The sequence below is a fragment of the Mesorhizobium sp. CAU 1732 genome (genome assembly GCF_039888675.1).
Taxonomy (GTDB): domain Bacteria; phylum Pseudomonadota; class Alphaproteobacteria; order Rhizobiales; family Rhizobiaceae; genus Aerobium.
In genome coordinates this window covers 335,087-446,107 of the sequence record NZ_JBDQQR010000001.1, presented here as the reverse complement: position 1 = coordinate 446,107, position 111,021 = coordinate 335,087, and the positions used below count along the sequence as shown (strand labels likewise).

Below are 111,021 nucleotides of genomic sequence, written 5' to 3'. Positions count from 1 at the left end.
TTATGGAGCACGCAGGACTGATGTCAATGAATGTCTACTCATTTTATAGACATTAAATTTTCATCGCTGCATTCCCCATCTCCGTACGGTGAACCGCTCAGCCAGCCGGAAAATCACGCCTTCGACGATCAGGCCGATGATGATGACCAGCGCCAGCCCGGCGAAGACCTTGTCGGTGAAGAGCTCGTTGCGATTGCGGAAGATGAACCAGCCAAGCCCGCCGGAGCTCGACGAGACGCCGAAAACCAGTTCGGCCGCGATCAAGGTCCGCCACGCGAATGCCCAGCCGATCTTCAGGCCGTAGAGAATGGACGGCAGAGCCGCAGGAATGAGGATCCTGACCACGTAGGATGGACCCTTGAGGCCGTAGTTGCGGCCGACGAGACGCTGCGTTTCGGGAACGCTGTCGAAGCCGGATAGCGTCGCCAGCGCGAACGGCCAGAGGACGGCATGGACGAGGACGACGAGCAGGCTCGTCTCGCCGAGGCCGAACCACAGCATCGCGAGAGGCAGGAGCGCAATCGCCGGCAGCGGATTAAACATCGCGATCAGCGACTGGAGCGCCTCGCGAATGATCGCGCTGGTGACAGCCAAAGAGACGATGACCAACGCCAGGGCGACCGCGATGGCGTAGCCCTTGATCAGCACCGAGATCGAGCCCCAGGTCGAGAGCAGCAGATTTTCGTAGAGGATCGCGTTCCAAAGCGCCGACATGGTGGCGGTAAAGGTGGGGAACAGGATCGGCTTTGCGCTGATCAGCGCTGCGGCCTGCCAGATCAGGGCAAGGACCACCAGCACAAGCGTCTTGCGCACGAAGCCGGATTTCCACAACGAACCAGCAAAGCGGGCGAAACCGCCGGCCTCGCCTTCGCCCAGAACGACGCTAGACATGGGCGAGCTCCCTTCCGGGCTGTGGCTGGAACAGGAGATCGTGGACCTGCGACGACACGGCCTCGAAACGGCGGTTGCCATATTGCTCCCAGCCGAACTCCCGCGTGTCGAAGGTCGCGACCGTCCGTCCCGGATGCGGGCTCAACAGATGAAGCTTCGTGCCGATCAGGATCGCTTCCTCGATCGAATGGGTGACGAAGAGCAGCGTGAAGCCGATCTCCTCGGCAAGCGCGAGCAGATCCTGCTGCAACTGCTTGCGGGTCAGCGCATCGAGTGCGGCGAACGGCTCGTCCATCAGCAGAACATCGGCATCCGTGACCAGCGCGCGGGCGATCGCCGCACGCTGCTTCATGCCCCCCGACAGCGTGTGCGGATAGGAATCGAGCGCGCGTGCCAGCCCCACCTTGCGCAAGGCGGCCTCGGCCCGATCGCGTATGTCGCTCTTGGCAAGCGTGCTCGACATGCGCAGCGGAAACTCGACGTTCTGACGGACGGTCTTCCACGGCAGAAGCTGGTCAAACTCCTGGAAAACGACGATGCGGTCCGGTCCCGGTCCCTGAACCTTTCGCCCACGCACGTCGATCTCGCCGGATTTCGGCTTGATGAAGCCCGCGACCGCCTTGAGGATCGTCGATTTTCCACACCCCGAGGGTCCGAGGAGGACGAGGCGCTCGCCCTCTGCGACGTCGAACGAGACGTTCTCGACGGCGCGCACCACGCCACGATCGACCTGATAGTCGATCGTGAGGTCGCGCGCCGCGAAGACGGTTTCCCGTGGCGCAGGCGTATCGGTCAATGCGAGCACGGGCTTAGCTGCCGTCTTCGCCATGAAGATCCTCGAACGTATAGTCCTTCCAGCTCTCAGCCTTGGTGCTGATGGCGCCGGTGCGATGGAGGAAGTCCGCGAATTTGAAGGACGCCGACGGCACCAGCGTGAACTTGGATTCCGGCGACTCCAGCAGAGACTGCACGAATTCAGGCTCCAGCCTCGAATTCTCGACCCGGATATACGTTTCCGCGGCTTCCTTCTTGTTCGCCTCGATCCACGCCGACGCTTCCTTGAAGGCTTCGAAGAACGCCTTGTAGGTCAGCGGGTTCTTTTCGCGGAAACCGACGGTGGAATAGACATAGGTCGGCGTGACCGGGCCGCCGAGCACGTCGAAGGAGGAGAAGACCTGGTGGATTTTCTCGTCGCGCAGCGCCTGTTCCTGGAACGGCGTGTTCGACAGGTGGGAGTTCACCTCCGTCGCGCCCGAGAGAAGCGCGTTCGTCGCATCCGGGTGCGGCAGCGTCACCGTGATGTCGTCGAGCTTGTTGTGGTTGCCCACGCCGAATTCCTTCTCGGCCGCGATCTGCAGGATACGCGCCTGAACCGAGACACCGACCGCCGGCAAGGCGATCTTGTCGGAGGTGGTGAAGTCGGCGAGCGTCTTGATGTTCGGATTGCGGGTGATGAGATAGTTCGGCTGGTTGCTCAGGCCGCCGATGATCTTCACATCGCCGCCAGTGCGGTCCCAAAGGGTCAGGAACGGGCCGATGCCGGCGGCACCGACATCGATCGACCCCGACAGGATGGCGTCGTTGACGGCCGCACCGCCGCTGATCTTTGCCCACTCGACCTCGATCGAATCGAGGCCCACGGCCTTGGCGTGTTTTTCGAGGAGGTTCTGGTCGCGGATGACATGCAGCGGCAGATAGATCGTGCCGAATTGCTCCGAGATGCGGATGAGCCCTTCGGCTTTCGCCGATGTTCCCCAGATGCCGGACACCAGGATGGTCGAAGTGACGAGCGCCGCGATTAGTCTTGTCATGACGGATTTCCCTCAGATGATTGATCGATGATCATCAGCCGGCAGCGGCGGCGAGCTTGGAGCCGCCGTAGTTTCCGACCGCGAATTCGTTGGCGACCGCGTCCCGCAAACCGTGACGGCCAGCCGTGATGCCGAGTTCCGGGAACAGGAGTTCAGCCACGCGATAGGCTTCCTCGAGATGCGGGTAACCGGAGCCTATGATCGTATCGATGCCGAGCGCCTGATATTCGCGCAGCCTCTCGGCGACCTGTTTCGGCGTACCAACAAGCGCCGTTCCGACGCCGGTTCGCACCAGCCCGACGCCGGCCCACAAGTTGGGCGCGACGAGAAGCTTGTCGCGGCGTCCACCATGGAGAGCGGCCTGGCGCTTCTGACCGACGGAATCCATCTCCTGCTGGAAGCGCTTGAAGGAGCGCTCGATCTGCTCGTCGGAGATGTTCTCGATCAGCCTGTCGGCCGCGCGCCACGCATCTTCCTCGGTCTCGCGGACGATGAAGTGGATGCGCATGCCGAAACGCAGCTTGCGGCCGAAGCGGGCGGCGCGCGCACGCGCTGCCTCCAGCTTCTCGCGAACCTGTTCCAGCGGCTCGCCCCAAGTCAGGTACATGTCGACCGTCTCGCCCGCGAGATCCTGCCCCGCATCGGACGATCCGCCGAAATAGAGCGGCGGGTTCGGTCCCTGGACGGGTGGGAAATCGACGCGCGCGCCCTTCAGATCGTAGTGCTTGCCCTTGAAGTCGACAGTCTCGCCGGCCAGCAGGCGCTTCCAGATTTCGAGAAATTCGCGCGCCTGCTCATAACGCTCGTCATGGCCGAGGAAGATGCCGTCGCCTGCGAGTTCGGTCGGATTGCCGCCGACGACCACGTTGAGAAGCAGGCGCCCGTCTGACAGCCGGTCGAGCGCGGCGGTCTGGCGCGCGGCAAAGGTCGGCGAGGTGACGCCCGGGCGCAGCGCGACCAGATATTTCAGCCGCTCGGTGACGGTTGCGAGGCCGGTCGCGGTGATCCAGGAATCCTCGCAGCTCTGCCCGGTCGGCAAAAGCACGCCCTCGAAGCCAAGCTGGTCGACAGCGATCGCCACCTGCTTGAAGTAGCGGTATTCGGGCCGCCGCGAGAGGCGATCGGTGCCCAGATAGGTTCCATCGCCGTGCGTTGGTATGAACCAGAAGAAATGCAGTGGGTCGCCTGCCGCAGCCGCTTCCGGATAGTGTTTCTGTTCGCTTGGCATGTCCAATCTCCAGTTGGACACGATAGTAATTTTGTAATCTCCATAGAGAAGGTAGAATTTTCTAATCGAGCGGCGATTTTGAAATGTCTACTTCTCCACCTCGGCGATTTTTGCTGGTTATCCTTGGGGCATCGCACCTACCCCGGCGCAGGTAGCCAAGGGTCTGACCGGAGGCGTGCTGATGGGTTGGGGCGCGACGACTGCGCTCCGCGCACGGTCGGCATGCTCCTGTTGGGCATCCATGCAAGCGCCGTTTCAGGCTGGGTCTTTCTCGTCGCCTGCACCGTCGGCGTCTGGGCCGGCCTCGTCGTTGCGAAGCGGTTTTCATGTCTTACCCACCAACCACGATGATGAATGGAGACAATCATGACTGCGACGCTGATCGTCCCAGGGCTCAACGGTTCAGGCGAAGGGCACTGGCAGGATATCTGGCTGAAGGAACAGCCCGAGACGCATCTCGTGAACCAGCACGATTGGCGACATCCCGACCTTTCGGAGTGGTTGGGCGCGCTCGAACATGAACTTATCGCGCATCCCGGCGCGCTGCTCGTCGCGCACAGCCTGGGTGCGCTGCTTGCCGCTCATCTGGCAGGACGCCCCGCGGCCGATCACGTCGCGGGCGCACTCCTGGTCGCACCGTGCGACCTCGACGCCGTCGAGCGGCTTCATCCCGGCCTCGTTTCCTTCGGCGAATTTCCGACCAAGCCGCTGCCGTTCCCGTCGATCCTCGCCGCCTCGTCCAACGATCCCTATCTGCCTCACGCGCAGGCGCACAGGATGGCGGCCACATGGGGCTCGGGGCTGATCGACATGGGCGATGCCGGCCATATCAACATCGCCAGCGGACACGGCCGCTGGACCGACGGCTATCTGCTGGCCGCCTCGCTCGGCGGCGAACGTCCCCGGATCTGACGGGTGCCGGTGCCGCTTACGTCAAACGAAAGCAGGGGCAGGCCAGAACCCACCCCCGCGCGTCTCATATGTCGTCAGCGATCGCCTACCAGGCGGTGACGACGGAGCCCTTGAACGTCTCCTCGACGAAAGCCTTCACCTCGGGCGTGTGGTAGGCGTTGACCAGTTTCGCTACCCACGGTGCGTCCTTGTCGGCCGTGCGGACGGCGATGAGGTTCACGTAAGGTGCCTTCGCGCCTTCCTTGAGGATAGGATCCTTGTCGGGGTCGAGACCTGCTTCGAGCGCGTAGTTGGTGTTGACCGCCGACGCGTCGGTATCGTCGAGCGAACGCGGCAACTGGGCTGCATCGAGTTCGATGAAGTTGAAGTTCTTCGGGTTCTCGGTCACGTCTGTCGGGCCGACCTTCAGGCCCTTTTCCGCGTCCAGCTTGATGAACCCGCCATCGGCGAGGATCAGGAGCGCGCGGCCGCCATTGGTCGGGTCATTGGGGATGCCGATCGTGGCGCCGTCCGGCAGTTCGTCGATCGACTTCACCTTGTTCGAGTAGATGCCCATCGGGAAATTCACGGTCCAGGCGACGTCGACGATCTCGTATTTGCGGTCGGCGATCTGGTTGTCGAGATAGGGCTTGTGCTGGAACGAGTTAGCGTCGAGTTCGCCGTCGTTCAGCGCCTGGTTCGGCACCACATAGTCGGAGAATTCGAGGATTTCGATATCGAGGCCGTCCGCGGCGGCGACTTCCTTGACCTTCTCGAGGATCTGCGCGTGTGGCCCGGGCGTGACGCCGACCTTGATGGTTTCGGCCGAGGCGACGCCTGACATGAGGGCGAGCGCGAGGCCAGCCACGACGGAAAGTTTCACGAACATCGAATGTCTCCTTTGAGAGTGTTGCGGATCAGAATGAGGTTCAGCGCGGACGGACGCGCTTGTCGAAATGGCGTGCGAGGCGGTCGCCTATGCTCTGCACAGCCTGAACGAGCACGATGAGCACCACGACGACGGCAGCCATCACGTCCGGCATGAAGCGCTGGTAGCCGTAGCGGATGCCGAGATCGCCCAGACCGCCACCTCCCACGGCGCCGACCATCGCCGAATAACCGATGAGGCTGACGATGGTGAGCGTCAGCGCCAGCGTGATGCCGGGCCGCGCCTCGGCGAGCAGCACCTTCCAGACGATCTGGAGCGGCGACGCCCCCATGGCGCGCGCGGTCTCGACCAATCCCGGATCGATCTCGCGGATGGCCGATTCGACCAGCCGGGCGACGAAGGGGATCGTGGCGATCGTCAGTGGAACGATGGCCGCGCTGGTGCCGATGGAGGTGCCCGCGATCAGCCGTGTGAACGGTATGATGGCGACGACGAGGATGATGAATGGTGTCGAGCGCGTCGCGTTGACGATCGCTCCCAGCACCCGGTTCGCGGCAGGTGCCGCGAAGAGTTCGCCCCGACCGCTGGTGGCGAGAAAGACGCCGAGCGGCACGCCGATCAGCGACCCGACCAGGGCTGCGATGGCAACCATGTGAAGCGTCTGGCCGGTCGCCTTGACGATGAGCCACAGAATGTCAGGCGACATGGCCGAGCACCTCACGATTGAAACCGGCAGCCGCGAGGCGGTCCAGCGCCTTGTCGAGCAGCGCCCCCCGGGCGGGTACCGTCACGATGAACGAGCCGAACGGCCGGCCGCCTATCTCCTCGATCGCGCCGGCGAGAACGGCATGGCCCTCGCCTGCCGCTGCGCCCAGCCTCGAAAAAGCCGTCAGCCCAGGGCCCTGGCCTGCGGAGGTGACACGCAGAACCGCACGCGAACCGTCGAATGCGTGTGGCCGCAGCGTCAGCGCCAAGGCCTCCGGCAGGCGATAGCCGGGTAGCCCCGAGAGGAGCGCGCGCGTCGTGTCGTGTTGGGGCGACGTGAAAATATCGTAGGTCGTGCCACGCTCCACGATCGCGCCCCGGTCGATGACCGCGACCTGGTCGGCCACGCGCTTCACGACTTCCATCTCGTGCGTGATGAGCAGGATCGTCAGCCCGAGATCCCGGTTGATGCGCTTCAGCAGATCGAGCACGGCTTGTGTCGTTTCCGGATCGAGCGCGGAGGTCGCCTCGTCGGACAACAGCAGCTTCGGTTCGGTCGCGAGCGCACGCGCAATGCCGACACGCTGTTTCTGGCCACCCGACAGCTCGGATGGATAGCGGTCGCGCTTGTCGGCAAGGCCGACGAGATCGAGCAGCGGCGTAACCTTCGCCTCGATGTCGCGGCGTGCGACGCCGATGATCTCCAGCGGCAGGGCGACATTGTCGAACACCGTGCGCGAGGATAGGAGATTGAAGTGCTGGAAGATCATTCCGATGGAGCGGCGGATGTCGCGCAGCTTCGTTTCATCGAGCGCGGCAACATCCGTCCCGTCGACGAGCACGCGACCCGCGCTCGGCTTTTCCAGGCCGTTGACCAGCCGGATCAGCGTCGATTTTCCCGCGCCGGAGCGACCGATGATCGCGCTGACCGATCCTTTGGGAACCTGAAAGTCGATCGCGTCGAGGGCCGTCACGGAGGCGCTGGTGCGGCCGGCCGGAAACGTCTTGGAGACTGCCTCGAACGAAACGAGCGTCGCGCTCGCTCCGGGGCGAATGGCAGGTGCGGCGGCAGCCGTGGACTGTGGCGCTTGCAACAAGCCGGCGTCGAAAACCGCTGCGCGTGGGGACACCGTCATCGGCGCCTCGGGCTGGTTCTGAAAAGGTCGGTTCGTGTCATGGTCTCGTCTTGATGGTCGAGACGGCGGTCCTCCCAGCCTCCGTCACGTGCTTGTCCAGATGTTCTGCCCGGCGGTCAGGCCGTCGCGCGTGGCAACTCCGGAATTTGGGGAACACTTTCTCAGTATCGGTGATTTCAACAGGCTTGTGGAGTTAGCTATTTCCAATATGTGCCAGTTACGGAGAATTTGAATCCAAGAGACGATCCAGATGGAGGTTCTGGTCGCGGCCGGTGCAGTCCTCCCGCTAAAAATAGGCGCTACTGGGAAATGCGACGCCATTGATGAGATAATTGCCGAGATAGCGCGCCTTGTAGGCCCTCGGATTGTGCGAAATCAGCGTGCGTATGTTCCGCCAGTGCCTGTCGAGGCCGGCTCGGGCGGTCGTCGCAGTCGCGCCGCCCACGTCGAGCAACGCCGAACTCGTCTGCTGCGCGATCAGGTCGATCACGACCTTGGACTGCAACGCCGCCAGCGAGGCGTCCATCGCGACACCGACGTCGATATCCACCCCGCCGCCGGAGTTCCACGCCTTCTCCAGCGCGCGCGCGGCCTCGCGCACCGCGGCCGTCGCGACGAAGGCATTGGCCGCGAGCTCGCCGAAGCTCTGCTGCACGCCGGGATCGTCACGCGGCAGGTCGGCAAGCCCGTGATAATAGTTGCGCTTGCGCTTCGCGACGAAGGCCGCCGTATCGTCCACCGCCGCCTGGAGGATGCCGGCCACGACCGTCGTCAGCCAAAGCTGGTTGAAGGCGCTGCCATAGGGTCGCGTGCGGATCGCCTTGGGATTGGTCGAGATTTCGTGCGGCTGCACGAAGACGTCGACATAGCGCGTCGTGCCCGAGCCGCTCAGGCGCTGCCCGATGCCGTCCCAGTCGTCGAGGTGGCTGATGCCGTCGCGGTCGGACGGGATTATCGCCGTGACGACCCCGCCGTCCGCGTCGGCGGCAGACACGACGAGCCAGTCCACGAACAGGTTTCCGGTGCTGTAGGCCTTGTCGCCATTCAGCACGTAGCCGCCCTCCACGGGCGTCAGGACCGTCGTGAACGATGCTTGGCCGGCCGGCTGATCGCTGTTTTCATGGAACGACCCGCCGAACAGCTTTCCGTCCAGCACAGGCCCGAGCCAGCGCCGGCTGCCGTCGATCAGATCGGGCTTGATCAAGCCTTCCACCCAGCCGAAATGATTCCGAAACGCGTGCGCCACGTTCGGGTCGGCGCGGGCGAGGTCATGGATCAGATCGAAGAGCTGCGTGACGGAAATCCCCGCCCCGCCCTCCTCGCGCGGGATACGCGCCGCGCCGAAACCGAGCGCGCTCAGCGCCTTGAAGAACGGCGCCGGGCTGATCTTTTCGGCATCGCGCTTCGCCGAACTCTCGCGCAGTTGCGACAGGATGTCGGCGAACGCGCGGGACGCCGGATCGAAGACGACGCGGGGAGAGGCGATGTCAGCCTGCGAGAGCACGGTGTTCATGGATGTCTCCGGTTGTGTCCTGCCAGCCCTCAGCCTCGGGCACGCCGAGTGCGATCAGGCCGGCAACGATGGCGCGCGTTTCTGCCGCGCCGAGCGCCAGTCGCGGGCGCCGTGGCTCGCCCGCAGGCAGGCCGAATGCCGAAAGCGCCGCCTTGATTGGAATGACCGTCCCATAGGGGCGCAGCAGGCCCTGCACCGCGACGATCGTGCGATAGTCGTCTTCCACACCCCGCAGATCGCCCTTGCGAAAGCTGGTCAACAACCGCCGGTGGGTGTTGGGCAGGAGGTTCATCAGCGGCCCGAAGCCGCCGCTGACGCCAAGCGCCAGCCCGGACAGGAAATGCCCGGCCGAGGGAACGAGAACCGGACGTGTCCCCGCGATGCCGAGATATGACAGCAGGATCGACGGGTCGGCGGTTCCGAGTTCCAGCGAGACGATGTTTGCGTGATCGCGAAGCAGCGCCTCGACCAGAACGGCAGGCGGGGTCGAGCGGACACTCTCCGATCCGATGGCAAGGGAGACCGGGACCGACAGCGCAGTCAGTTCCCCCAACGCATCGCGCAGGAAGGTTTCCGCCTCGGTCGCCGTCGCGACATGTCCGTGGCCGAGATCCGGCACGGTCAGCCTCACTGCGTCCGGGCGATAGGGACGCACGTCCTCGATCGCGCGAAACAGATCGCCGAGCGTACGCGGCTCGAAAGCCGCATATCGCAGAGGAGCATTGGGGCCGAGCGTGTCGCGGGCGATCTCGAAAATGCGTGTCCGCTCCACCGGAGACAGGCCATTCGCCTCGCCCGAGCCGCTACCCGCCAGATAGGGGACGACGCCCGCCGCCACCAGCCTCGTCAGATGCCGGCGCAGCCCGTCCTCATCGATCTCCCCCCGCTCGTCGAACGGGGTGATCGACACGGCATGGAGGTCGTGGAACGGCACGCTCATAGCGACTGTCCCGTGACGCCCGCCAAGGGACGATTGTCGACCTTCGGCGTGAAGAGCGGCAGGACGTTTTCGCCAAACCAGTAGCTCTCTTCGATCTTCGGGTAGCCGGACAGGATGAAGTGGCTGATGCCGACCGACTGGTACTCGCGAATGCGTTCGGCGATCTGCTGGTGGCTGCCCACCAGTGCGGTGCTTCCGCCGCCGCCGCGCAGCAGGCCGGTTCCCGCCCATATATTGGGGTGAACCTGCAACGAGCGCACGTCGAAACTGCCATTCTCCAGCGCATCGATATCGATGGTGAGGTCCTTCTTCACGTCGATCATGCGCTGCTGGCCGACGGCCTGAGATTTTTCGATCGCGTTCTGCTGCTTGCGCACCAGGCTGAAATCCATGTTGGACAAAAGCCGTTCCGCCTCGCGCCAGGCGGCATCCTCCGTATCGCGCGTCACCACGTGGATGCGGATGCCGAACTCGATCTCGCGACCGGCCAGCCGGGCCCGTTCCCGAAGCGCCGCAATCCGTTCGCCGGCCATGCGGGGCGGCTCTCCGAACATGAGTTGCACATCGACATGGCGCACCGCGACGTCCTGCGCCGCATCGGATGCGCCGCCGAAGAAAATCTTCGGCCTGTGGGCCAGCGGTATCTCATTGCCGCCATTCTCGAATTTGTAGAATTGGCCCTCGTAGGACTGCCCCTTGCCCTCCCAGCACAGTTTCAGGACGTCGAGAAACTCGCTCGTGCGTGCGTAGCGGCTGTCCTTGTCGAGGTAATCGCCATAGCCCCGCTGATCGGCATCGTTGCCGCCCGTGACGATGTTGAGCGCCAGCCGGTTGTTCGAAAGCCTCTGGAAGCTCGCTGCCATCTGCGCGGCCAGTGTGGGCAGGAGATATCCCGGCCGGAACGCGATCAGGAACTTGATACGCTCGGTCAGCGCGGTGAGCGCTGCGGTGACGAGCCACGCGTCCTCGCACTGGATACCCGTTGGCGTCAGCAACGATTCGAAGCCGTTTCGCTCGGCCGCGCGCGCGACGTCCGCCAGATAGCCGATATCCGGCGCGCGATAGTTGGTGCCCGACGGCATGACATCCCGGCTGTCATAGGTCGTGGGCAGGAACCAGTGGAAATGGGGGGCGGTCATGATGTCACCTGTGGGTGCTTGCCAGAAGCGGGTGTGACAGCCGCCCGTCGGACGGGCGGCTGTCGTGCGGCATTACTCCGTCGCGCCAAGCGCCTCGCCGGCCTCGATCGCATCTGCGAAACGGTCGTCGTAGAGCTGCGAGTAATCGACCTCGCGGGCGAGGAACCCGCTGGCGAAAAGTGCATCTTGGAGCTCGGTCTGGATCTTCACGCCCTCGCCGCCTGCGACGAGCGGCACGATGGTCGTTGCCGCACTCGCGGCCGCGCGCGCCGCCTGATCCGGGTTCAACTGCTGCGCCTCGACATAGGTCTGCGCGACGGCTTCGAGGTGGTCGACCCGCCAGTTGGAGTAGGCGGTGGCGCGCGTCAGGAAGTCGGCGATCGCGGCGCTCTTCTTGGGATCCTCGATCGACTGCGTGCGCGCGGTGATCGAGGTATAACCCGGGAAGCCGGCTTCATAGCTCGACGCGAGGCGTGTGACCGTGCCGTCGTCCAGCGCCTCCTGGATTTGCGCCCACTGCACTGTCGCGACATCCACCGCGCCCGAGATCACCGACGCCGGAATGGAATCGGCCGGGATGAGCGTGATGTCGACGTCATCGGCCGTGAGTCCGACGGACTTCAGCGCGAGCAGCGCCGCGGCCGCGCTGTTGCCGCCTTCCTGATAGGTGTAGCTGTGGCCGGCGACCTGATCGAGCGCGGTAATGCCGCTTGCCGTGTTGGCGACGATGACGTGGGACGGATAGGCGGCGGCGTCCAGAGGTGCGAGCAGCGCGATGTGCTTCAGCGGCGCGGTGTCGGCGGTCCACGGCGCGACGTCGAGGGCGGACGCATTGGGCACGGCCACGTCGCTCAGACCCCAGCTCAGGTCGATCGCGCCGGCGCCGAGCGCCTGCATGGTTCCGCCCGCGCCGTTCAGGCGGACCCATTCGATCTTGTAGGGCGTATCCTTGAAGTGATCGGTCAGTGCGATCTGGAGGAACTGGACCTCCTGGAAGATGCCGACATTCAGCGTGACGTCCGAAAGGTCCGGTTCTTCGGCCGATGCGGGAGCTGCGGAGAACGAGGCGGCGGCAGCGCCGGCCATCAGGAGCATCGCAACGCGTCGCGACACAAGATGAAGTCGGGAAGTGAAATCAAGGCTCATGGCTTGGTCCTGTCTGGGTTGCTTGGGGAATCGAAGGAGGCGCGGTAGTCGGCCACGCCCAGCTCGGCGAAAAGCCGCTGGCGGATGTCGCCGATCTCAGGGCTGGATGGGTCGGATGCCTGCGGCAGCGTCACATCCACCGACAGCCGCCCCTCGTGGAGGACGAGGATGCGGTCTGCGAGGCGCAACGCCTCCTCGACGTCGTGCGTGACCAGAAGGACGCCCGGCGTGTGCCGTGCGAACAACTCCCGCACGAGGTTCTGCATCTTGAGCCGGGTCAGGGCATCGAGCGCCGCGAACGGCTCGTCTAGAAGGAGAAGACGGGGTGCGCGGATGAGCGAGCGGGCGAGCGCGACACGCTGCGCCTCGCCGCCCGACAGGGTTCCGGGCCAGGCATCGGCATGCGATTCGAGGCCGACCTCGCGAAGGGCGTCGATCGCGCGTTCGCGGGCATCCGACGCCCTCTCGATGCCGAGCAGCACGTTGCGCCAGACGCGCTGCGATGGAACCAGGCGCGGCTCCTGAAACACCACCGACCGGGGCTCCGCGACCCATGCCGCCCCCTCGTCGAACTGATCGAGCCCGAGCAGGATGCGCAGGATGGTCGTCTTGCCCGATCCCGACTTTCCCAGCAGGGCAACGAGTTCGCCCCTCCTGATCTGGAGCGAGATGCCGTCGAGGATGGTCCGGTCGCCGAACGCCTTGCGTCCGTATTCGATGTCGACCGAAAGCTCGTGCGGAGAGGACGCTGCGATATCGCGGTCGAGGGATACCACGTTCATCGGGTCGGCTCCCCGACGATGGTCCTGTGCCAAGGAAGCGCCACGCGCTGGATCGTGCGGATGGTGAAATCCACGAACAGGCCGAGGAAGGCGTAGAGCAGGATGATGGCCAGCACGATGTCGGTGCGAAGTGCCGCGCGCGGGTTCAAGGCGAGATAGCCGATACCGGACCGCGCATTGATCTGTTCGGCCGCCACGAGCGCCAGAAGCGACGTTCCCATCGCCCAGCGAATGCCGATGAGGATGGTGGGCATGGCCAGCGGCAGCACGATCTGAGTGGCGATCTGGAGGCGGGAGAGGCCGAAAACCCGCGCCGCTTCCACCACCTTGGCGTCGACATTCCGGACACCGGCGAATGTGTTCATGTAAACCGGGAACGTGCAGGCGACCGCGATCAGCGTGATCTTCGGCTGCTCACCGACGCCGAACCAGACGATGAAGAGCGGGATCAGCGCAAGGAAGGGCACCATGCGCAGCATCTGCATGAGCGCATCGAGTGCCTTTTCCCCGAGATTGGAGAGGCCGCCGATGAGGCCCAGCGTCAGGCCGGTGGCCCCGCCGATGATGAAGCCCGAGGCGGACCGCTGCGCCGACGCGATGAGGCTTTCGAGCAGGACGCCGGAGCGGGCGAGTTCCCAGAGCGCCATCACGACCGCCACCGGCGTGTCGAGAATGCGCTTGTCGATCAGACCGAGGCCGGCCGTCACCTGCCACACGACCAGAAGAATGGCCGGAGCGAGGAGACGCGCCGCATTGCTGCTGCCGATCGAGACGAGGCGCCCCACCGTGGCCTCGGGCCGGATCGACAGCGGCACCAGAGACCGGCGCGGATTGACGCCGAGCTCGGCCCTGTGGTCGTAGCCCTCCCAGCCGGCGCTCGTACCCGGCTGAACAGATTTTGCGCTTTGCATGCTTCTTCTCTCGTTAAGCGTCTCGGTTCGCCGTGCCGTCAGCGGCGGCGATCGCGACCAAGTCGGGCGCACCGACATGCCTAATGTCTATATATTTGATAGAATTTATAGAAATCTAATACTCTAGTTTCGGCGCAGCGAGGAATAGGCTGCACGATTTCAGGCCTGGGGGAGGAACGATGTCATCCGCCTGCCGCGAGAGCGGCGCGGTGCCGAGTGTGGTCGACCGGGGCGAGCCTTGAAAAGACGCTCGACCGCTGCACGCGGTCCGGCTTCGCCGTCAGATCTTCGATGCCGCCGGGCGCGTCGCCAGCCAGATGACATGACGCGCGCCGCGCCGCGTGGTGCCGGCGCGAACGCCGACCTCCTCGACCTTGAAGCCTGCCTGACGCAGGCGGCGGGTGAACGCCGCGTCGGGACCGGACGACCAGACGGACAGGACGCCACCGGGTGCGAGTGCCGCGAAGGCGGAGTGCAGCCCAGTGGCACTGTAGAGCGCGTCGTTGCCCTGCCGGCTCAACCCTTCCGGGCCATTGTCGACGTCGAGCAGGATCGCGTGCCAGGCGCCGGCTTCGGTCATCGACACGCCGACATCGTCTTCCAGGATCGTCACGCGCGGATCGTCGAGGCTGTCGCCATGCAGCGCGGCCAGCGGCCCCCGCGCCCAGGTCACGACGGCCGGCACCAGTTCCGCAACCGTCACCTGTGCCTTCGGCGGCAGAAGCGGCAGGGCGACCCGGAGCGTGAAGCCCATGCCGAGCCCACCGATGAGGATGCGCGGTGCGGGATGAGAGAGTCGCTCGATGGTGAGACGCGCCAGCGCCTCTTCGGAGCCGCTCAGCCTGCTGTTCATGAGTTCGTTGGTGCCAAGCATGATCGAGAACTCGGTGCCGCGGCGCTTCAGCCGCAGCGTCTCGCGGCCGCCGGGAATGCTTGCGGTGTCGAGCGTTTCCCAGGGAATCATCGTCGTCCTCAATCCGGTTGGGCGGTGTGTGTAGCCGACGCCCGGTGCGTTTCCTACCAGCGTGCCCCAACGGCGTCACCATGCGTGCGCCCTTGACCATTGGCGAGGAGACGTTATCCGAGGGCATCGATCCGACGGGGTCTCGATCGAGGCTTCCGCATACCCATATAGTTTAGACCGTAAACGCAAGGGACCGACCATGACCGCAGCCACCGCCTACACCGACACGCTCCTTCTGATCGACGGGGAGTGGCGTCCCGCCGCCGAGGGCCGCACGATTGATGTCGTCAACCCGGCAACCGATGAAGTCATCGGCACCGTCGCCCACGCGACCAGACCCGATCTCGACGCGGCCCTCGCCGCGGTCGATCGCGGCTTCAAGGTCTGGAGCGCCACGTCGGCTTACGAGCGCTCGAAGATCATGCGTAAGGCGGCCGACCTGCTGCGCGAGCGCGCGGGCAAGATCGCCCAGTTGATGACGCTCGAGCAGGGCAAGCCCGTCGCGGAAGCCAAGGGCGAAGTTCTCGCCGGCGCCGACGTGATCGACTGGTTCGCCGAGGAGGCGCGCCGCACCTACGGGCAGATCATTCCGGCCCGCCTGCCGGGCGTCACCCAGATGGCGATCAAGCTGCCGGTGGGTCCGGTCGCGGCCTTCACGCCGTGGAACTTCCCGATCAACCAGGTGGTGCGCAAATTGTCGGCCGCGATCGCCGCAGGCTGCTCGATCATCGTCAAGGCGCCGGAGGAGACGCCCGCGTCGCCTGCCGAATTGCTGCGCGTTTTCGTTGATGCGGGCATTCCCGCCGGCGTGGTCAACCTCGTCTACGGCGTGCCGGCCGAAATTTCCGAATATCTCATCCCCCATCCGGTGATCCGGAAGATTTCGTTCACCGGCTCCACGCCTGTCGGCAAGCATCTCGCCGCACTTGCCGGACAGCACATGAAGCTCGCCACGATGGAACTCGGCGGCCATGCGCCGGCGATCGTCTTCGGCGACGCCGATATCGACAAGGCGGTGAAGGTGCTCGCGGCTTCGAAATACCGCAATGCCGGCCAGGTCTGCGTGTCGCCGACGCGCTTCCTCGTGCAGGAAAACGTCTATGAGCGCGTCGTCGATGCGTTCACCGTTGCCGCCAAGTCGATCAAGGTGGGCAATGGCTGGGATGACGGGACCCAGATGGGACCACTCGCCAATGAGCGTCGCATTCCCGTCCTTCAGGAGCTGATCGCGGACGCGGTCGAACACGGCGCGCGCCTCACGACGGGCGGTGGCCGGATCGGCAACAAGGGCAACTTCTTCGAGCCGACCGTCCTCGCCGACGTCCCGGTGGAGGCCCGCATCATGAACGAGGAGCCGTTCGGCCCGGTCGCCATATTCCGCTCGTTCGACACGCTCGATGAGGTCATCGAGGAAGCGAACCGCCTGCCCTTCGGTCTCGCGAGCTACGCCTTCACCGGTTCGGCGGACACGGCCAACCAGCTTGGCCTGCGCATCGAGGCGGGCATGACGACGATCAACCACAACGGACTGGCGCTGCCGGAAGTGCCGTTCGGCGGCATCAAGGATTCCGGCCACGGAACCGAAGGCGGCTCGGAAGCCATCAACGCCTACCTGTCGACGAAGTTCGTCACCCAGATGAGCGGCTGATCATTGCTGGCCCGCAGCGTGCGAGCAACGCACGCTGCGGGCCAGCAAATTCACGTCTACGCTTCGGCAAGCTCCAGCATCGCATTGACCGCGTGGCGATAGCCATTCGGGCCGAGCCCCGCGATCACCGCCGTGGCGACCTTCGAGACGAGCGAGTTGTGATAGATCGCCTCGCGCCGATGGATGTTGGAGATGTGCAATTCGATGATCGGCGCGGGAAACATCTTCAGCGCATCGAGAATGGGGATCGACGTGAATGTCAGTCCCGCCGGGTTGATGACGATACCCGCAGCCGGTGTGTCGATCGCCTCGTGGATCCAGTTTACGAGCTCGTATTCGGCGTTCGTCTGACGGAACACGACAGGTCTGTCGCCCGCCGCCTCACGGCACATCGCCTCCACCTCGGCCAGCGTCGTGTGTCCGTAAATCTCCGGCTCGCGTTTGCCGAGCCGGTTGAGATTGGGACCGTTCAGCACGAAAATCGGATTGGTCATTGGTCGCTATCCAGTCTGTCAGAAATTTATCGTATCAGCCGGCATAACCGGCCATGCGCGGCAGCCAGAGCACGATCTCGGGAATGAAGGTTATCAAGCCGAGGCATACCACCATCCAGAACAGGAACGGCAGGCAGTCGCGGATGATGTCCTTGATCGGCGCGCCGGAGATGTTGGTCATGATGAACAACAGCAGCCCGTAAGGCGGCGTCACCAATCCCAGCATGATGTTGACGACGACGACGACGCCGAAATGGACCATGTCGATGCCCAGCCCCTGCGCTGTCGGGATGAACACAGGCACGATGATCAGCAGGATGGCCGTTCCCTCCAGCACGCAGCCCAGCAGAAGCAGGATCACGTTGACGAGTATGAGGAACTGGATCGGCGTTAGTTCCCAGGCCGTCAGGATGACGCGCAGGCTGTTGGGGATGTTCTCGACGGTGACCACGTAGTTGAACACCAGAGATCCGGCGATCAGCATACCGATCGACGCGCTGGTCTTGGTGCTGATGAGAAGCGCGCTGTAGGCCTCCCTGGCCGTCAGGCTGCGGTAGAAGACGACAGAGATGACGAGTGCATAGAAGGCAGCCAGCGCCGCAGCCTCCGTTGGCGTGGTGATGCCCGAATAAATACAGCCAAGCAGGATGACCGGCATCATCAGCGCGGGGAAAGCACGCCACGTGATGCGCGGGATCTCGCGCAGCGGCACGGCCTCCTCGACGGGGAAATTGTTGCGCCGCGCCGTCCACGCGACCTGCCCCATCTGCATAAACGACATCAGCAGGCCGGGAACCACGCCGGCGAGGAAGAGATAGCCGATCGACGCATCGGACACGAGCGCGTAGATGACCAGCGGGATCGAGGGCGGAATGATCGGGCCGACCACGGCCGTGACAGCGGTCAGTGCTGCAGCATAGCTCGGCGTGTAGCGCCCCTCGCGTGTCATCATGTTCTGCATCATGCGGCCGCTGCCGGCAGCATCCGCGATCGCCGATCCGGACATGCCGGCGAAGATGATCGACTGCACGATGTTGACCTGCGCCAACCCGCCGCGAAACCGCCCTACGAGCACGTTGCAGAAGCGCAGCAGGCGCTCGGTCATCGACCCGCTGTTCATGATCTCGGCTGCCAGCACGAAGAGCGGGACCGCGAGGATCACATAGTTGGAATACATGCCGTTCAGGAATTGCTCGGCAACGGTTCCCATGTCGAGACCGGCCAGGAAGAGATAGAGGATCGAGCCGGACAGCATCGCGAGACCGATCGGCAATCCCAGGAATGCGAGAGCCGTGATGACGACGATGGCGATCGAGAAGGGGCTTGTGAGGTTCATACGCCGGAGCTCGCCTTGGTAGGGTCGTAGGCTTCGGGCGCTTGTCCGCGAACCGCCTCCCAGGCGATCCAGATATAGCGGATGATCATCGCGACGGCGAAGACGACATAGATTGAATAGAGATAATCGAAGCGGATCTTGAGATAGGCCGAGCGCTCGACCTTCATGAACATGACGTAGTCGATGACCGCCGGCAGAGACATGCCGAACAGGATGATGAGCGCCGCAGCCGTGATGATCGCCATCACCCGCCTGGGATTGTCGCTGACAGCCCCATAGACGAGATCGAAGCGGATTTCCTCGCGCTCCCGCACCACGAAGGCGCTGCCGAACAGCACGAGCCAGATCCACAGGACGACGCTGATCTCATGCGTCCAGCCGATCGGCAGGTTGAGGAGATAGCGGAACGTGATCTGCAAAATGAAGGCCACGAACATCGCCGCGAGCATCGCGCAGGCGATGTTCTCCGCTCTTTCGCGAAACCATTCCAATGTCTTCGTGGCGGATGAACTGCTCATCATGGGCTCCACTTGCGGCGGGTATCTGGAGGAAAGCGGCTGCCGGCCATGCGATCGGCAGCCGAAGAGACCTCGAAGGATCAGAGCGCGTTGATCTTCTCGATCAGACCGTCCGGCCAGCTCTTGGCCAGCTCGGATTCGAGATACATCTTCTGGGCGTGGGTCCGGAACGCCTCGATGTCGGGTTCGTAGACCTCAAGGCCTCTCTCCTTGAACGAGGCCGCGAGCTCTTCTTCCTGCTTGAGGTGCTGCTCCGTGCTCCAGTCGATCGCCTTGTCGGCCGCTGCCTGAAGCGCCGCCTGCTGCTCGGGCGTCATGTCGTTCCAGACCTTCGACGAGACCGTCAGCAGGTCGAAGCCGATGAGGTGCGAGGTCAGGACGATCTGCGACATGACCTCGTAGAACTTCATGTTCTGAACGTTCGGCAGCGGGTTGTCCTGGCCGTCGATCGCACCCGTCTGGAGGCCGGTATAGACCTCCGCATAGGCCATCGGAGTCGGATTGGCGCCGATGGACTGGCCCAGGAACTGCCAGGCGTCACCGCCCGGCATGCGCAGCTTGATGCCGGCCATATCGGCAGGCGTCTGGATCTTCTTGTCCGTCACGAGGCCGACCTGACGGGTACCGAAGAATGTCGGGCCGAGAACGCGGACACCAAGCTGATCCTCCGCGAGTTTCTTCATTTCCTCACCGAGATCGCTCGCAAAGAACGTCTTCAGGTGTGCGGCGTCACGGAAGAGGTAAGCCGATGTGAGGATCGACCACTCGGGTATCTGGTTGGAGATATCCTGCGGCGCGATGTTGCCCATCTCAAGATTGCCGCGCTGAAGCGCGACGAGCTCGGTGCCCTGCTTGAACAGGGTGCCGCCGTAATAGCCCTCGAAGGTGAAGTCGCTCGCGATGTCCTCGGCGAGCATTTTCATCATGTTCGCGCGAATGTCCTGCTCGGAAAACACAGCCGAGAAGCGCAGCTTCGGCTTGTCCTGGGCATAGGCCGGCAGCATGGCCGCCGAGGCGAGAACGCCTGCCGCAAGCAGCAGCGCGCGGCGTGTCGTCGAAAAAGTCATGATAGTCCTCCCTGTTGAACGTTCACTCGGTGCAGTCTGTTGAAGGGCGCCGGTTTCCTCCCTGCGCCCCCTAGTCGGCGATCAGAGCGCGTTGATCTTCTCGAGCATCCCTTCAGGCCATTCCTTGGAGAGTTCGGAATCGAGGTACTTCTTGTTCGAGAAGGCCCGGAATGCCTCTACGTCCGGCGTGTAGACGTCGAGCCCTTCGCCCTTGAAGTAATCGATGAGTTCGGCCTCTTCCTTGATGTACTCCGCGTTGCTCCATTCAAAGGCTGCGTCGGCAGCTTCCTGCATCGCCTGTTGCTGTTCGGGCGTCAGGCTGTCGAACAGCTTGGCGCTGACGAGCAGAATGCCGAAGCCGACATTGTGACCGGTCAGGACGACCTGATCGGTGACCTCGTGGAACTTCATCAGGCGGTTGTTCGGCAGCGGGTTGTCCTGCGCGTCGATGGCGCCGGTCTGAAGCCCCGTATAGACCTCGGCATAGTCCATCGCGGTCGGATTGGCGCCGATCGACTCGCCGAGGAACTGCCAGGATTCACCGCCCGGCATGCGCAGCTTGATGCCGGCCAGATCCTCCGGCACGTTGATCTTCTTGTCGCCGCGCAGATTGACGTGGCGCGTGCCGTAATAGGCGGGCGCCAGAATGACGACGCCCATGGTATCGCGCGCCATCGCCTTGAATTCGTCGCCAACCTCGCTCTCGAAGATCGCCTTCATATGCGCGGCGTCGCGCACCAGATAGGCGGCCGTCAGAATAGAGAACGCCGGGACCTGCTTGGCAAAATCGGACGGCGGCATGAGCGCCATTTCCAGATTGCCGCGCTGGACGGCGACGATTTCGGTGCCTTGCTTGTAGAGTGTCGAGCCAAAATAGGGCTCGAAGACAAAGCCGTCCCCGAGCTGTTTGGCGAAGATATCGACCAGCGCCTTGGAGCGCGGTGCGTCCGCCGTCGTGGAATCGGCAAATCGGAGCTTTATCGGATCGGCCATCGCGTGGCCGGCTGTCGCGAGCAAACCCGCCGCCAGCATAGCGGCGGTGAAAAGACGTCGCGTCATCGAATAGGTCATCAAAAATCCCCCCTTGTTCAAATGTCTGCAAAGCGGTGTTCGGGCAGGCCCTGTCCTGCACCCTCGATGGCAAAAAGCGCACCCGCCAGCGGTTCCGCCGCGCGCTGTTCGGCGCTGAGGAACTTGGTGGCGCTCGTCACGTAGAGCGTCTTCAAGCCTGCCCCTCCGAAGCACAGGCATGTCGGGTTGGTGACCGGCAGCGCGATGCTGCGATCGATACGCCCGTCCGGCGCATAGCGCACGATACGTCCGCCGGCGAAGAAGGCGGCCCACAGGCATCCGTCGACATCCACGCAGGCGCCGTCGGGGCGATCTCCGGTGGAGGAATAGTCGGCCAGCAGCCGACGCCGCGTCACCACCCCGTCGTCGAGGTCGAGATCGAAGGCAAAGCTCTGGTAGCGGCGCGTGTCGGTGAAATAGAGCGTCTTGCCGTCGGGCGAAAAGGCGATGCCGTTGGCGACGATCACGTCGTCGGCAAAGCGCGTCGCGGTACCATCCGGATCGATGCGATAAAGCCCGCCATTGGGGCGGTGAAGCTGGTTGTCCATCGTGCCGACCCAGAAGCGTCCGCGCGCATCGACGCGTCCGTCGTTGAGACGATTGTCGAAGCCGGGCTCGACGGAGACCAGAGGCGCCTTCGCGCCGCCGGATGTATCAAAGCTGTAGAGTTCGAGATCGCGCGCCAGGAGATGCCTGCCGCTTTCGGTCAGAGCCAGCGTTCCCGCGAACGTCCCATCGAGCGGCTGGGCCGTGTGGCCGCCGGTCGCGGGATCGAACGACTGCAATTTCGGCTGCTCGATGTCGATCCACCACAGGCGCTGCGTGCGGGCGCACCAGAGCGGGGTTTCGCCGAGCTGGTCCCCGCCGCGCACGACAGCCTCGATGCGATGAGCGGCCACGTGCATCGTCATGCCGCCGCCTCGAAATGATTCGCCATGCTCGTCATGTCGGTTGCGCGGCCGGTAAAGAGCTCGAAGGCGCGCACGGCCTGGCCGATCGCCATACCGATGCCCGGCAGGACCTTGCAACCGAGGCCGCGCGCATTGCGCAGAAGCTCGGTCTCAGTCGGGAAATAGATGATCTCCGCGACCCAGTGATCGGGCGTCAGACGTGCACGATCGAACGGCATGCCCGGATATTTCTTCATGCCGACAGGCGTCGTGTTGACGATGCCGGATGCCTGCGAGATGGCGGCGGCGATATCTGCCGTTGCCGTCACATCGGCGCGGCTCACCTTGCGCATGTGCTCGGCCAAAGCAGTCGCGCGCTCTGCGTCGGTATCGACGATCGACAGCGCGCGCACCCCCATCTGCAAAAGCGCGTAGGCGACAGCCGCACCCGCTCCGCCCGCGCCGAATTGGATGACGCGCTCCAGCGAGACACCCTGCATTCCGGTGCGGAACGCTTCCGTAAAGCCCCAGCAATCGGTGTTGTGGCCGACGGCCTTGCCGTCGCCCAGCACGACCGTGTTCACAGCACCGATGGCGGCGGATTCCGTCGACAGACCGTCGAGATATGGAATGATTGCCTGCTTGAAGGGGTGCGTGACGTTGACGCCGGCGAAGCCGCACTCGCGCGCGCCTTGCAGCACTGCGCCAAGCGCGTCGTTATCGAGGCCGAGACGGTCGAAATCGATGAGGACATAGGTACACGCACTGCCCTGACGCGCGGCCTCAAGCTCATGCATGGCCGGCGTGCGGGACGCCTGGATGCCGCGTCCGATCAGCCCGACCAGAGTCGCCTCGCCCACGCGACCCGCCTGTTTCCGGCGATCTTCTATGAGTTCGCGAAGTCCGCCAAGGACCGTCGTTTCGTTCGAATGCACTGCGCCTCCCATGCGCATGCATTGCCTGCATGCGCGGCGGCAACCTCCTGCCGCTTGTCTTCCGCACGTCACCGCCGGTAAATGGCAGTCACGTGCATGGAGCCACTATGTACGAAATAGTTAGTTTGTCAACGCAGCCTCGTGCTGCGGCGAGGATTGAATGGCTTTGGACGATACGGGCGCGAGGAAGAGGCGGACACCGAAGCGGTCGCAGGACCCCGAGGGCACGCGCCGGGACATCCTGGAGACGGCATCCCGCGAGTTCGCGCTGAACGGGCTTTCGGGGGCGCGCATCGACGAGATCGCGGCGCGGACCAAATCGTCGAAGCGAATGATCTATTATTATTTCGGCGACAAGGAGGGGCTCTATCTGCGCGCGCTGGAGAACGCCTACCAGCAGGTGCGCCAGGGCGAGAGCGCGCTCGACACCGAGGGCTTGTCACCGTCCGATGCGCTTCGGCGGCTCGTCGAATTCACCTTCGATCATCATCACGAGCATGAGGAATTCATCCGCATGGTGATGATCGAGAACATCCATCACGGCGAATATATCGACAAATCCGATGTGATCCGCGACCTCAACGTCACCGCGATCGATCACATCGCCGAAATCTACCGGCGCGGCGTCGCGGAGGGCGTGTTCCGCGCGGGCCTCGATCCGGTCGAGCTTCACTGGCAGGTGAGCGCGCTGTGCTTCTTCAACGTCTCGAACAGGGCCACGTTCTCGAAAATCTTCGAACGCGACATCGGTACGCCGGCAATGCTGGAACGGTTGAAGGACAATTCGGTCGAGATGATCCTGAGGTTTGTCGCGGCCGAGTAGACACGGCCGATCAGACGAAATAGAAGCCCACCTTGCCCAGCGGTCCCATCGCGATATCGATGGATGCGGGTCCGCTGACCGGATGGCCGGGCAGGTGCGTTCCGCACAGGACGATCATGCCGGCCTCCAGTGCCCTGCCGTCGCGGTCGAGACGCTCCGACAGCCACCGCAGAACGTCGAGCGGATGCTGCGGGGCGGCGCCGGTGGCCTCCCCCTCCAGCTTGCCGTTGCGATGCAAGGTCGTGATGATGCGCTCGACGTCGAGGTCTCCAATCGCGACTTCCTCCGGGCCAAGTACCGCACCGACATTGTAGACGCCCTGTGCGACGGCCTCGGCGGCACTCGGATCATGCGCGAACGCGCCCCGGACATCCATCAGCTCGATCCCTGCGCGAACCGATGCGACATGACGTGCGAGACCAGCATCGTCGCGCTCTACGTCATGGACCAAATCTTCGGAGAGCGTGATCACCAGTTCCGGCTCGATCACGAAGTCGCGGTAGCGGTTTGCATCGAAGCGTGCGCCGGATCCCACGACCAGATCGGAAAAGACCGGCGCGATGCAGGGCTCCGAGAGGCCGTAATAGGCGAGCGAAGAGCCTTTGTTGAACGCGATCTTGTAGCCTGCGATGCGTCGCCCCGGCACGTCGCCGAGAAGCCGTTCGGTCACCGCGTCCTGAATGTGATAGGCTTCCGCCAAATCCGTTCCGACCTCGTCAGCGTAACGCTGGAACGGCCGGCCGTTGCGGATATCGGAGACGATGCGGTCGGAAACGGCCGTGCTCATGCGCCCGCACCGTTCGTAAGACCCAGATTCGCGCGCAAGGTGCTGCCCTCGTAAGCGGTGCGAAACAGCCCGCGCCGCCGCAGTTCCGGAATGATCAGCGCGTTGAACGCGTCGAGTTCGCCGGGGAAGAAAGCCGGCATGACATTGAAGCCGTCGGCCGCGCCGCCCACGAACCAATGCTCCAGTTCGTCCACGATATCCTGCGCCGTGCCGACCAGACGCCAGTGACCGCGCGCGCCTGCGAAATGCCGCGCGACCTCCCGGATCGAGAGGTTATCACGCCGTGCCTGCTCGACGACCAGCGCCTGCCTGCTCTGCATGCCCTGCGTCGCCGTCAGTTCGGGAAGCGGGCCGTCGAGCGGCAGGCCCTTGAGGGCATCGGTGCTGAGGTAGCTTGCAAGGAGCGCGATGCCGACCTCGTCGGGGATCAGTTCCTGCAATTCGTCGAACTTCGCCTGCGCCTCGGCCCGCGTTTCCGCGACGACCGGCGAAACGCCCGGCATGATCTTCACCGCGTCCGGATGCCGGCCGGCGGCGCTCACCCGCGCTTTCAGGTCGTCGTAGAAGGATTTGGCGCTGTCGAAGGTCTGGGTCGCGACGAAGACGACGTCTGCCGTTCGCGCCGCGAGGTTGCGGCCGACGTCGGACGATCCCGCCTGCACCATGACGGGCGAGCCTTGCGGAGAGGGCTCCAGCCCCAGCCCGGCTTTGACCTCGAAATGCTCGCCCTTGTGGTCGAGTGCTGCGGTACGATTGTTGGGGTTCCACAGCCGTTGGACGACATCGGCGAACTCGGTCGCGCGTTCGTAGCGGTCGACATGCGGACGCAGCCCGCGCGCGCCAAAATTCGCCGCCTCGATCTCGCTTGCCGATGTGACGAGGTTCCAGCCCGCACGGCCGCCGCTCAGGAGATCGATCGTGGCGAAGGTACGCGCCAGGCCGTAGGGCTCGTTGTAGGAGGTCGAGGCTGTCGCGACCAAACCGATCGTGCTCGTCCTGGCCGCGATCGCCGCGAGCAGGCTGAGCGGTTCGAAGCCGATCGACCGCGACGTCTGGCTGGCGATCTCCGCATCGGCCTCGCGCACCCCGGCCGCATCCTCGAGGAACAGCATGTCGAAGCCGGCAGCTTCCGCCGACTGCGCCAGCCGCACGTAGTGGTCGACGTCGATGCCGGCGTCGATGGCCGCTTCGGGATGACGCCAGGCCGCGATGTGGTGCCCGGTCGGCATCAGGAACGCGCCGAGCTTCATCTGCTTTTTCGAGGCGGTCATCGCGCCGCTCCCTTCTGCGCAAGCCCGAGATGGTCGCGAAGCGTTGCGCCCGCATACGTCTCGCGCAGCAGGTTCCGGCCACGAAGATCCGCCGCCAGTTGCCCTGTCGCGAACTCCGCAGCGTCGGGCGACGATGCCACGAACAGGAACCCGTCGAGCCCATCCTCGGTCGCGATCGTCTCGAGACGGTGCGCATCGACGGGAGTGGAAGCCTTGGACAGATCGATCCGGCGCAAGGTCCGAGCGCCATCGGCTGACGGACGTGTTTCCGCATCGACGATGATCACATCCGCTTTGGCGGCAATCGACCCGCCGGCAGTGCCGCTGAAGATCACCGGCGCGCCTTGCGGCGAGCGCGCGACATTCAGCGGGCCGCGCACCGAAAAATGCGGGCCGGCATGATCGAGATGATGCATCTTCGCCGGATCGAAGAAACGGCCGCCCTCGCGGTCGAGGACCAGCGCATCCGCGTCCCACCCGCGCCACAGTGCATGAACGATGGCAATGAACTCGGCGGCACGCTCGTCGAAATCAGCCTCACCCAGGCGCAACGCGCCACTGAAATTCTCGAAATCCGCGCGATCGGCCTCGAGCGGCGCGAGCCAGCCGATCCGGCCATGGCTGATCTGGTCGAGCGACGCGAAGCGGCGGGCCAGATTGTAGGGCTCGTGGCGCACGGTCGAAGCCTGCGAGACGAGCCCGATCCTGTCCGTCGATGCGGCCAGCCAGGCAAGCGTGGTCGTCGCTTCCGGCCAGGAGCCGGCTTGGCCGGCTGCGGCTGTCTCATCCGGCAACACCACGAAATCGAAACCTGCCTTTTCGGCCGCCCGCACGGCACGCTGAATGTCGCCGAGACGCCACGCGCCTTCCGTGACCCGTCCCTCCAGCGAAAGTCCTATATGCATATTGTCCTGCCAATCAGACCGCGAAGATCGCGTCGCGCGTGATGCTGCCGACGACCGCGCCTGTTTCATCCACCACGGCAAGACGGTCGGAATTGGCGGAAATCATCGCCGCCAGCGCGTCACGCAGATCATCCATCGGCTTGACGCTCGCGCCCGCGTTACCCCCTTCGCCCGGCTGCATCGCATCGCTCACTCTGTAGAGGCTGAGCCGCTTCAGTGAACGATCCGCGCCGACGAAATTCTCCACGAACGCGTTGATGGGGCTGGAGAGGATCGCGTCCGGCGTGTCGTATTGCACGATCTTGCCGTCACGCATGATCGCGATGCGATCGCCGAGCCGCACGGCTTCGTCGATGTCGTGCGTCACGAGCACCACCGTCTTGCGGACGCGCTGGAGAATCAGCCGGAACTCGTCCTGGAGCCGCGTGCGCGCGATCGGATCGATGGCGCCGAACGGCTCGTCCATCAACAGCACGGGCGGGTCGGCGGCAAGCGCACGCGCCACGCCGACGCGCTGGCGCTGGCCGCCGGAAAGCTGGCGCGGATAGCGATCGAGCATGGCTGCCGGATCGAGCCCGACCAGATGCATCAGCTCCTCATTGCGCGCGGCGATCTTCTGCGCTGGCCAGCCGAGAAGCTTCGGAACCGATCCGACATTCTGCGCGATCGTCATGTGCGGGAACAGGCCGACCTGCTGGATCACGTAACCGATATGGCGGCGGAAGATCACCGGATCGACCGCGCGCACATCCTCGCCATTGACGACGATCTGGCCTTCGGTCGGCTCGATCAGCCGGTTGATCATGCGCATCGTCGTGGTCTTGCCGCAACCCGATGGCCCGACGAGCGCGACCGTCACGCCTTCGGGAATCTCCATGCTGAGATCGTCCACCGCAGGCGCCGTGCCCTCGCCGTAGCGCTTCGTCACGTTCTTCATGGTGATCATGAGCGGGACCTTTCGGCGAACAGCGCCTTTTCCGTCTGGCCGAGGATGAATTCCGTCAGGAGCGCGAGAAGCGCGATCGGCACCGCGCCCACGAGAAGACGCGACGGGTTCATGCCGGCGATACCGACCGCGATGAAATCGCCGAGGCCGCCGCCGCCGATAAACGGAGCCAGCGTCGCGCCCGCCAGAACCTGCACGGCTGCCGTTCGCACGCCGGCGAACATGGCCGGTGCGGCGAGCGGCACGCGAATCTTCCAGAGAATTTGCGACTGGCTCATGCCCATGCCGGTCGCGGCTTCCACCGAATCCGCATCGACGTCGCGCAGGCCGATATAGGTGTTGATGAGGATCGGCGGCAGAGCCAAGATCGTCAGCGCCACGATCGACGGCCACAGCCCGATGCCGAGGATCGGCATCATGATCGCGAGGATGGCGAGGCTCGGCAGCGTGCGCAGCGCGTTGACGGAATTGACCGCGGCAAAGGCGAGACCGGCACGATTGATGATCACGATGGCCAGCGGAAGCCCGATCATCAGCGCGAACAGCATCGCGTATCCCGACATCACGAGATGCTGGCCGAGGGCGCGATTGAACGGGGCCGGATTCTCCCAGATCCACGTCAGGGCTTCCATCACGACGTTCATGCGCGCCTCCAGCGAAGGAGGCCGCGCTCGACGGCGGTCAGCAGGAAGTCGAAGAAGATCGCCATCAGCGCAGTCAGCACGCCGCCGACGATCACCTTTTCGGGATAGTTCTGGTCGATGCCGGCAAGAATGATGGCGCCCAGCCCGCCCGCATCGATGAACGCCGCGACGGTGGCGATGCCGATCACCGTGACGAGCGCGATGCGGATGCCGGAGACGATCAGCGGAAGTGCCAGCGGCAGCTCAACGCGCACAAGGCGCTGCCATCGGCTGAACCCCATGCCGTCTGCCGCGTCCAGCACCTCGGCCGGCACGTTGCGCAGGCCGGTCACGACGTTTCTGAGGAGGATCAGCAGGCAATAGGACGACAGGCCCGTCAGCGCCGGCTTCATGCCCAGTCCCATGATCGGGATCAGGAACGCGAACAGCGCGAGGCTTGGAATGACGAAGATGATGCCGGTGACGGTCAGCGCGATCGCATAAAGCCGCTGCCTTCGCGCGCAGATGATGCCGAGCACCATGGCGATCGCGCAGCCGATCAGCACGGACGACAGCGAAAGGAAGAGATGCTGCCCGGCCGCCTGGAGGATTTGGTCGATGTTCTTGTGCGCCCAGGTCACGCGTGGCCCAAACCGATACGAGGATGGGCCACGACACCGCACGCGGCGATGTCGTTGCCCGGATTGGAAGTCAGCACCAAGTTAGGGTCAGATACCGTTCTCGGCAAGGAAATCGGCCGCGACTTCGGCAGGTTCCTTGCGGTCACGTTCGACCGCCGCGTTGAGCGCGCGCATGTTCTCGTTGTTGAGCAGCGGGCTCACCTTGTTCAGCACCTCGGCCAATTGCGGATTGGCTTCCAGCGCGTCCTGGCGAACGACGGGGACGAGGTAGTAGGGCGGGAAGAGCGCCTTGTCGTCGTCCAGCACCGTCAACTTGCTGTCCTCTATCTGCCAGTCCGTGGCGAAGCCGAAGGACACGTCGATCTGCTTGCTGGTCAGCGCGCTGTAGCGAATGCCGAGCTTGGCGAACTGGACGAATTCCTTGAACTCGATGCCGTAGACATCCTTCAGGCCCGGCAGGCCATCCTTGCGCTCGCCGAACGTGCCTTCCGCGCCGAAGGTCAAATCCTTCGACTTCGGTCCGAGATCGCTCAACGTCTTGAGGCCGTTTGCCTCCGCTGTTTCCGGCAGCAGGATGATCGCATAGCCGTTGTTGATCTGGGTCGGCTCGAGCAGCGTCAGCTTGAGCTCGTTCTCGTAATAGGTCTTCACGTCCTGGTAGATCTTGTCGGCGTCGCCATCGAGTTCGCCCTTCACGACGGCGGCCAGAGCAGTGCCGGTATATTCCGGATAGAAGTCGATCTCGCCGCTGGTCAGCGCGCTGTGGGCGATCTGGGTCGCGCCGAGATTGAGGCGACGCTGGACCTCGATGCCGGACTTCTCCAGCGCCTGCGCATAAATCTCGGCGACAATGAACTGCTCGGTGAAGTTCTTGCTGCCGATCTTGACCGGCTCGGCAAGGCTCGCGGATGCGAAGGCGACGGACAGAGCGAGGCCCAGGCCGAATGCCTTGAGGGTTGTGGAAGCCATGGTGTTCTCCAAAGGGACGATACGAGGGGTGCGCTGGGAGGAGCGGATGACACTACACTACAGAGACGAGGCGCGGGCAAGCAGGCGAAAATGTTTCGTTTTCCCGGTGTTTTCGGGAACAGATTTGTTATCCTCGGAACTTCGGACCCCATATCATTGTTCCCGCAGCCATTACAGGCGCCTCCCCTCCCACGATCAGAGATCCATGCAAGCCATTCACATCGATTTTCTCAACGCCGTCGATATCGAAAATCTCGCATTGACCGACGCCGAAATCCTCGATGCCGTGGAAAGTGGCCTGATCGCGCAGGGCCGCAAGGAAACCGTGATCGAGCCGCGCGTGCATCTGGAACCGGACCCCGCGTTCCGGGGGCACTTCAACGTCCTGCGCGGCTACGTCGCGCCGCTCGGCTTCGCGGGCGTGAAGATCGTCGGCGACTATGTCGACAATTATCTGCAGGGCCTGCCATCGGAATTCGGCATCCTCAATTTGTTCGACCCGCGCACCGGCATGCCGCGCGCGATCCTCGACGCGACCGCCATCACCGACATGCGCACCGGCGCAGTCACCGCGATCGGCGCGAAGCATCTGGCGCGCAAGGGCTCGAAAGTGCTGGGCCATATCGGCGCGCGCGGCACCGCCTACTGGAATGTGCGGCTGCTCGACCACTTCTTCGACTTTGACGAAATCCGCGTTCATTCGCGCCGGCCCGAGAGCCGCGACGGATTTGCCGAACGGCTGTCCAACGACCTCGGCAAGCCCGTCGTCGCGGTGGACAACTGGCAGGCCTGCGTCGAAGGCGCGGATATCGTGGTCGAGGCATCGCGCCTCGAAAAGCCCACGCCGCTTCTCAAGACGGCGTGGATAAAGCCCGGCGCGCTGGTGGTTCCCTACGGCACGATGAGCGCGGTGGAACTGTCCCTGACGGACATCATGAGCAAGATGGTCGTGGACGATTGGGGCCAGTGCAAGGGCGGCAAGTTCGGTTCGCTGCGCGCCCATGTCGAGAGCGGCAAGCTGAGCGAAGACACGCTGCACGCGGAACTCGGGCAGATCGCCGCTAGCCTCGCACCCGGCCGCGAGACCGACGACGAAACGATCCTGTTCTGGCATCGCGGCCTGTCGCTGAGCGACATCGCGCTCGGCGCCGCCATGCTGGAAAAGGCCAACCGCCAGGGGATCGGCCAGAAGCTGCGCTTCGCGTGAGGCGGCTCACCATATCCACGACCAAGGTCGACGTCGGCGATATTGCGGGCGTTGCCGATGGCACGTCGATCGGAATCGCGCCGGACGTCCGTGAGCGCCTGATCGTCGCGCGAAAAATTATCGACCGCGCTGCGGCGGCAGGCCAGCAGATTTACGGGCTGAACACCGGCCTCGGCGCGAATATCGGCAGCAGCGTCAGTGACGACGCATCCGCGTTCCAACGCACGCTGGTCGAAGGCCGCAGCGCAGGCGTCGGAGACGCGCTGCCGGACCGCGATGTCCGCGCGGTCATCGCTGCCCGGATCGTCATGCTTGCGCAGGGCGGCTCCGGCATCTCCCCCCATGTGCTCGACGCGCTTGTGGCGCTGCTGAACGCGGGCGTGACCCCAATCGTGCCCCGCTTCGGATCGATCGGAGCCGGCGATCTGGTCATGCTCGCCCCGATTGCGGAGGTTCTGATCGGCGGCGGAAGGGCGCGGTTCGATGGCACCGTCATGGACGGGGCGGCGGCACTGGCAGCCGCCGGTCTCGAACCGGTCGCGCTCGCACCCAAGGACGGGCTCTCGCTGATCAATGCATCGAGCATATCGGTGGGGCTTGGCGCGCTCGGTGTCGTCGAGGCGAGCCATCTCCTTGCGCGCCAGACCGAAGCCGCCGCGCTCACCATGGCCGGCATCGGCGCCAACCGGTCGATCCTCGATGCGAGGATCAACCAGGCACGGCCTGCAAGCGGGCAGATCAACGCCGCATCCAGGCTCCGCGACCTCCTCGGGCCTTCTGAGCAAGCCGCCAAGTTGCAGGACCCGCTCAGCATACGCTGCGCACCCTCGATCCTCGGCGCGCTCGATCATGCGATCGCATCCGCGCGCGAAAACATCGAACTGGAGTTGAACAGCGCGGGCGACAACCCGCTCGTGCTGGTGGATGACGGGCTCGTGCTCTCGACCGGCAATTTCCATACGCCCGCGATCGCGATCGCCTTCGAGACGCTCGGCCTCGCGATCGCGCAATGCGCGGCGGCGAGTGCCGCCCGCTTCGTGCAATTGACGGGTTCGGGACGCGGCGGGTTGCCGAAATATTTGTCGCCGGTCGGCGGCGCTTCGGCGGGCTTCGTGCCGTTGCAGAAGACAGTCGCGGCGCTGATGGCAGCGATCCGCCACAAGGCGAACCCGGTGATGCTCGATTTCTTCGCGGTCTCAGAAGGGGTCGAGGATCATGCGCCGCAGACGGCGCTTGCGGTCGAGAAGTGCCGCGAGATGATCGCGCTGTGGCGCCAGATAGTCGCGTTCGAGCTTCTGGCCGCCGCACAGGCGGTCGATCTTCAGGCGAGTTGCATCCTGTTGCCCGAGCTTCGGCGCGTGCACGATGTCGTGCGCAGCGTCTCGGCCACGCTTTCGCAGGACCGTCCGCTCGGCCGCGACGTGCAGGCCCTGTGCGACAGCCTTCGGCGTCCCAGAGATTGATGCCGCCGCCGTTGCGGGCCGGCGTGGCCCCTAGGTGGTCCGCTACCCCGGTTACGCCGACCCGCTCGCGATCCGCGGATCGCATGCGGGACCGTAGTCATGGCCGGTGGAACGGCAACGCCGGCGACAGGTCGGTCCACACAGGCCCGGCACCGGGGTTAACGCTTGGTAAACACGGCGTGAGGCCATGATGCCGGCCAGAGCGCGCTAGCTTCTTCCGCTCATAAGCTTGTCGCCGATCATGCGCGCGATCGGCAGCGCCGAGGTCGCTGCCGGCGATGGCGCGTTGCAGACGTGGAGCATGCGATCGGTCTGCGAAAACATGAAATCGTGAACCAGCGTTCCGTCGCGCAAAACGGCCTGGGCGCGGATGCCAGCCGGCTGGGGACCGAGATCGTCCAGTTGCAGTTCCGGACAGTATCGCCTGCACAAATCGAGATAATGCGCTTTCGACAGCGAGGATCGAAGCTCGCCGAAAGCGGCCTTGCGATGGCGGGCGAGCGTCTTCCAGAATCCGGGAAAGCCCAGCGTCGAGGCAAGGTCGGCGGCATCGATCGAAAAGCGCCCATAGCCTTCGCGCGCCATGCCGAGCACGGCGTTCGGGCCGACCGTCACCCCGCCGTCGATCATGCGCGTGAGATGGACGCCCAGAAAGGGCATCGATGGGTCCGGCACCGGATAGATAAGATGACGGATAAGGGCATTGCGGCTGGCCGGCAGACGGAAATACTCGCCGCGGAACGGCACGATACGATGATCGATAGCGAGCCCCGCCAGACGCGCGACACGGTCGGACTGCAGTCCGGCGCATGCCACAAGCCGATTGGCGCGATATGCGGTGCCGCCCGCAACGCATTCGACGCCGTCGACATCTTCCCTGATCGCGGTCACTTCGCTGCCCGTGACGATCCGCCCGCCCAGCGCCTCCACTTCGGCCCGCATCGCGCGCACCATCCCGACATAGTCGACGATGCCGGTCGACGGGACGAAGAGCGCCTGCAATCCCGTGATGTGCGGCTCTCGCTCGCGCAATTCGCCTTTTGACTGGGGGATGACTTCAATCTCGTTTGCTTGGCACCGATCCGCCAGATCGCCGAGGCGGGACACGTCGGACGGCGTCGTCGCGACGATCAGCTTGCCGCAAATCTCGTAGGGAACGCCATGCTCGTCGCAATAATCCCGCGTCGCGCGCGCGCCCTCGCGGCACAGCGTCGCCTTGAGGCTGCCCGGCGCGTAATAGACGCCCGCGTGGATCACACCGCTGTTGCGGCCGGTCTGATGACGCGCGAGGTCGTCTTCCTTTTCGAGCAGGACGAGGCTTGCGCCGCGATGGCGGTGCAGCAGTTCACGCGCGGTAGCAATGCCGATGATGCCACCGCCGATGACGCAGAATTCGTATCTCAGATCAGGCCTCGTTCGGATGTTCTCTCGACCGATGTGATGCACGCAAACCCGAGACCGGACAAGACCAGGGCGATACGCATATTGGCTGTCCTGGCGAAATCAGGAGGGAGAGGGCAGGAAGCGCATGCCGTCTGGAATGCCGGTTGACGGCGACGGACGAACAGGCCCCATTCTGGATGGTTAACGCAGTATAAAGAGGCCGCCTCAAATTCCGCCCATGTCGATACGACAAGTTAAACCACGTCTCTTTGCCGGTTCTTATTCGGTTGTCCTTATAATTCTTCACATAACAGGGAAGGAATGGGGACAATGAAAACAATCATCTCGACATTTGCAGTATTGACGTTCTTTGGCTCTGTCGCGACCGCTGAGCCTTTCTCATCGCCGGCCTACATCCAGCAGGTCAGCTCCACGGCGGCAACGGTTCGCCTGAGCACGAGCGAGCTGGTGGCGCCGATCATCAGCCTGGCGTCCCAGATGCCGTCGCTTCGTCCCAACGGGCCCGGCAATCTCGGCCTGATCTGGCAGGACGGCATCAACAACAACGCCAACATCGAGCAGACCGGTAGCCGCAATGTCGGCCTGATCCGGCAGATCGGCCTCGACAACGTGGCATCGATCAGCCAGTCCGGCATCGGACATCAGGCGTTGGTGTTCCAGCAAGGCCGCGGCAACGTCGCGATCATCCGCCAGCGCTGAGATCGATACCCATCGAACGAAGAACGGCTCCGACGATCGTCGGAGCCGTTCTTCGTTGGTGTGGACTGGTCTCAGCCGCCCGCAGCAGCCGGTCCGCCCGGCACTTCGGGCAAGGGGGTTGGAGTAGGCGTGGGCTGCGGAATCCCGCCGAAATCAGGGAAATCGATCGTGAACCCCGGCGAGCCGCCGCCCGGCGTCTGTGACGTCGCCTGCGACAGCAGCCAGTTGCCGTTGAGCGGATCGCCGCCGAACGACGGATTGACGGGGCGATAGACGAGCTCAGACGCGCTTGCCGCGCCGATTGAACCGATGACGATCGCAGATGCGAACAGTGTTGAAAGTATCTTCATTTCTCTTCCCCACGCGGACAACTTGCGGCGCAAGATTCCATCAGATCGTTTATCTGTTGACAGGTATCACATACATGCGACCGGGAACAATAACCACTGCGGTGTTTTGCAGACCGCGAAGTCCCGTCGGCATCATATAGTTTCCCGACTGTGGCGTTTGCACCGCAATCACAGTCGAATTCGTCGAACCGCGAACATCGAGAACGCCGGCCAGATTGTCGCCGACCTGGACGAAACCGACATTGTTGTTCTGGCCGGAGACGCCGACCAACTGGAAGTTGTTGTCACCACGACTCGCCTGGAGCACGTTGTTGTTGGTGCCGCCCTGCACGAGCAACAGCGCGGAGTTGTGCCCCTCGATCGCCTGGACCGCACGGTTGCGCGTGCCGCTCTGTTCGATCAGCGACAGGCTGCTCGTGCCCTCCACTGACGACGTCGCGAAGTTGTTCTCGCCGATCTGCGTGATCGAGGTCGTGGTCTGAGCAGCGCCCGTGATGAACGGGTTGATCGGCTGCATGAGAGCACCGATCACGTCCGTCGCTTCCTGTCCGGTATACTCCGACTGATCGATGATCTTGATGCCTTCGGCGTTTGCACCGACCGAACCGATCACCAGTGCGGCGACCGCCCCTGCAAGCTTGGATTTCCAATTGCGCATGTACGTTCCCCGCCTGTTGCTCTCTGCGGCTCGTTCAGAGCCGTATCGAGGGCTCTTCGAGCTCGATTTCCGCATTCACGCGGCAGTAGGTCTTCCCGTCCATCCCGTTCACCTGCATGTCGATCACGACCGTGGACGGCCGATCGACCGCGAGAACCGTCTCGCCGAGCGAGCCGTTGGCGAACCGGTTGGACTGGCTCGTCATGCTTGTTCCCGAACGCGAACGCTTGGTGACGTTGATGCGAAAGGTCCCGGTCAGTGCTTCCGACGTTTCGATGAAGGGCCGCAGCGTCGCGATCTCGGTTCCGTCGATCCGCACGCCGCATTGCGCGAGGCGCTGGTCGAGGATCTCGCCTGTTACGATCCGGTCATTCATCGAAGCTTCGCCTGTCATGCCCGAAAGGAAGAAGATGCCGCCGGCGATCGTCGCTTTTTGAAACATCCTCGCCTCCCTTTGCTCAGGAAGATGCAGGGCGCGTGCCACAAGACACGCGCCCTGCAAGGTGTCGCTTAGTTCTGGATGACCGCAGCGACGTTCCCGCGACCCTGCTGGAAGACCAGCGAGTTCTGGCCGGAGTTGCGCTGCGTCACGGTTGCGATGTTGGCATTGCCGCCGAGGCCGTCCTGGATGACCAGCGAGGTGTTGCCGCTGCCGCTCTGGTCGACATAGGCAAAGCTCAGATCGCCCGACTGGAGAATGGTCGAGGAATGCGAGGTGCCGGTCTGGAGAACGCCTGCCCCCGAGTTCGTGGCGTTCTGCACGATGAGCGACGAGCTGCCGGTGCTGGCGATCTGCAGTGTGGACGCAAGGTTGTTGCTTCCGTTCTGGAACGTCAGCGCGGTGTTTCCCGTGCCGTTCTGCTGGACGGTTGATGCACCGTTGTTGCTGCCGATCTGAACGGTGCCGGCTGCCGAGAGCGCAGACGTGTGCTGCAGCACGGAGGCGGTGTTGCCCGTTCCACTCTGAACCGTCGCAGCAGCTACGCCCGCCACGGCTGACTGGGTGGTCGCTGACGTGTTCAGATCACCGATCTGAAGCGTTCCGGAGATCGCGCCGACCGAGGCAAGCTGCAGTGTCGCCGCGACGTTGTCGTTGCCGATCTGAGCTATGCCGGCAGCAACCTGCGAAGAGCCGTTCTGCTGCGTGTTTCCGGCGACGTTGCCGTTGCCGAACTGGGCGTTGGCTGCCGTGGCGTCAGTGGTTTCGAGCTGCAGGTTCGCCGCAATGTTGCCGTCACCCACCTGAACGTTGGCGGCATCCGAGCCAACCGTTGCCGTCTGGACGTTCGACGCACCGCTACCGTCACCGATCTGGATGTTCAGAGCACCGGAGCCCGCAACCCCAACCTGCTCGTTCGTTGCAACGTTGTCGCCGCCGACCTGAATGTTGGCAGCGGCTGCACCGACACCGCCGGTCTGCGTGTTCAGAGCGGCGTTGTTGTTGCCGACCTGAAGGTTCGCAGCCTTGGCATCAACCGCGACCGTCTGCGTGTTGACGGCGGCATTGCCGTCACCGATCTGCACCGAAGCGGCATCCGCCCCCGATGTCGCGATCTGGCTGTTGGTCGCGAAGTTGCCGTCGCCGAACTGGCCGATGATGGCGTTGGACGCGGTTGCTGCAGCCGAATTGCCAACGATCGGTGTGTCGAGAAGCACGACTTCCTGAGTCGGTTGCCCGTTGTTTACCCAGACGCCATTGCCATTCTTCGTCTGCCTCTGAGCGGAGGTCGTATAGCTCGTAGCCGAAAACGCGGCACTGCCGATCTGCGAATTCGACGCGACGTTGTTGTTGCCGATCTGGGCAATCGCCGCCGCAGACCCGACTGCGGCCGCATTTCCATCGACGGTCACGGTCGTTCCGCTATACACCGTGCGCTTGTTGGGGGAGCCATTCGGTCCGCCAGTGCTTCCGGTGATCTCGGTAAACGCATCAAAGCTATGCGAAACTGAAAAGACCTGCCCCTGCGTGTTGCCGGCAATGTTGCCGGTGCCGGCTTGCACGATCGCCGCATCGACGCTGGCGCTGCCAGCGTGCTGCGTGTTGGTCGCAAAATTGCCTGCGCCGAACTGCGCAATGAAGGCAGTGGAGTCGATCACGCCGTTCTGGATATTGAAGGCGAAGTTGGTTGCGCCCCCGTTATTGCCCTGGATGATGATCGCCGAGCTGTCGTTGACATCTGTCTGCGTGTTAGCGCCCACGTTCTGCGCCGAGCCGTCGCCGTACTGGACGATGAGGGCGCTGGAGTCGTTGACGTTTGTCTGCGTGTTGACACCGGTGCTGCCCGAACCGAGCTGGATCACGGTCGCCGAGGTCGGATCGACATTGGTCTGCGTGTTCACGCCGACATTGTTCGAACCGGCCTGCACGATGAGTGCCGTCGCATCCGAGCCACCCGTCTGAGTGTTGAGGCCCGCGTTGGTGTTGCCGGCCTGGATGATGTTCGCAGTGTTTGTATTGCCGCCATCCTGCGCGTTGACCGCCGAGTTCCGTGCGTCGGAAGCGGCGCCGATGCCGACCTGCAGAATGCCGGCCGCGTTGTTTTCGCCGCCGTTCTGGACGTTCAAACCGGAGTTCCAGTCGCCGAACTGGCCGATCGCGGCCGACGTCGTGCGAACCACGGACTGGAGATTGGAGGCAGCGTTGTTCGAACCCACCTGCAGCGTTGCCGCCGTGTTTACGTCGAACGCATCCGAAACGTTGGACTGCGAGTGCAGTTGCGACGTGAAGGACGTGTTGTCCGCGCCGATCTGGAGCGTATCCGATCCGGCGCCCGTGCCCTGCGCCTGAAGCGTCACTGCGGCGTTGCGCGCGCCGAACTGGCCTGTCGTCTGGCGTCCGGTGCTCGTCTCGTACTGATACCCGCTCGCGGTGTTGTCGCGACCGACCTGCACGATGTCGGTGCTGCTGTCGAAGGGGCCGCCCGGATTGGTCAGGCTGCCGGCCAGGTCGACCTGAAGGTTGACCGCCGTGTTGTCGACGCCGACCTGGAGGATCGAGGCTTCGTTCGACTGGCCAAGACGCGGCATCTTGCCGTTCTGCAGGTTGGTTCCGGTGTTGCCGGCGCCGAACTGCGCGATCGTGGCATCGGACCCGTCAGTGCCGTTCTGCGTGTTGTAGCCGGTGTTGGCTGCGCCGACCTGGACTATGCCGGCCGAATTGCCTGCACCGCCATCCTGAAGGTTGCCCGCGATGTTGTAGTCGGTTTCGGTGTTGCCGATACCCACCTGCAGAATGCCGGCCTCGTTGGAAGCACCGCCAAGCTGCGTGTTGCCAGCGCGGTTCAGATCGCCGACCTGGGCAATTCCGGCAACGTTGTTGCTGGATGGACCCTGGTTGCTCTGAAGGTTGGCAGCCTGGTTCTCGTTGCCGAACTGCGCGATGAGCGCGGTCGCACCCGAATTCGGGATCACGAGATTGCTGGACCCGGACTGGGTGTTCGCGGCGATGTTCTCGTTGCCGACCTGCGCGATGCCGGCGACGTCGCCGAAACCGTTGGTCGAGCTGTTCGTGGCAGCGTTCTGGTTGCCGACCTGCAGCGTTGCGGCGGTGCTACCGGTGCCGTCGCGGCTCAGATTGTAGGCGGTGTTGTCGTCGCCGAACTGGCCGATGGCGGCGCTGTGGTCGGTTCCGCCCTGATGCAGGTTGAAGCCGTCATTGTCATCGCCACCCTGGATGATCGTGGCGGAGCCATTCGTGCTCGAATCCTGGCTGTTGATCGCGAGGTTGCCGGAGCCGACCTGAAGCGTGCCGGCCTCGTTGGAATGACCCATGTCGTATTGATCGACTACGGCCTCGCCGAGCGGATCGTAGAAATCGACCGTCTGGCTGTTGAGTGCGACGTTGCTCGTGCCACCCTGTGCGATGGTGGATCTCGAATCGTTCTGGCCCTTCTGCAGAACGGTCGCGGCGTTGCCCGATCCGCCCTGGAGAATGCCCGAGAAAGAATTGTTGGTGGCGTTGTGCGCGCCTGCAACCTGCGTGCTGGACGCGAAGTTGCCGACCGAGGCTGAATCCAGGTTCAACTGGATGATGCCGGTGTCGTTGTTCTCGCCAGTCTGGACGTTCTGAGCAACGTTGGCGTAGCCGCCCTGGAAGACCGCGGCGCGGTTCTCACCGGTCTGCAGGAACTTGTTGACGATGTTGTTCGAGCCGAACTGCGCGATGCCGGCGGTGTTCTTGCCGCTTTGCAGGAACTGGTCGCCGATAAAGTTGGCGGTGCCAAGCTGCATGGTGCCGAGCGTGTTGGTGCCGCGCTGCGCGTCCGAGCCGCCGTCGGGATTGATCGGATTCATGTACGGCAGGAAGAAGTTGCCGGTGCCGTGCTGGTAAACGAACGCGTCGTTCGAACCGACCTGCGACAGATAGGCGAGGTTGCTGTTGTTGAGCTGACCGACATAGGCCGAGTTGCCCTGCGCGTGCGCGGCCCCGGCCAGCGGTATCATGGCGACGCTCGCCATCAGAAGTGTCTTACGTGACATTGAATGTCTCCCTAGCGCTAAACCCGTAGGGCAACATCGGTGCCCCGCCCCACTCCCCGGATGCGCGTGACGAGGAGCGTTAACAGGCGGTTAATTACCAGAGCGCGAGTGATTCACGCAAGTGCAATACGGTGACTAAAAAGTTAAATGGTGAATCTGTTGCTTTGGCACATAGTAGCCATTTGGCGTAATACATAGCTTACGCATCTGCCAAATATGTCTTTTTTCAATACACGGCTTATATGTTTCGTACAAAGAAAAGGCGAACGACCCACTTTGGATCATCCGCCTGAAATGATTATCTCTGTGATTTTTGAAGGCGCCTTAGTGAGGAATTATCCTCTCGCCAAAAGCATTCTCTGCCAGTCTTTCTATGATCCTGCGGGCTTTTTTCCTGCATAATCCTTTGAGAACTGTCGAATGAGCAACTCTTGCTGTGCCGGATCGGCCAGACGCCAGAGGCCGTTCTTGAGGCCGTCGACGATCAGCGAATACACAGCGAGTTCGATACCCTCGCGCACCGCGAGGTGTCCCGGGTCGTTGTAGGAGATGCCGGCCTCGATCTCGAGCAGCTCTTCGGCCACAGCAAACTTATAGGCGCCGCCCCTCATCATATAGGAGTAGATCTGCTTGGACGTGGTCGTCGAGGCGAGCACTTCGCCGTTCTGCACGCTCACCGCGCGCAGCGAAACCGTCACCAGATCCGACCGGTACTGCATGTCGCCGCCGATGCCGAGATAGCGCGCACCCGCGCCGCCGGTGCGCTCGTTCGAGTCATAGCCGACGATGCCGCCTTCGAGGATAAGGCCAGCAAAGCGGACGGGAGGCAGCGCACCGGAACCCGGATTGTATGCGCGCTGCGTGTTCTCGATCAGCGTGCGCTCCTGGACGAGGTTCTTCAGGCCCGAACGCTCGACGACGCGGAACCACTGGCCGCCGCCGGTGGCCTTGAGCACGTCGATCAGGAGGTTCGCGCCGCCCTGCGTCACCGCGCGGCTGTACTCGGCGAAACTGTCGTTCGGCTTTGCCTGGCCGGTCAGGTCGGGAAATTCGTAGACCGCCACATCGACCGGCTGGGACGGAGCCGGGATCTGCTTGATCTTGTGCGTCGTCTTTGTCGCCGCCTCGAGCTTGGCCGGCGGCGTGGGAAGCTGCTGCCCCGTCGCACAGCCCGAAAGCGCCATGCCCGCAGCAACCATCGTGCTCACAATACTTACACGAAGCATAATTCCCCCTAGATCTCCAGCACTCCAACCATGACGTGGATTCCCCACATCGCCAGTTCATCTGGCGTTCGGCCGAAAATGCTGCCTAAACGGCATGGAGATTCTTGAAACACCCTAACCCTAGACTCGCAATATCGACTCTTTCGCCCGGATACAAGCAACTCCTACAAAACAATTTCCAATCAAGATTAATGGAAAAGGAGTGTTGCCAGTCAGCAACGCACCGTCATTTGATATGGAATCCTCTATTCCTGATCGCGAGCATCTTTTTCTTGCTCCATAGCAAATGCGGCCCGATCAGGGGTGCCTAATACCATTTGGTAGGGGACTACGCCCAAAGGCGGATCTGTCCGGCTAATGTCCGCCGACACCACGTCCGATGTTGGGAAACCGCTCGTCAGCGGCAGCCGGCGACAAGGCCAGCGCCACGCCTGCCCCGACGTCGGGCAGTCTCGGCAAATTGCCAGCCGCACGCGCCGAGACGACGGGCGCCGCGGCCGTCTGCGCTGGGCGCTTCCGCGCCGGTGCGGCGGCACGCGGCCGTGGCGCCACGGGACGCGCCGTCTCCGGCACCTGGTTGAGGTAGACGCCACCGCCCCGCGTCGACGGGTCGGCCTGGTTGAGATACACATCGGACATCGACTGAGCCAAAGCAGAAGGCACGATGCTCAAAACACCGACCGTGCAAAAGAGGCGCAGTGACTTCAACGACATCTTGGCCCCATCAGGCGGCTCATCCATTTCGTGCTCATATCAGCGCCTATTCATGACCGCAATAGAACAAATGCCGGATAGTGATTCGCAAACCATTTGCGATCTCCCGACATTGAAGTAAAGTTATCTTGAACCATTTTTTGCGGGAGCGGGAACTGATGAAATCGCTTGATAAAGGCCGGATTTTGACTTTTGCGGCATGGCTGGTCTTTGGAGTTCTACCGGCGAATGCCCAGATAGACCCGAATTCGGGGCCGCTCGTTGCGCCGCTCCAGAGGGAACCGACCATTGGATTGCCTGAGCAGGCGCCGGAGCCGACAGGCGCGCCTGCGGTTCCCGCAGCACCACCGGCGCAGGCAGCGCCGCGACCGGCAGCGGAACAGCCGGCGCAGCGCCCGGCCGCCTCGGCGTCGGCAACGGACTGGCAATCCGAATGCAGTGAAGGCGAGCGCAAGGACATGTGCCAGGCGATCGTTCGCAGCAAGGTGGGGGAGCAGGTGGCGTTGGTCATGGCCGTCGCCCGCCCGTCGGCCGAGACCGGCTCTCGCTTGCAGATCGCTCTGCCGCTCGGCGTGGACGTCGCGCGCGGAGCAACCCTGACGATCGGGGCGTTCAGCCAGACGCTGAAGATCAGCCGGTGCACGGCGCAAGGCTGCATCGTCGAGGACGCCGCCTCCGACGAGCTTCTCGAGGCGATGCGCCAGGGCAGCGCGGGCAAGGTCACCGTCTATTCCGTGGACGACAATGCGATCGACCTGCCGCTGCCGCTGAGCGGTGCCGCCAGGAGCCTTGCGGACGCAAAAGTCTCCGGCTGACCCCTTACATCATCGATACAGCCACGGCCGCGTCGCGCGCGGCCGTCTGCTTTGTGCAAACGCCGCGGCGATTGCTCCGATCCACTGGAATATGCTGCCTCGCACTGGCTAGGCCCCTTCGAAATTGATAGCGAGGGGCATAGTCAACGAGCAGGACGAAGCGATGTTCTCCAACACATTCCCCGACCGCGCGGTCATCGCCGAAACGGTGGCCAGGATGCTCCTGGAGATCGAGGCGGTGCATTTCCGCGCCGACGAGCCATACAAGTTCACCTCCGGCCTCGCGAGCCCGGTCTATATCGACGGACGCAAGCTCATTTCGTACCCGCGCATCCGCTCGGCGATCATGGATTTCGCAGCCTCCGTCATCTACCGGAATGTCGGCTTCGAGCAGTTCGACGTGGTGGCCGGCGGCGAGACGGCCGGCATTCCCTTCGCGGCATGGCTGTCGGACAAGATGGCGCTGCCGATGATCTATGTGCGCAAGAAGCCGAAGGGTTTCGGTCGCGACGCGCAGATCGAGGGGTCCCTGCCCGAGGGGTCCCGCGTCCTGTTGGTCGAGGATTTGACCACGGATGGCGGCAGCAAGGTCAAGTTCGCCGAAGCGCTCAGCACAGCCGGCGCGAACACGACCGACACCTTCGCCGTCTTCTATTACGATATCTTCCCGGATACGCCGCAGCGCCTTCTGGATGCCGGCATGCGGCTCCACTACCTCGCGACGTGGTGGGACGTGCTTGCCGTCTGCAAGGCGGAGAAGCGCTACTCGCCGGAAACACTGGCGGCCGTCGAAAGCTTCCTCAACGAGCCCCTCAAATGGTCGGCCGCCCATGGCGGCATTTCCGAGATCGCGCGGTAAGGCGCATCGCGCAAAAACGGCCGGCCGTCAGCCGGCCGCGACCTGCCTGAACGGCGTGCCGTCGATGGCGGCGGCCATAAGCGCCTGCGTGTAGGGCTCCTGGGGTGCGTCGAAGATCGCTTCGGTCGGCCCCTGCTCCACGATCTTTCCCTGTTTCATGACGATGATGTGGTCCGCCATGGCGCGCACCACGGCAAGGTCGTGGCTGATGAACAGATAGGACAGGTCGTGCGCCTTCTGGAGGTCGCGCAGCAGGTCGACGATCTGCTTCTGCACCGAGCGGTCGAGCGCCGATGTCGGCTCGTCGAGCACGACGACCTTGGGCTTCAGAATTATCGCGCGGGCGATCGCGATGCGCTGGCGCTGTCCGCCCGAGAATTCGTGTGGGTAGCGATTGCGCATGTCGGGGTCGAGACCAACCTCCTTCAGCGCCTCGATGGCGCGCCGGTCGCGCTCGCGCGCCGGGAGTTCCGGTTCGTGCACCTTGAGGCCCTCCGTCACGACCTGGCCGACGGTCATGCGCGGTGACAGCGAGCCGAACGGGTCCTGGAAGACGAGCTGTAGTTGCTTGCGGAGCGGCCGCATGCCGCGCTTGTCGGTTGTGGAGATATCGTGACCGTCGAAGCGCACGACGCCGCTGCTCGGCAAAAGCCGCAGGAGCGCGCGGCCCAATGTCGACTTTCCCGACCCGGACTCGCCGACGATGCCGATCGTCTGGCCCCGGTGCAGCGCGATCGATATGCCGTCCACCGCACGGATTTCCGATGGCGCGGCGGAAAACCAGCCGCCGCCACCGCTGAACACCACCTCGACGTTTCGACCTTCGAGCAGGATCGGCGCGGTGTCCGCCGCCGGCGCCTTGCGGCCCGTCGGCTCGGCCGCGAGCAGCATCCGGGTGTAGGGATGCTTCGGTGCTGCGAAGAGCCCGTCCGTGGTCCCCTGCTCGACGACTTCGCCGGCACGCATGACGTAGACCCGGTCGGCGAAACGCCGGACGATCCCGAGATCGTGCGTGATGAAGACGATGGCCATGCCGAGCTTCTTCTGGAGCTGCGCCAGAAGCGTCAGGATCTGCGCCTGGATCGTCACGTCGAGCGCGGTGGTCGGCTCGTCGGCGATCAGCATGTCGGGGTCGTTTGCGAGCGCCATCGCGATCATCACGCGCTGGCGCTGGCCGCCGGACAGCTCATGCGGATAGGCATCCACGCGCCGCTCCGGGTTCGGGATGCCGACGAGGTCGAGCAGTTCGATGACACGCTTGCGCGCTGCTTTCGCGTTCAGGCCGCGATGGTAGATGATCGGCTCGGCGATCTGGCGCCCGATCTTGTAGAGCGGGTCGAGCGACGTCATCGGCTCCTGGAAGATCATCGTGATCTTCTCGCCGCGCACCGTGTTGAGCTGGCGCTCCGGCAGTCCGATCAGTTCCTTGCCGCGATATTTCGCCGAGCCGCGCGCGCGGCCATTGGAGGCGAGGAGGCCCATCATCGCCATCGTCGTCTGGCTCTTTCCGGATCCCGATTCACCGACGATGGCAACGCTTTCGCCCGGCATGACGTCGAGATCGATCCCCCGCACCGCGCGGACCGTGCCGTCATTCGTCTCGAAGTCCACGTGAAGGCCGCGGACACTCAGGATGGCTTCGTTTTCTTCCATGACACTCATCGCTAGCGGTCCTTCGGATCGAGCGCGTCGCGCAATCCGTCACCGAGGAAATTGAGCGCGAACAGGATCGCCGTCAGCGTCACCGCGGGATAGATCAGCAGCCACGCCGCGCCGCGCATGTTGGATGCGCCTTCCGCGATCAGGAGGCCGAGGCTCGTCAGCGGCTCCTGCACGCCGAGGCCCAGGAATGACAGGAGGCTCTCGAGCAGGATCGCCTTGGGCACCAGGAGCGTCACGAAGACGACGACGGGACCCAGCGCGTTCGGGATGATGTGGCGGCGCACGATGCCCGCATCGCTCACGCCGAGCGCTTCGGCCGCCTGCACATATTCCTGCCGTTTGATCGTCAGCGTCTGGCCGCGCACGATACGCGCCATGTCGAGCCATTCGGTACAGCCGATGGCGATGAAGATGAGCACGAAACTTCGCCCGAAGAACACGACGAGCAGGATGACGAAGAAGATGAAGGGCAGCGAATAGAGGATGTCCACCACCCGCATCATGACGTTATCGACCCGCCCGCCGACATAGCCGGCGATCGCGCCATAGGTCACGCCCAGCATCAGCGCCATCACCGAGGCCAGCACGCCGATGGCCAGCGAGATGCGGATGCCGATCAGGATGCGCGACAGGAGATCGCGGCCATTGGCGTCCGTGCCGAACAGGAAGCGCACGCGCTGGACGTCCGCGGCAAGCACGGCGCTCGTCGCGCCTTCCGCCATGGCATTGCCGTCCTCGTCCTCGAGCCGTGCGTTCGAGAAGAGATCGGATCGCTCGACATAGCGCACGATCCGGGGATCGATAGCCCCTCTGTCGGAGACGGCGACCCTGACCGTGGAGCCGTCCAGTTCGACCTCGCCCGTGTCGACGCGGGCGCGCGACACCGCACTCTCGAAGGCCGGCAGGATCGCGTCTTCCTTCGGATAGGCCTCCAGGCTTGCCGGCGCGCGGACATATTGCGGATAGATCCGGTCATAGGGATGGGCCGTGAGCCACGGCCCCACGATGCCGGCAAGCGCGATCAGGATGAGGACGACGGCGCTCGCCACCGCCGCCTTGTTGCGCCGTAGCCGGATCCAGGCGTCCTGGCCGAGCGAGCGCCCCGCGACGGTCGGTGTCACGGTCGGGACCTGTTCGAGGGTCGGAGTGAGGTTTGTCATGATGCGTCCTCAGTCGTACCGGACGCGCGGATCGAGCCACGCATAGAGGATATCGACGATCAAGTTGAACAGGATCACGAAGCACGCGATGACGACGACGGTTCCCATGACCAGCGTGTAGTCGCGGCCGAGCGCGCCCTGCACGAAATAGCGGCCGATGCCCGGAATGCCGAAGATCGTCTCGACGACGACCGACCCCGTCAGGAGCGCGGCAGCCGTCGGCCCGAGATAGGAAACGACGGGAAGGATCGCCGCGCGCAACGCATGGACGCCGACCACGACACGTTGCGGCAGGCCGTAGGCGCGCGCTGTGCGCACGTGGTTCGAGCGCAGCGCCTCGATGGTCGCGCCGCGCGTCAGGCGCCCGATGATCGCGATCTGCGGCAGTGCCAGCGTGGTTATCGGCAGGATCATGTGCTGCCACGTTCCCCAGCCGCCGGCGGGCAGCCAACCCATCATGACGCCGAAGAACAGGCTGAGCAGCGGCGCGATGACGAAGGTGGGGATGGTGATGCCGAATGTCGCCGTGCCGACGATCAGATAGTCGACCCACGTATTCTGGCGCAAAGCCGCCATCGCGCCCAAGAACACGCCGATGACGAGCGCGATCGACAGCGCGATGCCGCCAAGCTGGATCGACACCGGCAGCCCGGTGCGGAAGAGATCCATCACGGTGAAGTCGCGCCGCGTGAAGCTCGGCCCCAGGTCGCCCTGCGCCAGATTGCCCAGATAGATCAGGTACTGATGCCAGAGCGGCTTGTCGAAATTGTAGGCGCGTTCGAGGTTCGCCATGATCAGCGGATCGAGCGGGCGTTCGAGGTCGAACGGACCGCCCGGCGCCAGCCGGATCATGAAGAAGGCAATCGTGACGATGATGAAGAGCGTCGGCACCGCGCCGGCGAAACGCCTCAGCACATAGGCGAACATGGGGATCTGCTCCGGTCGAGATAGCACCCTGCCGCCTTGGCGCGGCAGGGGCCTGTCCAGTCAAAAGGCAGGCCGCGGGCACCCTCCCTCAACGGCGCCCGCGGGAAAGGCAATGCCTTACTGCTCGATCGACATCCAGCGCGTGCCGTGGACGTTCATGACGTTGTCTTCCCAGCCCTTCAGCTTGGAGGACACGAGCGAACCCGACGAGTAATACATGATCGGGATCGCCGGCACTTCCTTGAGGAAGATTTCCTCGGCCTGACGCAGCACTTCGCCGCGCTCCTTCAGGTCGGCGGTCTCGCCGGCCTTCTTCATCAGCGCGTCGTAATCGGCGTTTTCCCAGCGCGGGTAGTTGAAGCCGAGATTCTGGCTCTCGAACAGGAACAGGAAGTTCTGCGGGTCGGAATAATCGCCGATCCAGCCTGCGCGCGTGATGTCGAAGTCGCCATCCTGCTTCATGTAGTCGAAGTAGCCGGTGCCCTCCATCTCGACGATGGTGGAGTTGACGCCGATGTTCTTCAGCATGTCGCCGATCGCCGTCATCGTGTTCTTGTGGTTCTCCGACGTGTTGTAGCGGAGTTCGACGGTCAGCGAGCCTTCCTCGACGCCTGCCTCTTCGAGCAGCGCCTTGGCCGCATCCTCCCGATCGAGGACATCGGTGTCCTTGTAGTCGAGGAAGACCGGGTTGTCGTAGTTGGCGATGCCGGGCGGCACGATCGAGTAGCCCGGCAGCATCGAGCCGCGCCAGATCTCGTTCGCGAGGAAGTCGCGGTCGATCGCCATCGAGAGCGCCTGACGGACGCGCGGATCGGCGAGCTTTTCCTTCTTCACCTTGACCGGCAGATAGTAGCTGCCGAGATAGGGCGCGACGCGCACCTGGTCGCCCAGATTTGCCTTCATGTAGTCCATCTGCTGATTGTCGAGATCCGAGCAGGACTGGACTTCCGCTGCCTCGAAGCGGCGCAGGCAGGTCGCGCGGTCTTCAAACGGAATGAAGTTGACGACGTCGATCTTGACGTTGTCGGCATCATGGAAATTCGGGTTCTTCCGCATCACGATCTTGTCGTTCGGCGTGAAGCTCTCCAGCATGTAGGCGCCGTTGGTCACCATGTTGCCCGGACGGGTGAAGTCCGTGCCAAACTCCTCGACCGAGGCCTGATGGATCGGATGACCGGTCTGGTGCGTCAAAAGCTCCAGGAAATACGGTGTCGGCTGGTTCAGCTTGATCTCGAGCGTCTGGTCGTCGATCGCCGTCGCGCCAAGCTCGGAAAGCTCCTTCTCGCCCTTGTTGATCGCCTCGGCGTTCTCGATCGGATAGAGCATGTTGGCGTAGGGAGCGGCGGTTTCCGGGTTCTGGATCCGCTGGTAGGCGAAGACGAAATCGCTCGCCTTGACCGGGTCGCCGTTCGACCATTTCGCATCGGCGCGCAGCTTGAAGGTGTAGGTCAGCCCGTCATCGGAGACTTCCCAGCTCTCCGCGACGCCTGGCACGACCTCGGCCTTGTTGTTCTGGACGACGAGACCTTCATAAAGGTCGCGCATGAGGTTGCCCTCGGCGACCGTCGAGGTCTTGTGGTGATCGAGTGTCGTCGGGTCCGTATCGTTGCCGCGATTGTAGACGACTTCGGCAAAGGCCTGCGTGGCCGCCATTCCGCCCGCAAGCGTGAGAGCCGTCGACAGCATTGCCGCGTTCAGGAAAGTTCGTGTCATGTCTTTGTTCTCCTCTTGAGGCTGCCTCCCGCCTCTGGGTGGGGCGATTATGGGCAAGCGGAGGCACAGAGCAAGACGGAATCGTGTTGACGCGGGGTCAGTGCGTTATGCGCGAAATCTTCGGAAACTCCTGCACACCGGCGCGCAAGGAAACCATCGCAATCAATGCAGAACGATGCTGCATGTTGCTTGATCCGACGTCGAATACACGGTTTTTCACAGGTCGATTTAACGGTTCGGTCGCCTTTACCTGCTACGCATGCCTCCAAACCCGCATCCAGACGGGGCGTTAAGGAGGCAGTCATGGCGGACGCAGCATCGCGTGTCGGTTGGGTCGATACGGCCAAGGGTATCTGCATCATCTTCGTGGTGATGATGCATTCGACGCTCGGCGTCGGCATCGCGATGGGCGCGGAAGGCTGGATGCATCACGTCGTCGCCTTCGCCCGCCCCTTCCGCATGCCGGACTTCTTCCTGATCTCGGGCTTGTTCCTCGCCCTCGTGATCGATCGGCCGTGGCTGCGTTATGTCGACCGCAAGGTCGTTCACTTCCTCTATTTCTACATTCTCTGGCTGACGATCCAGTTCGCCTTCAAGGCGCCGGGCATGGCGATGGAAGACGGACTCGCCGCACCCTTCACCGAATATCTGCTCGCTTTCGTGCAGCCCTTCGGTACGCTGTGGTTCGTCTACATCCTGCCGATCTTCTTCGTCTTCACCCGGCTCGTGAAGAACCTGCCCGTCTGGCTGGTTCTCGTCTGGGCGGCGGCGCTCGAAATGCTGCCGATCCACACCGGCTCTGTGCTGTTCGACGAATTCTGCGCCCGATACGTCTATTTCTTCGCTGGCTATGCGCTTGCCACGCACATCTTCAGCCTTGCGGACTGGGTCGAGAAGAACCGCCCGCAGGCGCTGCTCGGCCTCGCAGCATGGGCCATGCTCAACGCATGGTTCGTCTTCACGCCCGCGCCGCTGGCGCTCGAAGCCTTCGCGCAGGGCGACGGCGCGGCGGTTGCTCATCCGAGCCTTGCCGGCCTGCCGATCCTGTCGCTCGCATTGGGAGCCGCAGGTGCCATGGCCATCGTCACGGTCTCGTCGCTGGCCGCGCGCGCGCCATGGAGCCGCTGGCTCACCTGGCTCGGCGCCCACTCGATCGTGATCTACCTGGCGTTCTTCCTGCCCATGGCCATCTCGCGCGCGATCCTGATCAGGACCGGCATCATCACCGATGTCGGCACGATCTCGCTCCTGGTGACGATTGCCGGCGTGGTCGGACCTGTCATCCTCTATGGGCTGGTACAATGGACCGGCTGGGGACGCTTCCTGTTCGAGCGCCCCGACTGGGCCTATATCGACCGCAAGCCTGCAGGGCGCGCGGCTACGATCGCAGCGGAGTAGAGAGCTTCGCGCGGGATTCACCTCCCCCGTCGAGGGAGGGTTATCGCACAGGGGGAATGACAAGCGCTGCGCTGCTTCATACCCCCACCCCTACCCCTCCCCACAAGGGGGAGGGAGACCTCGATGCCTCACGATTTTCGGAAACGTTCGTGCCAAGCATCCGCGTTTCAGAATCCCCCTCCCCCTTGTGGGGAGGGGTGGGGGTAGCGCCCTATCCGCTGCACAACCCCTCACGAATGGGCGAAGATGTCCTCTTCGTCCCAGCCCATCAGGTCCAGCTTCGAACGCGTCGGCAGGAATTTGAAGCAGGCATCCGCCTCCTTCACGCGTCCGTCGCGCTCCAGCCTTCCAGCCAGCTTGTCGCGCAGGGCATGCAGATACAGCACGTCGGAAGCCGCATATTCGAGCTGCTCCGGCGACAGTGTTTCGGCCGCCCAGTCCGATGATTGCTGCTGCTTCGACAGGCTGACGCCCAGAAGCTCGTTGCAGATGTCCTTGAGGCCATGCCGGTCCGTGTAGGTGCGCACGAGACGCGAGGCGATCTTCGTGCAGAACACCGGCTCCGGCATCGCGCCGAACGCTTGGTACAGCACCGCCAGATCGAAGCGCCCGAAATGGAACAGCTTCGTGATCTTGCGGTTCTTCAGGATGCTGACGAGGTTGGGCGCGCGCTTCTGACCCGCCGCGATCTGGATCACGTCGGCGGTGCCGTCGCCCGGCGAAATCTGCACCACGCAGAGCCGGTCGCGATGCGGATTGAGGCCCAACGTCTCCGTATCGATCGCAACGGCATCGACGTCGTAGTTGGACAGGTCGGGCAGGTCGCCCACGTGGAAGCGGATCGTCATCTCGGCACTCATTCCTTTCACGCGGTCAGCGCCGCAAGGATGCGCGCCCAGCTTCTCTGGCCCTTGTGGAAGGACGACAGGTCGTATTTCTCGTTGGGCGAATGGATGCGGTCGTCATCGAGCCCGAAGCCGACCAGCAGGGATTCCATGCCGAGCAGCTTCTGGAAATCGCCGACGATCGGGATCGATCCGCCCATGGCGATGGTCAAAGCCGCCTTGTTCCACTCGTCGGACAGCGCGTTCTTCGCCTTGGTGACGATCGGGGAATCGTAGGAAAGCTGGATCGCCGGCGAACCACCATGCTTGTGGAACGAGGCCGTGCAGTCGGCAGGCAGCCGCTCCTCCACAAAAGCACGAAACGCGGCGCGGATCGCCTCCGGGTCCTGCTTGTGAACGAGGCGGAAGGACACCTTGGCGCTGGCCTTGGCGGCGATGACGGTCTTGAAGCCGTCGCCTTCGTAGCCGCCCGAAATCCCATTGAACTCGGCAGTCGGGCGCGCCCAGATCAGCTCCAGCAGCGAACGTCCCTTTTCGCCTGACGGAATTGAGAGGCCGATCTCGCCGAGGAACTTTTCCGGGGTCTGTCCGAGCGCGTCCCACGATGCCTTGACCTGCGTCGGCGTTTCCTCGACCCCGTCATAGAAGCCGGGGATCGTCACCTTGCCGTTCTCGTCATGAACGTCCGCCAGCACCTTGGCGAGGATACGGATCGGGTTCGCCGCTGCGCCGCCGTAGTGGCCGGAATGGAGGTCGCGATCGGCCGCGTGGATCGTGACTTCCTCGCCGACGAGGCCGCGCAGGCCGACGCTGATGGCGGGCGTATCGCGGTCCCACATGCCGGTGTCGCAGACCATGGCGAAATCCGCCTTCAGTTCCGCCGCATTGGCTTCGAGGAAGGGTTTCAGGGACGGCGAGCCGGATTCTTCCTCGCCTTCGAACAACAACGTGATCTTGCACGGCAGCGAGCCATGGACCTGTTTCCAGGCGCGGCAGGCTTCGACGAAGAGCATGAGCTGCCCCTTGTCGTCCGACGAGCCGCGGCCGGTGATCACCTTGCGGCCGGGTTCCAGTTCCTTGACCTTCGGGTCGAACGGGTCGTCTTCCCACAGCTCCAGCGGATCGACCGGCTGAACGTCATAATGGCCGTAGAATAGGACATGCGGGGAGCCCGCCGGACCGTCGTGATGCGCGACCACCATCGGGTGGCCGGTCGTATCGCGCACGCTGGCCTCGAAGCCGATCGTCTTCAGATCCTCGACGAGCCACTCGGCCGCCCGGCGGCAATCCTTTGCAAAGGCGGGATCGGTCGAGATCGACGGAATGCGAACGAGCGCGAACAGGCGCTCCAGGCTCTGGTCCAGATTTGCGTCGAGCTGATCGAGAACGGGGGCGACTGGTGGCATGGCTGACCTTTCGATTCTTGCGCGGCGACCCTATAGGCGCTGCCCGCCGTCGAAAAGCCCCGGACCTTATGCCAACCGCACAAAAAAGTGCCGCCGTGGCGGAGGGGAACCACGGCGGCCTTTGCTTTAAACGTAGCGGGAGCCCGGAGAGGGGGGTGAGGCTCCCGCAGTGTCCGGTTGAGGCGGGGGACGAGCCTGTATCCGGACTCGGCGATAATTGCCGATACCCAGCATTTGGGTTTCCCAAAGTGGCGATTCAAGGGCATGAACATTACACTTATGTAACATGGACGTGAGCGCGGGATTTGTGTCGTCAAATGGCAGGATCCATGGGGCGACGGGCGCTTCGGGATGGACAGCCGGACTGCCCCACGCTACGCGTTGCAACCATGAAAAAGGGCGATCATCTCTTCCTCGTCGACGGCTCCGGCTACATCTTCCGGGCCTATCACGCACTGCCTCCGCTGACGCGCAAGTCCGACGGCCTTCCCGTCGGCGCGGTGTCCGGTTTCTGCAACATGCTGTGGAAGCTGATGCAGGATGCGCGCAACACCGATGTCGGCGTGACCCCCACCCATTTCGCGGTGATCTTCGACTACTCGTCCAAGACGTTCCGCAACGAGCTTTACCCCGAATACAAGGCCAACCGCTCCGCGCCGCCGGAAGATTTGATCCCGCAATTCGGGCTGATCCGCCATGCCACCAAGGCGTTCGACCTGCCTTGCATCGAGATGGAGGGTTTCGAGGCCGACGACCTGATCGCCACCTATGCGCGGCTTGCCTGCGATGCCGGCGGCGACACGACGATCATCTCGTCGGACAAGGACCTGATGCAGCTCGTCGGGCCGACCGTCTCGATGTACGACCCGATGAAGGACAAGGAGATCAAGGTCCCCGAAGTCATCGAGAAATGGGGCGTGCCGCCGGAGAAGATGATCGACCTCCAGGCGCTGATGGGCGATTCCGTCGACAACATTCCCGGCGTTCCGGGCATCGGGCAGAAGACGGCCGCCCAGCTTCTCGAGGAATTCGGCGACCTGGACACGCTCCTCGCCCGCGCCTCCGAGATCAAGCAGAACAAGCGCCGCGAGACGCTGATCGAGAATGCTGACAAAGCCCGCATGTCGCGCGAACTGGTGCGCCTGAGGAACGACGTGCCGGATGTCGAGCCGCTGGAAAACTTCGTCCTGCAGCCGCCGAACGGGCCGAAGCTCATCTCCTTCCTCAAGACGATGGAATTCACCACGCTGACCCGCCGCGTCGCCGAAGCTTCCGGCGCGGACGCGGCCGAGATCGAGCCGGCGCATGTCGACGTCCTGACAGGCAAGTCCGCGCACGGCCCCGACCTCGAAGCGTCGCCATCGTCCGATCCCGAATCCGCGTCGAGCGGCGACATCGCGCCGTCTCCGGAATCGCGCGAGCCGGGTGATACGCCGGCCTCGCTTGCCGCGTCCCGTGCGTCCGAGGCCCTTTCGGCCAAGATCGACGTTACCGCCTATACCTGCATCCGTGACCTCGCCACGCTGAAGGCGTGGATCGCGGAGGCGCGCGAGGCAGGCGTGGTCGCCTTCGACACCGAGACGACGTCGCTCGATCCCATGCAGGCCGAGCTCTGCGGCTTTTCGATCGCCAGCCGGCCCGGCCGCGCGGCCTATGTGCCGCTGATCCACAAATCGGGCGCCAACGACCTTCTCGGCGGCGGCCCCGTCGAAGGGCAGATTCCGGCGCGCGAGGCGCTGGCCGAATTGAAGACCCTTATGGAGGACCGCTCCGTCCTCAAGATCGCGCAGAACCTCAAATACGATCTGGTGATGATGCATCGCCACGGCATCGACGTCGCGCCCTATGACGACACGATGCTCATCTCCTATGTGCTTGACGCCGGCGTCTTCGGCGGTCACGGCATGGACGCACTGTCGGAGCGCTGGCTCGGCCACACGCCGATCGCGTTCAAGGACGTCTGCGGCTCTGGCAAGACCTTGATCACCTTCGATCTCGTCGATCTCGACAAGGCGACCGCCTATGCCGCCGAAGATGCCGACGTCACGCTGCGGCTCTGGCGCGTCCTGAAACCGCGTCTTGTCGAGAAGGGCCTTGTGTCCGTCTATGAGCGGCTGGAGCGCCCGCTCGTGCCCGTTCTCGCGCGTATGGAAGAGCGCGGCATCTCGGTCGACCGCCAGATCCTGAGCCGGCTTTCCGGCGAACTCGCGCAGCGCGCCGCCGCGTTCGAGGACGAGATTTACCAGCTTGTCGGAGAGCGCTTCACCATCGGCTCGCCCAAGCAGCTCGGCGACATACTGTTCGGCCGGCTGGGCCTGCCCGGCGGCTCGAAGACCAAGACCGGCCAGTGGTCGACCTCGGCGCAGGTGCTTGAGGATCTCGCAGCCGAAGGCCACGAACTGCCGCGCAAGATCGTCGACTGGCGTCAGCTCACCAAGCTGAAATCGACCTATACGGACGCGCTGCCGGGTTACGTTCATCCCGACACCAGGCGCGTCCACACATCCTACGCGCTGGCCGCGACGACCACCGGGCGGCTGTCCTCCTCGGAGCCAAACCTCCAGAACATCCCGATCCGGACGGCGGAAGGCCGCAAGATCAGGACGGCCTTCATCGCGGAACCCGGAAACAAGCTGATCTCGGCCGACTACAGCCAGATCGAGTTGCGCGTGCTGGCCCATGTGGCCGACATCCCACAGCTCACGCAGGCCTTCGCGGACGGCGTGGACATCCACGCGATGACGGCGTCGGAAATGTTCGGCGTGCCTGTCGAGGGCATGCCCGGCGAGGTGCGCCGCCGCGCCAAGGCCATCAATTTCGGCATCATCTACGGCATCTCGGCCTTCGGCCTCGCCAACCAGCTCTCGATCCCGCGCGAGGAAGCCGGCTCTTACATCAAAAAGTATTTCGAGCGCTTCCCCGGCATCCGGGACTACATGGACGCCACCAAGGCGTTCGCGCGCGAAAACGGCTATGTCGAGACGATCTTCGGACGCCGGGCGCACTACCCGGAAATCCGCTCGCCAAATGCGTCTGTCCGTGCCTTCAACGAACGCGCGGCGATCAACGCCCCGATCCAGGGTTCCGCCGCCGACATCATCCGCCGCGCGATGGTGCGCATGGAGCCTGCTCTGGCCGATGCCGGCCTGACGCAGATCCAGATGCTCCTGCAAGTGCACGACGAACTCATCTTCGAGGCGCCGGAGTCGGAAGTCGAGGCCGCGATCCCGGTGATCCGCCAGGTCATGGAACACGCGGCGATGCCGGCACTTTCCATGAAGGTCCCGCTCCACGTCGACGCCCGCGCCGCCCACAACTGGGACGAGGCGCATTGACCACGCCTTGCCGCCCATGATCGAGTTCGTGGCGGGAAATCTGCTGGACGCGGAAGAAGACTACATCGCCCAAGGCGTGGCGGAAGGAAATCAGGAAGGGCTCGGAACCGGCCTTGCCCTCAAGATATCCCGCCGCTGGCCGGACGTGCAAATCGCGTTCAAGAAGCACGCCAGGTCAGGGCGTTTCAACGGCGGAGACATCTGGATTTTGTCGCCGGGCGGTGAACGTCCGGGTTTCGTCTATCTCGCGACACAGCCGGATATGTATCACGCGACGCTTCCCTACCTTCGCCGCGCGCTCAAGAACCTGTCGCGCTGGTCCGCCAAACATGGAATAGGCTCGGTCGCCCTGCCCAAGATCGGTGCGGGCCTCGGCAAACTGTCATGGGATACCGACGTCCGGCCGCTCATGGTCGAACTTCTGACAGGCGGATCGACGCGTTTCGTTGTCTACGAGATTTTTCGCGAAGAATTCGAGCGTTAGCCGGACGAAGCGGCATCGCCTGACACCAAGGGTCGCCCATCTGCCTTTTCGGACCACCCTCGATGCCGATGAACGTACCCACCCCACGTCGTCGTTCTCGGGCACAGACCCGAGAACCATGCCTCGCCGGCCCCGCCGCAGGGAGGTCCAGAAACTCGTGCATTCACGACAAACCGCAGGTGGAATGGATTTCGCATCGCCGAACCCTTTTCCGACGCCCGATCAATCACTTGCGAAAAACATCGCCGCAATTCCGCACATCTTTTTCCTCCCCCTCCCGAGCCGCGCGATATACTGCCACCGCCCTGACCGAATGGGCGCGGAGGACGCGATGGACTGGAATGCCGCGATCGAGACGAACCGTCAGGCGCTGAAGCGCGTGCTGGCGAGCCTTGTGGCACTCGCCGGCATCACCGACGGCGGCGTGGACCGCACCGCCACCCTGCCCCGCCTTCTCCACCGGACCGTGCTCAGGCTGCTCCGCCCGGCCGAGGCGGCAGCGCGGCGGCTGATCATCGTCGCCGCGCGCGACATGGCTCCGCCGCCGGCACGCAAGGCGACGCCGCCAGCGCCTGTCGTGCACCTCAAGCCCGGCACCACCCCAAAAAATCCGGCCAAAACACTGCCCCTGCCGCTGTTCGATCCGCTGCCGCGATGGCGGGAGCACAGGCGGTCGGCGGCATCCGGCGTGCCACGCATCCGCATTCCCGGCTTCAGCGCGCCGTCCATGCTTGTCCTGCGCCGTCCGCCCCGGGCCAACGATCCAGTCGATGCGGCGCGTCTCGCGCTTCGCCTTCAGGCGCTCGGCCGCGCGCTCGACGATCTGCCCGCCCACGCCCGCCGCTTCGCGCGCTGGCGGGCAAACCGCGACGCCGCGGCCACGCAAATGAGAGAACCCGATGCCGCAGGCAAGCGAGACCGGGGACGGCGCGTCGTCATTCGCCGCGTATGGCCCCTGCGCCCCGGCCGACCGCCGGGCTGGCGAAAGCAGCCAAGCCACGAGGTCCACCATGTCCTGACCGCCGTCCACGATCTCGCCTTCTGGGCGATGGAGCGTCCCGACACGTCATGACGGCGCGGGAAGGCAGGACGGCGAACGGATTTCTGAAATGGCCAGACCGGAAACGGGGCGTGGCGTCTATGACGTGCGCGCAGCTTTCAGACCAGACGCCCGACCGCCGCGTCAGCCGCATTCCTGATCGCCGCGATGTTCTTCGCATAGGCGTCCGTCGAGTCGCCCTTGAACACCGCTGAGCCTGCCACCAGCACGTTTGCGCCTGCCTTGGTGACGAGTGGTGCGGTCTCGGGCGTCACGCCGCCGTCGATCTCGATGTCGATCGGCCGGTCGCCGATCAGCGCTTTCACGCGGCAGACCTTCTCGACGACCGCCGGGATGAACGCCTGGCCGCCGAAGCCGGGATTGACGGTCATCAGAAGCACCAGGTCGAGCCGGTCGAGCACGTATTCGATGACGTTTTCGGGCGTCGAGGGATTGAGCGAAACGCCAGCCTTCTTGCCGAGCGCCTTGATCGCCTGCAACGAGCGGTCGAGATGCGGGCCGGCTTCGGCGTGAACCGTGATGATGTCACAACCCGCATCCGCGAAGGCGGCCAGATAGGCATCGGTCGGCGAAATCATCAGATGGCAGTCGAACACCTTGTCCGTCCGGTTGCGGATCGACTTGATGATCTGCGGGCCAAAGGTGATGTTCGGCACGAAATGGCCGTCCATCACGTCGAGATGGATCCAGTCCGCGCCCGCCGCCACGACCGCCTCGACCTCGTCGCCGAGCTTCGAGAAATCCGCCGACAGGACGGACGGTGCGATAATGGTGGGGCTGGCCATGGGTGCTTCCTCTGCGCGATGGCGACCGCGTAGCGCGCAGAGGTCGGCTTGTCGAGAGGCGGAGCGGGCTTGGAGCATCGGACCGAAAAGTGGAATCCGGTTTTCGGGCTATTCCGATGCTCAAACCAAGAGATAGATCGCCACTTGGGCGTCCGTAGGACGCATGGCGATCTAGACGATCCCCATCATCTTGCGCAGCGCCGCGCGGTCGACATCCGACCCCGCGAAATCGTCGAACGCCTTGTCGGTGACACGGATGATGTGATGCTCGATGAAGGGCGCGCCCTCGGCCGCTCCGTCCTCGGAATTTTTCAGCGCGCATTCCCACTCCAGAACGGCCCAGCGGTCGTAGCCATACTGCGCCAGTTTGGAGAAGATGCCGACGAAATCGACCTGCCCGTCGCCCAGCGAGCGGAACCGCCCCGCGCGCTCGACCCAACCCTGATAGCCGGAATAGACGCCCTGACGCCCGCTCGGATTGAACTCGGCATCCTTCACATGGAAGGCGGCGATGCGCTCGTGATAGATATCGATGAAGGCGAGATAATCGAGCTGCTGAAGCAGGAAATGCGACGGATCGTAATTGATCGTGCAGCGCTTGTGATCGCCGACCGCATCCAGCAGCATCTCGAACGTCGCGCCGTCGAAGGCGTCTTCGCCCGGATGCAACTCGAAGGCGAGATCGCAATCGGCATCCTCATAGGCATCCATGATCGGCTTCCAGCGCCGGCCGAGTTCGCCGAACGCCTCTTTGACCAGCCCCGCCGGGCGCTGCGGCCACGGGTAGAGATAAGGAAAGGCGAGCGAGCCGGTGAAGGACACGCAGGCCTTGAGGCCGAGATTCTTCGACGCCTTTGCCGCGAGCTTCATCTGCTCAACAGCCCATTCCTGACGCGCCTTCGGATTGCCATGCACCGCCTTCGGCGCGAAACCGTCGAACTGCGCGTCATAGGCAGGATGAACCGCGACGAGCTGGCCCTGCGTATGGGTCGACAGTTCGGTGATCTCGACGCCGGCCTCGGCGCAAACGCCTTTCAGCTCGTCGCAATAGTCTTTCGAGGACGCGGCCTTTTCGAGGTCCATGAAGCGCGCGTCGCCGGACGGCACCTGAATACCTTTGTAGCCGAGGTCGCCCGCCCATTCGGCAACCGACGCCAGCGAGTTGAATGGCTCTTCGTCGCCGGCGAATTGCGCGAGGAAGATACCCGGTCCCTTCATGGTGGATGGCATGTGTCGTCCTTTCATTTCATCGGGAGGTGCGCGCGTAGCGCACATAGGCGAAAGCGCGCGAATCGGGAGCCCAGCAGGGTACATTGATAGACCCCTGCCCGCCGAACAGCGAGACCACGGTGCGGATGTTCCCGCCCGCGGCATCCATCATGCGCAGCTCGACATCGCGGTCGCGCGGGTGGCCTTCGGTTCCGGGCTCATAGGCCAGATAGAGCACGCTCGCGCCATCGGGCGACGGGTGCGGAAACCAGTTGACGCGATCGTCATCCGTCATCTGCTCGAGAGCGCTGCCGTCTGTGCGAACCCGCCAGAGCTGCATCGATCCGCCACGATCGGAATTGAACCATATCCAGTCGCCGTCGTGCGTGTAGTCGGGACCGTCATGGTGACCCGCGCCGTCGGTCAACCGCATCTCGTCGCCGCCATCGATGCCGATCGTGTAGATGTCGAGGACGCCGCTGCGCGCGGCTGCATATGTCAGCGTCTTGCCGTCCGGCGACCAGCCATGCCACCAGGACGGCACGTTCGGCGTCACGCGGCGCGGCGTGCCGCCTTCGATCGGCAGCGTGTAGATGCAGGACTTGCCGGTCTCGGTCTTGTCGCTGATGACCAGCGTCGAGCCGTCCGGCGAAATGCCGTGGTCGTTGTTGCAGGCGGTGGCGAAGCCGGTGTCGATGCGTCGCGGCGCGGAACGGCCATCGAGATCGAGGCGATGGATCAGGCCATCGCCGTTGAAGACGAGGAACTTTCCGTCAGGCGACCAGTTCGGCGCCTCGATCAGGTCGTCGGTCGCGTGAACGACCGTCTCGGTGCCGGACGCGCACTCGTGGAGGACGATTTCGCTCTTCATGCCAGCGGCCCGCGCTCATACGAGAACCAGTCGAAATCGGCGAGCGCGCCGCTGCCGCTCGTGTCGAAGGCCAGCATGCCGACGAAGGCGCCGGTGAACGAGCCGTGCTCGCCACGCCCGCCCTCGTCGGAGATGACGCTGGCGTCCAGCACCGGGCCGACCTGCACCCATTTGCCATCCACGCGACAGGAGAAGACCAGTTCCGCTCCCCGAACCTCCGCCGCGAGCCCGACCGGACCGCCGCCGGGCAACGGGATCGGCTCGGCAAGCGGGACTATAAGCCGCCCATCCGGCCAGTCGCCGGGGCAACTCATGACCGTCAGCACGCGCCCCAACCGCGCATCATGCGTCACTGCCAGGAAGTGGAACTTGTGGCGGTTGTAGTAATGCGTCAGGCCGGCCGCCTGCTGGAAGGTCGATGGCTGGAAATCGAGCTCGGTCTCGGCACGAAAGTCGATGTCTTCCTGGCGGCGTGCGACAAGCGCCTGCTCGTACCAACTTCCGATGGATTCACGCCCGAACAGCCGCAGGAATCCGGGACGCTCGGACAGGGAAAACAGGCGCTCCCAGTCCGGCGTGCGCAACCACTGGAAATCAAGCGGCAGCTTGTGATCGTCGAAATCGTGACGGACCGTCGTCGGCAGCGGCTCGCGCTCGCCCGCACCCCGCGGTGCCGCCACGTCCACATCCGGAATTTGCCCGCCCTGTTCCAGATAGAGCCAGCCATCCTCTTTCCAGACGCATTTCTGGATCGCGGTCTCGCGACCGAGCGGCGATCGCCTGATGCCCGGCAGCGGACGTGAGCAGAGATGCGTGTGGTAGAACTCGCCCTCCGGCGTCTCGACCAACTGGCCATGCCCCGCGCGCTGCAATTGTGCCTCCGGCGCGTCCTTCGACGTGATCACATGCGTCAGCGGATGCATCTCGTAGGGACCGTCCAGCGCCCGCGACCGCGCCATGGTGACGGCATGACCGTAGCCGGTGCCGCCCTCCGCCGTCGTCAGATAGTACCAGCCGTCGCGCTTGAACACGTGCGGACCTTCGACCAGCCCGTGCGCGCTGCCGTGGAAGATGTTGCGCGCCTCACCAATGAGCGATCTGGTGCGCGGGTCGTATTCCTGCAGCAGGATGCCGGCGAAGGACGGGTGCTTCGGCTGCCCGCCGACGCCGGACGAGATGTGGTTCCAGAGCATGTTCATGAACCATTTGCGGCCGTCGTCGTCGTGGAACAGCGACGGGTCGAAGCCGGACGAATTCACATGCACCGGGTCCGACCATGGACCCTCGATCGCAGGCGCGGTCACGATGTAATTGTGGCTGTCCTTGAACGACCCGTCGAGGCGCTTCACGTCGGTATAGACCAGCCAGAACAGGCCCTCCGCATAAGACAGGCACGGCGCCCAAATGCCGCCGGAATCCGGGTTGCCACGCATGTCGAGCTGGCTCGCCCGGTCGAGCGGCCGCTTCACCAGCCGCCAGTTCACCAGATCGGTGGAATGATGGATCTGGACGCCGGGATACCATTCGAAGGTGGACGTCGCGATGTAGTAGTCTGCGCCCACCCTGCAGATCGACGGATCGGGATTGAAGCCCGGCAGGATGGGATTGCGGATCATGGGTCGCTACTTCCTCACCGGTCCCTTGCGCTCCGCCGATGCGGCCCAGAGATTGATGTCGGCATCCTTCGCATAGGTGTCGATCTCGGCCAGTTCGGCGTCGCTGAAGTTGCGGTTGACGAGCGCGCCGACGCAGTCCTCGACCTGTTCGGGCCGGCTGGCGCCGATCAACGCCGTCGTCACGCGGTCGCCGCGCAGCACCCAGGCCAATGCCATCTGGGCGAGCGTCTGGCCGCGCCGCTCGGCGATATCGTTGAGGGCGCGGATGTTGGCGAGGGTCTTCTCGTTGAGGAATTCAGGCCGCAGCGACTTGCCCTGCGCGGCGCGCGCGTCGTCCGGCACGCCCTTGAGGTACTTCGTCGTCAGCATGCCCTGCGCCAGCGGCGAAAACACGATGGAGCCGACGCCGAGATCATCCAGCGTGTCGAGAAGACCGTCCTCCTCGACCCAGCGGTTGATCATCGAATAGCTGGGCTGATGGATCAGGCACGGCGTGCCGAGCTGTTTCAGGATCGCTACCGCCTCTCGCGTGCGCTTCGAATTGTAGGATGACAGGCCGGCATAGAGTGCCTTGCCTGAGCGCACCGCGTGATCGAGCGCCATCATCGTCTCTTCGAGCGGAGTCTCGGGGTCGAAGCGGTGCGAATAGAAGATATCGACATAGTCGAGCCCCATGCGCTTCAGGCTCTGGTCGAGCGAAGCGAGCACGTATTTGCGGCTGCCCCACTCGCCATAGGGACCGGCCCACATATTGTAGCCGGCCTTGGTCGAGATGATCATCTCGTCGCGATAGCCGGCGAAATCGGTGCGCAGGAGTTCGCCGAATGCGGTCTCGGCCGAACCGGGCGGCGGGCCGTAATTGTTGGCGAGATCGAAATGCGTGATGCCGAGATCAAACGCCTTGCGGCAGATGGCGCGCTTGGTCTCGTGCGGTGTGTCGCCGCCGAAATTGTGCCACAGGCCAAGCGAGATCGCCGGCAGCTTCAGGCCCGAGCGACCGCATCGGTTGTAGGTCATCTCGGCGTAGCGGTTCTCGGCAGGCGTATAGGTCATGCGGCTTCCTTCCATGCGAGGCCGGCGCAGTGGCGCGCCGACCCTTTTCTAACTTATTTCCGCTTCACCAGCATAGTCTTCGCCTGCGCGGGCGACAGCGCCTCGGGGCGTTCGCAGGTCGTCTGCATCGCCACGAACCTGCCCGTCTCGCCGGATTTCAGGATGCCGGTCATCACGTCGATCACATGCAGCGACATGTCGAGCGAGCAGCGGTGCGGGCGATCCTCGATGATGCCGAGCGCCATGTCGGCAAGCCCCGACGCGCGATAATTCGCCATCATGCCCTCGCCGTGCTGCTGGTTCGGAACCGCGAAGGCATGGTCCCATTTCGGCATCTTCTTCTCCGGATCGGCCCTGTTCGTGAACTGGACGTCCCCGCCAAAAAAGTTCGGGTCGGGCACGAAGATCGTTCCCTCCTCGCCATAGAGCTCGATCGGCGCGTGGCCGTGCTTCCAGACATCCCAGCTCGCGTTGAAGGTGATCGCGGCACCGTTCTCGAACTCCATCAGAGCGTGGATCGTCGTCGGCGTCGTGACCGGCACCTTCTGGCCATAGCGTGGCTTCGAGGTGATGGTGCGCTCCTTTGCCGGGATCGAGGCGAGTGCCGCGACGCGTCTGACCGGCCCGATGAGCTGGACGAGGTTCGAGATGTAATACGGCCCGAGATCGAGGATCGGACCGCCTCCGGGCGCGAAGAAGAAGTCCGGGTTCGGGTGCCAGTGCTCCATGCCGTGGCTCATCACGTAGCAGGTGCCGCTGGTGATGCGCCCGACCTTGCCGGTATCGATCAGGCTGCGCACGAGCTGGTGCGCGCCGCCGAGGAAGGTGTCGGGCGCCGAGCCTATCCGAAGGCCCTTCTTTTCCGCGCGCTTCTTCAGGTCGAGCCCTTCCCTGACCGACAGCACGAAGGGTTTTTCCGAATAGACGTGCTTGCCGGCATCGAGGATCGACTTCGACACCGCGTAGTGCGCCGCCGGAATCGTCAGATTGACGACGATGTCGATATCTGTGGCTCCAAGCAGGCCATCGACGGTTTCGGCGCGAACGCCGAACTCCTTCGCGCGCGCCTGCGCCGCCTTCACGTCGATGTCCGCGCAGGCCCGCATCTCGACGCCCTTGAAGAGCGGCGCGAGGTTGAGATAGGCGGCGGAAATGTTGCCGCAGCCGATGATGCCGACGCCGAGTTTCCTGGCCATGTCGCTTGCCCCTAGAAGCCGTTCGCCGCATCGATCGAGCGGCGCGCAAACCGGGCAACGTCGCTCGGATTGTCGTGCTCCATGACGAAGACCTTCGCCGGCGTCTTCTCGCGCAGTGCCGTCATGATCGCGCGCCAGTCCATCGTGCCGTGGCCGACATCTTCCCAGCCGTCCTCGTCCGCCTTCTCGCCGGGTTTGGCGATGTCCTTCACATGGGCCGCGACGATGCGCGAGGCGTAGTCGTCGATCCACGCGAGCGGGTCACCGCCGCCGCGCACGACCCAGGCGACGTCGATCTCCCAGCCGATCTCGGGCGCTGCGTCGAGGATTTCCTTCTGCGGGATCGCACCGTCTTCGGCGGGCACGAACTCGAAATCGTGGTTGTGCCAGGCGAAACGGAGCCCCGCCTTGCGGCAGTTCTCCTGGACCGCCGCGAGACGCCTGCCAAAACCGCGCCAGCCCTCCCTGCCGGACGGGCGCGCTTTGGCATCGATGTGCGGGCAGATCAGCGTTCCGATGCCGAGCGTCTCGGCGATCTTGCGTGCGGTCGCGAAGTCGCCTTCCAGCATGTCGAGCGAGAAATGGCCGGTGGGCATCGAGAGCCCGTTGGCGTCAAGCTGCGCCCGCAGCGCGGCGGGGTCGTCATAGAGCCCGCCGAAACCCTCGACCTGGGTGTAGCCGGCTGTGGATACCATTGTGAGCACGTCTTCCCATGGCTGGAAGTTGCGTGCGGAATAGAGTTGGAATGACCAGTTCATGACCTGTTTCCGTTGCTCGTGAAATTTGGTGTCAGATGCGTTCGCCGCTGGTTGCGTCGAAGAGTGAAGCGCGCATGGGATCGAAGCCGATCGTGACGTCGTCATCCACGTTGGGCGCACGCTCCGAGGCTGCCCGGATGGAAAAATCCCGGCCGGCAAGCTTCGTCCAGACCAGCGTGTCGGAGCCCATCGGCTCCACGACATCGACCTTGACGGTTTCCGCGAAGGGCCAGCCGTCGCCCGAATTCAGGCCGACATGCTCGGGGCGGACGCCCAGCACCACGCGGCCGGACGGCCTCGCCGCGGACTGGAACGGATATGTCCCCAGCGGCACCTCAATGTCTGGCGTCACGAAGACCGGGCCGCCATCGCGCTCCTCGATCGTGCCCTCGATGAAGTTCATGCCGGGCGAGCCGATGAAGCCGGCGACGAAGAGGTTGACCGGACGCGAGTAGATCGCCTGCGGGGTGTCGAGCTGCTGGATGATGCCGCCGCGCATGACCGCGATGCGGTCGGCCAGCGTCATCGCCTCGATCTGGTCGTGCGTGACGTAGATCATCGTGTTCTCGAGCTTCTGGTGCAGGCGTTTGATCTCGACGCGCAATTCGGAGCGCAGCTTGGCGTCGAGGTTCGACAGCGGCTCGTCGAACAGGAACACGTCGACGTCGCGCACCAGAGCGCGGCCGATCGCGACGCGCTGGCGCTGCCCGCCCGACAATGCGGACGGCTTGCGTTTCAGGAGGGGCTCGATCTGGAGGATTTCCGAGGCGCGCTTGATGCGCCGGGCGATCTCGTCCTTCGGCAGGCCTGCATTCTTGAGGCCGAAGGACAGGTTCCCCTCCACCGTCATCTGCGGATAGAGCGCATAGGACTGGAACACCATGCCGATGCCGCGATCCTTGGGCTCGTGCCAGGTGACGTTTTTGCCGCTGATGTGGATCTGCCCGTCGGAGACGTCGAGAAGGCCCGCAATGCAGTTGAGCAGCGTGGATTTCCCACAGCCGGACGGTCCGAGGAGAACGAGAAACTCGCCCTTGTCGACCTCGATGTTCAGCTTCTTGAGGACCTCGACCGATCCGAAATTGAGCGATACGTCGCGAACGATGACACTGGCCATTGCGCTGTCCCTGCCAATCAACCTTTGACCGCGCCCGCGGCGATGCCACGCACGAAGAGTTTGCCGGAGATGAAGTAGATGGTGAGCGGTACGATGCCCGTGAGCAGCGTCGCCGCCATGTTGACGTTGTATTCCTTCACGCCCATCACCGAGTTGACGATGTTGTTGAGCTGGACCGTCATCGGGTAATATTCGGGGCGCGTGTAGACGACGCCGAACAGGAAGTCGTTCCAGATGCCCGTCACCTGGATGATGATGGCGACGACGAAGATCGGCATCGACATGGGCAGCATGATCTTGAAGAAGATGCCCAAGAATCCGGCCCCGTCGACGCGCGCCGCCTTGAACAGCTCTTCGGGCAGCGACGTGAAATAGTTGCGGAAGAGCAGGGTCAGGATCGGCATGCCGAAGATGCAATGCACGATGACCAGCCCGTAGAGCCCGCCATAGAGGCCCATTTCGCGCAGGATGATGACGATCGGATAGAGCATCACCTGATAGGGAATGAACGCGCCGAAGATCAGGATCGTGAAGAATAGATCAGCGCCCTTGAAACGCCAGTTGGCGAGCGCGTAGCCGTTGACGGACGCGATCGCGATCGACAGCACGACAGAAGGGACGGTGATCCGCACCGAGTTCCAGAAACCTCGGCTGAGCCCGTCGCAATTGAGGCCCGTGCACGCCTCGGCCCAAGCCTTCACCCACGGCTCGAACGTGATCTCGACGGGCGGCGAGAAGATATTGCCGAGGCGGATTTCCGGCATGCCTTTCAGCGACGTGACGATCATCACGTAGAGCGGCAGCAGGTAATAGGCCGACACGACGAACAGGGTGCCGTAGAGAAAGATGTTTCGGCGCGACAGGGTCTTGCGCGGACGCGGGCCGCTTGGCTCTGCCGACGAATCGGCGCCCGCCCCGGCCATCGCGATGGTTGCTGCGTCAGCCACGGCGTTTGCCTCCGAATTCGAGATAGGCCCATGGGATGAGGACGATCAGCACCGTCAGAAGCATCATCGTCGAGGCGGCGAAGCCCTGGCCGAGATTCTGCGACAGGAACATCGCGTCGTAGACATATTTGGCGGGCACTTCAGACGAAATGCCCGGCCCGCCGCTGGTCTGAGCGACCACGAGGTCGTAGAGCTTGACGATGCCCGAGGCGATGATGACGAGCGTCGTGATGAAGACGGGGCGCATCATTGGTATGACAATGAACAGATAGGTCTTCCACATCGGGATGCCGTCGACGCGGGCTGCCTTCCAGATGTCCTCGTCGATGCCGCGCAGGCCCGCCAGCATCAGGCACATGACGAGACCCGTGCCTTGCCACAGCCCGGCGATCAGGATGCCGTAGATGACGATCTGGGAATTGTAGAGCGGGTCGAAGGCGAAGCTTTCCCAGCCGAGTGACCGCACCACGCTTTGGACGCCGAAATCCGGGTTGAGAATCCACTGCCAGACCAGCCCCGTCACGATGAAGGACAGCGCGAAGGGGTAGAGGAAGATCGTGCGGAACGTGTCCTCGAACCGGATCTTCTGGTCGAGAAGTGCGGCCAGCAGGAAGCCGATCACCAGCGAGAAGATCAACGAGCAGACGCCGTAGATCATCAGGTTCTCGATGGCGATGTGCCATTTGTTCGACGCCCACAGCCGCTCATATTGCTGCAGGCCGACGAAGTTCTCCCGCGGCAGAAGGCGCGAATTGGTGAACGAGTAGACGATCGTCCAGATCGTTCCTCCCGCAAACACCACGAGAGCCGTGAGGATCATGGGAATCGCGGCGATCTTGGCGCTGAGATTCTTCAGAAGCTGATTGGGCCGTCTTGCATCCTGCATGAGCGTCGGCTCCGTCGAGATGGGCAGTCGGGGCGCGCAGGCCACGTGGTTCCGTCTCCCGCTTCTCAGGAGAAGCGGGAGAGGAGACTGTGACCGATGATCAGTCGGCGCTGGCCACCAGATCGACGAAGCGCGCCTGCGCGTCTTCGGCCGAAAGACTGGTGTTGTTGAAGAACTCGACGAACAGGTCGTTGACCTGCTGAAGCGAGTCCGCCGACATCAACTGGTCCGGCGACTGGATGATGTTGCCGTTGGCAAGGATTTCGAGACCCTTCTTCATGCAGTCGTTCGCGGCCTCGAGATCAACGTCGCCACGCACCGGCAGCGATCCCTTCTTCAGGTTGAAGGCGACCTGCACTTCGGGCGAGAGCATGACCTTCGCGAGCTCGGCCTGCGCCGCGCTCTTTGCCTCGTCCTTGAGAACCGGGAAGTAGAACGCGTCGCCGCCCGTCATGATGACCTCGTTGACGCCAAGGCCCGGCAGGCAGGTGTAATCCTCGCCGGCCACCTGTCCGGCGACCTGGAACTCGCCCTGAGCCCAGTCACCCATGATCTGGCCGCCGGCCTGGCCGGAAATCACCAGATTGGTCGCCTGGTTCCAGTCCTGCACGTTGGACTTGGCGGACATCTTGCGCGCCTCGTCGGCTGCCGCGAAGACCTCGGCGATCTCCGGGCCGGCTGCAAGTTCGGCGTCTTTCTCGCCGAAGATCTTGGTGTAGGCTTCCGGGCCGGCGATTGCGACGAGAATGACCTGGAACGCGGTCGTCGTCTGCCAGGGCTGCTGGCCGATGGCGAGCGGAATCTTGCCTGCCTTTTCGAGCGCCGGAGCCGCCGCGACGAACTCGTCCCAATTGGTCGGGACAGGCACGCCGGCATCCTCGAAGGCCTTGTTGGACAGCCACAGCCACTGCTGCGAGTGGATGTTGACCGGGACGCAGTAGATTTTTCCGTCGAGCGTGCAGCTATCGAGCAGCGACGACGGCTGGATGACCTCGCGCCATTTGCCCTCCTCGGCAATATCGCTGAGGTCGCGCATGAGACCGGCTTCGACGAGTTCCTCCGCCTGACGTCCATGGTTGAACTGGGTGGCGCCCATCGGGTCACCGCCGGTGATGCGGCTGATCATAACGGGGCGGGCGGTTTCGCCCGATCCGGCGATCGCACCGTCGATCCATTTGTTGCCGGTGGCATCGAACGCCTTGGCGAATTCGGCCACTGCCGCCGCCTCGCCGCCGGATGTCCACCAATGCGTGACTTCGAGATCGGTCGCCTGTGCCGGCGACGATATGTGGAATGCAGCCGACGCAGCGAACGCGACGGTCAAGAGCCGATAACGCATCATATTTCCTCCCTGAAACTGTAACGTTACAGTTGAAAGGCTATGGCAATCGCGACCGATGCGCAACGCCTGATGACGTATTTTTTTCGTGACGCGAATTAATGGGCGCAAGCGTTTGCCAGGATGCAGCGCGGCAATCTGATGCTGCAATGCAGCGCTTTTCGCCCGAAATTAGCGGCAACATGCTGATTTCCAGGCATTTTGCAACGCAGCGTTTCAACGCATGGACTGCCCTTCGGACCACCTCCGAAACTCTCCGAGGACAGATCGATGCCTTCCATCTGGTCATTCCTGCATAAAATCTGTAACGTTACAGAATGGCATGTTCCGTGGCTCTGGCGTCGATCTGGCGAATGCGCTAAGTCCCGCCCGGGCTTAAGTCAGGGGTCGAGAATGGACGACAATTGGGACAGGGACGTCACCGGCGCTGCGCAAGCCGAAGCCGTGCGCCCGACGCTCAAGACGATCGCATTCATGACCGGCCTCGGCGTGACCACCGTGTCCCGCGCGCTCAAGGACGCGCCGGACATCGGCGAGGCGACGAAGAAGCGCGTCCAACTGGTGGCCCGGCAAATCGGCTATCGCCCCAACCGCGCCGGTGTGCGGCTGCGCACCGGCAAGACCAATGTCATCTCGCTGATCCTCAACACCGACGAGCAGGTGCTGTCCTTCATTTCGGACATCATCTACGGCGTTTCGGAAGAACTCGCCGGCTCGCCCTATCATCTGATCCTAACGCCCTATTCGAGCCGAAACGATCCCATGGATCCGGTCCGCTACGTGGTCGAGACCCACTCCGCGGACGGCGTGATCATCTCCCAGACCGAGCCCAACGATCCGCGCGTGCGCTACATGATCGAGCACAGATTCCCGTTCGCCACACATGGACGCACGCAGATCAAGCTCGATCATCCCTGGCACGATTTCGACAATGAAGTCTTCGCACGCGAGGCGGTGAAGGCGCTCGCAGCCAGAGGCCGGAGGCGTCTGGCGTTGCTCGCTCCTCCGCCCGGGCTCACCTACCATCAACACACCCGCGACGGCTTCGTCGACGGGCTCGCAGAGACCGGCGCGAGTGAGGTGCCGCTCGGCGACGTCTGGGTCGATCAGCCGGTCGAGATGATCCGCGAGCGCGCGTTCAGGCTGATGAGCGCGAGTCGCCGCCCGGACGGGCTGGTATGCTCGAGCGGCACCGGCGCGTTCGCGCTCGCCGCCGCGATCGAGGATGCGGGACTTGGTCTCGGCACCGACGTCGACATCGTCACGAAGCAATCGAGCAAGCTGGTGCAGATGTTCAGGCGCGAGCTGATGGTCGTGGACGAGGATTTCCGCCTCGCGGGCCGCGAGCTGGCACGCGCGGTCATCGCCTCGATCGGAGGCGCCGACCCGCGCGGGCTCCAGACACTCGCCGTGCCGAACGGCGTGGAAGGGCCGCGCGGCTGACGGTCAGCCCGCCAACCCCGATCCCCATGGCCCGTGATGGGCGCCGTCCTCGTCGATCCGCTCAAAGCCGTGCGCCCCGAAGAAATCGCGCTGCGCCTGGATCAGGTTGGCCGTGCCGCGTGCCTGCCTGAAGCTATCGAAATAGCCGAGGGCCGCGGAAAGAGCCGGCGCGGGCTGGCCCGCCAGTGCGGCATGAGCCACGATGCGGCGAAGAGAAGGCTGCGCCTCCTGCATCTGGCCGACGAAATGGTCGATCAGCAGCAGGTTCTCCGCGTCCGGGTCGGCCTCGAAGGATTGCGCAAGCGTGCTCAGGAATTGCGAGCGGATGATGCAGCCGGCACGCCAGATGCGCGCGATCGTCGCCATCGGCAGGTTCCATTTGAACTCCGACGATGCCTCTTCCATGACCGCGAAACCCTGCGCATAGGCCGCGACCTTGCCCGCGAAGAGCGCCAGTTCGAGATCGTCGATGAACGCGGCGTCGGGCGCCTTGCCGGACGGGGCCACAGCAGGGCCATACGCAGCAGCAGCAGCCTCGCGGATCGTCTTCTCGGCGGACAGGCTGCGCGCGGCGACGGCGGATTCGATCGCGGTCGCGGGCACGCCCATCATCTGCGCTTCGATCGCGGCCCAGCGGCCCGTGCCCTTCTGGCCGGCGCGGTCCAGGATCATGTCGACGATCGGCTTACCCGATTTGGGATCGGCCGCCGCGAGGACCGCGGCCGTGATTTCGACGAGATAGGAATTCAGGCGTCCCTTGTTCCAACCCTCGAAAATCTTGCCAATCTCGGCGGCAGGCATACCGAACCCGTCGCGCAGCACGCCGTAGATCTCGGCGATCATCTGCATGTCGGCATATTCGATGCCGTTGTGGATGGTCTTGACGAAGTGGCCCGCGCCACCCTCGCCCAGCCATGCCGAACACGCCTCGTCTTCGAAGCGCGCCGCGATGGCGGTCAGGATCGGCTCGACGCGGCGGTAGGCGTCTTCCTTGCCGCCGACCATGATGGACGGGCCGTGGCGCGCACCTTCTTCGCCACCCGAAACGCCCATGCCGATAAAGGTCAGGCCGGAGCCTTCCAGCTCCTCGAACCGGCGTATCGTGTCACGGAAATTGGCATTGCCGGCATCGATGATGATGTCGTTTTTCGCCAGAAGGTCGCGAAGACCCTCGATCTGTTCGTCGACCGCCTTTCCGGCCTGCACCATGAGGATGATCGGGCGCGGCGGCTTGATCTGGGCGACCAGTTCCTCGAGCGACGTGCACGGCACGATGTTCTCGCGCAATGCGCCGGCATTCTCGAAGAACGCGCCGGTGCGCGAGGACGTGCGGTTGTAGACGGCGACCGGATAGCCCTTCTCGGCGATATTGAGCGCGAGGTTCGATCCCATGACGCCAAGGCCGATGAGGCCGATTTCCGCTTTGGACATGCAATGATTGCCTTCTTGTGGACCACTCAGCCGACGGATGATGACCACCGCGCACCCCGGCAGTCAACCGGCACGGGAGCATGGCTGCCATGCCCGGAGCACTGCACAATAACGCGTATCTGTAAGTTTCAGCTTACGAAATCAGCGCGGGCGGGCGTGAAGGAATCGACAAGCAGGCCGGACTCCAGCGCGCGCACGCCGTGGATGGCATTGGACGGCACGATGAAGCTCTGGCCCTGCATCAGCGTTTCCATCCGCCCATCGATCGTCACCTCGAAGCTGCCCTTGGCGACGTAGCTCGCCTGGATGTGCGGATGCGAATGAAGCTTGCCCTCCGCGCCTGCCTCGAACGCGAACTCGACCATCATCAACTGGTCGTCATGCGTCAGCACGCGCCGCCGCACGCCGGGATCGGTCGGCACCCACTGGTCATCGGTCGGGCGGACGAAGATTGAGCTTATAGTCATAACAACCATCTCACCGCGCAAGCCATCCACCGTCGACGGGCAGGATGACGCCATGCACATAATTCGCCGCATCGCTCGACAGATAGACGGCGGCGCCGCCCAGATCCTCCGGTTCGCCCCAGCGCGCGGCTGGAATGCGCTTCATGATATCGGCGCTGCGTTCCTCGTCCTTGCGAAGGATCGCCGTGTTGTTGGTGGCGATATAGCCCGGCGCGATCGCGTTGACGTTGATGCCGAGCGGCGCCCATTCGTTCGCCAGAAGGCGGGTTATGCCTGCCAGTCCGCTTTTCGAGGCCGTGTAGGACGCAATGCGGATGCCACCCTGGAAAGACAGCATCGAGGCGATGTTGACGATCTTTGCGGGGCGCTTGGCATCGAGCGCCCTGCGCGCCAGCGCCTGGCACAGCATGAAAGCCGTCTTGAGGTTGACGTCGAGCACGTCGTCCCAATCGTCCTCGCTGAAGTCGATCGCGTCGCCACGCCGGATGATGCCTGCATTATTGATCAGGATGTCGAGGGCCCCAATCTCGTCCCATACACGACCGAGCATGTCGGCAGCCTCGCGCGGCTTGCCGAGATCGGCCATGACCGCGTGCATAGTGCCGCCGACCTCGGTGATCATCGCAGCCGTGTCGTCCATGGACGACCGGCCGACCGCGACGATCTCCGCGCCGGCACGCGCCAGCGACACCGCGATGCCCTGGCCGATGCCCGTGTTGGCGCCTGTGACCATCGCGCGCCGGCCGCTGAGGTCGAAGGGGTTGGCGGTCATCGCAGGTCTCCCATGTCGACGGCATCGACGTCGCGGTAGTCGACATTGTCGCCCGCCATCGCCCAGACGAAGGTGTAGTTCGACGTTCCCGCTCCCGAGTGGATCGACCAGCCCGGCGACAGGATCGCCTGTTCGTTCGCCACCACCATGTGGCGCGTCTCGCTCGGCTCACCCATGAAATGGAAGACGCGCTGCGCCGGGTCGAGATCGAAGTAGAGATAGGCTTCCGAGCGGCGGTCGTGCACGTGGCACGGCATGGTGTTCCAGACGGAGCCCGGCGCCAGAACCGTCATGCCGACGACAAGCTGGCACGACTCCATCACGTCGGGATGGACGAACTGGAAGATCGAGCGCTCGTTCGACGTCACCTGCGCGCCGAGATCGAGGCGCTTGGCATCGGCGATCCTGATCAGGCGCGACGGATAGGTGTGGTGCGCGGGCGCGGAGAGCAGGTAGAATTTCGACGGTTGCCCCGCATCGGCGCTTTCGAAGACGAGCGGCTTTGCGCCGCGTCCCACATAAAGCATGTCGCGATGGCCGAGTTCGAAGCGTTCGCCGCCCGCGGTCACGGCGCCTGCGCCGCCGACATTGACGACCGTCAATTCGCGGCGGTCGAGGAAGGCATCGGTCCCCGTCGCCTTGACCTGGCCAAGCTCGACGGAACCCGCCACCGGCATGACGCCGCCGACGACCAGGCGGTCGAGGTGGGTGTAGGTGAGGTTCACCGCATCGGGCGAAAACAGGGTCTCGATCAGGAAGGCGTCGCGCAGTTGCGCCGTGTCGAACGTTCGCGCCGTACGGGGATCGATTGCCTGTCGAATATCGGTGGTCACTTTGGAAACTCTCCTGTTGTCCGCGTCATTCGTTCGCTGGCTCGCTAGACGGAGCGTGCGAAGATCGTTTGAAGATCGCTGCCACTGCGCAGGAGGCCGTGGTAGCGCCTGCGGCTGGCCGAGAGATGCTTGCGCATCGCATCGCGAGCCGTGTCCGCATCACCGTCCGAGATCGCGCTCATGATGGCCATGTGCTCGGCCTGCAGCTTTTCCTGATACTCCTGCGACTGCAGCAGTTGGGACGAGATGCTTGTGACGAGATCGCGCGGGATCGTACGCCTGCCGAGCACGTCGAGGATTTCGACATAGAAGGGGTTGTTGGTCGATTCGGCGATCGCCCTGTGAAAGGCGAAGTCAGCGGCGCCGGTCGGCTCGCCGTTGCGAAGCAGGGTTTCAAACGCATTGAACGCCTCAAGTATCTGGGCTTCCTGTGAGGCGGATCGGCGTTGGGCGGCGAGGGCGGCGGATTCGATCTCGACGGCCATGCGGACCTCGAGAACGTTCAGCACCACCGACACCTTGTCGCCGATCTCCGCGACCATCGCGCCGACCGAGCCGGCCGCCCGTTCATTGACGAAAATGCCGGCGCCCTGCCGGGGCGTGACGAGCCCGTCGGCGGCCAGACGCGTGATCGCTTCACGCACCACGGTGCGGCTGACGCCATAGGTCTCACAGAGCCGGCTTTCGGTCGGCAGTTGCGCGCCGGGCGCAAGCGCCCCCCTGGCGATCTCGTTGCGAATGGCTTCAACAAGGCGGTCGGCAAGCTTCGGCCGGAGACTGGACGTTCCGGCAGCGGACACCGGTTCAGGGCGGGGTGGCAAAAAGGTACTCATCTGAATTGCGCCGGCAGCCAAAGCGACAGGGCTGGAATGTAGGTGACAAGCAGCAGCACCGTCACACCCGCCCCATAGAAAGGCCAGATCGATCGCATCGCCTGCCACACCGTTATCTTACCCACCGCACATGCCACGAACTGAACGGCTCCCACGGGTGGCGTGTTGAGACCGATGCCCAGATTGAGGATCAGAATCACGCCGAAATGGACCGGGTCGATGCCGTAGTGAATGGCCACCGGCAGGAAGATCGGCGTGGTGATGATGATGGTCGGCCCCATATCCATGAAGGTGCCGAGAAGAAGCAGGATAACGTTGATCAGCAACAGAATGACGATCGGGTTCTGCGAGATGGTTCCCATCCAGTCGATCATCGCAGCCGGTATGCGCAGGAACGCCATCAGCCAGGCGAAGGATGCCGCGGTGCCGATGATGATCAGAACCATCGCGGTCGTACGCACGGCGCCGATCGTGGCGGCCACGAAATTCTGCCAGCCCATCGAGCGATAGACGACCAAAGTCACGAGAAGCGCGTAGAAGACGGCGACGCAGGAGCTTTCCGTGGCGGTGAAGATGCCTGAGCGCACGCCGCCGAAGATGATGGCGATGAGGAGCAGGCCCGGAAGGGAATTGAGGAAGAACCAGCCCACCCGTGCGAAACCGGGAAACGGCTCGGTCGGATAGCCGCGTCGCCACGCCACCAGCCAGGCGGTGATCATCAGCGCGAGCGCGAAGAGCAGGCCCGGAATGATGCCGGCGGTGAACAGGTCGGCGATGGAAATCTTGCCGCCCGCCGAGATCGAATAGATGATCATGTTGTGCGACGGCGGCAGCAGCAGCGCGATCAGCGCGGCCATCGACGTCACGTTCACGGCGTAGTCGGCTCCGTAGCCCCGCGCCTTCATCTGCGGGATCATCAGGCCGCCGACCGCCGCGGCTTCGGCGACGGCCGAGCCGGAAATACCGCCGAACAGCGTCGAGGCGGTGATGTTGACCTGGCCGAGGCCGCCGCGCAGATGCCCCACCAGCGAGCCCGCGAAGGCGACGATGCGCTGCGCGATGCCGCCTCTCACCATCAGGTCGCCGGCATAGATGAAGAAGGGAATGGCCAGCATCGTGAACACGCTCATGCCGGAGTTCATCTGCTGGAAGACCACCATCGGGGGCAGCCCCATATAGAGGACCGTCAGGAAACTCGCTGCACCGAGGCAAAATGCGATCGGCGTGCCGATCAGCATCAGCAGTGTGAAGACACCGAAAAGGATCAGGGCAGCCATCAGATTTCCTTTACGACGAGCGGCGCATCTGCCGGGTCCGCGAGATCGCCCTCGTCATAGGGGTCGCGGTCGATGTCGATGCCGGACCAGCGCAGAAGGATGCGTTCGAGCGAGAACAGGGAGATGAGCACGCCGCCGGCCGTGAGCGGTAAATAACGGAATGCGCCGGAAATGCCGAGCGAGGGCATGACCTCGGCCCATTGCAGCCGCATCAGCACGATGCCGTAATAGATCATGCCGATCGCGAAGGAGAGAACGACGAGGTCGGAAATGGTGCGCAGGATTTTCTTGCTGCCTTTCGGCAGCACGTAGATCAGCACGTCGAAGCCGAGATGGAAGCTCTCCCGGACACCGACCGCTGCGCCCAGGAAGATGAACCATCCCATGATCATGATCGACGAAAGCTCGGTCCATGCCTGGCCCGAGTTGAGCACATAGCGCGTGAAGACCTGCCAGAAGACGATTACCGACATGGCGATCAGGCCGACGCCGGCCAGATAGAGCGCGGCATATGACAGCTTCGAAAGCACGCGCGCGATCGCGGCGAGGGTGGGCCGGCTTTCCAGTTCAGGCGAATTCGTCAGGGCGTGCGCGGACATCGTTTTTCTCCCTATCGCTCAGGGCACGCTAAGGCCGCGGAGGTAAGGCCGCCGGATGGAGTTCCGGCGACCTTCCCCCCAACTCGGGATGCTATTCGACGGCCCGAATACGAGCGACGAAGTCTTCGAGCTCCGGCGTGTTCACATACTTCTCGTAGACCGGCGCCATCGCGTCGATGAAGGGCTGCTTGTCAGGCGTGGAGATGGTCGATCCGGCATCCTCGACAATCTTGCGCGAGGCTTCGACACGGGCGTCCCACAGTTCCCACTGCTTCTCCGCGGATTCGCGCGCCACCTGCTTGAAGATTTCCTTGTCCTCGTCGGTCAGCCGGTCCCAATGGACCTTCGACATGACGAACACCTCGGGCACGATGGTGTGCTCGTCGAGCGAGAAGAACTTGGCGACTTCGAAATGCCGGGCGGATTCGTAGCTCGGGAAGTTGTTCTCCGCACCGTCGATGACGCCCGTCTCGATGCCCGAATAGACTTCGCCATAGGGCATCGGCGTGGCCGTCGCGCCAAGCGCCGCGACCATGTCGACGAACACGTCCGACTGGATGACGCGGTATTTCTGGCCGGCGAGATCGGCCACCGAGTTGACCTCCTTCTTCGAGTTGTAGAAGGAGCGCGCGCCGCCATCGTAATAGGTGAGCACCACGACGCCGTGATCCTCGAAGCCGGCGGCAACCTCGTCACCGATTTCGCTCATCATGACCTTGCGGGCATGGTCGGGCGACGTGAAGAGATAGGGCAGCGAGGGGATCAGCGTCAGCGGTACGAGGCTGTTCCACGGCGCCATCGAGACGCGGTTGAGCTCGATCACGCCCGAGCGCACCTGCTCGATCGTGTCGGCCTCCTGGCCGAGTTGTGCGGAGTGGTAGACCTCGACCGAATAGCGGCCTTCGGTGCGCTCGGCGAGAAGCTCGCCGAAATACTTCACGGCCTCCACCGTGGGATATCCATCTGGATGCGTATCGGACGAGCGCAGAACCGTCTGCGCATTGGCCGCGCCGGCGAAAATCGCCGACGATACAATCAAGGCTGCTGTCAGTTTTGAAATCAGGCGCATGTTTTCCTCCCGTGTTCCTGATCTGGTTTCAAAGTCTGTAGGCTTGTTTGGCGAGGCCGTAGGCCAGAAGCGGCGCGAGTTCGGCCGCCTCCTCCTCACCGAGTTCCCCGCCACGCACGAGTTCGGCAAGGAAAGAGCAATCGATACGCCGGGCCACGTCGTGGCGCGCCGGGATCGACGCGAAGGCGCGGGTGTCGTCGTTGAAGCCGACGGTGTTGTAGAAACCGGCCGTCTCGGTCGCGGCTTGGCGGAAACGGCGCATGCCGGCGGCGCTGTCGAAGAACCACCAGGGCGGCCCGAGCTTCAGGCACGGGTAAGCGCCCGCCAGCGGCGCGAGTTCGCGGCTGTAGGCGGTCTCGTCCAGCGTGAAGAGAATGATCGTCAGGCCTGGTTCGAGGCCGACCACGTCGAGCATCGGCTTGAGTGCGCCGACATAATCGGTCCTGCGCGGGATATCGAAGCCCTTGTCGCGGCCGAAGCGCTGATAGATCGGTGCGGAATGGTTACGCCAGGAGCCCGGATGGATCTGCATCACCATGCCGTCCTCGACGCTCATGCGCGCCATCTCCGTCAGCATCTGCGCGCGGAAGAGGTTGGCGTCGGCGGCCGAGACCGGGCCGGCGGCGACCTTTGCGAAGAGGGCTTCGCACTCCGATTTCGAGAGGTTGGCGGTGTCGGCGGATGGGTGCCCGTGGTCGGTCGCCGTCGCGCCATGATCCCGGAAGACCGCACGCCGCACCCGATGCGCTTCGAGATAGCCGTCCCAGGTCGCGGTGTCGCATCCGGTCAAAGCGCCGAGCGCGACGACGTTGTCACGGAAGCCGTCGAATTCGGGGTCGATCACGGAATCCGGCCGATAGGTGGTGACAACGCGCCCCTTCCAGCCGGACGCGGCGATCTCTCGATGGTGATCGAGCGGGTCGAGTGCGCCCTCGGTCGTGGCGATGACCTCGATGTTGAAGCGCTCATAGAGCGCCCGGGGTCGATAATCATCGTGCTCCAGACGCTCCGCGATGCGGTCGTAATACTGATCCGCCGTGGTCGCCGAGAGTCGCGTCTCCAGGCCAAAAAGCTCCGAGAAGGTATGATCCAGCCAGATACGCGAGGGCGTCCCGCGAAAAAGGTGATAGTTTTCCGCGAACCGATGCCAGATCGCGCGTCCGTCCGCCTCGACCGCGCCACCATCCGCGCGCGGAACGCCGAGGTCCTCGAGCCTGACGCCCTGGCTGAACAGCATGCGAAACACGTAATGGTCCGGAACAACGATCAACTGCGCGGGATCGGGAAAGCGCTCATTGCGCGCATACCAAGCAGGGTCGGTGTGGCCGTGAGGGCTGATGATCGGCAGATCGCGAACCAGACCAAACAGCTCGCGCGCCAGCGTCCGCGTCGCGGGATCGATCGGAAACAGGCGATCTTCATTCAGCAGTGCAGACAAGGCATCCCTCCTCCAAGGTGCTTGCACTTCAACTCGTATGGAACCATACATATGATGTCAATGCCATTATTTTGGGTATTTGTATGATGAATTTAGACGCGGCGTTTCTTGTCGATGATCGCAAGACGATGGCCAAGCGCATCGCAGAGGCCTTGCGCGACGCGATCGTGTGCCTGGACCTGAAGCCGGGCGACACGATTTCGGAGAGCGATATAGCAGCGCGCTTCGGCGTCTCGCGCCAACCGGTCCGCGAGGCTTTTATCCAGCTCTCCGAGGCGGGTTTGGTGCGCGTGCGCCCGCAGCGCCCTACCGAAGTGGTGAAAATCTCGATACGCGACGTGCTCAACGCGCGCTTCGTGCGCGAGGCGCTGGAACTCGCCGTCATGAAGAAGGCGGCGGCGATCGGACCCACATTGCCGCGCGATCATTTCGCGGCGATGATCGACGCGCAGGTCGAGCTATCGCATGGAGAGGATTATCGCGCCTTCCATGCGCTGGACGACGCCTTCCACCGCGAGATCGCGCGCCTCGCGGAGTGCGAATTCGTCTGGAAGCTGATCGACGTGCAGAAGGTCCAGATGGACCGCGTGCGCTTTCTGTCATTGCGCTTCAACCGCGCGACCACGATCGACGAGCACCGCGGTATCGCTGCTGCCATCCTCGCCGGGGACGCGAAGGAGGTCGAAGCGCAGTTGCGGCTTCATCTCGGCAAGATCGATGTCCACATTCGGCAGATTCGTGAGGAGTATCGCGAGTACTTTGCCGGCGGCGAGGATTGAGGCTCGCCTGCTGCGGAAGCGCGACGCAATCCGCGCGGGCCGTTTCCGCGTATGCGGGCCCCTATCGGACCAAGCTACCTCGAAAGACGAAATTGGCGTTTCCTGGTCGCCGGCTAAACTCTCTGATCGCGATTGGGCCGAGAGGGGGCTTTGGAATGAGACCACGGACATTCGCTGCGAAACTCCGGATCCGCAGCGACATCAGCATAGCGGGGGCAGCCGGACGGGGACAGCGATGAAGCTGCCGTCGCCTGGTCGTGCGCTGGCGGGTGTCGTCGGCGTCGCGCTTCTCGCAGAACTCGTGCTGAGACAGTTGGGCATGGCTTCGCCGCCGCTTTATACGGGCGATCCCGCCATCGGCTATCTCATGGCCGCCGAGCAGGATCTGGTGCGCTTCGGCGCACGTGTCCGCATCAACAAATATCATCAGCGCTCCGACGAGCTGGTCGAGCAGCCAGAAAGCGACACAGTTCGCATCCTCTTTCTCGGCGACTCGATCACGTTCGGCATAGCGACTCTCGATCAGAGGCTGACTTATCCCGAAATCGTGCGTTCCTCGCTCCAGAAGATCGGCTGGAACGTCGAGGTCGCCAACGCATCCGCGCCCTCCTGGGGGATCGGCAATCTGCGTGCCTACACGGAAAAGCACGGCATCTTCGGAAGCGCGATCGTCATCGTGCAGATCGGTTCGGCTGACCTGCTTCAGCCAACGAGCACGGATGAGATGGTGGGCAAAAGCCCCGCAATGCCTGACCGGAAGCCGTTGACGGCGACCGGGCAGGTTTTGACACGCTATGTGATGCCCCGCGTGGCATCCACGCTGCGCATGTCGCAGACGACCGAGCCGGAAAGCTCCGTCGGAAGCGATGACATGTTCCAGACGAACATGGAGCATTTCACGGCGCTGATCCGTGACATTCAAGATTCCGGCGCGCAGCCCCTGGTGCTCTATGTTCCCGGCCTCTGGGAGATTGCACCGCCGGACGGCGTGTTTTTCACCGATTACTTCGATCACCGCGATCGCTTCATGGTGATGCTCGGCACGCTTGCCATTCCGGTGATCCGCCTCGACGACGAATGGCGCATGGATCCCTACGTTGGACGCCTTTACTCGGACGGCACCCACTTTCGCGAAGCAGGCAACCACGCGATCAGCGCCGCGATCACAAAGCGACTCGTAGAGATGGCCCCGACGCAGTAACGCGCCAGGCAGCTATCGCTTCCGTCGCTTGCGGCCGTACAGCTCCAGCCGATGATGCACGATGTCATAGCCGAGCGAGCGCGCGATCTCCTGCTGCAACTCCTCGATCTTTTCCGAATGGAACTCGATCACGTCCCCGGTCTCGATGTCGATCAGGTGATCATGGTGATCACCAATGGCCGGTTCGAAACGCGACGGGCCACCTTCGAAGGCATGGCGGTGAATGGCGCCGATCCCTTCCAGCAGCTTCATCGTCCGATAGACGGTCGACAGCGAGATGCTGGAATCGATCGCGACCGCGCGCTTGAATATCTCGAGCGCGTCGGGGTGATCACCCGCATCTGAGAGGATGCCCAGGATGACACGGCGCGGGCGCGTGATGCGTACCCCCGATGTGCGCAGTTCGGCCTCATAGTCGGGCTTCGGAATCACAGTCTCGTTCATCGCCGGACTATGCGTCAGTTGCGAATGCGTTGCAAAGACGGATGCGCCGGTTCCAATGCTCATATGCGCGTCCGACATCCGGCGGCATCGTCAGATAACACTCCAGTTGCAAACGATTTGCAATTGCATTGACGCCAACAAGGAACTCCGCTAGACAATGCATCGTATCTCCAAGATGCCCACCAACCGGAGCCCGCATGATCTTCAAGTCGCTTGCCGTCATCGCTACGCTGTTTCTCGCCACCCTCCCCGCTTCAGCCCAGACCTCCGAAGGCAAGATCAAGGTCGTGACGACGTTCACCGTCATCGCCGACATTGCGCGCAACGTCGCCGGCGAGGCGGCGGACGTGGAATCCATCACGCGGGTCGATGCCGAGATCCACAATTACCAGCCGACGCCGGGCGATATCCTCAAGGCGCAGGACGCAGACCTCATCCTCTGGAACGGGCTTAATCTCGAGCAATGGTTCGAGCGCTTCTTCCGCAACCTGCGCGACGTGCCGAGCGTCGTGGTCAGTGACGGCGTCGAACCGATGGGCATTCGCGAAGGACCCTATTCCGGCAAGCCGAACCCGCATGCATGGATGTCCCCCACCGACGTGCTCGTCTATGTGGAGAACATCCGCGCGGCCCTTGCCGAGGTCGATCCGGCCAACGCGGACATCTACGCTACAAACGCCGCAGCCTATTCCGCGCAGATCGAGGCCGAGATCGCGCCCATTCGCCAGACGTTGGAGAGCATCCCGGAAGAACGCCGCTGGCTCGTCACCAGCGAGGGCGCTTTCAGCTATCTGGCGCGCGATTTCGGCCTGCGTGAACTCTATCTCTGGCCGATCAACGCCGACAGCCAGGGCACTCCGCAGCAGATCCGCAAGGTCATCGACCAGATGCGCGAGCATTCCATCCCGGCAATCTTCAGCGAGAGCACGGTTTCAGCCAATCCCGCCCAGCAGGTCGCACGCGAGACGGGCGCCAAATATGGCGGCGTTCTCTATGTCGACTCGCTCAGCGACGCGGACGGCCCCGTCCCGACCTATCTGGATCTTCTCAAGACGACAGCCCGGACCATCGCAGCGGGGCTCGCCGAATGAACATCGACGCAAAACGTCAGGTCGCATCGGAGGCGGGCGCATCAAGCGCCGGCCTTCATGTCGATCATGTCACGGTCACCTATCGCAATGGCCAGACGGCGCTGACCGATGCGAGCTTTTCGATCCCGCGCGGCACGATCACCGCACTCGTCGGCGTGAACGGCAGCGGCAAGTCCACCTTGTTCAAGGCGATCATGGGGTTCGTGCCGCTGGCGCGCGGCAGCGTTTCGATCATGGGCCAGCCTGCCGGACGCGCGCTCAAGCGCAACGTCGTCGCCTACGTGCCGCAAGCCGAGGAAGTCGACTGGAATTTCCCGATCCTCGTCGAAGACGTGGTGATGATGGGCCGCTACGGCCACATGAACTTCATGCGCATCGCGTCGGCGCACGACCGCGAGCTGGTCGACCAGGCGCTTCAGCGCGTTGGCATGGTCGATTACCGCAAACGCCAGATCGGCGAACTGTCCGGCGGCCAGAAAAAGCGCGTCTTCCTGGCGCGCGCGCTGGCGCAGGAAGGGCAGGTGATCCTGCTCGACGAGCCCTTCACCGGAGTGGACGTCAACACCGAGGAAGCGATCATCGCGCTTTTGGGCACGCTGCGCGACGAAGGCCGCGTCATGCTGGTATCCACCCACAATCTGGGAAGCGTGCCGGAGTTCTGCGACCGCGCGATCCTGCTCGACCTTACCGTTCTGGCGTCGGGGCTGACGCATGAGGTGTTCACACGCGCCAATCTGGAGCGCGCGTTCGGCGGCGTGTTGCGGCATTTCGTTCTCGGGGGTGCCGCCCTTCATGATGACGAGGACGCGCGCGAAGTGACCGTCCTGACCGACGACGAGCGCCCCTTCGTGCTCTATGGCGACCAGGCGCATTCTTCCAGCGGACCGTCGCCGAAGGCCGATGAATGATCGCCACGCTCCTCGAACCCTTCGGTTACGGCTACATGGTCAACGCCATGTGGGTGTCGGCGCTGGTCGGCGCGGTCTGCGCCTTTCTCTCCGCCTATCTGATGCTCAAGGGCTGGTCGCTGATCGGCGACGCGCTCAGCCACGCGATCGTGCCCGGCGTTGCGGGAGCCTACATGCTCGGCCTTCCCTTCGCGCTCGGCGCGTTCCTGTCGGGCGGGCTCGCGGCAGGCGCGATGCTGTTTCTCACCCAGCAAACGAAGCTGCGCGAGGATGCGGTGATCGGCCTGATCTTCACCTCGTTCTTCGGTCTCGGGCTGTTTATGGTGTCGCTGTCGCCGACATCGGTGAACGTGCAGACCATCGTGCTCGGCAACATCCTGGCCATCACACCGGCCGACACGCTTCAGCTCGTGCTCATCGCCGGCATCTCGCTCGCCATCCTGATCGTCAAGTGGAAGGATCTGATGGTGACCTTCTTCGATGAGAACCATGCCCGCTCGATCGGACTGCGTCCCGGGCTCCTGCGCATCCTGTTCTTCACGCTGCTGTCCGCGTCGACGGTCGCAGCCTTGCAGACGGTGGGCGCGTTCCTCGTGATCGCGATGGTCGTCACGCCCGGCGCGACCGCATACCTGCTCACCGACCGCTTTCCGAGGCTGATCGTCATCAGCGTGGCGATCGGGACGGTGTCGAGCTTCGTCGGCGCCTATGCGAGCTATTTCATCGACGGCGCGACCGGCGGCATCATCGTCGTGCTCCAGACGCTGGTGTTCCTGACCGCTTTCTTCCTCGCGCCCAAGCACGGCTATTTCGCCGCGAGACGGCAGGCAAAGCTCGCTCTGGAGGATGTGTCGTGATCGAAACGCTGCTCATGCCCTTGCAGTTTCCGTTCATGCAGCAGGCGCTGATCATCGCGGTGCTCGTTGCGCTTCCCATGGGGATGATCTCGCCGTTCCTGGTGCTGAAGGGATGGTCCCTGATGGGCGATGCGATCAGCCATGCGGTGCTGCCCGGCGTCGTGATCGCCTATGTGATCGGCATCCCGCTTGCCATCGGCGCGTTCACCGCCGGCATGATCTGCGCGCTCGCGACCGGCTTCCTCAAGGAAAACAGCCGCGTCAAGGAAGACACGGTCATGGGCGTCGTCTTCTCCGGCATGTTCGGGCTGGGAATCGTGCTGTTCTCGATGATTGAGACGGAACTGCATCTCGACCACATCCTGTTCGGCGACATGCTGGGCGTCACATGGGGCGATATCGCCGAAACCGGGCTCATCGCGCTTGTCGCGATCGCGTTCGTTGGACTGCTGCGCCGCGACCTGCTGCTGCACGCCTTCGATGCGCAGCATGCGCGGGCGATCGGGCTGCCGGTCCGGTTCTATCACTATGGTCTTCTGGCAGTGCTTTCGCTCACGATCGTCGGGGCGTTGACCGCCGTCGGCATCATCCTCGCTATCGCTTTGCTCATCGCACCGGGCGCGATCGCCTTCCTGCTGACGCGGCGGTTCGATGCCATGCTGGCCGTGTCGATCGCGGTTGCGGTCGTCTGCGCCTTCGCCGGCGTCTACCTGTCCTTCTTCCTGAACAGTGCGCCGGCGCCGACGATCGTGGTGCTGATGTCGCTGGTCTTCGTCGCGGCGTTTGCGCGATCGCGGTTTCGAACCGTCGCGACCGCGCCATAGGCCGTTTTTATCCGCGTGGCGGTATGGTGAGGCCCTTTTCGCTTGCAGGGCGGGCGGTGCAGCGCTCGACCCAGGCAAACGTCCTGGGGAAGTTCTGAAGACCCAGCAACTCGTCCGCGCCGTAGAACACCTTGATTGCGCGCACCCATGGGAAGATCGCGACGTCGGCGATGGTATAGTCGTCACCCATGATCCACTGGCGATCCGTCAAGCGCGCTTCGAGCACGCCCAGAAGCCGCTTGGATTCGTTGGCGTAGCGCTCCAGCGGGCGCTTGTCCTCGATGGCCTTGCCGGCAAATTTGTAGAAGAAGCCGAGCTGCCCGAACATCGGACCGATGCCGCCCATCTGGAAGAAGACCCACTGGATCGTCTCGTAGCGCAGCGCCGCATCGGCCGGCAGGAGCTTGCCGGTCTTCTCGGCCAGATAGACGAGGATCGCACCGGATTCGAAGAGCGGCAGCGGTTTGCCGCCCGGACCATCGGGATCGATGATCGCGGGGATCTTGCCGTTGGGATTGAGCGACAGGAAGTCGTCGTTCCAGGTCTCGTTCTTGGTGATATCGACCGCATGAGCCTCGTAAGGCAGTCCCATCTCCTCCAGCGCGATCGATATCTTCACGCCGTTCGGCGTCGGAAACGAATAGAGCTGGAGCTTTGACGGGTCCTGTGCGGGCCAGCGTGCGGCGATGGGGAAGCGCGAAAGATCGGTCATGTGTTGGCCTCTGGGATGACGCTGCCGCAGGAGGGGCGGCAGGATAGAAAGGTCCCAGACAGATAGCGATCCGAATGCCGGAGGCAAGACACGGAAAAGCGCACGCAGTGTCCGCACGGAAGGGACGTTCGGTTAAGGCCGATAGGCCTTCACGGCGACGGTCGAATTGGTGCCGCCGAACGCAAACGCGTTACTGAGCGCCGCGCGAACCTCGCGGTGACGTGCCTCGTTCGGCGTCACGTCGAGATCGCAGGTCGGATCGGGCACGCGGTAGTTCGCGGTCGGCGGCACGATGCCGTCGGTGATCGACTTCACGCAGGCGATCAGCTCGATCGCGGCCGTCGCGCCGAAGCAGTGCCCATGCATCGATTTCGTCGACGAGACCGAGAGCCGGTCGGCGGCGGGACCGAATGCGCGGCGGATCGCCTGCGTCTCGATCTGGTCGTTCGCCTTGGTGCCTGTGCCGTGCGCGTTGACGTAATCGACGTCCTCGGGCTTCAGCCCCGCATCGGCCAGGCAGTTGATCATGGCGGCCGTCGGACCTTCGACCGTGGGGGCGACGATGTCGGTCGCATCCGCCGACATTCCGGAGCCGGCATATTCCGCGATGATCGTCGCGCCACGCGCCAGCGCATGGTCGAGCGTTTCGAGGACCAAAACGCCCGCGCCCTCGCCTATGACCAGCCCTTCGCGATCGGCCGAGAACGGCCGGCATGTGTCCTTCGCGAGCACGCGCAGGGCTTCCCAGGCTTTCAGGATGCCCCAGATCAGCGGCGCTTCCGTGCCGCCCGCCAGCATCACCTCGGCGCGGCCAAGCAGAAGCTGGTCGGCGGCGGACGCGATCGAATGGTTGGCTGTCGAACAGGCAGACGTCACGCCATAGACCGGGCCGCGCAGGCCGAGATCCATGCTGACCTGCCCCGCAGGCGCGCCGGTCATGCCGCGCGGCACCGAAAAGATGCTCGCGCGCGGCCTGCCCTCAAGCAGGATGCCGCGATAATTGTCCTCGATCGTTTCCCAGCCGGCAATGCCCGCACCGATGACAGCGCCGACCCGGCCAGTGTTGCTCTCATCGATGACCAGTCCAGCCTGTTTCGCGGCCTCGCGCGCGGCGATGATCGCCAGCACGCTGAAACGGTCCATCGTGACGAGCCGGCGATGCTCGAGCCCGTGATCCGGCAACTGCTTGATCTCGGCGCCGGTCTTGACCTTCAGTTCGTGAAGCGGCGTCGTCGTGATCGGGCCGATCGCCGACGTGCCGGCACGCATGGATGCCCAGATGCTCGGCACGTCTGTTCCGAGCGCGCAGATGCCGCCCAGACCGGTGATGACGATCCTGGGTTTTGCCATGTCAGGCTTTTTGCTGAATCAAGGTGCGCACGGCTTCGACGATATCCCCGACATTGGACAGGTTGGACCAGGCGTCCACCGTGTTCATCTCGATCTCGATGTTGAACTCGTCTTCAAGGTCGAAAATGATCTCCGTCAGTTCAAGCGAGTGAATTCCAAGCTCTGTCAGTTCGGTTTCCAACGTGACGGGACCGGCATCGGGACTGGCATGCGTCTTGATCTTTTCGATGATGTTCGCAGCCAGTTCGTCGGTCATTCCTACCCCCAACCAAATAACGCATGCATGTCCTGAAATTGATTGGGACCTGCTTCAACACACTTCCTCGGCAGGTATAAGAACCCATTCGGGCATATGCAACAAGCCCATCCCGACAAATCGCCCCAGGCAAGTACGCTGTGTTGGCATGCCCATTGCTTTGTATTTGGCTCGGGGAATCGAAGTCGATCATGACGATCACGCCAATGGGCATCCAGAATGCCGCAATGCAGCGCGTTGCGGGCCATGGGGAGCTTGCCGTCCGGCAGCGCTCCGGACGGACCCGTATCGAGCGGCTGTTCCAGGAAGGCGCTGCCAAGATCAGGCTTCCGACGACATCCGGCGATCCGCTGGAAGCCATTTTGATCAACACCGCCGGCGGGCTGACGGGGGGCGACCGAATCGCTTGGACGATCGAGGCCGAACGGGAGGCCTCCGTGGTCGTGACGACCCAGGCCTGCGAGAAGGTCTATCGCAGCGCCGGCGGGCACGCTGAAGCCACGTGCCGGATATCCGTCGGTACGAATGCGCGGGTCGCCTGGCTGCCGCAGGAGACGATCGTCTATAACCGCTCCGCATTCCGCCGAACGCTGGACGTCGACATCGTCGGCGACGGGTCGGCGCTGCTGCTCGAAGCCACCGTCTTCGGCCGTCAGGCCATGGGAGAATTCGTCGATATTGCGGAGTTTCGCGACCGTTGGCGCGTTCGGGTCGACGGGCATCTCGTCCATGCAGAGGCATTCTCGATCGGCCCCGATGTCGCCAGGCAGCTTGCCATTCCCGCCGTCGGGGGTGGCGCGCGCGCCGTCGCGACACTTCTTCTTGTGGGCCCGGATGCGGAACACGATCTCGACGCGGCGCGCCACATCCTGGGCGACGCGGGCGGTGTCTCGGCATGGAGGGTGGGCGGAACTGGCAAGCTTCTTGCGAGGCTGGTGGCAGCGGACAGCTACAGCCTCCGCGCGCGGCTGATCCCGCTTGTCCGACTGCTCAACGGGCGGGCAGGACTGCCCAAAACTTGGTCATTGTAGCGCGAGGCACGGACAGGCATGCAACTGACGCCACGAGAAAAAGACAAGCTTCTGATCGCGATGGCGGCGATCGTGGCGCGCAAGCGGTTGGAACGCGGCGTCAAGCTGAACCACCCGGAGGCGATCGCGCTGATCACCGACTATGTCGTGGAAGGCGCGCGCGACGGACGCAGCGTCTCCGACCTGATGGAGGCCGGCGCGCACGTCATAACGCGCGAGCAGGTGATGGACGGCATCGCCGAGATGATTCACGACGTGCAGGTGGAGGCCACCTTTCCGGACGGCACCAAGCTGGTCACGGTCCATGAGCCGATCCGCTAGCGGCATCACCAGCGAACGAAAGAATTCAGAGGGAATAAGCGAACATGATCAGAAAGACCCTGGCTCTCGGCGCAGTCCTGGCCATAGCAGGCGCGAGCCCGGCCTTCGCGCATCTCGACCCCGTCGAGCACGGGTCCTTCGCCGCCGGCTTCACGCATCCGCTTTTCGGCGTGGATCACGTGCTTGCGATGCTGGCCGTCGGCCTGTGGGCGACGATGCTGGGCGGACGCGCGATCTGGGCCGTGCCGGCGAGCTTCGTCGGCGTGATGGCGATCGGCTTTCTCCTTTCGACGGCCGGCGTCGCGCTGCCCTTCGTTGAACCGGCAATTCTGGCGTCCGTGGTGGCGCTGGGGCTGCTGGTCGCGCTTGCGCTGCCCATGCCTGTCGGCATCGGCATGGCGGTGGTCGGCTTTTTCGCGCTGTTTCATGGCCACGCCCATGGCGGCGAGATCGGTGACGCAACGGCGATCGGTTATGCGGCGGGCTTCGCACTCGCGACCGCAGGCCTGCACGCTGGCGGCGTCGCGGCCGGGCTCGGCTTCGGGAGCATCGCACGCAAGAGCGGCTCCCTGCTGACGAGGATCGCCGGCGGCGCCACCACTCTGGCCGGGCTGTGGCTCATCGTAGCCGGCCAGGTCTCGTAGACATCGAGGAGGCGAGCATGATCCCTGGAGAAGTCATCACCGCCGCAGGCGAAATCGAACTCAACGCAGGCGCATCCACCGTCACGCTGAAAGTCGCCAACACCGGCGACCGGCCGATACAGGTCGGCAGCCATTATCATTTCCATGAAACGAATGAGGGCCTTCGCTTCGACCGCGACAAGGCCCGGGGCATGCGGCTCGATATCGCCGCCGGCACAGCCGTCCGCTTCGAGCCCGGTCAGGAGCGGGACGTCACGCTCGTGCCGCTCTCGGGCCGGCGTTCGGTCTACGGCTTCCAGCAGAAGGTCATGGGATCGCTCTGAGGGATGGCCGCCACTGCAAAGCCATGGGAAAGACGCGCGCGCACCCGTTCCCAGCCTTGCCTGTTATTCGGGGCTCGGCTGCTGAGGATCGCTGCCGGCCACGAAAATCGTGACGCCGTTGTTATCGTCGAACTCCAGGGCAACAACGTCGCGCAGAAGGATCTGACGGGAATCGACGGCGTGATAGAACATCGCACTGCCCTCGATGGACTTTTGCAGTTCCGTCACGTCGGCCTTGCGCTCCTCGAGCTTCGCCTCGACCGGCGTCTGCCCATCACCAAGATCGGACAGGAAGACGATCTCGACCTTATCGAGCGAGAATTTCTTGCGGACCTCGGAAATGTTGGCCGCCGTGTTTTCGATCGCCGCGACAATCCGGCCTTCGTCGGCGGCGGAGTTTTCTTCACCGGTGGTGACGTCGGAGCCCACGATCGTGTCGATCGCACCGTCCGCATCGAGGCCTTGCGCAAGCGTCGTCGCGACGTTCGGCGCAGATATCAGCATGAAGGCGGCAAAAGCTGTCGCGTGCAGCCAGGCAGGGTTTTCACGCGCGATGGAATTGAACAAAGGTTAGTCTCCCTTTCCCTCAGGGTCGGTCATCCGTTTCATCGAAGCCACGATCACCCAACTCCTCCATCGGCAAATCGTTCACGGGCATCGACTGGCTCATTCGCGTCAGGCCGGTCTCCTAACACGGAAATGTGGCGCAGGTCGAAACCCACGCCACATAACCCGTTACGGGCGACGAATCTACATGACGTAGATGGTGACGGCGCCGTCCGCTTCAACCTGCGCAGCAACGACCGAAGACGCCTCGACGCCATCTGCCTCAAGCTGCCCGCTCAAAGCGGTGTTCGCCTCAATGGCGGAACGCAGCTCGCTGACACCCTCTTCGTTCTGCGACACGGCGCTCTCCACGGCGGCAGCATCCGCGCCTTCCAGCTCATCGATCTTGATGATGTTGACCGTGCTTACTTCGGTCATCGTCTCGATGGACTTCGCACTGGTGGAGTTGCCATCGATCGCAGTCAGAGCGCCGTCGAAAGTCGGAGCGATCGCTGCGGTTGTGTTCGTATCGACATCCGGCATCGTCGAAGCGGCGCCATCGTTCATCGTGTCCGTGCCACCGGTGCCGGGAGCCGTCGGAGCGCTTTCGCTCATGCCCGGCGCAGGCACGTTGCGGTCGCTTGCGCCGTCGCCGGTCTGGGCGAGGGCCGGTGCAACCATCATGGAGGCGCCCATCAGGGCGGCGGTGGTGAGGCCAATAATGCGTTTCATGATCTTGCCTTTCGTTCCGTTCGGGTTCGTCCCTTATTTCGGAGGTGCCGCGTCGAGGCGGCCACCCACACAATGCGTGGACGGCAGGTCGGTTTCATTCAGGCAGTGGTCATTTCGCGGTCATTGCATGGCCGCAATGTGCCCATGCCAGATACCCGCGCGGCGCATGCCTTCAAGCGCTCGTTCCATCCATCGATCAATCAGGACATGAGCTGATGCCAGCCAGAATCTCGCGGACCGCCTACGCCCGAATGTTCGGCCCGACCACGGGAGACAAGGTGCGCCTCGCCGACACCGAGCTCTTCATCGAGGTGGAGAAGGATTTCACCACTTATGGCGAGGAGGTGAAGTTCGGCGGGGGCAAGGTCATTCGCGACGGCATGGGCCAAAGTCAGGTTTCGCGCGCGCAAGGCGCCGTCGATACCGTCATCACAAATGCCCTGATCGTCGACCACACAGGCATCTACAAGGCCGATATCGGCTTGCGAGACGGTCGTATCCACGCCATCGGCAAGGCCGGCAACCCCGATACGCAGCCGGGAGTGACGATCATCGTCGGCCCCGGAACCGAGGCGATCGCCGGCGAGGGCAAGATCCTCACCGCGGGCGGCTTCGACGCGCATATCCATTTCATCTGTCCGCAGCAGATCGAGGAGGCGCTGATGGCCGGGATGACGACCATGCTCGGCGGCGGCACCGGTCCCGCCCACGGCACGCTGGCAACGACCTGCACGCCGGGGCCATGGCATATCGGCCGGATGATCCAGTCCTTCGACGCTTTCCCCATGAACATAGGATTGTCGGCCAAGGGCAACGCGTCGCTGCCGGCAGCACTGGAAGAAATGGTGCTCGGCGGCGCCTGTGCGCTCAAGCTTCACGAGGACTGGGGGACGACGCCTGCCGCTATCGATTGCTGCCTCACGGTCGCCGACGAATACGACGTGCAGGTGATGATCCATACGGACACGCTGAACGAGAGCGGGTTCGTCGAGAACACGGTCGCAGCGTTCAAGGATCGCACGATCCACGCCTTCCACACCGAAGGTGCCGGCGGCGGGCACGCGCCCGACATCATCAAGGTGTGCGGGCTTCCGAACGTCATCCCGTCCTCGACCAATCCGACGCGCCCCTACACGGTCAACACGATCGCCGAGCATCTCGACATGCTGATGGTCTGCCATCATTTGTCGCCGTCGATCCCGGAAGACATCGCCTTTGCCGAAAGCCGCATCCGCAAGGAGACGATCGCAGCCGAAGACATCCTGCACGACATGGGCGCGTTCTCGATCATCTCGTCCGACAGCCAGGCCATGGGACGCATCGGCGAGGTCATCATCCGCACATGGCAGACCGCCGACAAGATGAAACGCCAGCGCGGGAGCCTTCCGCAGGAAACCGGCGACAACGACAACGTCCGCGTCCGCCGCTACATCGCGAAATACACGATCAACCCGGCTATCGCGCATGGGCTGTCGAAGGAGATCGGCTCGATCGAGGTCGGCAAGCGCGCCGATCTCGTTTTGTGGAACCCCGCCTTCTTCGGCGTGAAACCGGACATGGTCCTCATCGGCGGCATGATCGCGGCGGCACCGATGGGCGACCCCAACGCCTCCATCCCGACACCCCAGCCGGTCCATATGCGGCCGATGTTCGGCGCATTCGGCAAGGCTATGACGAATTCCTCGGTCACCTTCGTCAGCCAAGCCGCGCTCGATGCCGGTCTTCAGGCAAAACTCGGCGTCGACAAGACGATGGTGGCGGTGTCGAACACGCGCGGCGGCATCGGCAAGCGCTCGATGATCCTCAACGACGCCATGCCGCATGTCGAGGTCGACCCCGAGACCTACGAGGTGCGCGCGGACGGCGAATTGCTGACCTGCGAACCGGCGACCGTGCTTCCCATGGCGCAGCGGTATTTTCTGTTTTAGCCTGTGGTCGATTCACGGGAGGACCTTCATGATTTACGTCGTCGCCACGCTCACGCTGAAGCCCGATTCGCGGGACAATCTGCTCGCGCCCGCGAGGGCCTGCATCGCCGAGACCCGCAAGGAGGATGGCTGCATCGCCTATGATCTGCTGGGCAGCATCACGGACGACGACACGATGATTTTCGTCGAGCGCTGGGAAACCCGTGAGGCGCTGACGGCGCATTCCAAGCAGCCGCATCTCATCACGTGGCGCGATGCCAGCGCCCCGTATCTCGTCTCCCGCACGATCGAGATCGTGCATCCTGAGAAGGTCGAGACGTTTTAGCCTATGCTTCCGGATCGATACCGGGGGATTTCGGTCGTGCCTGAAGAAGAAAGTCGCAGAACTTGGACCCCTCTCTAACGTCACCCGACCAGGCCTTTCCGCATATCCGCATCATCATGGGCATGGTCATCGGCCTCGGGATGACGCGGCTGCTTACCGGCGTGGCGCGGATACTTCAGCATCCCGGGCAGGTGCCGATCTACCCCGTCCATCTTGCGTGGGTCGGCTCGGTCATGCTGACGCTGGTGCACTTCTGGTGGTGGCAGTTCGGGCTCTACCAAATCACGGACTGGACCTTCGAGAAGTACCTCTTCGTCATCGCCTATGCGGTATTGCTTTTCCTGCTCTGCGCTTTCCTCTTTCCCGATTCCATGGCCGACTATTCAGGCTATGAGGATTTCTTCCTTGCGCGGCGACGCTCGTTCTTCAGTCTTCTGGCCGCGACCTACCTGTTCGATGTGGTCGATACGCTGATCAAGGGCGAGGACCATTTTGCGCGCTTCGGAACCGAGTATTTCATTCGAACGCCGATTCTCGTCGCGCTCTGCGTGGCAGCGGCCCTGAGCCGCAACCATCGGCTTCATGTCGTCATCGTCGTGGCGATACTCGCTTATCAGGTTTCATGGATTTTGCGGCTGTTCGAAACCATCGGCTGACAATTCGCTCTTGGTGCGGTCATCCGCGTCACCTAATCTTCCATGGTCCGAAACGGAGACAAACGCAGAATGTACCAAGCCGTAGGAGCGCCGGGATCGCGTCTGACGCGCGTTACCTGGATGCTGGAGGAACTCGGCCAGCCCTATCAGATCGTGAAGGCGAAGCAGCACACCGAGGAGATGCTGCGGTACAGCCCGGGAGGCAAGGGCCCGGCGCTTGTTCATGGCGATATCGTCGTCACGGATTCGGCTGCGATCTGCGCCTATCTCGCGGACAACCACCCCGAGAAGGAAATGGGCCCCAAGACGCCGGCCGAGCGCGCGCATCTCAACGCATGGCTTTTCTTCGCGCAGTCAGAACTCGAAGCGCCGCTCTGGAACAAGCTGAAGCATCGCATGATGCTCGCAGAGGCCGAACGTGTCGATGTCGGCCCCTGGACGACGGCCGAATTCACGCGGGAAATCCGTTCGCTGGAGACGCGGCTGGGCGAATCGCAATATGCCATGGGCGACCGCTTCACCGCCGCCGACGTGATCCTGGGCCATTGCGGGCAATGGGCGCGTGGCGCAAAGTTCGCCATTCAGTCGGACCGGGTGAATGCCTATTTCGACCGCGTGCTGGGCCGACCTGCCCTAGCGCTCGCCAAGGCCCGGGAGGCCGCCATATGAAGCTCGACATCAAGACCGATTTCACCAAATTGCCGCGCGCCGGCAGCTTCCTGCGCGCCGCCGATGCGGGCCAGGGCGACGCACCGTTCGACATAGCGGTGCTGCCGCATGACGAACGCCATCTGCGTCGCCGCGTCCTGTCGCTTGCGAAAGGCGAGAAGGTGCTGGTCGATCTGCCAGAGCCGGTCGCGCTGGAACACGGCGACGTCCTCGTTCTCGACGACGGAAGGCGCGTCGGCATCGGCGCCGAGCAGGAAGACGTCTACGACATCCGTGCCCGCGACAGGCTGCATCTCGCCGAACTCTGCTGGCACATCGGCAACCGCCATCTCGCCGCGCAGATCGAAGACGACCGCATCCTCATCCTGCGCGATCACGTCATCAAGGACATGCTGACCGGCCTCGGGGCGACGGTCAGCGAGGTGGTCGCTCCCTTCGTGCCGTTGCGTGGCGCGTATTCCGGGCACGGACATTCGCATGGGCACGACCAGCATCATCACCATGGCGAAGGGCACGGCGAACCCGACCGCTTCGGCCGGCTCCCGGACGACCCGCATTACGGCCACAACCATGCCTGAGGCGTCCGCCCAGACGGCACTTCTTCGGCTTCTTGCCTGGCTGTCGCCGGCTTTCCCCGTCGGATCGTTCAGCTACAGTCATGGCCTCGAACAGGCAGTTGACGCAGGCACGGTCGCCGACCGCGACGCGTTGCGATCATGGATTGCCAGTCTGCTGGAGCATGGCTCGGCCTGGAACGACGCGGTTCTGTTTGCCGAAGCGTGGAGGACGGCGTCCGCCGGCGAACCGATAGGCGACATCGCGGAACTCGCCCAGGCGCTCGCCGGCTCGGCGGAGCGGCATCTGGAAACGACGGCCCAGGGTTCGGCGTTCACGGTCGCCGCAGGCAACTGGCATCAGGCGCAACCCTTCAATTTGCCGGCCAACTGCCCCTATTGCGTTGCGGTGGCTGCGGTCTCTGCCGCGAACGGCGTGCCCCTCGAGCAGGCACTCGCCGCTTACCTTCAAGCCTTCGTCTCGAACCAGCTCCAGGCCGCCATCCGCCTGTCGCTGATCGGCCAGGCCGATGCGGCTGCATTGCTCGCAGGCCTCGAGGCAGACATACTTTCGGTGGCCCGACGCGCAGCCCGCTCCTCGCTCGACGACCTCGGATCGGCCACGATCGCCGCCGAAATCGCGTCCATGAATCACGAAACGCAGTATTCCAGGCTCTTCAGATCATGATTCCGGTCGCTGTCCTTCTTGCATTCGTGCTCACCGGGCTTGCCGCCATTCATGTCTATTGGGCCATGGGCGGTGTCTGGCCGGGCACCGACGAAAAATCCTGCGCACGTGCGATCGCGGGGTTCAAGGGCATCGACCGGATGCCCGGGCCGGGGCCCAGCTTTTTCGTGGCGGCAATCCTTTTCGCCACAGCGGTGCTGGCTCTCGTTTCGGCGGGCATTGTTGCGCTGCCGCTAACCGACACAATCGTCTCATTCGCCGCCTTTGCCGCCGCGCTTGTCTTCCTGGGCCGCGGCATTGCAGGTTTCACACCTGCCTGGCGCAGGCTGACGCCGGAAATGCCGTTCGCAAGCAACGACCGCCGCTGGTACTCGCCGCTATGCCTGCTGGTCGGTGCAGGCTTCACCCTTCTGGCTTCGCAAGGATTTGCCACATGACCTCACCAAACGGCCCTCTTCGCGTTGGCATCGGCGGTCCTGTGGGCTCCGGCAAGACGACGCTGACGGAAAAGCTCTGCAAGGCTTTGCGGGACGAATTCTCGATCGCGGTCGTCACCAACGACATCTACACCAAGGAAGATGCGATGATGCTGGCGCGCCTCCAGGCGCTGCCGGAAGAGCGCATCATGGGGGTCGAGACGGGCGGCTGTCCGCACACCGCGATCCGCGAAGACGCCTCGATCAATCTCCAGGCAATCGCCGAGATGAACCGGAAATTCCCGGATCTCGACATCGTCTTCATCGAATCGGGCGGCGACAATCTCGCGGCGACCTTCTCGCCGGACCTCGCGGATTTGACGCTCTACGTCATCTCCGTCTGCCAGGGCGAGGAAATCCCGCGCAAGGGTGGGCCGGGCATCACGCGTTCCGATTTCCTCGTCATCAACAAGTCGGACCTCGCGCCCTATGTGAATGTCAATCTCGACGTCATGCAGGGCGACGCCGACCGGATGCGCAAGGGAAGGCCATTCGCCTTCACCGATTTGTCGCGCGGACGCGGGCTCGATGACGTCGTCGCCTTCATCCGCGAACATGGCGGGCTTGAAGCCTCGCCGAAGCGTTTGAGCGCCTGAAAGGGTCGAGACGATGAGCGTTACCCAGATCAGCGAGCGCGCGGGCTCCAACCTCCAGTTCTACGAGCAGCGCGTCGATCTCGCCGCAGCCTTCCGCTGGACTGCCCGCCTGAACATGCACGAGGCAGTGGCCAATCATTTCTCGCTCGCGGTCAACGACGACGGCACGCAGCTTCTCATCAATCCGAACCAGATGCATTTCTCGCGCATCCGTGCGAGCGACCTTTTGCTGATCGATGCGAACGACCCGGACACGATGAAGCGGCCCGACGCGCCCGACCCCACCGCGTGGGGCCTGCATGGCGCGATCCATCGCAACGTTCCCCATGCGCGCTGCGTCATGCATGTGCACTCCGTCCACGCCACGGTTCTGGCCTCGCTGGCGGATTCGCGCCTGCCGGCGATCGACCAGAATTCGGCGATGTTCTTCGGTCGCGTCGTCGTCGACGAGCATTATGGCGGGCTTGCCTTCGAGGAGGAGGGTGAGCGCTGCTCGCGCCTGTTCGCCGATCCGAAGTCCAAGGTCATGGTGATGGGAAACCACGGCGTGCTGGTCATCGGCGAGACGGTGGGCGACACATTCGACCGTCTCTATTATTTCGAGCGCGCCTGCGAGACCTACATCAAGGCCCTGTGGACCGGGCAGGCCCTGCGCGTCCTGCCGGACGCGGTGGCCGAAACCGTTGCCCGGCAGATGGATGCCTATCCCGTCGACAATGCCGGCCGCCACCTCCAGGAACTGAAGGCGATCCTCGACGAGGAAGGCTCTACCTACCGGAACTGACCGGCGGCATGCGCTAGAAGATCGAGATGGTCGTGTCGGCCTGCCGGCGGTTGGCGCTGACGCGATCGGCGTTGGGCAGATCGTTCGAGCGCGCCCGCGCCAGGGCTGCCTCCTGACTGTGATCGTGATCGAGCCAGCGCTGGACGAGCCTGCGCTCGAGCTCCTGACGCGGCACGTCGATCCAAACCGTGTGATCGAAGAGCGGACCAAGCCCGTACCAGGGGCTCTCGTCGAGCAGCAGATAGTTGCCCTCGACAAGGATGAAGCGCGTATCCGCAGCGATGATCGATGCGCCGGCGCGCGACAGGTCGGCGGTGCGGTCGAAGATCGGCACCGCGATCTCGGTATCGCCTCGCTTCAGGCGTTCCAGCAGGTGGCGCAAGCCGTCGAAATCGAAGCTCTCCGGCGATCCCTTGCGCGGCCGAAGACCACGCGCGTCGAGGATCGTATTGTCGTAGTGGAAGCCATCCATCGGAACGATTGCGGCGCTGCCTTCCGGCAGCAGCGGCAACAGGGCCTCCGCGAGGGTGGATTTGCCCGCGCCGGGCGGGCCGGCAATGGCGACGATCAGTCGATTGCGGCCGGAAGCCTTGCGGAACAGCGTTGCCGCCAGATGTGCAAGTTCGGACATGGCATCCTCCAACCACGCTTCTTCAACTCACCACAGCCACTTCGCATAATCGGACACGAGCAAACGAACCGGCTCGACATCCTCTTCTATATCGGAAAAGCGGCTGATCGGTTCGGCAAAAACATTGTCGGTCTCGTCGTCGTTGACGGTCGAGACCTCGCCGATCAGCACATCCTTCTCCTCGCCCCAGAAGGCATGCCAGACGCCCGGCAGCAAGGTAACGCTCTCGCCCGGTTGAAGCCTGAGAATGCCGCCGGGTTCCAGCGTTCGCATCACGCCGTCGGTCGGCACCTCGACCGTCGCCGCCTTGTCGATCGAGCCATCCGGCGCCGACATGTAGAGCTTGAGCGCAAGCACGCCGCCGCCGCGGTTGATGATGTCCTCGGCCTTCACGTCGTGGCGGTGCATCGGCGCGATCTGATCGCGGCGTGAAATCATGATCTTCTCGGCGTAGAGCATGCCCTTGCCCTTCGCGAGGTCTTCGGAGCGGCCGTTGCGCACCGTGAAGAGGAACAGGCCGCGCCGCGCGAAATCGCCCTTGCCGTAATCGGTGATGTCCCATCCCAGCCGCGCATCGATGATCCCGGCGATCTCGCCGCGTCGCGCCTGCATCTGCGCCGGCGTCAGCCGGGCAAATGGCGGAAGCACGTAGCCGAAGGAGTGTATGAAGGCTTCGGACTCGGTCAGGATGGCGTTGATCTGGGACCGCTTCATCGTACTCCTCCCGACTTCCTACGACAAAACCCGGCGTCGTTCAGCTTCCTGCACCTGCCACCGATGCACGCGGCAGATAGGTCTCGATCAGCTCTTCCACATGCGCGTTGCGGCTCTTGGCCGTGTCTCCGCCCATAACGACCACGACGATACGCTTGCCGCCCAGCCCTGCCGACGTCGCGACATTGAAGCCCGATGCGCGAATATAGCCGGTTTTCAGGCCGTCCACGCCGGGCTTGCTCAGCAGGTCGTTATGGCCGCGCACGAGTTTGCCCGCGAAGGTGAAATCGCGGTTGCTGAAATAATGGTAGTGATGCGGGAAGCGCTTGCGCAAAGCCAGGGACAGGACCGCCATGTCGTAGGCGGTCGTGCGCTGGGCGTCGTCGGGAAGCCCCGATGCGTTACGGAACGTGGTCGATCGCATGCCGAGCTGGCGCCCTTTGGCGGTCATCATGGCCGCGAACTGTGCTTCCGACCCGCCCAGGCGTTCGGCGACGACGCTTGCCACATCATTGGCCGAGCGCACGCAAAGCGCCAGGACGGCACTGCGCGTATCGATCGTCTGGCCGGCGCGGAAACCAAGCTTCGATGGCGGCCTCCCTGCTGCGTAGGCCGATACGGGGATCTGCTCCTCCAGCCCTATCTGACCAGCGTCGATCGCCTCGAACAGCATGTAGAGCGTCATCATCTTGGTCAGCGATGCGGGATAGCGCGCATCGTTCGCATTCTGGTCGAACAGCACGCGTCCGGTATTCGCATCGACCACGATCGCGGCATATTTCTCCGATGGCAGCGGAGCGACGGCCGTTTGCATCACGGAACTGGTCGAGCAGGCGGCAAGCATCAGGCCGATGACGAAAACCATCACCAGGCGACGCAAGAAATGCGTGGTTACGCGCGACGCGACGTGCAAAATTCCCCCCGATTCATCCAAATCACCCGGCTCGCAGGAGGCGGATGATGCCCGAGCGGTCAGTCGGCTGCAATCCCGCCGCCCGAGCGCTGTCCCATGACGAGGTTTTTTGCCGATGACTATGGTCGAATTGCGGGCGAAGGGTGTGTCGGCAACGCTGGATTGCAGCGTCGGCCACATCGCCGATTTCGCCGTCAAGACCGGTAATCGCATCGTACGGCCACTGCACCGGGCGCCGTGGGTCGACGACGCGTCGGAACCGTTGCCGGACGGCCTGCCGGAAAATGTCGCGAGACTGTCCGGGGATTTCTTCTGCGCGCCGTTTTCCCGCAACGATATCGAGGACGGCCCGCCGCATGGCTGGGCCGCCAACAGCGCCTGGGACTTCGTGGAGGAGACGGAGATCGCAGATGGCAGGACGACGCGATTTCGGTTGCGGAGGCGAGTCATGGGTGCCGTGGTCGAAAAACTGCTCACCCTTCGCGATGGCCATCCGTTCCTGTATCAGGAGCATCGTCTCATCGGCGGGCTAGGCGCGGTGCCCGTCGCGCATCACACGATGATCCGCATGGCGAAGGGCGGACGCCTTGCGTTTTCACCGAAGAGGGCCGCGTTGACGCCCGACGCGCCGCTGGAAACCGACCCCTCGCGGGGACGCTCCCTGTTTGCCTATCCCGCAAGGACGTCCGACCTGTCCAAACTGCCGCTTGCCGACGGCACGGCTGCGGACCTGTCTATCTATCCGCCGGGTGAACGGCATGAGGATTTCGTGACACTCGTGGAGGAGGCGCATACCGGCATCGGCTACACGGCGATTGCGAGGCATGCGGAGCGTGATCTGGTCATCGTGCTGAAGAACCCGGCATCACTTCCCGCGACGATGCTGTGGTACTCCAATGGCGGGCGGAACTATGCGCCGTGGAACGGCCGCCATGTCGGCGTGCTTGGCATCGAGGATGCCTGCAGCGCCATCGGCCATCGTCAGTCGCTGGAAGACAATGCGATCCGCCGCGAGGGTGCCGCGACCGCGATCACCCTCGATCCGTCGGGGCAGGTCGTGATCCGGCAGGTGATCGGCTGCCTGGACCGGAAAGGCATTCCGGCCAGCGTCCATGCCGACCGGGAGACCAGCGTGCTTAATCTTGCATTCGAGAACGGATCCACCGAGCGCATCCCGTTCGACACGACATTTCTCGACTGATCCCGGAAGCAATGGAAAAGGCGGGGCAAGTCGGCCCCGCCTTTCTCACATGAGTACCGACGCGATCAGGCGCCCGGCTGCTTGGTCTTGCGCAGATAGGGCAGGATGGTTTCGAACGAGCCGAAACGCTTTTCCGCGTCCTCGTTGGAAACGGCGGCCGTGATGATCACGTCCTCGCCCTGCTTCCAGTTCGCGGGCGTTGCCACCTGATGCTTGGCGGTAAGCTGGATCGAGTCGATCGCGCGCAGGATTTCGTCGAAGTTGCGGCCCGTGGTCATCGGGTAGGTGAGGACCAGCTTGATCTTCTTGTCCGGCCCGATCACGTAGACCGAACGCACGGTGGCGTTGTCGGCCGGCGTGCGTCCGTCCGAACTGTCGCCCGCTTCCGCCGGCAGCATGTCGTAGAGCTTGGCGACCTTGAGATCCTTGTCGCCGATCAGCGGATAGTCGACCTCGAAGCCGGTTGCGGTCTTGATGTCGGCTTTCCAGCGGCCATGATCCGATACCGGATCGATGGAGATGCCGATCAGCTTGACGCCCCGCTTTTTGAACTCACCGTCCAGCCCGGCCATGGTGCCGAGTTCCGTAGTGCAGACCGGTGTGAAATTCTTCGGATGGGATACGAGAACGCCCCAGCTATCGCCGAGCCATTCATGAAAATTGATCGTGCCCTGGGTGGTTTCCGCCGTGAAATCCGGCGCCGTGTCATTGATACGAAGACCCATGACTGTCTCCCTTCCTCGTGTTCTGTTGCAGTGGACGAAATATGAGAGCGGCAGAGCAAGGGGACAAGGATTAATTTTTCAGTCTGCGCCTTCCGGGCGCGGTCGATCGGCGAAAGAAGCCTTGAGGCGCGCAATACTCGTCTCATCCCACGCGTCCGGGTCCGTCAACGACACCCAGGCGTCGATATAATCTTCCGGCGCGTAGACGTGGCCGAAGCCGATCGGAGTCGTCGTGGCGAGCGCCATGTCCAGCCCAAGCTGGAGCAACGTCACGACGGGCGTCCAGCGCAAGGCCGGCGACACGTCGGGCGCGCGTGCATCCGTCATCCAGTCCGGCTCACGATAGACGGCCGTAGGCTCGAAGAAGACAACGGGGTCGCTCGCATATTGCAGATAGACGATGCGCATCGGGCCCCAGGGGGCGTCGGCCTCGTCCAGATGGTTCTCCTGGTTGGTGAAGCGCATCACCGAGCCGTCACGGAAACGCGGCAGCCAGGCCGGCGAGCCCGGTACCCGGTCGTTAACCGCCGAGCGCCACATTGGCGACGAAAAGGGCGGCCCGCTCCAGAGCGCGCCCTGGAACGGATCGCCGACGACATCGAACAGGTCGACGGACAGGTCGGAATTCAGCGCACCGAGGCTGAGGCCGTGAAGGTAGAGCCTGGGTCGCGTATCCTCGGGCAGTGCGGTCCAGTAGCCATAGACCTCGTTGAAAAGAGCGCGCGCGGTTTCCGCGCCGTAGCCGGGTTCGATCAGAAGGGACAGCCAGCTCGTGAGATAGGAATACTGGACGGCGACCGACGCGACATCCCCGTCATGAAGATATTCGACTGTATCCATACCGGCGGGATCGACCCAGCCGGTGCCCGTCGGCGTGATCAGCACCAGGATCTCGCGTTCGAACGCGCCGGCACGAAGCATTTCCTGCAAAGCGAGGCGCGCGCGTTCGGCATGTGTCTCCGCCGAATTGAGCCCGACATAGACGCGGATCGGCTCCATCGCGGGCCGCCCGGTAAAGGCCGAAATCTCGGCGGCGGTCGGCCCTGAAGCCACGAAGCGACGTCCCATGCGGCCGAGATCGTCCCACCCGACAAGCGAGGCATCGCTGCCGGTCTTCGCGGGATCGGCAGGCCGGTCGATATCGCTCTGGATCAGGGCGTCGAGCTGGCGAAACGACGAATCGGCCGCGCGCAGGCCGAACCGGAAGACGACACCGTCGACCACCGACCAGAACAGAAGCGCTGCGATGAGCAGGCCCAGCACATTGGCGACGCGCGGCGGGATGTGACGCTTGAGCCGGCCCGAACTCGTATTGCGCACCAGCGCGAAAAGCCTTGCCACCATCAGGATCGCCATGAAGACGACGAAGGCGATCGCGCCGACTTCGAGCGGGCGTCCGGTCTCGACCGGATCCAGGCCCATCGGCAAGCGGATGGAATTCTGCCATTCCGACGCCTTCCAGAGGAAGATCGCGACAAACACCGCGCAGATCGTGGCCGCCGACCATTTCGTCAGGCGCTCGATGAACGGCGAGAAGGGCGGCAGGCCCATGTAATTCCAGAGCCAACGCACGAAAACACCGATGCCGTATCCCGCCGCAAAGGAGCAGCCGGACAACAGCCCTTGCAGGGCAAACGAGCGCGGGATCAGGCTGGGCGTGAGAGAGGCCGCAAAGAACAGCGTGCCGAGCAGGACGCCGACCGAGCAGAACGAGCGCCCTATGCGCACAACTCCTCGTCCGATCATCCGTCAGGCTCCCCGTGATGCGATCCCGTCAGGCCCACATCATTGCCACGAGACGGCGCGTCGGGTCCATGGCGTGGGAGGTCGCGGGCAATATCTCGCGCGGCAGAGCCGCAGAGAGACCTACCCCTCGGTGCGCTTGGGCTTGAACTTCTTGGCGCCAGCCGGTTTGCCCGCGGCGGGCTTGCCGCCCTTCTTGGCCCATGGCTTCTGATCCTTGGTCCAGGGCTTTTGATCCGAAGCCGGACGCTCGCCGGCGTAGGGTTTCTTGGGATAGCCGGTTTTGGCCGGCCGCGCCTGATCGAAGCCCTTTGCGTTGTAGGGCTTCTTTCCAGCAGGCGGCTTGCCATAGGCGCTGCGGCCGAATTCCGGCGTGCCGTCAAGCTGCGTGACCATGATGCCATTCTGCAGTTCGCGCTCCGGCCCGACCGCCTTGAGGAACCCGTCGGCCGCGGCAGCGGCAATCTCGACATAGGTTTCCTCCGGTTGCATCTTGATCGCGCCGATCTCGTTCTTGGTGATCTTGCCGACGCGGCAGAGCATCGGGATCAGCCAGCGCGGCTCGGCATTCTGCCGGCGGCCGGCGGAAATCGAGAACCACACGCTCGGTCCGAATTCATCGCGCGGGCGCGGAGCTGCGTCGCGCTCCTCCCTGCGCCCCGCCGGCGCTGAGAATGCCTGCAATTCGATCAGGTCTTCCGGTGCCGATTTGCCGGCACGCGACATGCGGACGAAGGCGGCAGCCACGCGCTCGGCGCCATGACGTTCCAGCAGGGTCTTGACGAGTTCCGCCTCGTCATCGGCCGGCGCCTGCTCGAAGACCGGATCGGCCAACAGCCGCTCATCGTCGCGCTGGACGATTTCGTCGGCGGAGGGCGGACGCGCCCATTCGGCCGTGATCGAGGCGTTCTGAAGCAGGCGGTCCGCCTTGCGACGCATGCTCGACGGCACGACCAGTACGCTCACGCCCTTGCGGCCCGCGCGCCCCGTGCGCCCGCTCCTGTGGAGCAGGGTTTCGGGATTGGAAGGCAGGTCGGCGTGGACGACGAGTTCCAGGCCCGGAAGGTCGATGCCGCGCGCTGCAACGTCGGTCGCGATGCACACCTTGGCGCGGCCGTCTCGCATCGCCTGAAGCGCGTGGGTGCGCTCGTTCTGGCTGAGTTCGCCGGACATGGCGACGACGGAGAAGCCGCGATTGTTGAAGCGTGCGGTGAGGTGGTTTACGGCGGCGCGCGTCGAGCAGAACACCAGCGCGTTCCTGGCGTCGTAATAGCGCAGCACGTTGATGATGGCGTTCTCGCGGTCGCTCGGCGCAACCGTCAGCGCGCGATATTCGATGTCGACATGCTGCTTCTTCTCGGCCGTCGTGGAGATGCGCACGGCATCGCGCTGGTAGCTCTTGGCGAGCTTGGCGATCGCTGACGGAACGGTGGCGGAAAACATCAGCGTGCGGCGCTCGGCGGGTGCCGCATCGAGGATGAATTCGAGGTCTTCGCGGAAGCCGAGGTCGAGCATTTCGTCGGCCTCGTCCAGCACCGCCGCGCGCAGCCCCGTCATATCCAGCGCGCCACGCGTGATGTGATCGCGAAGGCGGCCGGGCGTGCCGACGACGATGTGTGCGCCGCGCTCGAGCGCTCGGCGCTCGGTGCGCATGTCCATGCCGCCGACGCATGATGCGATCCACGCGCCTGTCGGCGCATAGAGCCATTCGAGCTCGCGCTTGACCTGAAGTGCCAGTTCGCGTGTCGGCGCGATGGCGAGCGCCAGCGGCGCGCCGGCCTGGCCGAAGCGCTCTGCGCCCTGAAGCAGGGTCGGCGCCATGGCAAGGCCGAACGCAACCGTCTTACCCGAACCGGTCTGCGCCGAGACGAGCACGTCGGCATCGGTCAGCGCAGGATCGATCACCGCGTGCTGAACCGGCGTCAGTTCTTCGTAACCACGGGTTTCCAATGCACTTGCGAGCGCAGGAACGATGCCTTCGAACTTGGTCATGGTGTATCTTTCGGAGTTTCGTCCGCGCCGTGCGCGGGCATATGCGCCGCAGCTATCCCGCCGCGACACCGTCGTGTTGGCAGGCTCTTAGGACGTGAACGGCCCGATGTACAGCCGGGGAAGCGAAAAACGCTCGCTTCCCGCGTCCCGCGTTATCTGGCGAGCCAGCCCGCAAACGGCCCGCGCTCGCCCAGAAATCGCTCGCGTTCGCGCCACACGGCGGGGATCGCCAGGAGCCCGATCGAGATGATCGCGATCACGGTCTTCATGAACTGGGACAGTTCCGGCGTCCGCTGATCGACATAGTAGACCGCGTAGACGATCGCGACATGCCAGACATAGACATGCAGCGAATGGCGACCGAGAAGCTGGAGAAAGCGCAGCGTAAACACCCAGATGAGCGCATTCGCGATGCCGCGCACGATCGCATTCTCATGGCGCGGTCCGGCAACCAGGAGCCACGTCATTCCGAAGGCGACCGCCACGAAGTTCACGAGGTAGACCGGGCCGAAATCGGCGCGGATTTCCATTGTCGCGAACTTGCCCAGCATGATTTCGGGCATCAGGCCCCACGCCGTCGCGATGCGGAGCGGAACGAAAAACACGCAGATCGCCAGCGCCGCCTTGGGCAGAAGCGTGCGCTCGGGCGACAAGATCCGCGACCAGTCGATCTTGTCCTGCGCGGTGAGCACGCCGAGCACCAGCGCCCCGAAAAAGATGACCTGCCAGCCCATCATGTTGAAGCTGACGCGGACGCCCTGATCGTCGGACCCCATGAAGAAGGTGTTGAGCGGATCGGTCACGATCGCCTGGAGCCCGAGTTGGGCACCCATCCAGATGATGAAGGAGCCGATCGCCACCGACGCCCATTTGCCGTTGAGGACCAGCCAGATCACGGCCGGCGCGAACAGCATGTAGACGGTGTATTGCGGAAGGATGTCCATAAAGGTCGGCTGGAAGATGAACGTTGCGATGGCCGCAAGCCGTTTCGGGTCCGTCAGATTGGTATCGCCGAGCCAGTTCCACCATGCCTCGTAGCCGCCCGGAAGCGCCAGGCGCGCGAGAAGCACCACGATCACCAGCCCCATCGCATAGCGGTAGAGCTCGAAGGCGCGGGCATAGACCTTCCCTGCGCCTTCGGAACGGCCGTATTTCAGCATCTTGCGGGCGTAGACGAGGCCGATGAGCAAGCCGGAGAGGAAAACGAATCCCTGCGCGTCTTCAACGAAGGCAAGCTGTCGATGGTTGATCTCGACGAGCCAGTACCCGCCAACGAATACGAGATGATTGATCAGCATGAACACGAGAAAATACCCGCGCATGCCGTCGATGATGTCGAGACGTTTCAATCGAAGTTCACTCTTGCGTTATCAGTTTTGGGATTCACCGGCGGCCGCCGGGTCGGGTTCGAACCACAAACTACCGCAAAATCGCCAACGCCAAGCCTCACAAATGGTTGCCGAGCGTCACGTGCAGCTTGGGGCCGATCTCCCGAAAATCGCTCGCAATTTGTTTCTGCGTGTTACATTTCGTGCTACGGTTTTGGTGTCGTGCACGTGATGCGGCGAATCAAAGGGGAAAGAAAATGCAATTTCCAGAATGGGTTAAGCCTGCCCTTGGTGGCGCGGTCGGCGGTGCGATCGCTCTCGCAATCGTCGGGTTCTCATGGGGTGGCTGGGTGACTGCAAGCACAGCACAGACGATGGCAAACAGCGCGTCGAACGACGCCGTGGTCGCTGCACTGATGCCTCATTGCCTTGCTCGCGCGGAAAACGATCCCCAAGCCTCGGTCATTCTTGCCGAGTTGAAGGAGGCGAGGACAACCGGCCGCCGCGCAATCATCGAAAACGCCGGCTGGGCGACGCCAATCAACGAAGAACGTCCCAATCGGGCGCTGGCTCAGGCCTGCCAGGAAGCGCTCTCTTCATAATGCGATAGAGGCGGTCGTCGGTTTCGCGCGACCGCCTCTCGCGACCATCAAGCCGCTTCGCGAACCTGATAGTCCTTGATCGCGGCGAAGCGTATCTGCTTCCAGCGATCGGCCTCGTAGTTCAGCCCGAATTCGTGCGGCGCGAGGAAAACCGGGTCACCATCCAGATCGCGCGCTATGTCGCCGCGATGGCTTTCCAAAAAACGCTCCAGTTCGATCTTGGTGTCGGCGGTGATCCAGCGGCAGACGGAAAACCGCGCCATCTCGAAATCGACCGGCAGGCCGTATTCGACGTTGAGGCGTTCCTTCAAAACGTCGAGCTGCAGCGCGCCGACGACGCCGACAATCGCCGGCGACCCGTCTTCCGGGGAAAAGAGCTGGACGACGCCCTCCTCCGCCATCTGCTGGAGTGCTTCCTTCAGCTTCTTGGCCTTCATCGGATCACCGAGCCGAACGCGGCGAAGGATTTCCGGCGCGAAGTTCGGCACGCCGCGGAACAGGATTTCCTCGCCTTCGGTCAGCGTGTCGCCGATGCGCAGCGTGCCATGGTTGGGAATGCCCACCACGTCGCCCGCATAGGCCTCGTCGGCCGTGATGCGCGAGCGGGCGAAGAAGAATTGCGGCGCGGACAACGACATCGGCTTGCCGGTGCGGACGAGCTTGGCCTTCATGCCGCGCTGGAGCGTGCCCGAACAGACACGCACGAAGGCGATGCGGTCGCGGTGATTGGGATCCATGTTGGCCTGGATCTTGAAGACGAACGACGTCATCTTCTCTTCCGTGGCCTCGACCCTGCGGGTGTCGGCGTCCTGCGCGCGGGGCGGCGGCGCCCATGCACCCAGCGCCTCGATGAGGTCACGAACGCCGAAATTGCGCAGCGCCGAACCGAAGAACACCGGCGTCAGATGACCTTCCCTGAACGCTTCGAGGTCGAACGGACGGCAGGCCTCGCGCGCCAGTTCCAGTTCCTCGATGAAGGCCTCCCGCTCGTTTTCCGGCAGGAGACCGGCGACACGATTCGAGTCGGGACCATTGACCTTCGTGCGTTCGGCCTCGTTGTCGCCGCGCCGGATCGCGTTCTCAGCGAGATGATACGTCCCCGAAAAGGTCTTGCCCCGTCCGATCGGCCAGGTGATCGGCGCGGTGTCGAGCGCCAGTTTCTGCTCGATCTCGTCGAGGATTTCGAACGTGTCGCGCGCTTCGCGGTCCATCTTGTTGACGAAGGTCACGATCGGGATGTCGCGCAGCCGGCAGACTTCGAAGAGCTTCAGCGTTCTGGGCTCGATGCCCTTGGCGGCGTCGATGACCATGACGGCCGAATCCACGGCCGACAGCGTGCGATAGGTATCGTCGGCGAAATCCTCGTGGCCCGGCGTGTCGAGCAGGTTGAAGACGTTGTCGCCATATTCGAACGTCATGACCGAGGTCACGACGGAAATGCCGCGCTCGCGCTCGATCTTCATCCAGTCCGAGCGGGTCTGGATCTTGTCCTTCTTCGCCTTCACCTCGCCGGCAAGCTGGATCGCACCACCGAACAGCAGCAGCTTTTCGGTCAGCGTCGTCTTGCCCGCGTCCGGGTGCGCGATGATTGCAAAGGTACGGCGGCGGGATACCGCGTCCTTGATCGTATCTGTCATGGCATGAATTCCGTTCGGGTGCGGAATTAGCAAAGGCGCGGAGCTATGTCGAGGAGAGGGTTCAGCGTGCTTCCAGCTCGATGTTCGGGTGTTCTGCGATAATCTCCAGCACAATCTCGAAATATGTCGGGCCGGAACCCGCCTCGAGCGCGGCGAGCCGACTCGAAATTGCCTCGGTGTTGAACATTTCCGGGCGGGCAAGCTTGTCCTGGTAAAAGGCGCGCGTGGCCTCCAGGCCGAGTTGGGTACGTGACCTTTCCATCGCCAGCCAGATCAGCTTGATCGGCTCCCCGCCTTCGATCGCGCCGTAGCCGCCGCGAAACATGTCGGCAAGCGCATCGAGGCTGGCGCCGAGCTTCCAGTCCTCGCCGGCCATGAAGACGCGATTGATCTCGTCATAGAAGGACGGGATGTCATGGATGGCGGTGCCATCGATGGTGAGGGTCTTCGTCATGGCTGCGCATTCGCCTTCAACTCGAACCCGCCATCCGCCAGAACCTGACCATTCAGCATGAATTCGACCTTGTGGAGGCCGGCATTGTGCGTGCGCGTCGTGAAATCGCGGATCTGCTGCGAAATCGCCAGTTCCATCGTGCCTCCTGCCGCGAGATCGAAGGTTTTCAGCTTGAACACCTTGCGGGAGGTTGCGCCGCTCTTCTTCACATAGTGGATGGCGTAGTCGGCGACGAGCTTTTGACGTTCATTCGCCGTCGAGACAATACGGGCCGAAAGCGTAATGCGCTCGCCCAGCCGGATCACCGCCGGGGCGACGGTGAAGTGGTCGACCGCGACATCCGCTTCGCCGGTCGTGCCGATCAAGGCCAGCGCGCGAGGCTCTCCCTTCTTGATGAGCGTGCGCAGCGCGTGCCTGACGATCCATTCCGTGCGCGCATCGTCCCTGTCCCAGCCTGACAGGCGGTCGAGCAGATAATCCGGATTGTCCTTGGCGATGTCGTTCAGATGATTGGCGACCGACTTGCGGACATAGAGGCTGTCATCGGCCTTGAGCGCATCGAGGATCGATACTGTAGGCGACGGGTCGGCGATCAGGTTCTTCAACTGGAACGACCATGGCAGCCGCGGTCTCGAGCCTTCGCTCGCCAGCCTGCGGACGTGCTCGTTCTCGTCCCGCGCCCACCCCTTCATCACCGCCAGCGTCCGCTCGAA

111 protein-coding genes (1 of these 111 running past the window's edge) are annotated in these 111,021 nt (G+C 63.6%); 34 read left to right on the top strand and 77 right to left on the bottom strand.

Going from position 1 to position 111,021, the window contains the following annotated elements; genetic code table 11:
- Positions 1–60 precede the first annotated feature (60 nt).
- The 4 genes from AAFN55_RS02320 to ssuD are packed head-to-tail and all read right to left on the bottom strand — an operon-like array spanning position 61 to position 3,930.
- Positions 61–891: an ABC transporter permease subunit gene (locus AAFN55_RS02320; RefSeq protein ID WP_347797274.1), complete on the bottom strand. Its 831-nt coding sequence runs from the start codon at positions 889–891 to the stop codon at positions 61–63.
- Complete coding sequence (locus tag AAFN55_RS02315) at positions 884–1,720, bottom strand: ABC transporter ATP-binding protein (protein ID WP_347797273.1); 837 nt, start codon at positions 1,718–1,720, stop codon at positions 884–886. The genes AAFN55_RS02320 and AAFN55_RS02315 overlap by 8 nt, the downstream gene beginning before the upstream one ends.
- Positions 1,701–2,702, bottom strand: coding sequence for an ABC transporter substrate-binding protein (locus tag AAFN55_RS02310; protein WP_347797272.1), 1,002 nt, complete (start codon positions 2,700–2,702; stop codon positions 1,701–1,703). The genes AAFN55_RS02315 and AAFN55_RS02310 overlap by 20 nt, the downstream gene beginning before the upstream one ends.
- Before the next feature lie 34 nt (positions 2,703–2,736).
- A complete protein-coding gene (gene ssuD, locus AAFN55_RS02305) occupies positions 2,737–3,930 on the bottom strand; it encodes an FMNH2-dependent alkanesulfonate monooxygenase (RefSeq protein WP_347797271.1) in 1,194 nt (397 codons plus the stop codon).
- A gap of 366 nt (positions 3,931–4,296) precedes the next feature.
- On the opposite strand from ssuD, the gene AAFN55_RS02300 reads away from it, so the two are divergent.
- Positions 4,297–4,842 (top strand): alpha/beta hydrolase, encoded by a 546-nt coding sequence (locus AAFN55_RS02300; protein WP_347797270.1) that lies wholly within the window; start codon positions 4,297–4,299, stop codon positions 4,840–4,842.
- Positions 4,843–4,927: 85 nt separating this feature from the next.
- Here AAFN55_RS02300 and AAFN55_RS02295 read toward each other — a convergent pair whose 3' ends face one another.
- From AAFN55_RS02295 to AAFN55_RS02250, 10 genes are all read right to left on the bottom strand, one after another.
- Positions 4,928–5,710, bottom strand: a complete 783-nt coding sequence (locus AAFN55_RS02295; RefSeq protein ID WP_347797269.1) for a MetQ/NlpA family ABC transporter substrate-binding protein — start codon at positions 5,708–5,710, stop codon at positions 4,928–4,930.
- Positions 5,711–5,750: 40 nt separating this feature from the next.
- A complete protein-coding gene (locus AAFN55_RS02290) occupies positions 5,751–6,416 on the bottom strand; it encodes a methionine ABC transporter permease (RefSeq protein ID WP_347797268.1) in 666 nt (221 codons plus the stop codon).
- Complete coding sequence (locus tag AAFN55_RS02285) at positions 6,406–7,551, bottom strand: ATP-binding cassette domain-containing protein (protein WP_347797267.1); 1,146 nt, start codon at positions 7,549–7,551, stop codon at positions 6,406–6,408. The genes AAFN55_RS02290 and AAFN55_RS02285 overlap by 11 nt, the downstream gene beginning before the upstream one ends.
- A 286-nt stretch (positions 7,552–7,837) precedes the next feature.
- Positions 7,838–9,064 (bottom strand): acyl-CoA dehydrogenase family protein, encoded by a 1,227-nt coding sequence (locus tag AAFN55_RS02280; protein WP_347797266.1) that lies wholly within the window; start codon positions 9,062–9,064, stop codon positions 7,838–7,840.
- Positions 9,039–10,004 (bottom strand): dihydrodipicolinate synthase family protein, encoded by a 966-nt coding sequence (locus AAFN55_RS02275; protein WP_347797265.1) that lies wholly within the window; start codon positions 10,002–10,004, stop codon positions 9,039–9,041. The genes AAFN55_RS02280 and AAFN55_RS02275 overlap by 26 nt, the downstream gene beginning before the upstream one ends.
- The gene (locus AAFN55_RS02270; protein ID WP_347797264.1) at positions 10,001–11,143 is read right to left on the bottom strand and encodes an LLM class flavin-dependent oxidoreductase; all 1,143 of its coding nucleotides are present in this window, start codon (positions 11,141–11,143) and stop codon (positions 10,001–10,003) included. The genes AAFN55_RS02275 and AAFN55_RS02270 overlap by 4 nt, the downstream gene beginning before the upstream one ends.
- A gap of 72 nt (positions 11,144–11,215) precedes the next feature.
- Complete coding sequence (locus AAFN55_RS02265) at positions 11,216–12,289, bottom strand: ABC transporter substrate-binding protein (protein WP_347797263.1); 1,074 nt, start codon at positions 12,287–12,289, stop codon at positions 11,216–11,218.
- Positions 12,286–13,071, bottom strand: a complete 786-nt coding sequence (locus tag AAFN55_RS02260) for an ABC transporter ATP-binding protein (protein ID WP_347797262.1) — start codon at positions 13,069–13,071, stop codon at positions 12,286–12,288. Before AAFN55_RS02260 ends, AAFN55_RS02265 begins: the two co-directional genes overlap by 4 nt.
- Positions 13,068–13,982: an ABC transporter permease subunit gene (locus AAFN55_RS02255; RefSeq protein ID WP_347797261.1), complete on the bottom strand. Its 915-nt coding sequence runs from the start codon at positions 13,980–13,982 to the stop codon at positions 13,068–13,070. The genes AAFN55_RS02260 and AAFN55_RS02255 overlap by 4 nt, the downstream gene beginning before the upstream one ends.
- A gap of 280 nt (positions 13,983–14,262) precedes the next feature.
- Positions 14,263–14,946: a hypothetical protein gene (locus tag AAFN55_RS02250; RefSeq protein ID WP_347797260.1), complete on the bottom strand. Its 684-nt coding sequence runs from the start codon at positions 14,944–14,946 to the stop codon at positions 14,263–14,265.
- 199 nt (positions 14,947–15,145) lie between these two features.
- Between AAFN55_RS02250 and AAFN55_RS02245 the strand changes: the two genes are divergently transcribed.
- Positions 15,146–16,594, top strand: coding sequence for an NAD-dependent succinate-semialdehyde dehydrogenase (locus AAFN55_RS02245; RefSeq protein WP_347797259.1), 1,449 nt, complete (start codon positions 15,146–15,148; stop codon positions 16,592–16,594).
- A gap of 56 nt (positions 16,595–16,650) precedes the next feature.
- Here AAFN55_RS02245 and AAFN55_RS02240 read toward each other — a convergent pair whose 3' ends face one another.
- The 7 genes from AAFN55_RS02240 to AAFN55_RS02210 all read right to left on the bottom strand — a co-directional run bounded on the left by AAFN55_RS02240 (position 16,651) and on the right by AAFN55_RS02210 (position 22,905).
- Entirely contained in the window at positions 16,651–17,088 is a 438-nt protein-coding gene (locus tag AAFN55_RS02240) for a type II 3-dehydroquinate dehydratase (protein ID WP_347797258.1), read from the bottom strand.
- Positions 17,089–17,122: 34 nt separating this feature from the next.
- On the bottom strand, positions 17,123–18,424 hold the full coding sequence (locus tag AAFN55_RS02235) for a TRAP transporter large permease (RefSeq protein ID WP_347797257.1): 1,302 nt from the start codon (positions 18,422–18,424) through the stop codon (positions 17,123–17,125).
- Positions 18,421–18,942 (bottom strand): TRAP transporter small permease subunit, encoded by a 522-nt coding sequence (locus tag AAFN55_RS02230; RefSeq protein WP_347797256.1) that lies wholly within the window; start codon positions 18,940–18,942, stop codon positions 18,421–18,423. Before AAFN55_RS02230 ends, AAFN55_RS02235 begins: the two co-directional genes overlap by 4 nt.
- An 80-nt stretch (positions 18,943–19,022) precedes the next feature.
- Complete coding sequence (dctP, locus tag AAFN55_RS02225) at positions 19,023–20,009, bottom strand: TRAP transporter substrate-binding protein DctP (RefSeq protein WP_347797255.1); 987 nt, start codon at positions 20,007–20,009, stop codon at positions 19,023–19,025.
- 81 nt (positions 20,010–20,090) lie between these two features.
- A complete protein-coding gene (locus tag AAFN55_RS02220; protein ID WP_347797254.1) occupies positions 20,091–21,068 on the bottom strand; it encodes a sialic acid TRAP transporter substrate-binding protein SiaP in 978 nt (325 codons plus the stop codon).
- A 29-nt stretch (positions 21,069–21,097) separates the two neighbouring features.
- Positions 21,098–21,991 carry an SMP-30/gluconolactonase/LRE family protein gene (locus AAFN55_RS02215; RefSeq protein ID WP_347797253.1) on the bottom strand — a complete coding sequence of 298 codons (894 nt, stop codon included), beginning with the start codon at positions 21,989–21,991 and terminating at the stop codon, positions 21,098–21,100.
- Positions 21,988–22,905: a shikimate dehydrogenase gene (locus AAFN55_RS02210; RefSeq protein WP_347797252.1), complete on the bottom strand. Its 918-nt coding sequence runs from the start codon at positions 22,903–22,905 to the stop codon at positions 21,988–21,990. Before AAFN55_RS02210 ends, AAFN55_RS02215 begins: the two co-directional genes overlap by 4 nt.
- A gap of 160 nt (positions 22,906–23,065) precedes the next feature.
- Here AAFN55_RS02210 and AAFN55_RS02205 point away from each other — a divergent pair, with 160 nt between their 5' ends.
- Positions 23,066–23,728 carry a TetR/AcrR family transcriptional regulator gene (locus tag AAFN55_RS02205; RefSeq protein WP_347797251.1) on the top strand — a complete coding sequence of 221 codons (663 nt, stop codon included), beginning with the start codon at positions 23,066–23,068 and terminating at the stop codon, positions 23,726–23,728.
- 10 nt (positions 23,729–23,738) lie between these two features.
- Here the strand turns inward: AAFN55_RS02205 and AAFN55_RS02200 are convergent, their stop codons facing one another.
- From AAFN55_RS02200 to AAFN55_RS02170, 7 genes are all read right to left on the bottom strand, one after another.
- Positions 23,739–24,515 carry a hypothetical protein gene (locus AAFN55_RS02200; RefSeq protein WP_347797250.1) on the bottom strand — a complete coding sequence of 259 codons (777 nt, stop codon included), beginning with the start codon at positions 24,513–24,515 and terminating at the stop codon, positions 23,739–23,741.
- Entirely contained in the window at positions 24,512–25,786 is a 1,275-nt protein-coding gene (locus AAFN55_RS02195) for an LLM class flavin-dependent oxidoreductase (protein WP_347797249.1), read from the bottom strand. Before AAFN55_RS02195 ends, AAFN55_RS02200 begins: the two co-directional genes overlap by 4 nt.
- Positions 25,783–26,691 (bottom strand): LLM class flavin-dependent oxidoreductase, encoded by a 909-nt coding sequence (locus tag AAFN55_RS02190; protein WP_347797248.1) that lies wholly within the window; start codon positions 26,689–26,691, stop codon positions 25,783–25,785. The genes AAFN55_RS02195 and AAFN55_RS02190 overlap by 4 nt, the downstream gene beginning before the upstream one ends.
- Positions 26,692–26,704: 13 nt before the next feature.
- Entirely contained in the window at positions 26,705–27,637 is a 933-nt protein-coding gene (locus AAFN55_RS02185) for an ABC transporter ATP-binding protein (protein WP_347797247.1), read from the bottom strand.
- Positions 27,634–28,281 carry an ABC transporter permease gene (locus AAFN55_RS02180; RefSeq protein WP_347797246.1) on the bottom strand — a complete coding sequence of 216 codons (648 nt, stop codon included), beginning with the start codon at positions 28,279–28,281 and terminating at the stop codon, positions 27,634–27,636. The genes AAFN55_RS02185 and AAFN55_RS02180 overlap by 4 nt, the downstream gene beginning before the upstream one ends.
- On the bottom strand, positions 28,278–28,901 hold the full coding sequence (locus AAFN55_RS02175) for an ABC transporter permease (protein ID WP_347797245.1): 624 nt from the start codon (positions 28,899–28,901) through the stop codon (positions 28,278–28,280). The genes AAFN55_RS02180 and AAFN55_RS02175 overlap by 4 nt, the downstream gene beginning before the upstream one ends.
- Positions 28,902–28,988: 87 nt before the next feature.
- Positions 28,989–29,870: a glycine betaine ABC transporter substrate-binding protein gene (locus AAFN55_RS02170; RefSeq protein WP_347797244.1), complete on the bottom strand. Its 882-nt coding sequence runs from the start codon at positions 29,868–29,870 to the stop codon at positions 28,989–28,991.
- A gap of 205 nt (positions 29,871–30,075) precedes the next feature.
- On the opposite strand from AAFN55_RS02170, the gene AAFN55_RS02165 reads away from it, so the two are divergent.
- On the top strand, positions 30,076–31,077 hold the full coding sequence (locus tag AAFN55_RS02165) for an ornithine cyclodeaminase family protein (protein ID WP_347797243.1): 1,002 nt from the start codon (positions 30,076–30,078) through the stop codon (positions 31,075–31,077).
- On the top strand, positions 31,074–32,540 hold the full coding sequence (gene hutH / locus AAFN55_RS02160; protein WP_347797242.1) for a histidine ammonia-lyase: 1,467 nt from the start codon (positions 31,074–31,076) through the stop codon (positions 32,538–32,540). The genes AAFN55_RS02165 and hutH overlap by 4 nt, the downstream gene beginning before the upstream one ends.
- Before the next feature lie 207 nt (positions 32,541–32,747).
- Here the strand turns inward: hutH and lhgO are convergent, their stop codons facing one another.
- Complete coding sequence (gene lhgO, locus AAFN55_RS02155; RefSeq protein WP_347800155.1) at positions 32,748–33,944, bottom strand: L-2-hydroxyglutarate oxidase; 1,197 nt, start codon at positions 33,942–33,944, stop codon at positions 32,748–32,750.
- A 309-nt stretch (positions 33,945–34,253) separates the two neighbouring features.
- Here lhgO and AAFN55_RS02150 point away from each other — a divergent pair, with 309 nt between their 5' ends.
- A complete protein-coding gene (locus AAFN55_RS02150) occupies positions 34,254–34,643 on the top strand; it encodes a hypothetical protein (RefSeq protein WP_347797241.1) in 390 nt (129 codons plus the stop codon).
- 71 nt (positions 34,644–34,714) lie between these two features.
- Here AAFN55_RS02150 and AAFN55_RS02145 read toward each other — a convergent pair whose 3' ends face one another.
- The 6 genes from AAFN55_RS02145 to AAFN55_RS02120 form a co-directional block, all read right to left on the bottom strand.
- Positions 34,715–34,993: a curli assembly protein CsgF gene (locus AAFN55_RS02145; protein WP_347797240.1), complete on the bottom strand. Its 279-nt coding sequence runs from the start codon at positions 34,991–34,993 to the stop codon at positions 34,715–34,717.
- Between the two features lie 49 nt (positions 34,994–35,042).
- The gene (locus AAFN55_RS02140) at positions 35,043–35,651 is read right to left on the bottom strand and encodes a hypothetical protein (RefSeq protein ID WP_347797239.1); all 609 of its coding nucleotides are present in this window, start codon (positions 35,649–35,651) and stop codon (positions 35,043–35,045) included.
- Positions 35,652–35,685: 34 nt separating this feature from the next.
- Positions 35,686–36,093 (bottom strand): curli-like amyloid fiber formation chaperone CsgH, encoded by a 408-nt coding sequence (gene csgH, locus AAFN55_RS02135; protein ID WP_347797238.1) that lies wholly within the window; start codon positions 36,091–36,093, stop codon positions 35,686–35,688.
- 68 nt (positions 36,094–36,161) lie between these two features.
- Entirely contained in the window at positions 36,162–40,130 is a 3,969-nt protein-coding gene (locus tag AAFN55_RS02130) for a hypothetical protein (protein ID WP_347797237.1), read from the bottom strand.
- Positions 40,131–40,501: 371 nt separating this feature from the next.
- On the bottom strand, positions 40,502–41,356 hold the full coding sequence (locus tag AAFN55_RS02125) for a CsgG/HfaB family protein (RefSeq protein WP_347797236.1): 855 nt from the start codon (positions 41,354–41,356) through the stop codon (positions 40,502–40,504).
- Positions 41,357–41,710: 354 nt separating this feature from the next.
- Entirely contained in the window at positions 41,711–41,995 is a 285-nt protein-coding gene (locus tag AAFN55_RS02120; protein WP_347797235.1) for a hypothetical protein, read from the bottom strand.
- 233 nt (positions 41,996–42,228) lie between these two features.
- Between AAFN55_RS02120 and AAFN55_RS02115 the strand changes: the two genes are divergently transcribed.
- Positions 42,229–42,885: an invasion associated locus B family protein gene (locus AAFN55_RS02115; RefSeq protein ID WP_347797234.1), complete on the top strand. Its 657-nt coding sequence runs from the start codon at positions 42,229–42,231 to the stop codon at positions 42,883–42,885.
- A 163-nt stretch (positions 42,886–43,048) separates the two neighbouring features.
- Entirely contained in the window at positions 43,049–43,744 is a 696-nt protein-coding gene (locus AAFN55_RS02110) for an orotate phosphoribosyltransferase (RefSeq protein WP_347797233.1), read from the top strand.
- A 27-nt stretch (positions 43,745–43,771) separates the two neighbouring features.
- Here the strand turns inward: AAFN55_RS02110 and AAFN55_RS02105 are convergent, their stop codons facing one another.
- The 4 genes from AAFN55_RS02105 to AAFN55_RS02090 all read right to left on the bottom strand — a co-directional run bounded on the left by AAFN55_RS02105 (position 43,772) and on the right by AAFN55_RS02090 (position 49,179).
- Positions 43,772–45,397, bottom strand: coding sequence for an ABC transporter ATP-binding protein (locus tag AAFN55_RS02105; RefSeq protein WP_347800154.1), 1,626 nt, complete (start codon positions 45,395–45,397; stop codon positions 43,772–43,774).
- An 11-nt stretch (positions 45,398–45,408) separates the two neighbouring features.
- Positions 45,409–46,566 carry an ABC transporter permease subunit gene (locus AAFN55_RS02100; protein ID WP_347797232.1) on the bottom strand — a complete coding sequence of 386 codons (1,158 nt, stop codon included), beginning with the start codon at positions 46,564–46,566 and terminating at the stop codon, positions 45,409–45,411.
- A 9-nt stretch (positions 46,567–46,575) separates the two neighbouring features.
- The gene (locus AAFN55_RS02095; protein WP_347797231.1) at positions 46,576–47,493 is read right to left on the bottom strand and encodes an ABC transporter permease subunit; all 918 of its coding nucleotides are present in this window, start codon (positions 47,491–47,493) and stop codon (positions 46,576–46,578) included.
- Positions 47,494–47,610: 117 nt separating this feature from the next.
- Complete coding sequence (locus AAFN55_RS02090; protein ID WP_347800153.1) at positions 47,611–49,179, bottom strand: peptide ABC transporter substrate-binding protein; 1,569 nt, start codon at positions 49,177–49,179, stop codon at positions 47,611–47,613.
- Between the two features lie 330 nt (positions 49,180–49,509).
- Between AAFN55_RS02090 and AAFN55_RS02085 the strand changes: the two genes are divergently transcribed.
- Complete coding sequence (locus tag AAFN55_RS02085) at positions 49,510–50,604, top strand: acyltransferase family protein (protein ID WP_347797230.1); 1,095 nt, start codon at positions 49,510–49,512, stop codon at positions 50,602–50,604.
- Positions 50,605–50,834: 230 nt separating this feature from the next.
- Here the strand turns inward: AAFN55_RS02085 and AAFN55_RS02080 are convergent, their stop codons facing one another.
- Positions 50,835–51,452, bottom strand: a complete 618-nt coding sequence (locus AAFN55_RS02080) for a ribonuclease D (protein ID WP_347797229.1) — start codon at positions 51,450–51,452, stop codon at positions 50,835–50,837.
- Between the two features lie 17 nt (positions 51,453–51,469).
- Positions 51,470–52,855: a dipeptidase gene (locus AAFN55_RS02075; protein ID WP_347797228.1), complete on the bottom strand. Its 1,386-nt coding sequence runs from the start codon at positions 52,853–52,855 to the stop codon at positions 51,470–51,472.
- Positions 52,856–53,244: 389 nt separating this feature from the next.
- On the opposite strand from AAFN55_RS02075, the gene polA reads away from it, so the two are divergent.
- The 3 genes from polA to AAFN55_RS02060 all read left to right on the top strand — a co-directional run bounded on the left by polA (position 53,245) and on the right by AAFN55_RS02060 (position 57,746).
- Positions 53,245–56,190, top strand: a complete 2,946-nt coding sequence (polA, locus tag AAFN55_RS02070) for a DNA polymerase I (RefSeq protein ID WP_347797227.1) — start codon at positions 53,245–53,247, stop codon at positions 56,188–56,190.
- A 16-nt stretch (positions 56,191–56,206) separates the two neighbouring features.
- Entirely contained in the window at positions 56,207–56,674 is a 468-nt protein-coding gene (locus tag AAFN55_RS02065) for a macro domain-containing protein (protein WP_347800152.1), read from the top strand.
- Positions 56,675–57,005: 331 nt separating this feature from the next.
- Positions 57,006–57,746, top strand: coding sequence for a hypothetical protein (locus AAFN55_RS02060; protein ID WP_347797226.1), 741 nt, complete (start codon positions 57,006–57,008; stop codon positions 57,744–57,746).
- An 86-nt stretch (positions 57,747–57,832) separates the two neighbouring features.
- Here the strand turns inward: AAFN55_RS02060 and rpe are convergent, their stop codons facing one another.
- The 11 genes from rpe to AAFN55_RS02005 form a co-directional block, all read right to left on the bottom strand.
- On the bottom strand, positions 57,833–58,519 hold the full coding sequence (gene rpe, locus AAFN55_RS02055; RefSeq protein WP_347797225.1) for a ribulose-phosphate 3-epimerase: 687 nt from the start codon (positions 58,517–58,519) through the stop codon (positions 57,833–57,835).
- A 171-nt stretch (positions 58,520–58,690) separates the two neighbouring features.
- The gene (locus AAFN55_RS02050; RefSeq protein WP_347797224.1) at positions 58,691–59,749 is read right to left on the bottom strand and encodes a sugar phosphate isomerase/epimerase; all 1,059 of its coding nucleotides are present in this window, start codon (positions 59,747–59,749) and stop codon (positions 58,691–58,693) included.
- Positions 59,750–59,765: 16 nt separating this feature from the next.
- Complete coding sequence (locus tag AAFN55_RS02045) at positions 59,766–60,599, bottom strand: hypothetical protein (protein ID WP_347797223.1); 834 nt, start codon at positions 60,597–60,599, stop codon at positions 59,766–59,768.
- Positions 60,596–62,215 (bottom strand): glycoside hydrolase family 43 protein, encoded by a 1,620-nt coding sequence (locus tag AAFN55_RS02040; RefSeq protein ID WP_347797222.1) that lies wholly within the window; start codon positions 62,213–62,215, stop codon positions 60,596–60,598. Before AAFN55_RS02040 ends, AAFN55_RS02045 begins: the two co-directional genes overlap by 4 nt.
- A gap of 6 nt (positions 62,216–62,221) precedes the next feature.
- Complete coding sequence (gene mgrA / locus AAFN55_RS02035) at positions 62,222–63,268, bottom strand: L-glyceraldehyde 3-phosphate reductase (RefSeq protein ID WP_347797221.1); 1,047 nt, start codon at positions 63,266–63,268, stop codon at positions 62,222–62,224.
- A 53-nt stretch (positions 63,269–63,321) separates the two neighbouring features.
- The gene (locus tag AAFN55_RS02030; protein WP_347797220.1) at positions 63,322–64,464 is read right to left on the bottom strand and encodes a Gfo/Idh/MocA family oxidoreductase; all 1,143 of its coding nucleotides are present in this window, start codon (positions 64,462–64,464) and stop codon (positions 63,322–63,324) included.
- Between the two features lie 11 nt (positions 64,465–64,475).
- On the bottom strand, positions 64,476–65,222 hold the full coding sequence (locus AAFN55_RS02025) for a sugar phosphate isomerase/epimerase (RefSeq protein WP_347797219.1): 747 nt from the start codon (positions 65,220–65,222) through the stop codon (positions 64,476–64,478).
- Between the two features lie 31 nt (positions 65,223–65,253).
- Positions 65,254–66,339 carry an ABC transporter ATP-binding protein gene (locus tag AAFN55_RS02020; RefSeq protein WP_347797218.1) on the bottom strand — a complete coding sequence of 362 codons (1,086 nt, stop codon included), beginning with the start codon at positions 66,337–66,339 and terminating at the stop codon, positions 65,254–65,256.
- Positions 66,340–66,356: 17 nt separating this feature from the next.
- Positions 66,357–67,262: a carbohydrate ABC transporter permease gene (locus AAFN55_RS02015; RefSeq protein ID WP_347800151.1), complete on the bottom strand. Its 906-nt coding sequence runs from the start codon at positions 67,260–67,262 to the stop codon at positions 66,357–66,359.
- 16 nt (positions 67,263–67,278) lie between these two features.
- A complete protein-coding gene (locus AAFN55_RS02010; protein ID WP_347797217.1) occupies positions 67,279–68,172 on the bottom strand; it encodes a sugar ABC transporter permease in 894 nt (297 codons plus the stop codon).
- A 100-nt stretch (positions 68,173–68,272) separates the two neighbouring features.
- Positions 68,273–69,511 (bottom strand): ABC transporter substrate-binding protein, encoded by a 1,239-nt coding sequence (locus tag AAFN55_RS02005; protein ID WP_347797216.1) that lies wholly within the window; start codon positions 69,509–69,511, stop codon positions 68,273–68,275.
- A gap of 393 nt (positions 69,512–69,904) precedes the next feature.
- Between AAFN55_RS02005 and AAFN55_RS02000 the strand changes: the two genes are divergently transcribed.
- Positions 69,905–70,954, top strand: coding sequence for a LacI family transcriptional regulator (locus AAFN55_RS02000; RefSeq protein WP_347797215.1), 1,050 nt, complete (start codon positions 69,905–69,907; stop codon positions 70,952–70,954).
- A 3-nt stretch (positions 70,955–70,957) separates the two neighbouring features.
- Here AAFN55_RS02000 and gndA read toward each other — a convergent pair whose 3' ends face one another.
- The 9 genes from gndA to uxaC all read right to left on the bottom strand — a co-directional run bounded on the left by gndA (position 70,958) and on the right by uxaC (position 79,673).
- Positions 70,958–72,385 (bottom strand): NADP-dependent phosphogluconate dehydrogenase, encoded by a 1,428-nt coding sequence (gene gndA / locus AAFN55_RS01995; RefSeq protein ID WP_347797214.1) that lies wholly within the window; start codon positions 72,383–72,385, stop codon positions 70,958–70,960.
- A gap of 128 nt (positions 72,386–72,513) precedes the next feature.
- On the bottom strand, positions 72,514–72,852 hold the full coding sequence (locus AAFN55_RS01990; protein WP_347797213.1) for a cupin domain-containing protein: 339 nt from the start codon (positions 72,850–72,852) through the stop codon (positions 72,514–72,516).
- A 10-nt stretch (positions 72,853–72,862) separates the two neighbouring features.
- On the bottom strand, positions 72,863–73,624 hold the full coding sequence (gene kduD, locus AAFN55_RS01985) for a 2-dehydro-3-deoxy-D-gluconate 5-dehydrogenase KduD (protein ID WP_347797212.1): 762 nt from the start codon (positions 73,622–73,624) through the stop codon (positions 72,863–72,865).
- Positions 73,621–74,457 carry a 5-dehydro-4-deoxy-D-glucuronate isomerase gene (kduI, locus tag AAFN55_RS01980; RefSeq protein WP_347797211.1) on the bottom strand — a complete coding sequence of 279 codons (837 nt, stop codon included), beginning with the start codon at positions 74,455–74,457 and terminating at the stop codon, positions 73,621–73,623. Before kduI ends, kduD begins: the two co-directional genes overlap by 4 nt.
- Before the next feature lie 44 nt (positions 74,458–74,501).
- Positions 74,502–75,290, bottom strand: a complete 789-nt coding sequence (locus tag AAFN55_RS01975) for a FadR/GntR family transcriptional regulator (RefSeq protein ID WP_347797210.1) — start codon at positions 75,288–75,290, stop codon at positions 74,502–74,504.
- Entirely contained in the window at positions 75,287–76,567 is a 1,281-nt protein-coding gene (locus tag AAFN55_RS01970; RefSeq protein ID WP_347797209.1) for a TRAP transporter large permease, read from the bottom strand. The genes AAFN55_RS01975 and AAFN55_RS01970 overlap by 4 nt, the downstream gene beginning before the upstream one ends.
- On the bottom strand, positions 76,567–77,166 hold the full coding sequence (locus AAFN55_RS01965; RefSeq protein WP_347797208.1) for a TRAP transporter small permease: 600 nt from the start codon (positions 77,164–77,166) through the stop codon (positions 76,567–76,569). Before AAFN55_RS01965 ends, AAFN55_RS01970 begins: the two co-directional genes overlap by 1 nt.
- 91 nt (positions 77,167–77,257) lie before the next feature.
- The gene (locus AAFN55_RS01960) at positions 77,258–78,235 is read right to left on the bottom strand and encodes a TRAP transporter substrate-binding protein (protein ID WP_347797207.1); all 978 of its coding nucleotides are present in this window, start codon (positions 78,233–78,235) and stop codon (positions 77,258–77,260) included.
- Positions 78,236–78,263: 28 nt separating this feature from the next.
- Entirely contained in the window at positions 78,264–79,673 is a 1,410-nt protein-coding gene (gene uxaC, locus AAFN55_RS01955; protein WP_347797206.1) for a glucuronate isomerase, read from the bottom strand.
- Positions 79,674–79,756: 83 nt separating this feature from the next.
- On the opposite strand from uxaC, the gene AAFN55_RS01950 reads away from it, so the two are divergent.
- Together AAFN55_RS01950 and AAFN55_RS01945 are read left to right on the top strand one after the other, a co-directional pair.
- Positions 79,757–80,452 (top strand): GntR family transcriptional regulator, encoded by a 696-nt coding sequence (locus AAFN55_RS01950; protein WP_347797205.1) that lies wholly within the window; start codon positions 79,757–79,759, stop codon positions 80,450–80,452.
- Between the two features lie 235 nt (positions 80,453–80,687).
- Entirely contained in the window at positions 80,688–81,653 is a 966-nt protein-coding gene (locus AAFN55_RS01945) for an SGNH/GDSL hydrolase family protein (protein ID WP_347797204.1), read from the top strand.
- Between the two features lie 12 nt (positions 81,654–81,665).
- Here the strand turns inward: AAFN55_RS01945 and AAFN55_RS01940 are convergent, their stop codons facing one another.
- Positions 81,666–82,097 (bottom strand): Fur family transcriptional regulator, encoded by a 432-nt coding sequence (locus AAFN55_RS01940; protein WP_347800150.1) that lies wholly within the window; start codon positions 82,095–82,097, stop codon positions 81,666–81,668.
- A gap of 197 nt (positions 82,098–82,294) precedes the next feature.
- Between AAFN55_RS01940 and AAFN55_RS01935 the strand changes: the two genes are divergently transcribed.
- Genes AAFN55_RS01935 through AAFN55_RS01920 form a run of 4 tightly spaced genes read left to right on the top strand, consistent with a single transcriptional unit; the run spans position 82,295 to position 85,777 of the window.
- Positions 82,295–83,188 (top strand): metal ABC transporter substrate-binding protein, encoded by an 894-nt coding sequence (locus tag AAFN55_RS01935; protein ID WP_347797203.1) that lies wholly within the window; start codon positions 82,295–82,297, stop codon positions 83,186–83,188.
- Complete coding sequence (locus tag AAFN55_RS01930; protein WP_347797202.1) at positions 83,185–84,096, top strand: manganese/iron ABC transporter ATP-binding protein; 912 nt, start codon at positions 83,185–83,187, stop codon at positions 84,094–84,096. Before AAFN55_RS01935 ends, AAFN55_RS01930 begins: the two co-directional genes overlap by 4 nt.
- Positions 84,093–84,953, top strand: a complete 861-nt coding sequence (locus AAFN55_RS01925) for a metal ABC transporter permease (protein WP_347797201.1) — start codon at positions 84,093–84,095, stop codon at positions 84,951–84,953. The genes AAFN55_RS01930 and AAFN55_RS01925 overlap by 4 nt, the downstream gene beginning before the upstream one ends.
- A gap of 14 nt (positions 84,954–84,967) precedes the next feature.
- Positions 84,968–85,777: a metal ABC transporter permease gene (locus AAFN55_RS01920; protein WP_347800149.1), complete on the top strand. Its 810-nt coding sequence runs from the start codon at positions 84,968–84,970 to the stop codon at positions 85,775–85,777.
- Positions 85,778–85,784: 7 nt separating this feature from the next.
- On the opposite strand, the gene AAFN55_RS01915 is transcribed toward AAFN55_RS01920, so the two are convergent.
- The 3 genes from AAFN55_RS01915 to AAFN55_RS01905 all read right to left on the bottom strand — a co-directional run bounded on the left by AAFN55_RS01915 (position 85,785) and on the right by AAFN55_RS01905 (position 88,095).
- Complete coding sequence (locus tag AAFN55_RS01915) at positions 85,785–86,489, bottom strand: glutathione S-transferase N-terminal domain-containing protein (RefSeq protein ID WP_347797200.1); 705 nt, start codon at positions 86,487–86,489, stop codon at positions 85,785–85,787.
- Positions 86,490–86,621: 132 nt separating this feature from the next.
- Entirely contained in the window at positions 86,622–87,839 is a 1,218-nt protein-coding gene (locus tag AAFN55_RS01910; RefSeq protein WP_347797199.1) for a beta-ketoacyl-[acyl-carrier-protein] synthase family protein, read from the bottom strand.
- A gap of 1 nt (position 87,840) precedes the next feature.
- Entirely contained in the window at positions 87,841–88,095 is a 255-nt protein-coding gene (locus AAFN55_RS01905; RefSeq protein WP_347797198.1) for an acyl carrier protein, read from the bottom strand.
- 191 nt (positions 88,096–88,286) lie between these two features.
- Here AAFN55_RS01905 and AAFN55_RS01900 point away from each other — a divergent pair, with 191 nt between their 5' ends.
- From AAFN55_RS01900 to AAFN55_RS01885, 4 genes are read left to right on the top strand one after another with little or no spacing between them, the layout of a single operon-like run.
- Complete coding sequence (locus AAFN55_RS01900; protein ID WP_347797197.1) at positions 88,287–89,126, top strand: urease accessory protein UreD; 840 nt, start codon at positions 88,287–88,289, stop codon at positions 89,124–89,126.
- An 18-nt stretch (positions 89,127–89,144) separates the two neighbouring features.
- Complete coding sequence (locus tag AAFN55_RS01895) at positions 89,145–89,447, top strand: urease subunit gamma (protein WP_347797196.1); 303 nt, start codon at positions 89,145–89,147, stop codon at positions 89,445–89,447.
- A 44-nt stretch (positions 89,448–89,491) separates the two neighbouring features.
- Positions 89,492–90,091 (top strand): HupE/UreJ family protein, encoded by a 600-nt coding sequence (locus AAFN55_RS01890; protein WP_347797195.1) that lies wholly within the window; start codon positions 89,492–89,494, stop codon positions 90,089–90,091.
- Positions 90,092–90,108: 17 nt separating this feature from the next.
- Positions 90,109–90,414: an urease subunit beta gene (locus AAFN55_RS01885; RefSeq protein ID WP_347797194.1), complete on the top strand. Its 306-nt coding sequence runs from the start codon at positions 90,109–90,111 to the stop codon at positions 90,412–90,414.
- A gap of 63 nt (positions 90,415–90,477) precedes the next feature.
- On the opposite strand, the gene AAFN55_RS01880 is transcribed toward AAFN55_RS01885, so the two are convergent.
- Both AAFN55_RS01880 and AAFN55_RS01875 read right to left on the bottom strand, forming a co-directional pair.
- Positions 90,478–90,981, bottom strand: a complete 504-nt coding sequence (locus AAFN55_RS01880) for a hypothetical protein (RefSeq protein WP_347797193.1) — start codon at positions 90,979–90,981, stop codon at positions 90,478–90,480.
- A gap of 183 nt (positions 90,982–91,164) precedes the next feature.
- Positions 91,165–91,692, bottom strand: coding sequence for a hypothetical protein (locus AAFN55_RS01875; RefSeq protein WP_347797192.1), 528 nt, complete (start codon positions 91,690–91,692; stop codon positions 91,165–91,167).
- 215 nt (positions 91,693–91,907) lie between these two features.
- Here AAFN55_RS01875 and ureC point away from each other — a divergent pair, with 215 nt between their 5' ends.
- From ureC to AAFN55_RS01830, 9 genes are all read left to right on the top strand, one after another.
- A complete protein-coding gene (gene ureC / locus AAFN55_RS01870) occupies positions 91,908–93,620 on the top strand; it encodes an urease subunit alpha (RefSeq protein ID WP_347797191.1) in 1,713 nt (570 codons plus the stop codon).
- Between the two features lie 28 nt (positions 93,621–93,648).
- A complete protein-coding gene (locus AAFN55_RS01865) occupies positions 93,649–93,945 on the top strand; it encodes a putative quinol monooxygenase (protein ID WP_347797190.1) in 297 nt (98 codons plus the stop codon).
- Positions 93,946–94,061: 116 nt separating this feature from the next.
- Positions 94,062–94,601 (top strand): hypothetical protein, encoded by a 540-nt coding sequence (locus AAFN55_RS01860; RefSeq protein ID WP_347800148.1) that lies wholly within the window; start codon positions 94,062–94,064, stop codon positions 94,599–94,601.
- 69 nt (positions 94,602–94,670) lie between these two features.
- Entirely contained in the window at positions 94,671–95,270 is a 600-nt protein-coding gene (locus AAFN55_RS01855) for a glutathione S-transferase family protein (protein WP_347797189.1), read from the top strand.
- Positions 95,267–95,848 (top strand): urease accessory protein UreE, encoded by a 582-nt coding sequence (gene ureE / locus AAFN55_RS01850; protein ID WP_347797188.1) that lies wholly within the window; start codon positions 95,267–95,269, stop codon positions 95,846–95,848. Before AAFN55_RS01855 ends, ureE begins: the two co-directional genes overlap by 4 nt.
- On the top strand, positions 95,841–96,512 hold the full coding sequence (locus tag AAFN55_RS01845) for an urease accessory protein UreF (protein WP_347797187.1): 672 nt from the start codon (positions 95,841–95,843) through the stop codon (positions 96,510–96,512). The genes ureE and AAFN55_RS01845 overlap by 8 nt, the downstream gene beginning before the upstream one ends.
- The gene (locus AAFN55_RS01840; RefSeq protein WP_347797186.1) at positions 96,509–96,949 is read left to right on the top strand and encodes a DUF3995 domain-containing protein; all 441 of its coding nucleotides are present in this window, start codon (positions 96,509–96,511) and stop codon (positions 96,947–96,949) included. Before AAFN55_RS01845 ends, AAFN55_RS01840 begins: the two co-directional genes overlap by 4 nt.
- On the top strand, positions 96,946–97,584 hold the full coding sequence (ureG, locus tag AAFN55_RS01835) for an urease accessory protein UreG (RefSeq protein WP_347797185.1): 639 nt from the start codon (positions 96,946–96,948) through the stop codon (positions 97,582–97,584). The genes AAFN55_RS01840 and ureG overlap by 4 nt, the downstream gene beginning before the upstream one ends.
- A gap of 13 nt (positions 97,585–97,597) precedes the next feature.
- Positions 97,598–98,368, top strand: coding sequence for a class II aldolase and adducin N-terminal domain-containing protein (locus tag AAFN55_RS01830; protein WP_347797184.1), 771 nt, complete (start codon positions 97,598–97,600; stop codon positions 98,366–98,368).
- 13 nt (positions 98,369–98,381) lie between these two features.
- On the opposite strand, the gene AAFN55_RS01825 is transcribed toward AAFN55_RS01830, so the two are convergent.
- Genes AAFN55_RS01825 through AAFN55_RS01815 form a run of 3 tightly spaced genes read right to left on the bottom strand, consistent with a single transcriptional unit; the run spans position 98,382 to position 100,578 of the window.
- Positions 98,382–98,999, bottom strand: coding sequence for a nucleoside/nucleotide kinase family protein (locus AAFN55_RS01825; protein WP_347797183.1), 618 nt, complete (start codon positions 98,997–98,999; stop codon positions 98,382–98,384).
- A gap of 27 nt (positions 99,000–99,026) precedes the next feature.
- On the bottom strand, positions 99,027–99,713 hold the full coding sequence (locus AAFN55_RS01820) for a D-lyxose/D-mannose family sugar isomerase (protein ID WP_347797182.1): 687 nt from the start codon (positions 99,711–99,713) through the stop codon (positions 99,027–99,029).
- Positions 99,714–99,753: 40 nt separating this feature from the next.
- Positions 99,754–100,578 (bottom strand): D-alanyl-D-alanine carboxypeptidase family protein, encoded by an 825-nt coding sequence (locus tag AAFN55_RS01815; protein ID WP_347800147.1) that lies wholly within the window; start codon positions 100,576–100,578, stop codon positions 99,754–99,756.
- A gap of 163 nt (positions 100,579–100,741) precedes the next feature.
- Here AAFN55_RS01815 and AAFN55_RS01810 point away from each other — a divergent pair, with 163 nt between their 5' ends.
- Positions 100,742–101,827 carry a hypothetical protein gene (locus tag AAFN55_RS01810; RefSeq protein ID WP_347797181.1) on the top strand — a complete coding sequence of 362 codons (1,086 nt, stop codon included), beginning with the start codon at positions 100,742–100,744 and terminating at the stop codon, positions 101,825–101,827.
- 65 nt (positions 101,828–101,892) lie between these two features.
- Here AAFN55_RS01810 and AAFN55_RS01805 read toward each other — a convergent pair whose 3' ends face one another.
- The 4 genes from AAFN55_RS01805 to opgC all read right to left on the bottom strand — a co-directional run bounded on the left by AAFN55_RS01805 (position 101,893) and on the right by opgC (position 107,636).
- On the bottom strand, positions 101,893–102,552 hold the full coding sequence (locus AAFN55_RS01805) for a peroxiredoxin (RefSeq protein WP_347797180.1): 660 nt from the start codon (positions 102,550–102,552) through the stop codon (positions 101,893–101,895).
- 78 nt (positions 102,553–102,630) lie between these two features.
- On the bottom strand, positions 102,631–104,298 hold the full coding sequence (locus AAFN55_RS01800; protein ID WP_347797179.1) for an alpha/beta-hydrolase family protein: 1,668 nt from the start codon (positions 104,296–104,298) through the stop codon (positions 102,631–102,633).
- A gap of 120 nt (positions 104,299–104,418) precedes the next feature.
- Positions 104,419–106,287 carry a DEAD/DEAH box helicase gene (locus AAFN55_RS01795; RefSeq protein WP_347797178.1) on the bottom strand — a complete coding sequence of 623 codons (1,869 nt, stop codon included), beginning with the start codon at positions 106,285–106,287 and terminating at the stop codon, positions 104,419–104,421.
- Between the two features lie 152 nt (positions 106,288–106,439).
- Positions 106,440–107,636 carry an OpgC domain-containing protein gene (opgC, locus tag AAFN55_RS01790; RefSeq protein WP_347797177.1) on the bottom strand — a complete coding sequence of 399 codons (1,197 nt, stop codon included), beginning with the start codon at positions 107,634–107,636 and terminating at the stop codon, positions 106,440–106,442.
- A gap of 353 nt (positions 107,637–107,989) precedes the next feature.
- Here opgC and AAFN55_RS01785 point away from each other — a divergent pair, with 353 nt between their 5' ends.
- Positions 107,990–108,217 (top strand): hypothetical protein, encoded by a 228-nt coding sequence (locus AAFN55_RS01785; RefSeq protein ID WP_347797176.1) that lies wholly within the window; start codon positions 107,990–107,992, stop codon positions 108,215–108,217.
- Positions 108,218–108,264: 47 nt separating this feature from the next.
- Here the strand turns inward: AAFN55_RS01785 and AAFN55_RS01780 are convergent, their stop codons facing one another.
- The 3 genes from AAFN55_RS01780 to AAFN55_RS01770 all read right to left on the bottom strand — a co-directional run.
- Complete coding sequence (locus AAFN55_RS01780; protein ID WP_347797175.1) at positions 108,265–109,854, bottom strand: peptide chain release factor 3; 1,590 nt, start codon at positions 109,852–109,854, stop codon at positions 108,265–108,267.
- Between the two features lie 61 nt (positions 109,855–109,915).
- The gene (locus tag AAFN55_RS01775) at positions 109,916–110,308 is read right to left on the bottom strand and encodes a ribonuclease inhibitor (protein WP_347797174.1); all 393 of its coding nucleotides are present in this window, start codon (positions 110,306–110,308) and stop codon (positions 109,916–109,918) included.
- A protein-coding gene (locus AAFN55_RS01770; RefSeq protein WP_347797173.1) for a DNA alkylation repair protein crosses the window boundary here: on the bottom strand, positions 110,305–111,021 show its 3' portion. The gene runs 402 nt beyond the window's last position; only the last 717 of its 1,119 coding nucleotides appear in the window; its start codon lies off the right edge, out of view; the stop codon is at positions 110,305–110,307. The genes AAFN55_RS01775 and AAFN55_RS01770 overlap by 4 nt, the downstream gene beginning before the upstream one ends.

Bases quoted from the DNA above. Each gene is read 5' to 3' on its own strand.
- AAFN55_RS02040 (WP_347797222.1), bottom strand. From the start codon at position 62,215: ATGATCCGCAATCCCATCCTGCCGGGCTTCAATCCCGATCCGTCGATC.
- AAFN55_RS02115 (WP_347797234.1), top strand. From the start codon at position 42,229: ATGAAATCGCTTGATAAAGGCCGGATTTTGACTTTTGCGGCATGGCTG.
- AAFN55_RS02030 (WP_347797220.1), bottom strand. From the start codon at position 64,464: ATGGCCAGGAAACTCGGCGTCGGCATCATCGGCTGCGGCAACATTTCC.
- AAFN55_RS02185 (WP_347797247.1), bottom strand. From the start codon at position 27,637: ATGATCACCATGAAGAACGTGACGAAGCGCTACGGCGAGGGCACGGCG.
- AAFN55_RS02130 (WP_347797237.1), bottom strand. From the start codon at position 40,130: ATGTCACGTAAGACACTTCTGATGGCGAGCGTCGCCATGATACCGCTG.
- AAFN55_RS01810 (WP_347797181.1), top strand. From the start codon at position 100,742: ATGACTATGGTCGAATTGCGGGCGAAGGGTGTGTCGGCAACGCTGGAT.
- AAFN55_RS01830 (WP_347797184.1), top strand. From the start codon at position 97,598: ATGAGCGTTACCCAGATCAGCGAGCGCGCGGGCTCCAACCTCCAGTTC.
- AAFN55_RS01885 (WP_347797194.1), top strand. From the start codon at position 90,109: ATGATCCCTGGAGAAGTCATCACCGCCGCAGGCGAAATCGAACTCAAC.
- AAFN55_RS01785 (WP_347797176.1), top strand. From the start codon at position 107,990: ATGGCAAACAGCGCGTCGAACGACGCCGTGGTCGCTGCACTGATGCCT.
- AAFN55_RS01935 (WP_347797203.1), top strand. From the start codon at position 82,295: ATGATCTTCAAGTCGCTTGCCGTCATCGCTACGCTGTTTCTCGCCACC.
- AAFN55_RS02285 (WP_347797267.1), bottom strand. From the start codon at position 7,551: ATGACGGTGTCCCCACGCGCAGCGGTTTTCGACGCCGGCTTGTTGCAA.
- AAFN55_RS01905 (WP_347797198.1), bottom strand. From the start codon at position 88,095: ATGACCGACGAACTGGCTGCGAACATCATCGAAAAGATCAAGACGCAT.
- AAFN55_RS02000 (WP_347797215.1), top strand. From the start codon at position 69,905: ATGGACGACAATTGGGACAGGGACGTCACCGGCGCTGCGCAAGCCGAA.
- AAFN55_RS01800 (WP_347797179.1), bottom strand. From the start codon at position 104,298: ATGATCGGACGAGGAGTTGTGCGCATAGGGCGCTCGTTCTGCTCGGTC.
- AAFN55_RS01820 (WP_347797182.1), bottom strand. From the start codon at position 99,713: ATGAAGCGGTCCCAGATCAACGCCATCCTGACCGAGTCCGAAGCCTTC.
- AAFN55_RS01890 (WP_347797195.1), top strand. From the start codon at position 89,492: ATGATCAGAAAGACCCTGGCTCTCGGCGCAGTCCTGGCCATAGCAGGC.
- AAFN55_RS01975 (WP_347797210.1), bottom strand. From the start codon at position 75,290: ATGAGTACCTTTTTGCCACCCCGCCCTGAACCGGTGTCCGCTGCCGGA.
- ureC (WP_347797191.1), top strand. From the start codon at position 91,908: ATGCCAGCCAGAATCTCGCGGACCGCCTACGCCCGAATGTTCGGCCCG.
- AAFN55_RS02075 (WP_347797228.1), bottom strand. From the start codon at position 52,855: ATGCCACCAGTCGCCCCCGTTCTCGATCAGCTCGACGCAAATCTGGAC.
- mgrA (WP_347797221.1), bottom strand. From the start codon at position 63,268: ATGACCTATACGCCTGCCGAGAACCGCTACGCCGAGATGACCTACAAC.
- AAFN55_RS01930 (WP_347797202.1), top strand. From the start codon at position 83,185: ATGAACATCGACGCAAAACGTCAGGTCGCATCGGAGGCGGGCGCATCA.
- AAFN55_RS02195 (WP_347797249.1), bottom strand. From the start codon at position 25,786: ATGACCGCCTCGAAAAAGCAGATGAAGCTCGGCGCGTTCCTGATGCCG.
- AAFN55_RS02080 (WP_347797229.1), bottom strand. From the start codon at position 51,452: ATGACGATCCGCTTCCACGTGGGCGACCTGCCCGACCTGTCCAACTAC.
- AAFN55_RS01960 (WP_347797207.1), bottom strand. From the start codon at position 78,235: ATGCGCCTGATTTCAAAACTGACAGCAGCCTTGATTGTATCGTCGGCG.
- AAFN55_RS02295 (WP_347797269.1), bottom strand. From the start codon at position 5,710: ATGTTCGTGAAACTTTCCGTCGTGGCTGGCCTCGCGCTCGCCCTCATG.
- AAFN55_RS02190 (WP_347797248.1), bottom strand. From the start codon at position 26,691: ATGCATATAGGACTTTCGCTGGAGGGACGGGTCACGGAAGGCGCGTGG.
- AAFN55_RS01965 (WP_347797208.1), bottom strand. From the start codon at position 77,166: ATGTCCGCGCACGCCCTGACGAATTCGCCTGAACTGGAAAGCCGGCCC.
- AAFN55_RS02170 (WP_347797244.1), bottom strand. From the start codon at position 29,870: ATGGCTTCCACAACCCTCAAGGCATTCGGCCTGGGCCTCGCTCTGTCC.
- AAFN55_RS01900 (WP_347797197.1), top strand. From the start codon at position 88,287: ATGACGATCACGCCAATGGGCATCCAGAATGCCGCAATGCAGCGCGTT.
- AAFN55_RS02025 (WP_347797219.1), bottom strand. From the start codon at position 65,222: ATGAACTGGTCATTCCAACTCTATTCCGCACGCAACTTCCAGCCATGG.
- AAFN55_RS02315 (WP_347797273.1), bottom strand. From the start codon at position 1,720: ATGGCGAAGACGGCAGCTAAGCCCGTGCTCGCATTGACCGATACGCCT.
- AAFN55_RS02045 (WP_347797223.1), bottom strand. From the start codon at position 60,599: ATGAAGAGCGAAATCGTCCTCCACGAGTGCGCGTCCGGCACCGAGACG.
- AAFN55_RS01865 (WP_347797190.1), top strand. From the start codon at position 93,649: ATGATTTACGTCGTCGCCACGCTCACGCTGAAGCCCGATTCGCGGGAC.
- AAFN55_RS01815 (WP_347800147.1), bottom strand. From the start codon at position 100,578: ATGGTTTTCGTCATCGGCCTGATGCTTGCCGCCTGCTCGACCAGTTCC.
- AAFN55_RS01845 (WP_347797187.1), top strand. From the start codon at position 95,841: ATGCCTGAGGCGTCCGCCCAGACGGCACTTCTTCGGCTTCTTGCCTGG.
- AAFN55_RS02050 (WP_347797224.1), bottom strand. From the start codon at position 59,749: ATGCCATCCACCATGAAGGGACCGGGTATCTTCCTCGCGCAATTCGCC.
- AAFN55_RS02250 (WP_347797260.1), bottom strand. From the start codon at position 14,946: ATGATTCCCTGGGAAACGCTCGACACCGCAAGCATTCCCGGCGGCCGC.
- AAFN55_RS02140 (WP_347797239.1), bottom strand. From the start codon at position 35,651: ATGCGCAATTGGAAATCCAAGCTTGCAGGGGCGGTCGCCGCACTGGTG.
- AAFN55_RS02110 (WP_347797233.1), top strand. From the start codon at position 43,049: ATGTTCTCCAACACATTCCCCGACCGCGCGGTCATCGCCGAAACGGTG.
- AAFN55_RS02200 (WP_347797250.1), bottom strand. From the start codon at position 24,515: ATGAGCACGGCCGTTTCCGACCGCATCGTCTCCGATATCCGCAACGGC.
- AAFN55_RS02150 (WP_347797241.1), top strand. From the start codon at position 34,254: ATGAAAACAATCATCTCGACATTTGCAGTATTGACGTTCTTTGGCTCT.
- AAFN55_RS02275 (WP_347797265.1), bottom strand. From the start codon at position 10,004: ATGAGCGTGCCGTTCCACGACCTCCATGCCGTGTCGATCACCCCGTTC.
- AAFN55_RS02095 (WP_347797231.1), bottom strand. From the start codon at position 47,493: ATGTTCGCCTATGTGCTGAGGCGTTTCGCCGGCGCGGTGCCGACGCTC.
- AAFN55_RS02205 (WP_347797251.1), top strand. From the start codon at position 23,066: ATGGCTTTGGACGATACGGGCGCGAGGAAGAGGCGGACACCGAAGCGG.
- AAFN55_RS02085 (WP_347797230.1), top strand. From the start codon at position 49,510: ATGGCGGACGCAGCATCGCGTGTCGGTTGGGTCGATACGGCCAAGGGT.
- AAFN55_RS02290 (WP_347797268.1), bottom strand. From the start codon at position 6,416: ATGTCGCCTGACATTCTGTGGCTCATCGTCAAGGCGACCGGCCAGACG.
- AAFN55_RS02165 (WP_347797243.1), top strand. From the start codon at position 30,076: ATGCAAGCCATTCACATCGATTTTCTCAACGCCGTCGATATCGAAAAT.
- AAFN55_RS01990 (WP_347797213.1), bottom strand. From the start codon at position 72,852: ATGACTATAAGCTCAATCTTCGTCCGCCCGACCGATGACCAGTGGGTG.
- AAFN55_RS02320 (WP_347797274.1), bottom strand. From the start codon at position 891: ATGTCTAGCGTCGTTCTGGGCGAAGGCGAGGCCGGCGGTTTCGCCCGC.
- AAFN55_RS01895 (WP_347797196.1), top strand. From the start codon at position 89,145: ATGCAACTGACGCCACGAGAAAAAGACAAGCTTCTGATCGCGATGGCG.
- AAFN55_RS02010 (WP_347797217.1), bottom strand. From the start codon at position 68,172: ATGCAGGATGCAAGACGGCCCAATCAGCTTCTGAAGAATCTCAGCGCC.
- AAFN55_RS02105 (WP_347800154.1), bottom strand. From the start codon at position 45,397: ATGGAAGAAAACGAAGCCATCCTGAGTGTCCGCGGCCTTCACGTGGAC.
- AAFN55_RS02100 (WP_347797232.1), bottom strand. From the start codon at position 46,566: ATGACAAACCTCACTCCGACCCTCGAACAGGTCCCGACCGTGACACCG.
- AAFN55_RS02015 (WP_347800151.1), bottom strand. From the start codon at position 67,262: ATGGCCGGGGCGGGCGCCGATTCGTCGGCAGAGCCAAGCGGCCCGCGT.
- AAFN55_RS02240 (WP_347797258.1), bottom strand. From the start codon at position 17,088: ATGACCAATCCGATTTTCGTGCTGAACGGTCCCAATCTCAACCGGCTC.
- AAFN55_RS02120 (WP_347797235.1), bottom strand. From the start codon at position 41,995: ATGTCCGATGTGTATCTCAACCAGGCCGACCCGTCGACGCGGGGCGGT.
- AAFN55_RS02060 (WP_347797226.1), top strand. From the start codon at position 57,006: ATGGACTGGAATGCCGCGATCGAGACGAACCGTCAGGCGCTGAAGCGC.
- AAFN55_RS01795 (WP_347797178.1), bottom strand. From the start codon at position 106,287: ATGACCAAGTTCGAAGGCATCGTTCCTGCGCTCGCAAGTGCATTGGAA.
- AAFN55_RS01910 (WP_347797199.1), bottom strand. From the start codon at position 87,839: ATGGCAAAACCCAGGATCGTCATCACCGGTCTGGGCGGCATCTGCGCG.
- ssuD (WP_347797271.1), bottom strand. From the start codon at position 3,930: ATGCCAAGCGAACAGAAACACTATCCGGAAGCGGCTGCGGCAGGCGAC.
- AAFN55_RS01840 (WP_347797186.1), top strand. From the start codon at position 96,509: ATGATTCCGGTCGCTGTCCTTCTTGCATTCGTGCTCACCGGGCTTGCC.
- AAFN55_RS01805 (WP_347797180.1), bottom strand. From the start codon at position 102,552: ATGGGTCTTCGTATCAATGACACGGCGCCGGATTTCACGGCGGAAACC.
- AAFN55_RS01875 (WP_347797192.1), bottom strand. From the start codon at position 91,692: ATGAAACGCATTATTGGCCTCACCACCGCCGCCCTGATGGGCGCCTCC.
- AAFN55_RS02265 (WP_347797263.1), bottom strand. From the start codon at position 12,289: ATGAGCCTTGATTTCACTTCCCGACTTCATCTTGTGTCGCGACGCGTT.
- AAFN55_RS01915 (WP_347797200.1), bottom strand. From the start codon at position 86,489: ATGACCGATCTTTCGCGCTTCCCCATCGCCGCACGCTGGCCCGCACAG.
- AAFN55_RS01950 (WP_347797205.1), top strand. From the start codon at position 79,757: ATGATGAATTTAGACGCGGCGTTTCTTGTCGATGATCGCAAGACGATG.
- AAFN55_RS02145 (WP_347797240.1), bottom strand. From the start codon at position 34,993: ATGAAGATACTTTCAACACTGTTCGCATCTGCGATCGTCATCGGTTCA.
- AAFN55_RS02280 (WP_347797266.1), bottom strand. From the start codon at position 9,064: ATGAACACCGTGCTCTCGCAGGCTGACATCGCCTCTCCCCGCGTCGTC.
- dctP (WP_347797255.1), bottom strand. From the start codon at position 20,009: ATGACTTTTTCGACGACACGCCGCGCGCTGCTGCTTGCGGCAGGCGTT.
- AAFN55_RS01945 (WP_347797204.1), top strand. From the start codon at position 80,688: ATGAAGCTGCCGTCGCCTGGTCGTGCGCTGGCGGGTGTCGTCGGCGTC.
- kduD (WP_347797212.1), bottom strand. From the start codon at position 73,624: ATGACCGCCAACCCCTTCGACCTCAGCGGCCGGCGCGCGATGGTCACA.
- AAFN55_RS01775 (WP_347797174.1), bottom strand. From the start codon at position 110,308: ATGACGAAGACCCTCACCATCGATGGCACCGCCATCCATGACATCCCG.
- AAFN55_RS02270 (WP_347797264.1), bottom strand. From the start codon at position 11,143: ATGACCGCCCCCCATTTCCACTGGTTCCTGCCCACGACCTATGACAGC.
- AAFN55_RS01825 (WP_347797183.1), bottom strand. From the start codon at position 98,999: ATGTCCGAACTTGCACATCTGGCGGCAACGCTGTTCCGCAAGGCTTCC.
- rpe (WP_347797225.1), bottom strand. From the start codon at position 58,519: ATGGCCAGCCCCACCATTATCGCACCGTCCGTCCTGTCGGCGGATTTC.
- AAFN55_RS02125 (WP_347797236.1), bottom strand. From the start codon at position 41,356: ATGCTTCGTGTAAGTATTGTGAGCACGATGGTTGCTGCGGGCATGGCG.
- AAFN55_RS02260 (WP_347797262.1), bottom strand. From the start codon at position 13,071: ATGAACGTGGTATCCCTCGACCGCGATATCGCAGCGTCCTCTCCGCAC.
- gndA (WP_347797214.1), bottom strand. From the start codon at position 72,385: ATGTCCAAAGCGGAAATCGGCCTCATCGGCCTTGGCGTCATGGGATCG.
- AAFN55_RS02245 (WP_347797259.1), top strand. From the start codon at position 15,146: ATGACCGCAGCCACCGCCTACACCGACACGCTCCTTCTGATCGACGGG.
- AAFN55_RS02230 (WP_347797256.1), bottom strand. From the start codon at position 18,942: ATGAGCAGTTCATCCGCCACGAAGACATTGGAATGGTTTCGCGAAAGA.
- AAFN55_RS01970 (WP_347797209.1), bottom strand. From the start codon at position 76,567: ATGGCTGCCCTGATCCTTTTCGGTGTCTTCACACTGCTGATGCTGATC.
- AAFN55_RS02005 (WP_347797216.1), bottom strand. From the start codon at position 69,511: ATGCGTTATCGGCTCTTGACCGTCGCGTTCGCTGCGTCGGCTGCATTC.
- AAFN55_RS02215 (WP_347797253.1), bottom strand. From the start codon at position 21,991: ATGACGATGCACGTGGCCGCTCATCGCATCGAGGCTGTCGTGCGCGGC.
- AAFN55_RS01940 (WP_347800150.1), bottom strand. From the start codon at position 82,097: ATGAACGAGACTGTGATTCCGAAGCCCGACTATGAGGCCGAACTGCGC.
- AAFN55_RS02090 (WP_347800153.1), bottom strand. From the start codon at position 49,179: ATGCTGTCGACGGCTCTCACGCTTGCGGGCGGAATGGCGGCCACGCAG.
- AAFN55_RS01860 (WP_347800148.1), top strand. From the start codon at position 94,062: ATGGGCATGGTCATCGGCCTCGGGATGACGCGGCTGCTTACCGGCGTG.
- polA (WP_347797227.1), top strand. From the start codon at position 53,245: ATGAAAAAGGGCGATCATCTCTTCCTCGTCGACGGCTCCGGCTACATC.
- AAFN55_RS02235 (WP_347797257.1), bottom strand. From the start codon at position 18,424: ATGAACCTCACAAGCCCCTTCTCGATCGCCATCGTCGTCATCACGGCT.
- AAFN55_RS01925 (WP_347797201.1), top strand. From the start codon at position 84,093: ATGATCGCCACGCTCCTCGAACCCTTCGGTTACGGCTACATGGTCAAC.
- AAFN55_RS02065 (WP_347800152.1), top strand. From the start codon at position 56,207: ATGATCGAGTTCGTGGCGGGAAATCTGCTGGACGCGGAAGAAGACTAC.
- AAFN55_RS01920 (WP_347800149.1), top strand. From the start codon at position 84,968: ATGCCCTTGCAGTTTCCGTTCATGCAGCAGGCGCTGATCATCGCGGTG.
- AAFN55_RS02255 (WP_347797261.1), bottom strand. From the start codon at position 13,982: ATGCAAAGCGCAAAATCTGTTCAGCCGGGTACGAGCGCCGGCTGGGAG.
- AAFN55_RS02220 (WP_347797254.1), bottom strand. From the start codon at position 21,068: ATGACGCGACGTCTTTTCACCGCCGCTATGCTGGCGGCGGGTTTGCTC.
- AAFN55_RS01780 (WP_347797175.1), bottom strand. From the start codon at position 109,854: ATGACAGATACGATCAAGGACGCGGTATCCCGCCGCCGTACCTTTGCA.
- AAFN55_RS02300 (WP_347797270.1), top strand. From the start codon at position 4,297: ATGACTGCGACGCTGATCGTCCCAGGGCTCAACGGTTCAGGCGAAGGG.
- ureG (WP_347797185.1), top strand. From the start codon at position 96,946: ATGACCTCACCAAACGGCCCTCTTCGCGTTGGCATCGGCGGTCCTGTG.
- AAFN55_RS02180 (WP_347797246.1), bottom strand. From the start codon at position 28,281: ATGAACGTCGTGATGGAAGCCCTGACGTGGATCTGGGAGAATCCGGCC.
- csgH (WP_347797238.1), bottom strand. From the start codon at position 36,093: ATGTTTCAAAAAGCGACGATCGCCGGCGGCATCTTCTTCCTTTCGGGC.
- AAFN55_RS02310 (WP_347797272.1), bottom strand. From the start codon at position 2,702: ATGACAAGACTAATCGCGGCGCTCGTCACTTCGACCATCCTGGTGTCC.
- ureE (WP_347797188.1), top strand. From the start codon at position 95,267: ATGAAGCTCGACATCAAGACCGATTTCACCAAATTGCCGCGCGCCGGC.
- AAFN55_RS02020 (WP_347797218.1), bottom strand. From the start codon at position 66,339: ATGGCCAGTGTCATCGTTCGCGACGTATCGCTCAATTTCGGATCGGTC.
- AAFN55_RS01855 (WP_347797189.1), top strand. From the start codon at position 94,671: ATGTACCAAGCCGTAGGAGCGCCGGGATCGCGTCTGACGCGCGTTACC.